This window comes from Arthrobacter sp. MOO21, assembly GCF_057369995.2.
The window spans coordinates 4311930-4427272 of record NZ_CM170671.2 but is presented as its reverse complement, the minus strand read 5'-3'; the positions used below and the strand labels follow the sequence as shown (position 1 = coordinate 4427272).

At 66.6% G+C, this 115343-nt stretch carries 99 protein-coding genes, 1 tRNA gene and 2 pseudogenes (2 of these 102 cut by a window edge); 61 read left to right on the top strand and 41 right to left on the bottom strand.

Features of this window, described 5'->3' with window-relative positions; translation table 11 throughout:
• From AC2JAJ_RS20580 to AC2JAJ_RS20550, 7 genes are all read left to right on the top strand, one after another.
• Positions 1-235 carry the 3' portion of an NAD kinase gene (locus AC2JAJ_RS20580; protein ID WP_221387449.1) on the top strand. It extends 791 nt beyond the left edge of the window, so the window shows 235 of its 1026 coding nt (coding positions 792-1026); its start codon lies off the left edge, out of view; it ends in the stop codon at positions 233-235.
• A 4-nt stretch (positions 236-239) separates the two neighbouring features.
• On the top strand, positions 240-1979 hold the full coding sequence (gene recN, locus AC2JAJ_RS20575) for a DNA repair protein RecN (protein ID WP_501053280.1): 1740 nt from the start codon (positions 240-242) through the stop codon (positions 1977-1979).
• A gap of 114 nt (positions 1980-2093) precedes the next feature.
• A complete protein-coding gene (pyrG, locus tag AC2JAJ_RS20570; protein WP_486414716.1) occupies positions 2094-3881 on the top strand; it encodes a CTP synthase in 1788 nt (595 codons plus the stop codon).
• 25 nt (positions 3882-3906) lie between these two features.
• Positions 3907-4566, top strand: coding sequence for an NUDIX domain-containing protein (locus AC2JAJ_RS20565; protein ID WP_473692809.1), 660 nt, complete (start codon positions 3907-3909; stop codon positions 4564-4566).
• The gene (gene xerD / locus AC2JAJ_RS20560; RefSeq protein WP_221387453.1) at positions 4566-5603 is read left to right on the top strand and encodes a site-specific tyrosine recombinase XerD; all 1038 of its coding nucleotides are present in this window, start codon (positions 4566-4568) and stop codon (positions 5601-5603) included. The genes AC2JAJ_RS20565 and xerD overlap by 1 nt, the downstream gene beginning before the upstream one ends.
• Before the next feature lie 22 nt (positions 5604-5625).
• Positions 5626-6108 carry an 8-oxo-dGTP diphosphatase gene (locus AC2JAJ_RS20555; RefSeq protein WP_473692805.1) on the top strand — a complete coding sequence of 161 codons (483 nt, stop codon included), beginning with the start codon at positions 5626-5628 and terminating at the stop codon, positions 6106-6108.
• A gap of 549 nt (positions 6109-6657) precedes the next feature.
• Positions 6658-7863, top strand: coding sequence for an IS30 family transposase (locus tag AC2JAJ_RS20550; protein WP_473697619.1), 1206 nt, complete (start codon positions 6658-6660; stop codon positions 7861-7863).
• Between the two features lie 86 nt (positions 7864-7949).
• Here the strand turns inward: AC2JAJ_RS20550 and AC2JAJ_RS20545 are convergent, their stop codons facing one another.
• From AC2JAJ_RS20545 to AC2JAJ_RS20530, 4 genes are all read right to left on the bottom strand, one after another.
• The gene (locus AC2JAJ_RS20545; protein WP_221387455.1) at positions 7950-9089 is read right to left on the bottom strand and encodes a bifunctional 2-methylcitrate synthase/citrate synthase; all 1140 of its coding nucleotides are present in this window, start codon (positions 9087-9089) and stop codon (positions 7950-7952) included.
• A 62-nt stretch (positions 9090-9151) separates the two neighbouring features.
• A complete protein-coding gene (gene prpB, locus AC2JAJ_RS20540; RefSeq protein WP_221387456.1) occupies positions 9152-10054 on the bottom strand; it encodes a methylisocitrate lyase in 903 nt (300 codons plus the stop codon).
• Positions 10054-11574 (bottom strand): MmgE/PrpD family protein, encoded by a 1521-nt coding sequence (locus AC2JAJ_RS20535; protein ID WP_486414717.1) that lies wholly within the window; start codon positions 11572-11574, stop codon positions 10054-10056. Before AC2JAJ_RS20535 ends, prpB begins: the two co-directional genes overlap by 1 nt.
• Positions 11567-12226 (bottom strand): GntR family transcriptional regulator, encoded by a 660-nt coding sequence (locus AC2JAJ_RS20530; RefSeq protein ID WP_221387458.1) that lies wholly within the window; start codon positions 12224-12226, stop codon positions 11567-11569. The genes AC2JAJ_RS20535 and AC2JAJ_RS20530 overlap by 8 nt, the downstream gene beginning before the upstream one ends.
• Before the next feature lie 172 nt (positions 12227-12398).
• Here AC2JAJ_RS20530 and AC2JAJ_RS20525 point away from each other — a divergent pair, with 172 nt between their 5' ends.
• The gene (locus tag AC2JAJ_RS20525; protein WP_486414718.1) at positions 12399-14303 is read left to right on the top strand and encodes a propionyl-CoA synthetase; all 1905 of its coding nucleotides are present in this window, start codon (positions 12399-12401) and stop codon (positions 14301-14303) included.
• Positions 14304-14336: 33 nt separating this feature from the next.
• Here the strand turns inward: AC2JAJ_RS20525 and AC2JAJ_RS20520 are convergent, their stop codons facing one another.
• Together AC2JAJ_RS20520 and AC2JAJ_RS20515 are read right to left on the bottom strand one after the other, a co-directional pair.
• On the bottom strand, positions 14337-15050 hold the full coding sequence (locus AC2JAJ_RS20520; RefSeq protein WP_486414719.1) for a response regulator: 714 nt from the start codon (positions 15048-15050) through the stop codon (positions 14337-14339).
• A complete protein-coding gene (locus AC2JAJ_RS20515; protein WP_221387461.1) occupies positions 15047-16681 on the bottom strand; it encodes a sensor histidine kinase in 1635 nt (544 codons plus the stop codon). Before AC2JAJ_RS20515 ends, AC2JAJ_RS20520 begins: the two co-directional genes overlap by 4 nt.
• A 162-nt stretch (positions 16682-16843) precedes the next feature.
• On the opposite strand from AC2JAJ_RS20515, the gene AC2JAJ_RS20510 reads away from it, so the two are divergent.
• From AC2JAJ_RS20510 to AC2JAJ_RS20465, 10 genes are all read left to right on the top strand, one after another.
• The gene (locus tag AC2JAJ_RS20510) at positions 16844-18190 is read left to right on the top strand and encodes a cation:dicarboxylate symporter family transporter (protein ID WP_221387462.1); all 1347 of its coding nucleotides are present in this window, start codon (positions 16844-16846) and stop codon (positions 18188-18190) included.
• Between the two features lie 232 nt (positions 18191-18422).
• On the top strand, positions 18423-19322 hold the full coding sequence (locus AC2JAJ_RS20505) for a ParA family protein (RefSeq protein ID WP_221387463.1): 900 nt from the start codon (positions 18423-18425) through the stop codon (positions 19320-19322).
• A gap of 7 nt (positions 19323-19329) precedes the next feature.
• Entirely contained in the window at positions 19330-20145 is an 816-nt protein-coding gene (locus AC2JAJ_RS20500) for a segregation and condensation protein A (RefSeq protein WP_473692791.1), read from the top strand.
• A 14-nt stretch (positions 20146-20159) separates the two neighbouring features.
• Positions 20160-20801: an SMC-Scp complex subunit ScpB gene (gene scpB / locus AC2JAJ_RS20495; RefSeq protein ID WP_473697576.1), complete on the top strand. Its 642-nt coding sequence runs from the start codon at positions 20160-20162 to the stop codon at positions 20799-20801.
• Positions 20802-20910: 109 nt separating this feature from the next.
• A complete protein-coding gene (locus tag AC2JAJ_RS20490) occupies positions 20911-22113 on the top strand; it encodes a pseudouridine synthase (protein WP_473692789.1) in 1203 nt (400 codons plus the stop codon).
• Positions 22114-22116: 3 nt separating this feature from the next.
• Positions 22117-23226 (top strand): prephenate dehydrogenase, encoded by a 1110-nt coding sequence (locus AC2JAJ_RS20485; RefSeq protein ID WP_221387466.1) that lies wholly within the window; start codon positions 22117-22119, stop codon positions 23224-23226.
• Entirely contained in the window at positions 23226-23939 is a 714-nt protein-coding gene (gene cmk / locus AC2JAJ_RS20480) for a (d)CMP kinase (protein WP_486414720.1), read from the top strand. Before AC2JAJ_RS20485 ends, cmk begins: the two co-directional genes overlap by 1 nt.
• Positions 23932-24648, top strand: a complete 717-nt coding sequence (locus tag AC2JAJ_RS20475; protein ID WP_486414721.1) for a lysophospholipid acyltransferase family protein — start codon at positions 23932-23934, stop codon at positions 24646-24648. The genes cmk and AC2JAJ_RS20475 overlap by 8 nt, the downstream gene beginning before the upstream one ends.
• Positions 24649-24658: 10 nt before the next feature.
• Positions 24659-26209 carry a ribosome biogenesis GTPase Der gene (gene der / locus AC2JAJ_RS20470; RefSeq protein ID WP_221387469.1) on the top strand — a complete coding sequence of 517 codons (1551 nt, stop codon included), beginning with the start codon at positions 24659-24661 and terminating at the stop codon, positions 26207-26209.
• Between the two features lie 159 nt (positions 26210-26368).
• Positions 26369-26445, top strand: a tRNA-Pro gene (locus AC2JAJ_RS20465).
• A gap of 121 nt (positions 26446-26566) precedes the next feature.
• On the opposite strand, the gene AC2JAJ_RS20460 is transcribed toward AC2JAJ_RS20465, so the two are convergent.
• Positions 26567-28423: a polysaccharide deacetylase family protein gene (locus AC2JAJ_RS20460; protein WP_486414722.1), complete on the bottom strand. Its 1857-nt coding sequence runs from the start codon at positions 28421-28423 to the stop codon at positions 26567-26569.
• Between the two features lie 282 nt (positions 28424-28705).
• Positions 28706-29575, bottom strand: coding sequence for an Fpg/Nei family DNA glycosylase (locus tag AC2JAJ_RS20455; protein ID WP_486414723.1), 870 nt, complete (start codon positions 29573-29575; stop codon positions 28706-28708).
• A gap of 166 nt (positions 29576-29741) precedes the next feature.
• Between AC2JAJ_RS20455 and gcvH the strand changes: the two genes are divergently transcribed.
• The 5 genes from gcvH to AC2JAJ_RS20430 all read left to right on the top strand — a co-directional run bounded on the left by gcvH (position 29742) and on the right by AC2JAJ_RS20430 (position 32825).
• Entirely contained in the window at positions 29742-30128 is a 387-nt protein-coding gene (gcvH, locus tag AC2JAJ_RS20450; protein ID WP_221387471.1) for a glycine cleavage system protein GcvH, read from the top strand.
• Positions 30129-30282: 154 nt separating this feature from the next.
• On the top strand, positions 30283-30759 hold the full coding sequence (locus AC2JAJ_RS20445; protein WP_221387472.1) for an FHA domain-containing protein: 477 nt from the start codon (positions 30283-30285) through the stop codon (positions 30757-30759).
• Between the two features lie 23 nt (positions 30760-30782).
• Positions 30783-31499, top strand: coding sequence for a transcriptional regulator FtsR (gene ftsR / locus AC2JAJ_RS20440; protein WP_221387473.1), 717 nt, complete (start codon positions 30783-30785; stop codon positions 31497-31499).
• Positions 31499-32002 (top strand): bifunctional nuclease family protein, encoded by a 504-nt coding sequence (locus AC2JAJ_RS20435; protein ID WP_221387474.1) that lies wholly within the window; start codon positions 31499-31501, stop codon positions 32000-32002. The genes ftsR and AC2JAJ_RS20435 overlap by 1 nt, the downstream gene beginning before the upstream one ends.
• 229 nt (positions 32003-32231) lie before the next feature.
• Complete coding sequence (locus AC2JAJ_RS20430; RefSeq protein ID WP_018763528.1) at positions 32232-32825, top strand: MerR family transcriptional regulator; 594 nt, start codon at positions 32232-32234, stop codon at positions 32823-32825.
• A gap of 71 nt (positions 32826-32896) precedes the next feature.
• Here AC2JAJ_RS20430 and AC2JAJ_RS20425 read toward each other — a convergent pair whose 3' ends face one another.
• A complete protein-coding gene (locus tag AC2JAJ_RS20425) occupies positions 32897-33715 on the bottom strand; it encodes a ParA family protein (RefSeq protein WP_486414724.1) in 819 nt (272 codons plus the stop codon).
• Between the two features lie 302 nt (positions 33716-34017).
• Between AC2JAJ_RS20425 and AC2JAJ_RS20420 the strand changes: the two genes are divergently transcribed.
• Positions 34018-37416 (top strand): pyruvate carboxylase, encoded by a 3399-nt coding sequence (locus tag AC2JAJ_RS20420; RefSeq protein WP_473697544.1) that lies wholly within the window; start codon positions 34018-34020, stop codon positions 37414-37416.
• A 76-nt stretch (positions 37417-37492) separates the two neighbouring features.
• Here AC2JAJ_RS20420 and AC2JAJ_RS20415 read toward each other — a convergent pair whose 3' ends face one another.
• On the bottom strand, positions 37493-39301 hold the full coding sequence (locus AC2JAJ_RS20415) for an AMP-dependent synthetase/ligase (protein ID WP_486414725.1): 1809 nt from the start codon (positions 39299-39301) through the stop codon (positions 37493-37495).
• Positions 39302-39472: 171 nt separating this feature from the next.
• On the opposite strand from AC2JAJ_RS20415, the gene AC2JAJ_RS20410 reads away from it, so the two are divergent.
• Positions 39473-40570, top strand: a complete 1098-nt coding sequence (locus tag AC2JAJ_RS20410; protein WP_473697542.1) for an ROK family glucokinase — start codon at positions 39473-39475, stop codon at positions 40568-40570.
• On the opposite strand, the gene AC2JAJ_RS20405 is transcribed toward AC2JAJ_RS20410, so the two are convergent.
• The 3 genes from AC2JAJ_RS20405 to AC2JAJ_RS20395 are packed head-to-tail and all read right to left on the bottom strand — an operon-like array spanning position 40567 to position 42708.
• The gene (locus AC2JAJ_RS20405) at positions 40567-41154 is read right to left on the bottom strand and encodes a hypothetical protein (protein ID WP_501053279.1); all 588 of its coding nucleotides are present in this window, start codon (positions 41152-41154) and stop codon (positions 40567-40569) included. The two genes, AC2JAJ_RS20410 and AC2JAJ_RS20405, sit on opposite strands and share 4 nt — an antisense overlap.
• On the bottom strand, positions 41141-41923 hold the full coding sequence (locus tag AC2JAJ_RS20400; RefSeq protein ID WP_486414727.1) for an alpha/beta hydrolase: 783 nt from the start codon (positions 41921-41923) through the stop codon (positions 41141-41143). Before AC2JAJ_RS20400 ends, AC2JAJ_RS20405 begins: the two co-directional genes overlap by 14 nt.
• Positions 41920-42708 (bottom strand): alpha/beta hydrolase, encoded by a 789-nt coding sequence (locus tag AC2JAJ_RS20395; protein ID WP_486414728.1) that lies wholly within the window; start codon positions 42706-42708, stop codon positions 41920-41922. The genes AC2JAJ_RS20400 and AC2JAJ_RS20395 overlap by 4 nt, the downstream gene beginning before the upstream one ends.
• A gap of 111 nt (positions 42709-42819) precedes the next feature.
• Here AC2JAJ_RS20395 and AC2JAJ_RS20390 point away from each other — a divergent pair, with 111 nt between their 5' ends.
• Together AC2JAJ_RS20390 and AC2JAJ_RS20385 are read left to right on the top strand one after the other, a co-directional pair.
• Positions 42820-43638, top strand: coding sequence for a lysophospholipid acyltransferase family protein (locus tag AC2JAJ_RS20390; protein WP_486414729.1), 819 nt, complete (start codon positions 42820-42822; stop codon positions 43636-43638).
• Between the two features lie 96 nt (positions 43639-43734).
• A complete protein-coding gene (locus tag AC2JAJ_RS20385) occupies positions 43735-45129 on the top strand; it encodes a class II 3-deoxy-7-phosphoheptulonate synthase (protein WP_221387482.1) in 1395 nt (464 codons plus the stop codon).
• A 54-nt stretch (positions 45130-45183) separates the two neighbouring features.
• Here the strand turns inward: AC2JAJ_RS20385 and pknB are convergent, their stop codons facing one another.
• Both pknB and AC2JAJ_RS20375 read right to left on the bottom strand, forming a co-directional pair.
• Complete coding sequence (pknB, locus tag AC2JAJ_RS20380; RefSeq protein WP_486414730.1) at positions 45184-47217, bottom strand: Stk1 family PASTA domain-containing Ser/Thr kinase; 2034 nt, start codon at positions 47215-47217, stop codon at positions 45184-45186.
• Positions 47218-47322: 105 nt separating this feature from the next.
• Entirely contained in the window at positions 47323-48714 is a 1392-nt protein-coding gene (locus AC2JAJ_RS20375) for a lytic transglycosylase (protein WP_486414731.1), read from the bottom strand.
• A gap of 249 nt (positions 48715-48963) precedes the next feature.
• Between AC2JAJ_RS20375 and AC2JAJ_RS20370 the strand changes: the two genes are divergently transcribed.
• Positions 48964-49317, top strand: coding sequence for an Rv2175c family DNA-binding protein (locus AC2JAJ_RS20370; protein ID WP_221387485.1), 354 nt, complete (start codon positions 48964-48966; stop codon positions 49315-49317).
• An 18-nt stretch (positions 49318-49335) separates the two neighbouring features.
• Here the strand turns inward: AC2JAJ_RS20370 and AC2JAJ_RS20365 are convergent, their stop codons facing one another.
• Both AC2JAJ_RS20365 and AC2JAJ_RS20360 read right to left on the bottom strand, forming a co-directional pair.
• Positions 49336-50430, bottom strand: coding sequence for a polyprenyl synthetase family protein (locus AC2JAJ_RS20365; RefSeq protein ID WP_486414732.1), 1095 nt, complete (start codon positions 50428-50430; stop codon positions 49336-49338).
• Positions 50427-50951, bottom strand: coding sequence for a hypothetical protein (locus tag AC2JAJ_RS20360; RefSeq protein ID WP_486414733.1), 525 nt, complete (start codon positions 50949-50951; stop codon positions 50427-50429). The genes AC2JAJ_RS20365 and AC2JAJ_RS20360 overlap by 4 nt, the downstream gene beginning before the upstream one ends.
• 156 nt (positions 50952-51107) lie before the next feature.
• Here AC2JAJ_RS20360 and dinB point away from each other — a divergent pair, with 156 nt between their 5' ends.
• Positions 51108-52286, top strand: coding sequence for a DNA polymerase IV (gene dinB / locus AC2JAJ_RS20355; protein ID WP_486414734.1), 1179 nt, complete (start codon positions 51108-51110; stop codon positions 52284-52286).
• A 264-nt stretch (positions 52287-52550) separates the two neighbouring features.
• Positions 52551-52922 (top strand): SCO2097 family morphological protein, encoded by a 372-nt coding sequence (locus tag AC2JAJ_RS20350; protein ID WP_221387489.1) that lies wholly within the window; start codon positions 52551-52553, stop codon positions 52920-52922.
• Between the two features lie 646 nt (positions 52923-53568).
• Here AC2JAJ_RS20350 and AC2JAJ_RS20345 read toward each other — a convergent pair.
• Entirely contained in the window at positions 53569-54369 is an 801-nt protein-coding gene (locus AC2JAJ_RS20345; RefSeq protein ID WP_486416701.1) for an IS3 family transposase, read from the bottom strand.
• 50 nt (positions 54370-54419) lie between these two features.
• Positions 54420-54890 carry a helix-turn-helix domain-containing protein gene (locus tag AC2JAJ_RS20340; RefSeq protein WP_364275310.1) on the bottom strand — a complete coding sequence of 157 codons (471 nt, stop codon included), beginning with the start codon at positions 54888-54890 and terminating at the stop codon, positions 54420-54422.
• A gap of 315 nt (positions 54891-55205) precedes the next feature.
• Between AC2JAJ_RS20340 and mraZ the strand changes: the two genes are divergently transcribed.
• The 21 genes from mraZ (at position 55206) to dnaE (ending at position 79847) form a co-directional block, all read left to right on the top strand.
• A complete protein-coding gene (gene mraZ, locus AC2JAJ_RS20335; protein ID WP_009358613.1) occupies positions 55206-55634 on the top strand; it encodes a division/cell wall cluster transcriptional repressor MraZ in 429 nt (142 codons plus the stop codon).
• Positions 55635-55801: 167 nt separating this feature from the next.
• On the top strand, positions 55802-56794 hold the full coding sequence (gene rsmH, locus AC2JAJ_RS20330) for a 16S rRNA (cytosine(1402)-N(4))-methyltransferase RsmH (protein WP_221387490.1): 993 nt from the start codon (positions 55802-55804) through the stop codon (positions 56792-56794).
• Entirely contained in the window at positions 56791-57453 is a 663-nt protein-coding gene (gene ftsL, locus AC2JAJ_RS20325) for a cell division protein FtsL (RefSeq protein WP_486414735.1), read from the top strand. Before rsmH ends, ftsL begins: the two co-directional genes overlap by 4 nt.
• Before the next feature lie 48 nt (positions 57454-57501).
• Positions 57502-59304 (top strand): peptidoglycan D,D-transpeptidase FtsI family protein, encoded by a 1803-nt coding sequence (locus tag AC2JAJ_RS20320; RefSeq protein WP_221387492.1) that lies wholly within the window; start codon positions 57502-57504, stop codon positions 59302-59304.
• 96 nt (positions 59305-59400) lie between these two features.
• Positions 59401-61026, top strand: coding sequence for a UDP-N-acetylmuramoyl-L-alanyl-D-glutamate--2,6-diaminopimelate ligase (locus AC2JAJ_RS20315; RefSeq protein ID WP_486414736.1), 1626 nt, complete (start codon positions 59401-59403; stop codon positions 61024-61026).
• 6 nt (positions 61027-61032) lie between these two features.
• Entirely contained in the window at positions 61033-62496 is a 1464-nt protein-coding gene (locus tag AC2JAJ_RS20310; protein WP_486414737.1) for a UDP-N-acetylmuramoyl-tripeptide--D-alanyl-D-alanine ligase, read from the top strand.
• Complete coding sequence (gene mraY, locus AC2JAJ_RS20305; protein ID WP_486414738.1) at positions 62493-63602, top strand: phospho-N-acetylmuramoyl-pentapeptide-transferase; 1110 nt, start codon at positions 62493-62495, stop codon at positions 63600-63602. The genes AC2JAJ_RS20310 and mraY overlap by 4 nt, the downstream gene beginning before the upstream one ends.
• Complete coding sequence (murD, locus tag AC2JAJ_RS20300) at positions 63584-65161, top strand: UDP-N-acetylmuramoyl-L-alanine--D-glutamate ligase (RefSeq protein WP_486414739.1); 1578 nt, start codon at positions 63584-63586, stop codon at positions 65159-65161. The genes mraY and murD overlap by 19 nt, the downstream gene beginning before the upstream one ends.
• A 2-nt stretch (positions 65162-65163) precedes the next feature.
• Entirely contained in the window at positions 65164-66492 is a 1329-nt protein-coding gene (ftsW, locus tag AC2JAJ_RS20295) for a putative lipid II flippase FtsW (RefSeq protein WP_486414740.1), read from the top strand.
• A gap of 6 nt (positions 66493-66498) precedes the next feature.
• A complete protein-coding gene (murG, locus tag AC2JAJ_RS20290) occupies positions 66499-67599 on the top strand; it encodes an undecaprenyldiphospho-muramoylpentapeptide beta-N-acetylglucosaminyltransferase (RefSeq protein ID WP_486414741.1) in 1101 nt (366 codons plus the stop codon).
• A complete protein-coding gene (gene murC / locus AC2JAJ_RS20285) occupies positions 67596-68969 on the top strand; it encodes a UDP-N-acetylmuramate--L-alanine ligase (RefSeq protein WP_486414742.1) in 1374 nt (457 codons plus the stop codon). The genes murG and murC overlap by 4 nt, the downstream gene beginning before the upstream one ends.
• The gene (locus AC2JAJ_RS20280) at positions 68962-69879 is read left to right on the top strand and encodes a cell division protein FtsQ/DivIB (protein WP_486414743.1); all 918 of its coding nucleotides are present in this window, start codon (positions 68962-68964) and stop codon (positions 69877-69879) included. Before murC ends, AC2JAJ_RS20280 begins: the two co-directional genes overlap by 8 nt.
• A 185-nt stretch (positions 69880-70064) precedes the next feature.
• Entirely contained in the window at positions 70065-71303 is a 1239-nt protein-coding gene (gene ftsZ / locus AC2JAJ_RS20275) for a cell division protein FtsZ (protein ID WP_221387501.1), read from the top strand.
• 8 nt (positions 71304-71311) lie between these two features.
• On the top strand, positions 71312-72001 hold the full coding sequence (locus tag AC2JAJ_RS20270; protein ID WP_486414744.1) for a purine nucleoside phosphorylase YfiH/LACC1 family protein: 690 nt from the start codon (positions 71312-71314) through the stop codon (positions 71999-72001).
• Positions 71994-72752 (top strand): YggS family pyridoxal phosphate-dependent enzyme, encoded by a 759-nt coding sequence (locus AC2JAJ_RS20265; protein ID WP_486414745.1) that lies wholly within the window; start codon positions 71994-71996, stop codon positions 72750-72752. Before AC2JAJ_RS20270 ends, AC2JAJ_RS20265 begins: the two co-directional genes overlap by 8 nt.
• 90 nt (positions 72753-72842) lie before the next feature.
• Complete coding sequence (locus tag AC2JAJ_RS20260) at positions 72843-73373, top strand: cell division protein SepF (RefSeq protein WP_221387504.1); 531 nt, start codon at positions 72843-72845, stop codon at positions 73371-73373.
• 118 nt (positions 73374-73491) lie between these two features.
• Positions 73492-73779 (top strand): YggT family protein, encoded by a 288-nt coding sequence (locus AC2JAJ_RS20255; RefSeq protein WP_454485225.1) that lies wholly within the window; start codon positions 73492-73494, stop codon positions 73777-73779.
• A 179-nt stretch (positions 73780-73958) separates the two neighbouring features.
• Entirely contained in the window at positions 73959-74642 is a 684-nt protein-coding gene (locus AC2JAJ_RS20250) for a DivIVA domain-containing protein (protein ID WP_221387506.1), read from the top strand.
• A gap of 88 nt (positions 74643-74730) precedes the next feature.
• Positions 74731-75303 (top strand): signal peptidase II, encoded by a 573-nt coding sequence (gene lspA / locus AC2JAJ_RS20245; RefSeq protein ID WP_473697519.1) that lies wholly within the window; start codon positions 74731-74733, stop codon positions 75301-75303.
• The gene (locus tag AC2JAJ_RS20240) at positions 75296-76222 is read left to right on the top strand and encodes an RluA family pseudouridine synthase (protein WP_486414746.1); all 927 of its coding nucleotides are present in this window, start codon (positions 75296-75298) and stop codon (positions 76220-76222) included. Before lspA ends, AC2JAJ_RS20240 begins: the two co-directional genes overlap by 8 nt.
• A gap of 67 nt (positions 76223-76289) precedes the next feature.
• Positions 76290-79847 carry a DNA polymerase III subunit alpha gene (dnaE, locus tag AC2JAJ_RS20235; RefSeq protein WP_221387509.1) on the top strand — a complete coding sequence of 1186 codons (3558 nt, stop codon included), beginning with the start codon at positions 76290-76292 and terminating at the stop codon, positions 79845-79847.
• 64 nt (positions 79848-79911) lie between these two features.
• Here dnaE and AC2JAJ_RS20230 read toward each other — a convergent pair whose 3' ends face one another.
• Positions 79912-80412: a flavin reductase family protein gene (locus tag AC2JAJ_RS20230; RefSeq protein ID WP_308287940.1), complete on the bottom strand. Its 501-nt coding sequence runs from the start codon at positions 80410-80412 to the stop codon at positions 79912-79914.
• A gap of 138 nt (positions 80413-80550) precedes the next feature.
• Here AC2JAJ_RS20230 and AC2JAJ_RS20225 point away from each other — a divergent pair, with 138 nt between their 5' ends.
• The 3 genes from AC2JAJ_RS20225 to nrdR all read left to right on the top strand — a co-directional run bounded on the left by AC2JAJ_RS20225 (position 80551) and on the right by nrdR (position 83092).
• Positions 80551-81078, top strand: coding sequence for a hypothetical protein (locus AC2JAJ_RS20225; RefSeq protein ID WP_486414747.1), 528 nt, complete (start codon positions 80551-80553; stop codon positions 81076-81078).
• A gap of 4 nt (positions 81079-81082) precedes the next feature.
• The gene (hisD, locus tag AC2JAJ_RS20220) at positions 81083-82456 is read left to right on the top strand and encodes a histidinol dehydrogenase (RefSeq protein ID WP_486414748.1); all 1374 of its coding nucleotides are present in this window, start codon (positions 81083-81085) and stop codon (positions 82454-82456) included.
• Between the two features lie 135 nt (positions 82457-82591).
• Positions 82592-83092 carry a transcriptional regulator NrdR gene (gene nrdR, locus AC2JAJ_RS20215; RefSeq protein WP_221387512.1) on the top strand — a complete coding sequence of 167 codons (501 nt, stop codon included), beginning with the start codon at positions 82592-82594 and terminating at the stop codon, positions 83090-83092.
• 51 nt (positions 83093-83143) lie between these two features.
• Here the strand turns inward: nrdR and ppgK are convergent, their stop codons facing one another.
• Both ppgK and map read right to left on the bottom strand, forming a co-directional pair.
• Positions 83144-83947, bottom strand: a complete 804-nt coding sequence (gene ppgK / locus AC2JAJ_RS20210; protein ID WP_221387513.1) for a polyphosphate--glucose phosphotransferase — start codon at positions 83945-83947, stop codon at positions 83144-83146.
• Between the two features lie 126 nt (positions 83948-84073).
• Entirely contained in the window at positions 84074-84952 is an 879-nt protein-coding gene (gene map, locus AC2JAJ_RS20205; protein ID WP_221387514.1) for a type I methionyl aminopeptidase, read from the bottom strand.
• Between the two features lie 118 nt (positions 84953-85070).
• On the opposite strand from map, the gene AC2JAJ_RS20200 reads away from it, so the two are divergent.
• The gene (locus AC2JAJ_RS20200; RefSeq protein ID WP_221387515.1) at positions 85071-85235 is read left to right on the top strand and encodes an SPOR domain-containing protein; all 165 of its coding nucleotides are present in this window, start codon (positions 85071-85073) and stop codon (positions 85233-85235) included.
• Positions 85236-85394: 159 nt separating this feature from the next.
• Here AC2JAJ_RS20200 and panB read toward each other — a convergent pair whose 3' ends face one another.
• Complete coding sequence (panB, locus tag AC2JAJ_RS20195; protein ID WP_486414749.1) at positions 85395-86291, bottom strand: 3-methyl-2-oxobutanoate hydroxymethyltransferase; 897 nt, start codon at positions 86289-86291, stop codon at positions 85395-85397.
• 275 nt (positions 86292-86566) lie between these two features.
• On the opposite strand from panB, the gene AC2JAJ_RS20190 reads away from it, so the two are divergent.
• Genes AC2JAJ_RS20190 through AC2JAJ_RS20180 form a run of 3 tightly spaced genes read left to right on the top strand, consistent with a single transcriptional unit; the run spans position 86567 to position 91469 of the window.
• Positions 86567-87907 (top strand): glutamine synthetase family protein, encoded by a 1341-nt coding sequence (locus AC2JAJ_RS20190; RefSeq protein ID WP_221387517.1) that lies wholly within the window; start codon positions 86567-86569, stop codon positions 87905-87907.
• A gap of 9 nt (positions 87908-87916) precedes the next feature.
• A complete protein-coding gene (locus tag AC2JAJ_RS20185) occupies positions 87917-90928 on the top strand; it encodes a bifunctional [glutamine synthetase] adenylyltransferase/[glutamine synthetase]-adenylyl-L-tyrosine phosphorylase (protein WP_486414750.1) in 3012 nt (1003 codons plus the stop codon).
• The gene (locus AC2JAJ_RS20180; RefSeq protein WP_486414751.1) at positions 90918-91469 is read left to right on the top strand and encodes a GNAT family N-acetyltransferase; all 552 of its coding nucleotides are present in this window, start codon (positions 90918-90920) and stop codon (positions 91467-91469) included. The genes AC2JAJ_RS20185 and AC2JAJ_RS20180 overlap by 11 nt, the downstream gene beginning before the upstream one ends.
• 201 nt (positions 91470-91670) lie before the next feature.
• Here AC2JAJ_RS20180 and AC2JAJ_RS20175 read toward each other — a convergent pair whose 3' ends face one another.
• The 7 genes and pseudogenes from AC2JAJ_RS20175 to glnA all read right to left on the bottom strand — a co-directional run bounded on the left by AC2JAJ_RS20175 (position 91671) and on the right by glnA (position 98830).
• Positions 91671-92459, bottom strand: a complete 789-nt coding sequence (locus AC2JAJ_RS20175) for an ATP-binding protein (RefSeq protein ID WP_486414752.1) — start codon at positions 92457-92459, stop codon at positions 91671-91673.
• Between the two features lie 148 nt (positions 92460-92607).
• Positions 92608-93456, bottom strand: a pseudogene (locus tag AC2JAJ_RS20170) (Mu transposase domain-containing protein); the annotation flags it as partial.
• A gap of 60 nt (positions 93457-93516) precedes the next feature.
• Positions 93517-94749, bottom strand: coding sequence for an IS256 family transposase (locus AC2JAJ_RS20165; RefSeq protein WP_486416764.1), 1233 nt, complete (start codon positions 94747-94749; stop codon positions 93517-93519).
• Between the two features lie 114 nt (positions 94750-94863).
• Positions 94864-95409: pseudogene (locus tag AC2JAJ_RS20160) on the bottom strand (transposase); the annotation flags it as partial.
• Positions 95410-95808: 399 nt separating this feature from the next.
• Positions 95809-96234, bottom strand: a complete 426-nt coding sequence (locus AC2JAJ_RS20155; protein ID WP_486414754.1) for an LGFP repeat-containing protein — start codon at positions 96232-96234, stop codon at positions 95809-95811.
• On the bottom strand, positions 96227-96874 hold the full coding sequence (locus tag AC2JAJ_RS20150) for an LGFP repeat-containing protein (RefSeq protein WP_486414755.1): 648 nt from the start codon (positions 96872-96874) through the stop codon (positions 96227-96229). Before AC2JAJ_RS20150 ends, AC2JAJ_RS20155 begins: the two co-directional genes overlap by 8 nt.
• A gap of 531 nt (positions 96875-97405) precedes the next feature.
• On the bottom strand, positions 97406-98830 hold the full coding sequence (glnA, locus tag AC2JAJ_RS20145; RefSeq protein ID WP_221387522.1) for a type I glutamate--ammonia ligase: 1425 nt from the start codon (positions 98828-98830) through the stop codon (positions 97406-97408).
• A 286-nt stretch (positions 98831-99116) separates the two neighbouring features.
• On the opposite strand from glnA, the gene AC2JAJ_RS20140 reads away from it, so the two are divergent.
• On the top strand, positions 99117-99554 hold the full coding sequence (locus AC2JAJ_RS20140) for an RDD family protein (protein ID WP_486414756.1): 438 nt from the start codon (positions 99117-99119) through the stop codon (positions 99552-99554).
• A gap of 9 nt (positions 99555-99563) precedes the next feature.
• Here AC2JAJ_RS20140 and AC2JAJ_RS20135 read toward each other — a convergent pair whose 3' ends face one another.
• The 5 genes from AC2JAJ_RS20135 to lipB form a co-directional block, all read right to left on the bottom strand.
• The gene (locus AC2JAJ_RS20135) at positions 99564-100490 is read right to left on the bottom strand and encodes a DMT family transporter (protein ID WP_486414757.1); all 927 of its coding nucleotides are present in this window, start codon (positions 100488-100490) and stop codon (positions 99564-99566) included.
• 60 nt (positions 100491-100550) lie between these two features.
• Positions 100551-100922, bottom strand: a complete 372-nt coding sequence (locus AC2JAJ_RS20130) for a DUF3817 domain-containing protein (RefSeq protein ID WP_486414758.1) — start codon at positions 100920-100922, stop codon at positions 100551-100553.
• 89 nt (positions 100923-101011) lie between these two features.
• Positions 101012-101764, bottom strand: a complete 753-nt coding sequence (locus AC2JAJ_RS20125; RefSeq protein WP_486414759.1) for a DUF4191 domain-containing protein — start codon at positions 101762-101764, stop codon at positions 101012-101014.
• Between the two features lie 88 nt (positions 101765-101852).
• Positions 101853-102872 (bottom strand): lipoyl synthase, encoded by a 1020-nt coding sequence (gene lipA / locus AC2JAJ_RS20120; RefSeq protein WP_486414760.1) that lies wholly within the window; start codon positions 102870-102872, stop codon positions 101853-101855.
• The gene (gene lipB / locus AC2JAJ_RS20115; protein ID WP_486416765.1) at positions 102869-103546 is read right to left on the bottom strand and encodes a lipoyl(octanoyl) transferase LipB; all 678 of its coding nucleotides are present in this window, start codon (positions 103544-103546) and stop codon (positions 102869-102871) included. Before lipB ends, lipA begins: the two co-directional genes overlap by 4 nt.
• 127 nt (positions 103547-103673) lie before the next feature.
• On the opposite strand from lipB, the gene AC2JAJ_RS20110 reads away from it, so the two are divergent.
• A complete protein-coding gene (locus AC2JAJ_RS20110; protein WP_486414761.1) occupies positions 103674-105383 on the top strand; it encodes a serine/threonine-protein kinase in 1710 nt (569 codons plus the stop codon).
• A gap of 36 nt (positions 105384-105419) precedes the next feature.
• Here AC2JAJ_RS20110 and AC2JAJ_RS20105 read toward each other — a convergent pair whose 3' ends face one another.
• Positions 105420-106328: a TIGR01777 family oxidoreductase gene (locus AC2JAJ_RS20105; RefSeq protein WP_486414762.1), complete on the bottom strand. Its 909-nt coding sequence runs from the start codon at positions 106326-106328 to the stop codon at positions 105420-105422.
• A 73-nt stretch (positions 106329-106401) separates the two neighbouring features.
• Here AC2JAJ_RS20105 and AC2JAJ_RS20100 point away from each other — a divergent pair, with 73 nt between their 5' ends.
• Positions 106402-109935 (top strand): S41 family peptidase, encoded by a 3534-nt coding sequence (locus AC2JAJ_RS20100; RefSeq protein ID WP_501053278.1) that lies wholly within the window; start codon positions 106402-106404, stop codon positions 109933-109935.
• A 96-nt stretch (positions 109936-110031) separates the two neighbouring features.
• On the opposite strand, the gene AC2JAJ_RS20095 is transcribed toward AC2JAJ_RS20100, so the two are convergent.
• The 5 genes from AC2JAJ_RS20095 to AC2JAJ_RS20075 all read right to left on the bottom strand — a co-directional run.
• Positions 110032-110460, bottom strand: a complete 429-nt coding sequence (locus tag AC2JAJ_RS20095; RefSeq protein WP_221387530.1) for an OsmC family protein — start codon at positions 110458-110460, stop codon at positions 110032-110034.
• A 138-nt stretch (positions 110461-110598) separates the two neighbouring features.
• Entirely contained in the window at positions 110599-110952 is a 354-nt protein-coding gene (locus AC2JAJ_RS20090; RefSeq protein WP_221387531.1) for a hypothetical protein, read from the bottom strand.
• Between the two features lie 151 nt (positions 110953-111103).
• The gene (gene sucB / locus AC2JAJ_RS20085) at positions 111104-112873 is read right to left on the bottom strand and encodes a 2-oxoglutarate dehydrogenase, E2 component, dihydrolipoamide succinyltransferase (RefSeq protein WP_486414765.1); all 1770 of its coding nucleotides are present in this window, start codon (positions 112871-112873) and stop codon (positions 111104-111106) included.
• Positions 112874-112987: 114 nt separating this feature from the next.
• On the bottom strand, positions 112988-114370 hold the full coding sequence (gene lpdA / locus AC2JAJ_RS20080) for a dihydrolipoyl dehydrogenase (RefSeq protein ID WP_221387533.1): 1383 nt from the start codon (positions 114368-114370) through the stop codon (positions 112988-112990).
• Between the two features lie 256 nt (positions 114371-114626).
• On the bottom strand, positions 114627-115343 hold the final stretch of the coding sequence (locus AC2JAJ_RS20075; RefSeq protein ID WP_486414766.1) for a leucyl aminopeptidase. It continues 804 nt past the right edge of the window; 717 of the gene's 1521 nt are visible here — the last part of the coding sequence; the start codon falls outside the window, past its right edge; it ends in the stop codon at positions 114627-114629.

Genomic DNA, 115343 nt, shown 5'->3' with positions numbered 1-115343 from the left:
CACTAAATCGGCCAACCCCGTGCGCCTCGCGAGGACCCACCAGACCCCGTTCTCCGCCCGCCTGGTCCGCAAGTTCCAGCTCCCCATCCATGGCTGGCGCGGGCCGGTGCCCAAGTCCGATGCCATCCACACCGGTCCCATCCCCATCGTGCGGACACCCCGGCCCATGCCCCCGCTGCAGGTTCCGCAGCCGGGAAACCCCGATCCAGATCCCGATCCCTCGACTGCAAAGTGAAGTCATGCTTGAAGAACTGAGAATCCGCGATCTTGGCGTCATTACCGACGCGACGCTCCCGCTGGGGCCGGGCCTGAGCGTGGTGACCGGTGAAACCGGTGCCGGCAAGACCATGGTGGTTACCGCCGTCGGCCTTCTGCTCGGTGCCCGCTCTGACGCCGGCGCGGTGCGGAGCGGCGCGAAGAGTGCCACCGCGGAGGCCGTGCTCAAGCTCGACGCCGGACATCCCGCCGTCACCCGTGCCCTGGACGCCGGCGCCGAGGCAGAGGAGTTCGACGGCGGCGCGGAGCTGATCCTCGCCCGGCGCCTGGGCGCCGACGGCCGGAGCCGTGCCTTCCTGGGCGGGCGCGCCGCCCCCGTGGGCGTCCTCGCCGAGATCGGCGAATCCCTGGTGGTGGTCCACGGCCAGTCGGACCAGATCCGGCTCAAGGGGGCGGCCGCCCAGCGCGGGGCCCTGGACAAGTTCGCCGGCGAAACCCTGGCCGGCCCGCTGGCCGCCTACCAGGACCTCTTCAGCCACTGGAAGTCCAGCCAGGCGGAACTGGACACCCTGCGCAGCGCGGCACGGGACAGGCTCCGCGAAGCCGAATCCCTCGAAGCAGCCCTCGCCGAGATCGACGCCGTGGACCCGCAGCCGGGGGAGGACGAGCTGCTGAAGGCCGAAGCCGTGAAGCTCGCCAACGTCGAGGAACTGAGGATCGCCGCCAGTACCGCGCACCAGGCGCTGATCGCGGAGGACTTCGGCGAAGCGGGCGACGCCACCACCATGGTGGACACCGCGAAGCGCACCCTGGAGCATGTGGCCGAACACGATGCCGAGCTTGGTTCCGCCGCCGCGCGGCTGGCAGAAGTCGGCTTCCTGCTCAATGACATCGCCACCGAGCTGGCGAGCTACCAGGCGGGGCTGGACACCGAAGGCCCGGAACGCCTGGCCGAAATCGAGGACCGCCGGGCGGCCCTGGCCAAACTGGTACGCAAGTACGCTCCCACCATCGACGAAGTGCTGGTGTGGGCGGAAACCGCCCGGGTCCGCTACGACGAACTGCAGGACGATTCCTCGCGGATCGAGGCGCTGGACGCCGAGGTGGAGCGCGCCGCGGCCGAACTGACCAAGCAGGCGGCCGCCATCAGTAAGATCCGGGCCAAGGCAGCGAAGGACCTGTCCGCCCGCGTGAGTGCCGAACTGAAGGCCCTGGCGATGTCGGACGCCACGCTGGTCATCAACATCGAGCCGGCCGGCCAGCTGGGACCGCACGGTGCCGACGAGATCTCCTTCCTGCTGCAGCCGCACTCCGGCGCGCCGGCCCGGCCCCTGGGCAAGGGCGCGTCCGGCGGTGAACTCTCCCGCGTCATGCTCGCCATCGAGGTGGTGCTGGCAGCCGTGGATCCCGTCCCCACCTTCGTCTTCGATGAGGTGGACGCGGGCGTTGGCGGCCGCGCCGCCGTCGAGATCGGCCGCCGCCTGGCCATGCTGGCCCGCCACGTCCAGGTCCTGGTGGTCACGCACCTGCCGCAGGTGGCTGCCTTTGCGGACCAGCACATCACCGTCACCAAGACATCCGTCCGGGGAGCCGACGGCGGCACCGCCACCGGGTTTACGTCCAGTGATGTTCGCCTCCTGGACGGGGCGGAACGCGTCCGCGAACTGGCCCGCATGCTGGCCGGGCAGGAGGACTCGGAGTCGGCGCAGGCGCACGCCCAGGAACTGCTGGATGACGCGAAACTCCTGCCACAGCGGGCCTGAAGGGCGAAAGCCGGAAGGCCCAAGGCGGGGATACCCCTTGAATAAACAGGCCGTGGACCAGCAGACTGGAACGCTTGGGAACCCGTCCCTCCCGATCCGTGGAAGGCTCAATTGATGATAGGCTCGAATTCCGTGGTGCAGCGATCAAATTCCCGTGTAAATTCCCGGTTCCCGGGCTCCTCCAAGACGACCAAGCACATCTTCGTCACCGGCGGTGTGGCGTCCTCGCTCGGAAAGGGGCTGACGGCTTCCAGCCTCGGCCACCTGCTGCGGGCACGCGGCCTGTCCGTAACCATGCAGAAGCTCGATCCCTACCTGAACGTGGATCCGGGCACGATGAACCCCTTCCAGCACGGCGAGGTCTTCGTCACCGACGACGGCGCCGAGACGGACCTGGACATCGGGCACTACGAGCGCTTCCTCGACGAGAACCTCGAGGGCTCCGCGAACGTGACCACCGGCCAGGTGTACTCCACGGTCATCGCCAAGGAACGCCGCGGCGAGTACCTGGGCGACACCGTGCAGGTCATCCCGCACATCACCGACGAGATCAAGCGCCGCATGCGCCTCCCTGCCGAGGGCAAGAACGCCCCGGATGTCATCATCACCGAAATCGGCGGCACCGTGGGCGACATCGAGTCCCAGCCGTTCCTCGAATCCGCGCGCCAGGTCCGCCAGGACATCGGCCGGAACAACGTCTTCTTCCTGCACGTCTCGCTCGTTCCGTACATCGGCCCGTCCCAGGAACTGAAGACCAAGCCCACGCAGCACTCCGTGGCTGCGCTGCGCTCCATCGGCATCCAGCCCGAGGCGATCGTGATCCGCTCGGACCGCGAGGTGCCCGATGCCATGCGCGAGAAGATCGGCCGCATGTGCGACGTTGACATCGACGCCGTCGTTAACGCCGCGGACGCCCCGAGCATTTACGACATCCCCAAGACGCTGCACAGCCAGGGCCTGGACTCCTACATCGTCCGTGCACTCGACCTGCCCTTCAAGGATGTCGACTGGACCAGCTGGGACCGGCTTCTGGAAGCGGTCCACAACCCCAAGCACCACGTCGAGATTGCCCTGGTGGGCAAGTACATCGACCTGCCGGACGCCTACCTTTCGGTCACCGAAGCGCTGCGCGCCGGCGGCTTCGCCAACGAGGCAAAGGTCAAGATCCGCTGGGTCCCGTCCGATGAATGCGAGACCTGGGAAGGTGCCATCAAGGCGCTCGACGGCGTGGACGCCATCTGCGTGCCGGGCGGCTTCGGCATCCGCGGGCTTGAAGGCAAGCTGGGCGCCCTGAAATTCGCCCGCGAAACCAAGCTGCCCGTCCTGGGACTCTGCCTTGGCCTGCAGTGCATGGTGATCGAATACGCCCGCAACGTGGTGGGCCTGGAGGGCGCCTCCTCCAGCGAGTTCGAGCCCGACTCCAAGTACCCCGTGATCGCCACCATGGAGGAGCAGCTGGAGTTCGTTGAAGGCCGCGGGGACCTGGGCGGCACCATGCGCCTGGGCCTCTACGAAGCCAAGCTCGATGAGGGCTCCGTCATCGCCGGTACCTACGGCAAGACCACCGTCAGCGAACGCCACCGGCACCGCTACGAGGTCAACAACAAGTACCGCCAGCAGATCGCGGACAAGGGCCTGGTCTTCTCCGGCACCTCCCCGGACGGCAAGCTGGTGGAGTTCGTGGAGCTGCCTGCCGACGTCCACCCGTACTACGTTGCCACCCAGGCCCACCCCGAGCTGAGCTCCCGGCCCACGCGTCCGCACCCGCTGTTCGCGGGCCTGGTCAAGGCGGCGCTGGACCACCAGGAGGCCGCTCAGCGGGCCGCAGCCCAGGGCGTTGCCGACACGGCAGTGCCCGCGGCTGGCGAGCCTGCAGCATCGGGTAGCGTTGCCGCTAAGTAGTCAATAGAACAAAAAGGACGGCGCGATGCCTGGTACACACGAAGCCACCCCTGCCAAACAGGTTTCGGATGCACCAAGCCCGCGCCGTCTTTTGTCTACCGAGAAGGTGTACCAGGGCCGGATCTGGGACGTGGTGAGCGATACGTTCCAGCTCTCCGACTCGGGCGACGCCCTGACCCGGGACTACATCGACCATCCCGGGGCGGTGGCAGTGCTGCCCATGAACGACGAGGACCAGATCCTCCTCCTGAAGCAGTACCGGCATCCGGTGGGCATGGACCTTTGGGAGGTCCCGGCAGGCCTGCTCGACGTCGAAGGCGAAGATTTCGTGGTGGGGGCTGCCCGAGAGCTGGCTGAGGAAGCAGACCTTGCGGCAGGTACGTGGAACGTGCTGGCCGACGTCTTCAACTCCCCGGGCTCCTCCAGCGAAGCCATCCGGATCTACCTTGCCCGCGACCTTACCGAAGTACCGCACCACGAACGGCACGAACGTACGGACGAAGAAGCCGAAATCGAGTTCCACTGGATCAGCCTGGACGACGCCGTGGCCTCGGTCCTGGCCGGCCGCCTGCACAACCCGTCCGCCGTCGTCGGAATCCTCGCCGCCGCCGCCGCCCGCGCGGGCAACTATGAAGGCCTCCGCCCCGCGGACGCTCCCTGGCCCGCACACCCCAGCCAGCGCTGATGGTCAGTGCTTCGGTGAGCGCCGGTCCCTCGGCTGAAGCGGTACCTGCGGTCGAACCTGTTCCGAACGCGGTAGCTGCCGGAGCCGCCCCGCCGGACATTCCTGCCGCCATCGACCGCGGCATCACGGACTACCTGCAGCACATGGGTGTGGAACGCGGATTGGCAGCCAACACCCTGGCGGCCTACCGGCGGGACCTGGCACGCTATGCACGCTACCTGGCCCGGGCCGGGTGCCAGCGTCCGGAGGATGTCACCCGCCACCACGTCACCGGGTACGTACGGGCCCTTGCGGATGGATCCGACGGCGGCTCGGCGCTCGGGGTGCGGTCGGCAGCAAGGACGGTGGTGGCGGTCCGCGGGCTGCACAAGTTCTGGGCGCTGGAAGCGTACACGCCGGCCGATCCGGCAAGCGACGTGCATCCCCCGATGGCCGGCAAGCGGCTGCCGAAGGCCATCACCGTCGACGAGGTCACCCGGATCCTCGAGGCCGCGGGAACGGATACTGCCACGGGGCTGCGGGACCGCGCCCTGCTCGAATTCCTTTACTCCACCGGTGCCAGGATCAGCGAGGCCGTGGGGCTGGACGTTGACGACATCTCCCTGGCAGAGCCGGACGCCGGGCCCGCCATTGTCCGGCTGTTCGGCAAAGGATCCAAGGAACGGCTGGTGCCGCTGGGCTCCTACGGCGCACGTGCGCTGGACGCCTACCTCGTGCGCGGCCGGCCCCTGCTCGCCGCCAAGGGCAAGGGGACGCCGGCCCTGTTCCTCAACGCCCGGGGCGGCAGGATCAGCCGGCAGAGTGCCTGGACCATCCTGAAGGCGGCCGCGGAGAAGGCCAACATCACCCGGGATGTTTCACCCCACACGCTTCGGCATTCGTTCGCCACGCACCTGCTCGAAGGCGGGGCGGACGTCCGGGTGGTACAGGAACTGCTGGGCCATGCGTCCGTGACCACCACCCAGGTGTACACGCTGGTCACTGCAGACACCCTCCGCGAGATCTATGCCGCGGCGCATCCCCGGGCGCTGGGCTGACCGGCCGGTTGGGGGTTCTGGAATGAGCGCCGCTGCAGTGACCCTGTGCTTCCTTCTGCGGGAGGGGGAGAACGGGGCCGAAGTGCTGCTGGGACTGAAGCAGACCGGTTTCGGCAAAGGCAAGATCGTGGGCATCGGCGGCCATGTGGAACCGGGGGAGAGCGACGCCGAGGCCGTCATCCGGGAAGTGCTGGAAGAGACCGCGGTGGTGCTCCGCCAGGAGGACCTGGCCGACGCCGGCACCGTTCGCTTCGTTTTTCCCGCCAGGCCGGAATGGAACATGGCCACCCGGCTCTTCACGGCCCGGACGTGGGATGGCGAACCAACGGCAAGCGATGAGATCCTGCCCGAATGGTTCAGCGTCAGTTCACTGCCGGTGGACCGGATGTGGCAGGACGCCGACCATTGGCTTCCCGTGGTGCTTGAAGGGGGCAGGGTCAACGTCGTGGTCACGATGCACACGGACAACGAATCCGTGGCATCCTCGGAAAGCCTCCTGGACTGAGCAAAGCCTCCTGGACTAACCCATGCCTCCTGGGGGCTGGGCAAGCCTCCCGGGCTGACGGTTAAAAGGCCGACGGCGGCCGGGCACCAACTTGAGTTCTAGCGGTCGTTGCAACACCCATAGATTTTGGGAGTTGCAACGACCGTGCCGCATTTAAGCGAAATTTCAGCGGAGTCCCGGAAGTACGCGAGATCGACTGTTCAGCAGAGGGAAGAGTTCTTCCGGGTTTTTGACCGACTCGGAAGTGCGACATTGGCCGCGGCAGAACTGGGTTTGAACCGGAACAGCTGCTATCAGTGGCTCCGCAAGGCTGGCCTCACTTCCGGGAACACCGCATCAACCCGGGCGGCAGCCAGAGCCAAGTACACGCCCGAACAGAAACGGGAGTTCTTGTCCGTTCTCGAGCGGGAAGGGAGCGTGACTGTTGCCGCAGCTGAAATCAGCCTGAATGTAAACACCGCGTTCCGCTGGGCACGCGAGGCGGGCATTTCCAGCCGACCGGTGAGTCATCGCAGGCGGGTGGAGTACCTGCGCTTACGGGACCAAGGACTGAGCCGGCGCGATGCGGTCAAGGTGCTGGGCGTTCCCCGCAGCAGTGCACGGGAGTGGGAGCTTGGGGTGAGGAAATCGGGCGGTCGACGCATTTATCCAGCTGGACAGAGAGTGCACTACAACCATGTCGTGGATTCTTCGACACTTCCTGCCGTCCCCGACAATAGGCAGCAGACCCGGCCTGTATCGATCTCGGTGCTTGAACGGCCCCTTGACCCGAGGTTTCTGTCGCTGCAAGAACGCGAAACCATCCGGGACCTGAACGCCGCTGGGGCTTCGGTACGTTCAATCGCGGCAGTGTTGCAGCGATCGCCGTCGACCGTTAGCCGGGAAATCACCCGTAACGGCCACCCGGGCGTTGGCTACCAGCCGTATGCGGCGCAACGTCAAGCTGCCTCACGCCGCGCCCGGCCCAAGATCGCGAAACTCGCTGGTGAATCGGACCTGAGCAACTACGTGAAAGAGAAACTGCTCATACGCTGGTCTCCGGAGCAGATCAGCCACACCCTGGTCGACGAGTTCCCCGACAAACCGGAGATGCGCGTGAGCCCAGAGACGATCTATCAAGCCCTCTACATCCAGGCCCGGGGCGGCCTCAAACGCGAGGTCGCAACTGCCCTGCGGACGGGCCGGGCCCGCCGCAAACCCCACAAGGATCCACAACAACGCCAGTCACGGTTCGTGGATCCGATGGTCATGATTTCCGAACGCCCGCCCCAGATCGAAGACAGGGCCGTTCCCGGGCACTGGGAAGGCGATCTCATCACCGGGGCGAACAACCAGTCCGCGATCGCCACGCTCGTGGAACGCACCACCCGCTACGTGATGCTCGTCCACCTTCCCGGGGACCACACCGCGGAAACCGTCCGCGACGGACTTATCAACACCATGTCCACCCTTCCGGGGCACCTGCGCGGCTCCCTGACCTGGGACCAAGGCGCGGAAATGGCAGCCCACAAATCCTTCAGCCTCGCCACCGACATGGACGTCTACTTCTGCGACCCGGCCAGCCCCTGGCAGCGCGGCTCGAACGAAAACACCAACGGGCTACTGCGCCAATACTTCCCCAAAGGAACCGACCTGTCCGTCTACGGCCCCGAAGACCTCGAACACGTCGCCCAGGAACTCAACGGCCGCCCACGCAAAACGCTCGACTGGAAAACTCCAGCCGAGCGTCTGCGTGATTTACTACTAACCACCTAACCAGCAGGTGTTGCAACGACCCCTAGAATCCGCCCAAAGTGCCGGACCGCCGTCGTACGTCCCCGGGTTGATTCGCGGCAGGGACGTTAAGCCAGGTGGCGCTCCTCGTGCCCGTTGTATTCGCTCAGGGGCCTGATCAGCGAGTTGGAGTCCAGCTGCTCCATGATGTGCGCGGTCCAGCCGGTGATGCGGCTGGCCACGAACAGGGGAGTGAAGGTCTGCGTGTCGAAGCCCATCAGGTGGTACGTCGGCCCGGCGGGATAGTCGAGGTTCGGCTTGATCGCCTTCGCCTCATCCATGGCCGTCTCCAGCCCTTGGTAGAGGCCCAGGATTTCCGGCCGGCCGTAGTGCGCGATCATCTTGTCCAGGGCGGCCTTCATGGTGGGCACGCGGGAGTCGCCGTGCTTGTAGACGCGGTGGCCGAAGCCCATGACCTTCTTCTTCTGCGCCAGGGCGTTTTCCATCCAGGCCTTCGCCCGGGCCGCGGCCTCTTCGAGGGACTCCTCCTGCCGGATGCCGATCTCGTCGAAGGTGTGCATGACGGCCTCGTTGGCGCCGCCGTGCAGCGGGCCTTTAAGTGCTCCGATCGCTCCGGTGACTGCGGAGTGCAGGTCCGAGAGAGTGGACGTGATGACCCGGGCCGTGAAGGTGGAGGCGTTGAAGGAGTGCTCGGCGTACAGGATCATGGAGACGTTGAAGGCCTCCACCACCTCCGGCACCTGCTCCTCGCCGAAGGTCATCCACAGGAAGTTTGCCGAGTAGCCCAGGTCATCCCGGGGTTCCACGACGTCCTGCCCGTGGCGGCGGCGCTGGTCATAGGAAACGACGGCAGGCATCGCCGCGAACAGGTCCACGGCCTTCGCCATGTTCGCTTCCCGCGAGGAGTCCTCGGCCAACGGGTGCCGCGCCCCCATCACGGAAGCCGCGGTCCGGCACACGTCCATCGGGTGCGACGTTGTGGGCAGGGCGTCGATGACCTGTTTGACCACCGGGTCCAGGGCACGCCCGGCACGTTCCCGCGCGGTGAATTCGGCCAGCTGCTCCTGGGTGGGCAGTTCGCCGTTCCAGAGCAGGTACGCCACTTCCTCGAAACTGCACCGGGCGGCCAATTCCTGGACAGGGTAGCCACGGTAGAGCAGCGAGTTCGTGTCCGGGTTGACCTTGGAAACCGCGGTGTAGTCCACCACGACGCCGGCAAGGCCCTTTTTGATCTCATTTTCAGCCACGCTGAAACTCCTTTGTTCCTCAAGCCAGTTGTCCGGCAGCTGCCGGCATTCCGGTGGTTGGTTTAGGTGCCGGGGATCTGGAAATTGAAGACCCCGGTGTCAAAGCGGTTGTAGGCCTCATAGTCAACGAGGTCGTAGAGCCGGGCACGGGTCAGCATGCTTGGAACCTGTGCCTCCTGGGTGCCGTCGGATTTGATCGATTCCAGAGTACGCTCAGCGGCGCCCATGGCACTACGGAGCAGGGTGACCGGGTAGATGACCATGTTGACGCCGACGCCCGCCAGCTCGTCCACGGTGAACAGCGCGCTCTTGCCGAACTCGGTCATATTGGCCAGGACCGGCACGTCGACGGCGTCGCGGATCGCCTTGAACTCGCTGAGGTCCTTCATGGCTTCAGGGAAGATCGCGTCCGCGCCGGCTTCGACGAGGGCCTTTGCACGCTGCTGGGCCGCCTCGAGCCCGTCGGTGGCACGGATGTCGGTCCGGGCCATGATCAGGAAGTTGGGGTCCCTCCGGGCGTCGGCGGCGGCGCGGATCCGCTTGGTGGCGGTGTCCAGGTCCACCACGTTCTTCCCGTCCAGGTGGCCGCAGCGCTTGGGGTTGAACTGGTCCTCGATGTGGCAGCCGGCCAGGCCGGCGTTTTCAAGCTCCTGGACGGTGCGGGCCACGTTCATCGGCTCGCCGAAGCCGGTGTCGGCGTCGACGATGGCGGGCAGGTCCGTCATGCGCGCGATCTGCCCGGCGCGGGTGGCGACCTCGGTGAGCGTGGTCAGGCCGATGTCCGGCAGGCCGAGGTCGTTGGCGAGGACGGCGCCGGAAATGTACACCCCGGCGAAGCCCTTTTCCTCGATCAGCCGGGCAGAGAGCGGGTTGAACGCGCCCGGGAACTGCTGGATGGTCCCGGAGGACAACAGTTCCCGGAACCGGATCCGCTTCTGCTCCGGCGTGGTCTTCGAGTACAGCATCAGAAGAGTCCCTTCGGTGCCGCCGCCAGGTCGATGACACCCGGGGCCGCGGTGATGTTCAGCTGGTCCAGCTCCCCGGCGGCGAGCTGTGGGAGGCGTTCGACGGCGGCGAGGAACCGTTCGATTTCCGCCTCCTCAACGAGGCCCGCGGCGAGGGTGCGGAACTTGTTCACATACTGCTCGCGGGCGAAGGGACGGGCGCCGAGCGGGTGGGCGTCGGCGACGGCGATCTGGTCGGTGATGACGGTGCCGTCCTTGAGCGTGATCTCGACGGAGCCGCCGAAGGCCTTCTCGGCGATATCGAGCGAGTGGTAGCGCCGCGTCCACTCGGGGTCTTCCACCGTGCTCACCTTGTGCCACAGCTCCACGGTGTCCGGGCGGGCAGCGCGTTGCGGGGCGTAGGAGTCCACGTGGTGCCAGGCACCGTCCTGCAGGGCGACGGTGAAGATGTAGGGGATGGAGTGGTCCAGCGTTTCCCGGGACGCGGTGGGGCTGTACTTCTGGGGATCGTTGGCGCCGGAGCCGATCACGTAGTGCGTGTGGTGGCTGGTCCTGATCAGCACGGATTCGACGTTGGCCAGGTCCGTGACCTCCGGGTGCTCGCGGTGCAGCTTGCGGGCCAGGTCGATCCAGGCCTGCGCCTGGTACTCGGCGGAGTGCTCCTTGGTGTAGGTGTCCAGGATGGCCCGTTTGGCTTCCCCGGGCGTCGGCAGCGGGACCATGTAGGACGCGTCCGGGCCGTCCAGCATCCAGGCGATGACGCCGTCCTCGCCCTCATAGATCGGCACCGGCGAGGTCTGGCCGCGCATGGCCCGGTCGGCGGATTCGACGGCCATCTTGCCGGCGAAGGCCGGGGCATGAGCCTTCCAGGTGGAGATCTCGCCCTTGCGGGACTGCCGGGTGGCCGTGGTGGTGTGCAGTGCCTGCCCCACGGACTGGAAGATGGTTTCGACGTCCAGGCCCAGCAGGGTGCCGATGCCGGCGGCCGCGGAGGGGCCCAGGTGTGCCACGTGGTCGATCTTGTGCTTGTGCAGGCAGATTGCCTTGACCAGGTTCACCTGGATCTCGTAGCCGGTGGCGATACCGCGGACCAGGTCCCTGCCGCTGGAGCCCACGTGCTGGGCGACCGCGAGGATCGGCGGGATGTTGTCCCCAGGGTGGGAGTAGTCGGCCGCGAGGAAGGTGTCGTGGTAATCGAGTTCCCGGACCGCCACGCCGTTGGCCCAGGCCGCCCATTCCGGTGCCACGCGCTCCTCGATGCCGAACACCTTGGAGCCCTTACCGCCGGTGCTGGGGCCGTGGGTAAGCGCCTGTGCCCGGGCCGCGACGATCGGTGCGCGGTTCAGGGACGCGATGGCCACCGAAGCATTGTCGATCACGCGGTTGATCACCATGTCGGTGACCTCATTGGACACCTCCACGGGGTCGGCGGCGACCTGGGCGATCTTGTAGGCAAGCTGGTCCTCGCGGGCCAGGTTTTCCTCGCTCTTGTAGACGCGGACGTGGTGTTCCTTAACCATGGTGCTCCTTCTGGTGCGGTACGTGGGTTGCTTTGACGTGGGAAAGGCTGCGGTGCAGGTGGATGGTGGTCGCGGCCTCGGCGAGCTTCGGGTTGCCGGCCGCGATCGCCTCGGCGATGGCAGCGTGCTCGGCGGCCGCGGCGGTCAGGCGGCCGGCGTCGTCGGCTGCCAGCCGGCGGACCCTGACCAGGTGCACGCGCAGGCTGCGCATGGCCTGGGCCAGGTAGGAGTTGGAGATGGCGGCGTCGATGGCCGTATCCAGCCGGCCCACCAGTTCGTAATAGTCATGCAGGGCCGGGTTCGGCCCCCGGACCAGCTCCGGAGCCTCGAGCAGCTCGCGCTGCAGCTGCTCGAACGTCGCGCGGTCACCCCGTTCGGCAGCAAGCGCTGCGGCCTTGCCTTCCAGGGTTCCGCGCAGTTCGAACAGTTCGTCGATGTCCTCAAGGGAAATATCGGTGACGACGACGCCGCGGCCTCCCGCCGCCGCCGTCAGGCCTTCCGCCGTGAGCCGGCTCAGCGCCTCCCGGAGCGGAGTGCGCGAGACACCCAGGCGTGCGGACTGTTCCACCTCGGCCAGGACGGTCCCCGGCGCCAGGCGCCACTCGATGATGTCGTCCCGCAGGGCAACGTAGGCTCTGTCGCTGGCCCGCATCACTGGCTCCTTCCTCATTGACTCCATCAGTGTATACACACAGGAGCGAAAAGCCAGAGTTTTCGCGCCTTCTTCCATCACCAAGCGCATCTATGTATACAAAAGCCTTGTGCGGCGTGGATCCCTGGCGCTACCATGAGCTGCATCACAACGCCGTGGATGGGATAACTTGATGGTCACCAGCAGCTACCGGGACACCTACCAGCGCAGTGTGGAGCAGCCGGAGGAGTTCTGGCTCGAGGCCGCCGGACAGATCGACTGGAGCACACCGCCGGTGAAGGCGCTGGACGCCAGCCGGGCCCCGCTGTTCCGCTGGTTTCCCGGCGGCGTGCTGAATACCTGCCACAACGCCCTCGACCGGCACGTGGCGGAAGGCCGTGGCCAGCAGGACGCCTTGATCTACGACTCTGCCATGCTGGGCGTCCAGCAACGCTTCAGCTACGCCGAGCTCACCGACCTCGCCGCCCGCTTCGCCGGGGTGCTGCGCAGCAACGGTGTGGGTAAGGGCGACCGTGTGGTGATCTACATGCCCATGATTCCCGAGGCCGCCATCGCCATGCTGGCGACCGCCCGGCTGGGAGCGGTCCATTCGGTCGTGTTCGGAGGTTTCGCGCCAAAGGAGCTCGCTGCCCGGATCCGGGACGCGGGTCCGGCGGTGGTAGTCACCGCGTCCGGCGGCATCGAACCCAGCCGCCGGATCGAGTACCTGCCATCCGTCGCTGAAGCCCTCGAACTGGCCGGTGTGCCGGAGACCCCGGTTCTGGTCAAGGCACGCGAGGGTTTTGCGGCCACGACAGCCGACTACCCGGGCTGGCTGGACTGGGATATCCAGATGGGCCGGGCGGAGCCTGTGGCTCCGGTCGACGTCGAGGCCACCGACCCGCTCTACATCCTTTACACCTCCGGAACCACCGGTTCACCCAAGGGCGTGGTGCGGGACAATGGGGGACACGCCGTCGCCCTCCGTTGGACGCTGGAGAATATTTACGACGTCGGCCCCGGCGACGTGATGTGGACGGCCTCCGACGTCGGCTGGGTGGTGGGGCACTCGTACATCGTCTACGGTCCACTGCTTGCGGGCGCCACCACCGTGCTGTACGAGGGCAAGCCGGTGGGGACACCGGACGCCGGTGCGTTCTGGCGCGTCATCCAGGACCACCGGGTCAACGTGCTGTTCACGGCCCCGACGGCGCTGCGGGCCATCCGCAAGGCGGATCCGGAAGCGGAACTGCTGGAAGGGTACGACGTCAGCAGCCTTCGTACGCTTTTCGCCGCAGGCGAGCGGCTGGACAGCGATACCTTCCAGTGGGCCTCCCGGATCCTGGGCGTGCCCGTCGTGGACCATTGGTGGCAGACCGAAACCGGCTGGGCGATCTGTGCCAATCCGCGCGGCCTGGAGCAGCTGCCGATCAAGGCGGGGTCGCCGAGTGTTCCGATGCCCGGCTTCAAGCTCCAGATCCTTGACGGCGCGGGGGAGGAAGTCGAACCCGGGACGGAGGGCAACATCGTCCTGGGGCTCCCGTTGCCGCCGGGAACACTGGCCACCCTGTGGCGGAACGACGAGCGCTATGTTTCGTCCTACCTGCAGGCTTTCGATGGCTGCTACGCCACGGGAGATTCCGGTTACCGCGACGGGGACGGCTACGTGTTCGTCATGGGCCGCACCGATGACATCATCAACGTCGCCGGCCACCGGCTCTCCACCGGCGCCATGGAACAGGTCATCGGCCAGCACCCTGCGGTGGCGGAATGCGCCGTCATCGGCCTCGCGGACCCGCTCAAGGGCCAGCGCCCCAGTGGCTACGTGGTGCTTAAGTCAGGGGTGGACGTTCCGGAGGATGTCCTGGCCAAGGACCTGGTGGCCCTGGTTCGGCGCGACATCGGTGCCGTGGCGGACTTCAAGCACGTGACGGTGGTGGATGCCCTGCCCAAGACCCGCTCCGGGAAGATCCTGCGAAAGACCATGCGCCAGATAGCTGACGGCGAGGAGTACACGGTGCCCTCCACCATCGAAGACCCGGGGGTCATCGACCAGCTGATCGGCACCCTTCGGGTGGGCAGGGAACAAACCGGCTGAGGGCGCCGCCGGCGCGTTGGGACACCCAGTTCCTCAGCGGCCGCTCCAACGGTATTCGTTCTCGGGCCGGCCGGGGGTGCCGTAACGCGCCGTCCTGGATACCGTCCCGGCGTCGGCGAGGTACTCAAGGTAGCGCCGTGCCGTGACGCGGGACATCCCCAGGGCGTCCATGACTTCGGTGGCCGATACGGCTTCCGGCTGACGGCGGAGGAAATCCCGGACGGAACCCAGGGTGGACGTTGACAGCCCCTTGGGCAGGGGCAGCTCGGACGGCGCCCGAAGGCTTGCGAACGCCTGGTCCACCTCGCTCTGCGAGGCGCCGCCCTTGCCGGCGCCTCCCCCCGAACCGGCCAGCTGCCGGCGGAACTGCCGGTAGCTCTCCAGCTTGTCCGAGAAGGTAGCGAAGGTGAACGGCTTGATCAGGTACTGGACCACGCCGATCGCCACCGCGCTGCGGACAATGGCCAGTTCGCGGACGGCCGTGATGGCGATGATGTCGGCCAGGATCCCCGCGGAACGCATCCGCCGGGCGATGTCCAGGCCGTGGAGGTCGGGAAGGTTCATGTCCAGCAGGACCAGGTCCACCGGTTGGCCGGCGGCCACGAATTCGTTCAGCAACCGCAGCGCTGACTGCCCGTCCGGTGCCGTTCCGGCGAGCTCGAACCCTTCCAGCCGCTCCACATAGGCTGCATGGGCTGCCGAGGCGATGGCCTCGTCCTCGACGACGAGGACCCTGATGTTGCTCACTGTCTCTGCTCCTTTGCCGGGGGCGCCGCTGCCGGCAGGAAGACTTCGAACTTGGCGCCGCGCTGCCCGTTGATGGCCAGCGTACCGCCCAGCCGGCTGACAGCCTGCCGGACCAGGGCGAGGCCGATGCCCCGGCCGCCCATACCTGCGGGCTTCGTGCTGTAGCCGTGCCGGAACATTTGGTCCACAGCCGCGGCGTCGATTGCCGGGCCGGAGTCGTTGACAGCGATGTCCAGCCCCTCTTCGTCGGATTCGACGGTCAGGTCCACCCGCCGCGGCGGTGCCCCATCGGCGGCAGCGTCGATGGCGTTGTCCAGCAGGTTGCCCAGGATGGTCACCAGGTCCTGCACGGCAACACCGGGAGCCGCGCCCGAACCCAGGGTGGACACCTCCAGCTGTACGCCGCGCTCGTGCGCCTCGGCCACCTTGCCCATGACCAGCGCACCCAGCACGGGTTCGTCGATGGAGCTCACCATGTCATCGGTCAGCCGCTGGCTCAGGGCCAGGTCCTGGGTGGCGAAGTCCAGGGCTTCCGCCGTCCGGCCGAGTTCCAGGAGCGAAACCATGGTGTGCAGCCGGTTGGCGTGTTCATGGGTCTGTGCCCGCAGCGCGTCGGAAAGGGTCCGCATGGTCTGCAGCTCGTTGCCGAGTGCCTCAATTTCCGTCCTGTCACGCAGCGTTGCCACGGTTCCGTAGACAGGGATTTTCCCGCGTGCGCCAGGGGACTTCGGACCCCTGGCTGGCCCTTGGTTCACCACCAGGACCCGGGAGCCGGTCAGGACTATCTCATCCTTGGTGCTTCGTCCCGAATCGAACAGGCTGCGCAGTTCGCTGTCCAGGGGAAGGTCTGCCAGCGATGGAGGCCGCGTGGGATCGTTGCTGCCGGTTTCGGGCAAGCCCAGCAGCTCGGCGGCCTGGTCGTTGTACATCACCACGCGCTTCCTGGCATCGATCAGGATCAGGCCCTCGCGGACCGAGTGCAGGACGGATTCGTAGTAGGCGAACAGCTGCGCCAACTGTTCCGGCCCCCAGCCCCGGGTGACTCCGCTCAGGTACCGGCCCAGCAGCCAGGACGCCAGGGATCCGCCAACCAGCAGCGCGACGCCGAGGGCAAGCAGGGCGGGCAGTCGTCCGGCGAGGGCGACGTCGACATTTCGGACGGTAACACCCGCAGCCACCAGCGCCTTCACCGTTCCCGCGGAATCCTTGACGGGGACGATGGTCCGCACTGAAGGGCCGAGCGTGCCGGCCGTGACTTCCGTGAAGGACCGTCCCTGCAGGGCGGCGTCGATGGAGCCGATGTACGGCCGGCCAAGCTCCTCGTCCTTGGGATGCGTCCAGCGGGTCCGGTCCGGAGCCATGATGGTGATGAAGTCAACATGCGCGGCAGCTGTCACGTCCCTGGCATAGGGCTGCAGGAGGGCGGACGGATCCTGTGTCGCTGCCGCCTGGAGCACCAGGGGATTGGCGGCGATGGACGCTGCCACCCCTTCCATGCGGCGGCCTTCCTCATCGTAGGTGCGGTCCTTCGCATCCACGTAGGCGGCGGTACCCACGATGGCGATGAAGGAAATGACGATCAGCAGGTTTGCCAGGAAGAGCCGGCGCGCGATACTCCAGCGGTGGATCATGCGTACCTCCAGCCTCTTCCCGGCCTGTGCGCCGCGACCAATATGAACGCAACGGTGAGCTGGATCACGGGGTGCCCAATGATGGATATCACATCGCAAGGACGTGTTGAGCCCAGAGACTGCGCCGCAGCGTCTATCAGAATATCCACAAGGAGACACATCATGGCTTCTCAACGAGGAGAGTCGCCCGAGACCGCGACGCCGCGGCGCAAGGGACTGGACAAGTCGCATTACCTCTACATTGCCGTTATCGCCGCCGTCATCCTCGGCGCAGTGGTGGGCCTGCTCTTCCCCGAGGTGGGCAAGTCCCTGAAGCCCCTCGGAGACGGCTTCATCAAGCTCATCAAGATGATGATCGCGCCGGTCATCTTCTGCACCATCGTCCTGGGCATCGGCTCCATCGCCAAGGCCGCCACCGTCGGCAAGGTGGGTGGACTGGCGCTGGGCTACTTCATCATCATGTCCACCTTCGCGCTGGCCATCGGCCTGGTGGTGGGCAACCTGATCCACCCCGGTGAAGGACTGAAGCTGACACCCTACGACCCCAACAAGAAGGCAGCCACGGACAGCACCGTCGACTTCCTGCTGGGCATCATCCCGGGTGACGTCCCCGTACTGCCCACCCTGCTTGCCGCCATCCTGGTCGGCTTCGCGCTCCAGAAGATGGGCGCCCAGGGCGCGCCGATCCTGAAGGCCATCGGCCACGGCCAGGCGCTGGTGTTCCGCATCCTCATCATGATCATGTGGCTCGCTCCGGTGGGCGCCTTTGGCGCCATCGCCGCTGTCGTCGGGGCAACCGGCGTCCAGGCGATCGTGAGCATGTTCACCCTGATGATTGCCTTCTACATCACCTGCGCCCTGTTCATCGTGGTCATCCTCGGCGGCCTCCTGCAGGTGGTGGCAGGCGTGAACATCTTCAAGCTGATGAAGTACCTGGCCCGCGAGTACCTCCTGATCTTCTCCACCTCGTCCTCCGAGGCCGCCCTGCCGCGCCTCATCGCCAAGATGGAACACCTTGGTGTCTCCAAGCCCGTCGTCGGCGTCACCGTTCCCACCGGCTACTCGTTCAACCTGGACGGCACGGCCATCTACCTGACCATGGCCTCCCTCTTCGTGGCCAACGCCATGGGAACCCCGCTGGACCTTGGTGCCCAGATCTCCCTGCTGGTCTTCATGATCATCGCCTCCAAGGGCGCCGCCGGTGTCACCGGCGCCGGCCTGGCCACCCTCGCGGCAGGCCTGCAGGCCCACAAGCCGGAGCTGCTGGGCGGCGTGGGCATGATCGTCGGCATCGACCGCTTCATGTCCGAGGCCCGCGCCCTGACCAACTTCACCGGCAACGCCGTTGCCACGGTCCTGATCGGCACCTGGGTCAAGGAAATCGACGGCGGCCAGGTGGGGCGCGTACTGTCCGGCCAGGAGCCGTTCGACGAAGCCACCATGCTGGCCCACCACCACGGCGAGATGGCACCGAAGGAAGAAGGCGCCCGCGAGGCAGCCAAGGCCTAGCCTTCGGCAGTACCATCGCGCAAAAACCGCCCCCGCAGCCGGCCTGCGGGGGCGGTTTTCTGCATGGCAAGGGACAACCTTCGACCTCAACTAGAGGGTCAAGGCTCAACATCCGCGGAAAGTCAAGTTCCCTCGAATACCGTGTCGGGCGCTGTAACCTTGGGAGCAAGAACGAACGGCGCTGGCGAGCCAGCGGCAGGAAATCACCGTCATCGAAAGTGTGGACAGATACGTGAGCAGCGAACAGGGTTCGGCAACTCTGGAAGGCACGGAATTCGACCTGGATAACGCGGTGATGGGCCCCACGGGACGGCCACTGCGCGAGTTCCCCGAACCCGCGCCGCTGTCCTCCCATGGCCCGGCCCGCGTCATCGCCATGGTCAACCAGAAGGGCGGGGTCGGCAAGACCACGTCCACCATCAACCTTGCCGCGGCGCTCGCCGAGTATGGCCGCCGCGTCCTCCTGGTGGATTTCGATCCCCAGGGTGCGCTGTCGGCAGGCCTGGGCGTGAACCCGCACGAACTGGACCTCACCGTGTACAACGTCCTGATGGACCGCAAAGTGGACATCCGGGAAGCGATCCACCAGACCGGCGTGGAGAACGTCCACCTGCTGCCGGCCAACATCGACCTCTCCGCCGCGGAAGTGCAGCTGGTCAACGAGGTGGCCCGGGAGCAGGTCCTGGACCGTGCCCTCAAGAAAGTCGAGGACGACTACGACGTCGTCCTGATCGACTGCCAGCCCTCCCTGGGCCTGCTGACGGTCAACGCCCTCACGGCCGCCCATGGCGTCATCATCCCGTTGATCTGCGAGTTCTTCGCCCTCCGCGCCGTGGCACTGCTGGTGGAGACCATCGACAAAGTCCAGGACCGGCTCAACCCGCGGCTGCAGGTCGACGGCGTGCTGGCCACCATGTATGACGCGCGGACGCTGCACAGCCGGGAGGTCATCACCCGCCTGGTTGAGGCCTTCGGCGAGAAGGTATTCGAGACAGTCATCAAGCGCTCCATCAAGTTCGCCGATGCCACCGTCGCCGCGGAGCCCATCACCAGCTATGCCGGCAACCACGTGGGCGCGGACGCCTACCGCCGCCTGGCCAAGGAGCTGATTTCCCGCGGCGGCGCACCCTAGCCACGCCGTGGCCGATCCCAAACCCGGCTTCGAGGTGCGGCTGGCCAACTTCACGGGCCCGTTCGACCTTCTCCTCGGACTGATCGCCAAGCACCAGCTGGACATCACGGAAGTGGCCATTGCCACCGTGACGGATGAATTCATCAAATACATCCGCAAGCTGCAGGATCTCGGCGAGGAATGGGCACTGGACGAGGCAAGCGAGTTCCTCGTGATCGCAGCCACGCTGCTCGACCTCAAGGCGGCCCGGCTCCTTCCGGCCGGTGAAGTGGAGGACGATGAGGACATCGCCCTGCTGGAGGCCCGGGACCTCCTCTTCGCCCGCCTGCTCCAATACAAGGCCTTCAAGCAGGTGGCCGCCCTCCTCGGCGAAACCCTGCAGCAGGAAGGCCGGCGTTTCCCGCGGCAGGTGGGGCTGGAGGAGCATTTCGCCGCGATGCTGCCCGAGCTGGTCTGGAAACACACGCCGGACCAGTTCGCCGCCCTCGCCGAAGCCGCACTTCGGCCCAAGGCGCCGGCAGAACCTCCACAGGTTGCCCTCGGCCACCTGCACGGCAGCAACGTCAGCGTCAAGGAGCAGGCAGAGATACTGGGGCTGCGGCTTCGACGGGAGTCGCCGCTTTCCTTCCGGTCGCTGATCGCCGACGCCAGTTCCACCCTGGTAGTGGTGGCGAGGTTCCTGGCCCTGCTGGAGCTGTTCCGCGACCGGGTGGTGTCCTTTGACCAGCTCTCGCCGCTGGCAGAGCTGGCCATCCATTGGACCGCCGGGGACCGGGACTGGTCCGCAGAAAACGTGAGCGAAGAGTACGAGGAGCAACCGTGAATCCGGAACCGGAAATGGAAGCAGAGAATGATCCGGACTTCCTGCGGCGTCCCGGCGGCGCCAAGGCCGCGATCGAAGCAGTCCTGATGGTCCTGGACGAACCTGCCACGGAGGAGGAACTGGCCGCGGGGGTGGGGCTGACCGTGGGGGAGGTGCGGTCGCTGCTGGCAGAACTCCAGCGTGAGTACAGCGGCTATACTGTTAATGCCCCGGATATGGAAGACGACAGCCCAGCTGGCTTCGGTTCCAGCCCCCGGGGTTTTGAATTGCGGAACATCGCCGGTGGCTGGCGGATCTACTCACGCGCAGAGTTTGCCGACGTCGTTGGCAAGTACGTGCTCGAGGGGCAGACCGCCAGGCTCACCCAGGCGGCATTGGAAACGCTGGCAGTTATTGCATACCGCCAGCCCGTTTCCCGGGCCAGGGTGTCTGCAATTCGCGGAGTCAATGTCGATTCTGTCGTACGGACACTGGCCCAGCGCGGGCTGATCGAGGACGCGGGACCGGATCCCGAGTCTGGCGCGCTCCTGTACCGGACCACCTCGTACTTCCTCGAGCGGATGGGGATTGGTTCGGTGGAGGACCTGCCTCAATTGTCGCCGCATTTGCCGGGGCTCGAGGGGATCCCGGAGTTCTACGACGCCGACACCATGTAGGCAGGAAGTTCCTGCCTGCGCGAATATTTTTATCAGGGCAGACTAAATCTGCGCGGCTGGCTAGGGTTGTCTTTGGACATCGTGCCGGCCAATACATTAAGGACGGGTCATGACACAGGCGGGACGCCAGGGTTCACCACGTAACGGTTCGGGACGCAGCGGCAAGGAACGCGGTTCCCAGCAGCGCAGCCCACAGGGCGGAAACTTCAGCGGGGGATCCCGCAGCGGCGCGGGCAAGCGCGCCTCCGGATTCGGCGGCGACCGGCCGCACCGCGCGCCCAAGCCGCGCGAGGAACGCTTCGTCGACCCCGATCTCGGTGGCCAGCCCGCCCACGGAACGGAGGCCTCCAAGCCGGCCAAGCCGTCGTCGCGCAAGCCCGCAGCCCGCAAGCCCGGAGCCAAGAAGGCGCCCGGAACCCCCGGCGCGCCCAAGCCCAAGCCGCGCACCGGTGCCCCCGGCGCGGCAGCCTCCCGTGCCTTCGGCAGTGAACGCTTCGGCCAGAACCTGGGCCCGGTCCGCAAGCCCGGACGGAAGAAGGGCCCGCGCGGCAACGTTCCCCAGTCCGAACTCCATGATGCCGACGGCGTTCGCCTCCAGAAGGTGATGGCCTCGGCGGGAGTCGCGTCCCGGCGCGTCTGCGAGGAAATGATTGCCGAAGGCCGCGTGGAGGTGGACGGCCAGGTGGTCACCGAACTCGGCGTCCGCGTGGACCCCAAGACCGCGGTGATCCACGTCGACGGGCTGCGGATCCAGCTGGACGAAAACCTGGTCTACATGGTGTTCAACAAGCCCAAGGGCGTTGTTTCCACCATGGAGGACCCCGAGGGCCGCCCCTGCATCAGCGACTTCCTCAAGAGCAACAAGAACACCGGCGAACGGCTTTTCCACGTGGGCCGCCTGGACGTCGCCACCGAAGGCCTGCTGCTGCTGACCAACGACGGCGAACTGGCCAACCGGCTCACCCACCCGTCCTACGAGGTTCCCAAGACCTACCTGGTCCAGGTCCGTGGGCCGTTCCCGCAGGGCATCGGTGCGCAGTTGAAGGCAGGCGTTGAACTCGAGGATGGCATGGCTGCCGTCGACTCCTTCCGGCTGGTGGACTCCACGCCCGGACATGTCCTGATCGAGGTCGTGCTCCACTCTGGCAAGAACCGCATCGTCCGCCGCCTCTTCGACGCCGTCGGCTTCCCGGTCCAGCGGCTGGTCAGGGTCAAGGTCGGTCCCATCGGCCTGGGAGACCAGCGCCAGGGCAGCATCCGCAACCTGGGCAAGCAGGAAGTCGGGCATCTGCTGGCATCCGTAGGACTCTGACCAATGTCGGCATTCCACAGCCACGGCCGCGGACACCTGAGCGGACCGGTGGTGGTCATCGGCACGGGACTGCTTGGCACCAGCATCGGGCTGGGCCTGCGCGGCCGCGGCGTCCCGGTGTTCCTCTCCGACCCCTCACCGACCAACCAGGCAGTGGCCGTTGATATCGGGGCGGGGCGCCCCCTGGCCGAACTGGGCGATGCCACGCCTGAGCTGGTGGTCGTCGCGGCGCCGCCGGACGTCACCGCCCACGTGGTGCACCAGGCCCTGGAGACATACCCCGAAGCGGTAGTGGTGGACATCGCCAGCGTCAAGGCCGGCATCCAGTCCAGGCTCCGCAACGTGGGGGCCGACCTGTCCCGCTACGTCGGAACCCACCCCATGGCGGGGCGGGAAAAGTCCGGCCCGGTGGCAGCGCGCGGCGAACTGTTCACCTCCATGCCCTGGGTAGTCTGCCCCTCGGAGGAGACATCGGCGCATGCCCTGCAGGTGGCACGGTCGCTGGCCTCCGACCTGGGCGCCGTTGTTTCCCAGTTCACGGCCGACGAACATGACGAAGCCGTCGCCCTGGTCTCGCACCTGCCGCAGGTGATGGCATCGCTGCTGGCAAGCCGGTTGCAGGGTACGCCGCTGCACGCGCTGTCCCTCGCCGGCAACGGTCTGCGGGACACCACCAGGATCGCCGCCAGCGATCCCACCCTGTGGGTGCAGATCCTGGGCGGGAACGCTGCCAAGGTGGTCGAAATCCTCTACGGCGTCCGCGAGGACCTGAACCGGCTGATCGGAACACTGGAACACCCCACCGCGCCCGGAGCGCGGCTGGACCTTGCCCAGCTGATCAGCGAGGGCAACGCCGGCCAGGCGCGGATTCCGGGCAAGCACGGCGGACCGCCGCAGGCGTACTCATGGCTTACCGTGCTCGTGGACGACAGGCCCGGGCAGATCGCTCAGCTGCTCACCGAAATAGGTGAAATCGGCGTGAATGTTGAAGACCTCCGCCTGGACCATTCGTCCGGGCAGAACGTGGGCATGGTGGAATTGTCAGTGTTGCCCAACAAGCACGACCACCTGATCGAAGCACTTAACGACCGCGGATGGCGGGTACTCCAGTAATGACACAGGAACTTCTCGACACACTGCCCGCGCTCCGCGTCGGACGGCCACTGGTGGTTGCCATCGACGGGCCATCCGGCTCCGGCAAGTCCAGCGTCAGCAAGGAAGTGGCCCGCAGGCTGCGGCTCGCCTACCTGGACACGGGTGCAATGTACCGCGCCCTCACGTGGCACTGCGTCACCAACGGCATCGACCTCGAGGATGGCGCGGCGGTGGAGCAGGCTTCCCGGGACCTGGTCCTGGAACTGAGCACCAGCCCCAATGAGGAATTCGTTCGGGTGGACGGGGTGGACGTCACCGACGCCATCCGCGAACCCGCCATCTCCTCGGCCGTCAGCTCCGTCGCCACCACCCTCGGCGCCCGGACCGAACTCATCCGGCGCCAGCGCGAGCTGATCGAAAAGCACCACCGCCGCATGGTGGTGGAAGGCAGGGACATCACTACCGTCGTCGCGCCCGGCGCCGAGGTGCGGATGCTCCTGACCGCCAGCGAGGAAGCGCGCCTGCGGCGCCGGGGCATCCAGCTGGGCGGAACGCAGAATGCCGAGCAACTCGCGGCGCAGGTCACCCGCCGGGATGCCAGGGATTCCACCGTGGTCAACTTCACGCAGGCCGCGTCCGGCGTGGTGACGCTGGACTCCTCCGACCTCAACTTCGAACAGACCGTGGACGCCGCCCTCGTGATAGTGACCAAGGTCCTCAACCGTGACTGACGGGAGGGCTGGCGTGCCGTCCGGCCTGACCCTGGCATGGAGCAGGCCCGTGGGCTGGATCCTGGACCATCTGGTCTACCGGGCCTCGGTGACGGGCAAGAGCCACGTCCCTACCGGGGGGCCGGTGATCTTCGCGGCCAACCACATCAGTTTCCTCGATGGCCCCGTGATGTTCGGGGCGGCGCCGCGGCCCATGCACATCCTGGTCAAACAGGAAATGTTCAAGGGCTTCCTGGGGCGCGTGCTGACAGCGTCCGGCCAACTTCCGGTGGACCGCAGCGGGGACCGTGCCGCGCTGCAGCGCTGCAGGGAAGTGCTCGACGCCGGCCGGTGCGTGGGGATTCTCCCTGAAGGAACGCGGGGGAGCGGCGCGGCCGCGGACATCAACGGCGGCGTGGCTTGGCTCGCGCTGAACTCAGGGGCGCCGGTGGTGCCGGTCGCCATCCTGGGCACCCGGACCGGCCATGAGCACCTCGACTCAGTGCCGCGGCCGGGGCGGCGGTTCTACGTCAGCTTCGGTGGGGCCCTCACCCTGTCCCGCCGGGCCGGCGAAAGCGGCCGTGCTTCAATGGACAGGGCGGCGCAGGAGATCCGGGCAGCGCTCGCGGGGCACGTCCAGGACACCGTACAACTCAGCGGGCAGCCCCTGCCCTTCGCTGAACATCAAGACTTGACAGCAGTAGCCGGGACGCCGGCAGATGACCACTAAGGACAGTGCAATGAGCGACACCACCCAGACTTCGGGATATCCCGGCGCGGACGACGACGAATACACTCCCAGCGGCGCCGACCAGGTTGCAGAACGGCTGGCAGCCATCGACGACGACGAAGCGGAGCTGCGCGCGGCCTCCCTCCGGGCCGGGCTGGAGGACTACGACCTCGATGAGGACGACGCCGCCCTGCTGAGCGGAGAGTACGGCGACGAGGAGTTCGAAGGCCCCGTCAAACTGGACCCCGTGCTGGCCATCATCGGCCGGCCGAACGTGGGGAAGTCGACCCTGGTGAACCGCATCCTGGGCCGCCGCGAAGCCGTGGTGGAGGACACCCCCGGGGTCACCCGTGACCGCGTCATGTACTCGGCCAACTGGAACGGCCGCAACTTCACGCTGGTGGACACCGGCGGCTGGGAACACGACGCCCGCGGCATCCACGCCCGCGTGGCCGAGCAGGCTGAGATGGCCGTGGAGCTCGCTGACGCCGTGCTCTTTGTGGTGGACTCGGCCGTCGGGGCAACCGCCACGGACGAAGCCGTGATGAAGATGCTGCGCCGCAGCAAGAAGCCGGTCATCCTGGTCGCCAACAAGGTGGACGACTTCGCGCAGGAAGCGGACTCGGCCGTCCTCTGGGGCCTCGGCTTCGGCGAGCCGTACCCTGTTTCGGCGCTGCACGGCCGCGGCGTGGCCGACCTGCTGGACAAGGTCATGGACGTGCTGCCGGAATTTTCCACCATCGAGGGCACTGACCGTTCCGGCGGTCCGCGACGCATCGCCCTGATCGGCCGCCCGAACGTGGGCAAGTCCTCGCTGCTGAACAAGCTGGCCGGCTCCGAGCGCGTGGTGGTGGACAACACCGCCGGCACCACCCGTGACCCGGTGGACGAGTTCATCGAACTCGGCGGCCGTACCTGGCGCTTCGTTGACACGGCAGGCATCCGCCGCCGCCAACACATGGCGCAGGGCGCCGACTACTACGCCTCGCTGCGGACCCAGGCCGCCCTCGAAAAGGCGGAGGTCGCCGTCGTGCTCCTCGCTGTGGACGAGGTCCTGAGCGAGCAGGACGTCCGTATCCTGCAGCTTGCCATCGAGTCCGGCAGGGCGCTCGTCCTGGCCTTCAACAAATGGGACCTGCTCGACGACGAACGGCGCCGCTACCTCGAACGTGAGATCGAGCAGGACCTGGCCCACGTGGACTGGGCTCCGCGCGTGAACATTTCGGCAAAGACGGGCTGGCACAAGGACAGGCTGGTTCCCGCCCTGGACCTGGCCCTGGAGAACTGGGACAAGCGCATCGCCACCGGACGCCTCAACGCCTTCCTGGGCGAGCTCGTGGCCGCGCACCCACACCCGGTCCGCGGCGGCAAGCAGCCGCGCATCCTCTTCGGCACGCAGGCCTCCAGCCGCCCGCCGAAGTTCGTGCTGTTCACCACCGGGTTCCTGGACCCGGGGTACCGCCGGTTCATCACCCGCCGGCTGCGTGAGACCTTCGGCTTCGAAGGCACGCCCATCGAGGTCAGCATGCGCGTGCGGGAAAAGCGCGGCCGGAAGCGCTGATCCCGGTGTTGTCTTCGACACGTTGGGACTGAAATCCGGAAAGTGTCATTCGCACCGCTCCGGATCGTGTAAGCTCTTCTAGGTGGTTCAGCCGGACTGCTGATGGAAATCCTCGGAGAAATCCGTGGGTGGAAGTTCAGCGGAGAACGGCGGAACCAGCGGGCTGTAGCGCAGCTTGGTAGCGCACTTGACTGGGGGTCAAGGGGTCGCAGGTTCAAATCCTGTCAGCCCGACCATAAAGCCGCGGAAACTTCAGGGTTTCCGCGGCTTTTTCTTTGCGCTGATGTTTATTGAACCAGCCGGCGAATAACCATTCTTTCCCAGGGGCACCACACGGTGCCCACCTTGGGGGACCTGCTAGCCGAGGGCGGCGTCGAGGGTGACGAAACCGTAGCCTGCCGCCCGGAGCTGGGAGATCACCTGTGGGAGGGCCGCGGCGTCGAGCGTAGAGCCGTCGTCGGGGTTCGAGCCGAGGTGCATCAGGACGATCTCCCCGGGCTGCGCCGACGCCATGACGCGCTGGACGATGAAGCCCGGTCCGCGCGTTCCGTTCATGGTGCCTTGCCAGCCCAGGGTGTCGACGGTCCACCGGATCGCCGCGTAGCCGGCGGCGTTGACGTCCGCGATCGTGCGGGAATCGCGGGCGCCGAACGGGAAGCGGAAGAACGGGAGCGGCTCGCCTCCAGCGGCCTCGATGGTCCTCTGTGCACTGCTGATCTCGGCCGCGATCCGGGTATCGGTCAGCGTGGTGAAGTCCGGATGGGTCATGGAGTGATTGCCGATCCGATGCCCCGAGTTATAAATCAGCGCCGGGTCCGAGGGGAACTGGTTCACCCAGTCTCCGGTGAGGAAGAAGGTGCCTGGGACGCCGTTGGCTGCCAGGGTGCTCAGGATCGACCGGAGGCCGGCGTCGTTGGCGCCGGCGTCGAACGTGAGCGCGACAACCTTCTGCGTGGTCGGAATGCGCTCGAGGTCCACGCCCAGGAGCCCCGCCGGGACGCTGGTGTAGATGACCTCGGTCCTGCCACTGGCCGCGTGCCACAGGATCGAACCGTGCTGGAAATCGTTCCGGCGCCCACCCGTGATGCCGTACTCGCCGCTGGTCGGGTAGCCGAGCCGGCTGCGCTCCCAACCGAGGGCCGCCCACTGGGCCCGGATGGCTCCATACACCTCGTGGGCTCCCGTGGCAGGCGACCAGTAGATCGACGAGCCGGTGTTCATGCCGCTGAAGTGGTTGTAGCGGCCGACCCCGTCGGGGGTGCCGGTCTCGTCCGTCACGGGGAACCCGAGCACGCCGGACGGGCCGCCGAGCTCCAGATAGCGTCCGCGGATGGCCCCGTGCACCTCGTGTGCCCAGGTGCCGGCGCTCCAGTAGATCGATCCGCCGGCGAAGTCGTTGTACCGGCCGGCGGCGCCCGGCGTGGCGGTCTCGTCCGTCACGGGGAACCCGAGCACGCCGGACGGGCCGCCGAGCTCCAGATAGCGTCCGCGGATGGCCCCGTGCACCTCGTGTGCCCCCGTGCCGGTGCTCCAGTAGATCGATCCGCCGGCGAAGTCGTTGTACCGGCCGGCGGCGCCCGGCGTGGCGGTCTCGTCCGTTACGGGGAAGCCCAGGAAGCCGCCCGGTCCGCCCAGTGCGAGGTAGCGTCCGCGGATGGCCCCATGCACTTCGTGGACCCAGGTGCCGGTGCTCCAGTAGAGCGATCCTCCGGCGAAGTCGTTGTACCGGCCGGCGGCGCCCGGCGTGGCGGTCTCGTCGGTGAGCGGGAAGCCCAGGAAGCCGCCCGGTCCGCCGAGTGCGAGGTAGCGTCCGCGGATGGCCCCATGCACTTCGTGGACCCAGGTGCCGGTGCTCCAGTAGAGCGATCCTCCGGCGAAGTCGTTGTACCGGCCGGCGGCGCCCGGCGTGGCGGTCTCGTCGGTGAGCGGGAAGCCCAGGAAGCCGCCCGGTCCGCCGAGTGCGAGGTAGCGTCCGCGGATGGCCCCATGCACCTCGTGCGCCCCGGTGCCCGCGCTCCAATAGATCGTGCCGCCGGTATAGTCCTGGGCGCGGCCGCCGGCGATGTCGTACGCGCTGCCTACTGGCGTGCCGAGGAACGATGCGCTGCCGCCGAGCTGCTCATAGTGCTCGTCGATCGCGTCGTCGCCGGCCTGCCCGACCGCCATCGACGCCGGGACAATCCGCTGTGCGGCCACCGCTGATGCGGCGGCCATGGGCGGTCCTAAGGCCGTTCCCCCGAGACCACCGGTGAGGGCGAGGACGAGGGTCAAGGTCATTCCAAGGATGGCCGGTCGGGACGGGCGCATTGTGACCCCTTAGTGCTGATTGGGAACTACGAGCCGTGGTCACGACGCTACGCCCCCCGGGAGTGCCAGGGCAGGACCGGAAGTCCCGAATCGCAATCCGATCACCCGCGACGGAATCCCGACAGGCCCGGACATCCCCATCTTGCTGCTTCCCCGGCAGTCGGGGGGAGCTTCTGACGCGGGATCCTCTTACTTTAAGAACTTCGAAGTCCTGCGGTCAGCCAGGATCTTGCCCTTGGTCTGGCAGGTGGGACAGTACTGCAGGGCCGTGTCCGCGAAGGAGACTTCCCGTACCGTGTCGCCGCAGACGGGGCAGGGCTGGCCTGTACGGGCGTGCACCCGCATATGGCTGCGTTTCACATCCTTGAGGTCCTTGGGCGGCTTGCCCGCCGCCTCTGCCAGGGCTTCGCCCAGCACGCTGTGGATCGCGTCGTACAGCACCTGGACCGTCTCCCGGTCAAGGGACTTTGCAGTGGCGAAGGGGGAGATCCGGGCCGCGTGCAGGATTTCGTCACTGTAGGCATTCCCAATGCCGGCGATGACACTCTGGCTGCGCAGGAGGCCCTTGATCTGTTGTGAACTGCCGGCCAGGATCTCAGCGAGCATGTCGGCGTCGAACGCCTCGGTAAAAGGATCGGGGCCCAGCGTGGCGATGCCCGGCACCTCCTGCGGATCCCGCACCACGTAGACCGCCAGGCTCTTTTTGGTGCCTGCTTCCGTCAGGTCAAGGCCCCGCGGCCCCTCCGGGCCGGAGAACGCACAGCGGACCGCGATGAGGCCCTTGCCCATCCGGAGCTGGCTGTCCGCAGGGGACTCGGTGAACCGCACCCAGCCCGCCCGCGCCAGGTGGAACACCAGGGAAACGCCGTCGGTGTCGATGCTGATGAACTTTCCGAACCTCCGGACACCGGACACCGTCCGGCCCTCAACCGCGGTGAAGGGCGGGTCGGCCGTCTTGAGCACGGCGAAGGAGGTGATCTGCAGTTTCGTCACCGTGCAGCCCCGCAGCTGTGCGTCAAGGAACGCGGCCAGGCCGGCGACTTCAGGCAGTTCCGGCATGGCCTACCTGCCCTGTCCCAAAGATGCTGCACCTGCGCTTGCACTCATGGGTCCCATCTTGTCAGAAACCCGGGTGGTGGCCGGGGCACTTGTGCCTATACTTTCAGCGGCGGCCCGATCACCGGGGGCCGCCGTGACGTTGGTGTACCCCGATGAAAGGCCCCCCATGAGCAACATTCCCGAAGACCTGTCCTACACCGCCGAACATGAGTGGGTGTCGGCCCCCAATGCCGACGGCGTGGTCCGGGTGGGAATCACCGACTTCGCCCAGGATGCGCTTGGAGATGTTGTCTACGCCCAGATGCCCGAGGCCGGCACGAAGATTACGGCAAACGAAGTCGTGGGTGAGGTGGAGTCGACCAAGAGCGTCAGCGACATCTACGCACCCGTCAGTGGCGAAGTAGTGGCCCGCAACGACTCCCTGGACACCGATTCGGCCCTGATCAACACCGATCCATACGGTGACGGCTGGCTCATCGAGGTCAAACTGGCCGAACCTGACGCCGTTGAGTCGTTGCTCAGTGCATCGGAGTACGAACAACAGGTAGGCTAAAGCTAACCGGTATTTCCGGTCCGGCCCCGCGTCGCAGGCAGGACGTCTTCGCACGTCAGCGGCCGGATGGGGGAGCCGGGGCCGGACCTGCCAGGGCCGGAGCGTAAACGTTGGCTGCAGGCCTGGAACCTGCAGCGTCGAAGAGGAGGAATCCATGGCTGGCCACACACACAACCCTGCCGATGGGGATTACGGCGCGGGTGCGGCTAAGGCGTCGGAGACCACCTCGATCCATCTCACCCCGGTCACCGATGAACCCACCATTGCGCCGAAGCTGTCCTTCGATGAGCGCAACTCGGTTGAGGCCCTGCCGGCCGGCTCTGCGCTGCTCGTGGCGCACAGCGGCCCGAACGCCGGCGCCCGCTTCCTGCTCGACTCGGACGTGACCACGGCAGGCCGGCACCCTGACGCGGACATCTTCCTGGATGACGTGACGGTTTCCCGCCGCCACGTCGAGTTCCACCGCACCGCCCGCAGCTTCGAGGTCGTTGACAAAAACAGCCTCAACGGCACCTACGTCAACCACGACCGTGTGGACCGGGTGGAGTTGAAGTCCGGCAGCGAAGTCCAGATCGGCAAGTTCCGCCTCACCTTCTACCTGAGCCCTGCCACAGCTGCAGGCCGCGGCTGATCCGGGGACCGCTGCCTGTGGCAATGGCACAACCGGAACGCCGGGGCCCCCAGGTCCTGAACATCGGCGAAGTCCTCGCCCAGCTCAGCGCGGACTTCCCCGGCATGACAGCGTCGAAAATCCGGTTCCTGGAAGAGAAGGGCCTGATCAATCCGCGGCGCACCCCGGCGGGTTACCGGCAGTATTCCGACGGCGACGTCGAGCGGCTGCGCTTCGTGCTGGCCCTGCAGCGCGACCAATACCTGCCCCTGAAGGTCATCAAGGACTACCTTGATGCCATCGACAGGGGAGAGCGGCCGGATAACCTGCCGCCCGGCGTCGTGGTTTCCCCGCGCATCGTTTCGGACGAGCTCGCCGCTGAGCTGCAGAACCGTGGGCGAAAGCTGACCGAGGAACAGTTGCGGACGGAATCCGGTGCCAGCGTGCCCCTGCTCCAGTCGCTCCTGAGCTTCGGACTCATCAGCCACAGCAACGGCCAGTTCGATGAACACGCCCTGCAGGTGGCGCGCGCGTGCGTCCAATTGGAAAGCCACGGCCTGGAGCCGCGGCACCTTCGCCCTTTCCAGGCGGCGGCCGAACGGGAATTCGGCCTGGTGGAACGAGCCGTGGCACCGCTTGCCTCGCGCAAGGACGCGGCATCGCAGGCACGGGCAGCCGAGGCTGCCCGTGAAATCAGCGACCTCTGCCTCACCCTGCACAGGGCCCTGGTGCAGGACCACATCTCACGCATGGACATCTGATGATTGAAGTCGAGATCGTAGGCGTTCGCATCGAACTGCCCTCCAACCAGCCCCTGGTCCTGCTCAAGGAGATGCATGGGGAACGCCACGTCCCCATTTGGATCGGCACCCCCGAGGCCAGCGCCATCGCCCTCGCCCAGCAGGGCGTGGTCCCGCCCCGGCCGATGACCCACGACCTCCTCGTCGACGTCGTGGAGTCCCTTGGCCACTCCGTTGTCAGCGTGAACATCGTTGCCGTGGAGGACAACATCTTTTACGGGCAGCTGCAGTTCGAAAACGGAACCACAGTGAGCTCCCGCGCTTCCGATGCCCTAGCCATCGCGCTTCGCGCCAAATGCCGGATCTGGTGTGCCGACGCCGTGATGGATGAGGCCGGGGTCCGCATCACCGAACACGATGAGGGAGAAGACGCCGAGCCCGGCCCCACGGTGGACGAGGAGCGCGAACTGCGCCGCTTCCGGGAGTTCCTCGACGACGTCGAGCCCGAGGATTTCGACGGCTAGGTCACGTTAAGGTTAAAGTCGAGGCTCAAAGTTTCGACACGCCCCTTCGAAGGGCCCAACATCTTTGACCTCGGGGGCCGCCGGGCCTAACGTCGAAGTATCAAGTTCCCTTGCCTACGGCAGCCGCGCAAGTCACACTGGAAAGTGCGCCCCGCGAGAATCACACGCATGGTCTTCATGCCAAGTCTGCTGCACTGGTTATCGGGAGCGTACGACAAGGAGGATCCACGTGAGTCCCAAAGGCGAAGCAGGCGGGCTGAAGCAGCCCACGGCTGGTGTTGCTGTGCCCGTGAGCGGTGCCCAGGGCCTCCTGTTTACCGAGGACCTCCCGGTGCTGGATGAGGACGCCGGCTACCGAGGGCCCACGGCCTGCAAGGCCGCGGGCATTACTTATCGCCAGCTCGACTACTGGGCGCGGACCGGGCTGGTGGAGCCGGCTGTCCGTGGCGCGGCAGGATCGGGGTCGCAGCGACTGTACGGCTTCCGCGACATCCTTGTCCTGAAAGTGGTCAAGCGGCTCCTGGACACCGGAGTTTCCCTGCAGCAGATCCGCACCGCCGTAGAGCACCTGCGTGAACGCGGGGTGGAGGACCTGGCCCAGATTACCCTGATGAGCGACGGCGCCAGCGTCTACGAATGCACGTCTGCCGACGAGGTTATCGACCTCGTGCAGGGCGGACAGGGCGTCTTCGGCATTGCCGTGGGCCGCGTGTGGCGGGAAGTGGAAGGCAGCCTCGCCTCCCTGCCCAGCGAGCACGCCGCCGAGCAGTCCTTCCCCGACGACGAACTCAGCAAGCGCCGCGCCGCACGCAAGATCAGCTAAGACCTTAGGAACAGCAGAAGGGGCCGCTCTCCATGGAGGGCGGCCCCTTCTGCGCTGGTAGGGTGGCCGTCTTACCGGGTTCGGCTCCGCAGACCGCTGCCTGCCGACATCAGGTTGGCCAGCAGGTCGTCGAACAGTCCGGCAGCGGATTTGGCGGAGTCGCCGGGCCAGTGGTGGACCGGGTGTGCTGCGCCCTGGATCTGCTGCCAGTTGGCCTGTTCCGGGATCCGCGGGCTGAGCAGGAGTTCGCCGAACATGGATTCCATCTCGGCCAGGCGGTACGTGTGCTCCGACGAGCCGGACCGGACCCGGTTGGCCACGATCCCGGCGGGGGAGAGATTTGGTGCGAACTCCTGCTTGAACAGCTGGATGGCCCGCATGGTCCGCTCCGTGCCGGCCACGGAGAACAGCCCGGGCTCGGCCACCAGGGCCACCTTGTCACTGGCCGCCCACGCCATGCGTGTCAGGCCGTTCAGCGACGGCGGGCAGTCCACCAGGACCAGCTGGTAGGCGTCGGCGCCGGCCAGGACCGCGGAAAGCCTGCGGAGGTCGCGGCGGCCCAGGTCCGGCCGGTCGTAGATGCCCGTGTAGGCGGAGCCGACGGCGACATCCAGCACCGCGGGCCCCGAGCCGTTGGTGCGGGCCCGGTCCGTCCAGGAGCTGCGCACGACGTTCTCGGCAAGTTTCGCGCGGCGGGGGTTCTTCAGCATCCGCCCGACATCCAGCTGGTCGCCCGGCTGGACGCCGAGGGCGGTGGTGGCGTCGGCGTGCGGATCAAGGTCCACCACCAGCGTGCGGATTCCCGCGGCCAGCGCCGCAGACGCCAATCCCGTGGTGACGGAAGTCTTGCCGACTCCACCCTTAAGGCTGCTGATGCTGACTACTTGCACTTGAGAGACCAAAACCTAACGCCGGAAGCAGTGTTGGGAGTAATGTTTGCTGCGGCAGAGCCGAAGCCGGACGGTCCTGCCGCCCTACTCATCATATGTTGATGCGTCGGCGAATCCTGCTTAATCGGACGTCGGCACGGCACCGACTGTGCTGCCGGGGCGGATTCCGCCAGCCAGGCTGTAAGCGTTCGTGACATGACGGGGAAATCTGTGATGGTTGACACAAAGATTTGTGTTTGTCCTTGTAGGTCCTAGACACTGTGACCACTCACCGATCCACCCAGCAATGATGCAGGAGAAGTATGTTTTCCAAAGTTCTGGTGGCCAACCGCGGCGAAATCGCGATCAGGGCCTTCCGCGCCAGCTACGAGCTGGGCGCCAAGACTGTTGCCGTCTTCCCCAATGAGGACAGGAACTCCATCCACCGCCAGAAAGCGGATGAAGCGTACCTGATCGGCGAGGAAGGGCATCCTGTCCGGGCCTACCTGGATGTGGATGAAGTGATCCGGGTGGCCAAGGAGTCCGGCGCCGACGCCATCTACCCGGGCTACGGCTTCCTTTCAGAGAACCCCGGGCTGGCACGTGCCGCGAAGGAAGCCGGCATCACTTTCGTCGGCCCGCCCGCCGAAGTCCTGGAGCTTGCCGGCAACAAGGTGGCTGCGCTGAAGGCAGCCCGCGAAGCAGGCGTGCCGGTGCTGAAGTCCAGCGAACCGTCCAAGGACCTGGACGAACTGCTGGCTGCCGCGGATGAGATCGGCTTCCCCATCTTCGCCAAGGCCGTCGCCGGCGGCGGCGGGCGCGGCATGCGCCGGGTGGACACCCGGGAAGCCCTGCCCGAGGCCTTGAAGTCGGCCATGCGTGAAGCCGACGCCGCATTCGGTGACCCCACCATGTTCCTGGAGCAGGCTGTCCTGCGTCCCCGGCACATCGAAGTACAGATCCTGGCCGACGCCGAGGGCAATGTCATGCACCTCTTCGAGCGTGACTGCTCCATCCAGCGCCGCCACCAAAAGGTCATCGAGATTGCCCCGGCGCCCAACCTGGACGAGGGCATCCGACAGGCCCTCTACCGGGACGCCGTCAAGTTCGCCCAGGCCCTGAACTACGTCAACGCCGGCACCGTGGAGTTCCTCGTGGACACCGAAGGCGAGCGGGCCGGCCAGCACGTCTTCATCGAAATGAACCCCCGCATCCAGGTGGAACACACGGTGACCGAGGAAGTCACGGACGTGGACCTTGTCCAGGCCCAGATGCGGATCGCCTCCGGTGAGACCCTCGCCGACCTTGGCCTCTCCCAGGACGCGGTCAAGCTGCGCGGTGCCGCCCTGCAGAGCCGCATCACCACCGAGGACCCGGCCAACGGCTTCCGCCCGGACGTCGGAAAGATCACCGGCTACCGCTCCGCCGGTGGCGCCGGCGTAAGGCTCGACGGCGGCACCGTCTACTCGGGTGCCGAAATCAGCCCGCACTTCGACTCCATGCTGGTCAAACTGACCTGCCGTGGCAGGGACTACCCGTCCGCCGTCGCGCGTGCCCGCCGTGCCTTGGCCGAATTCCGCATCCGTGGTGTCTCCACGAACATCCCCTTCCTGCAGGCCGTGCTGGATGACCCCGACTTCATCGCCGGCGACGTCGCGACCAACTTCATCGACCAGCGCCCGCAGCTGCTCAAGGCCCGTGTCTCCGCCGACCGCGGCACCAAGCTGCTCACCTGGCTGGCCGACGTCACCGTCAACAAGCCGAACGGCGAGCTGACGGTCCACTCGAACCCCGCGGACAAGCTTCCCTCGTTCAAGGGCCTGCAGGCGGCGCCCGGATCGCGCCAGAAGCTCCTCGAGCTGGGCCCGGAAGGGTTTGCCAAGGCGCTCCGGGAGCAGAATGCAGTCGCCGTTACGGACACCACCTTCCGCGACGCGCACCAGTCGCTGCTGGCAACCCGCGTCCGCACCCGCGACCTCGTGGCCGCCGGCCCCGCTGTCACGCACCTGCTGCCTGAACTGCTGTCGGTTGAAGCGTGGGGCGGTGCCACCTACGACGTCGCGCTGCGCTTCCTGGGCGAAGACCCCTGGGACCGGCTCGCCGCGCTGCGCCAGGCCATGCCGAACGTCTGCATCCAGATGCTGCTGCGCGGCCGCAACACCGTGGGTTACACGCCGTACCCCGAGGAAGTCACCGAAGCCTTCGTCAACGAGGCAGCGGCAACCGGTATCGATATCTTCCGCATCTTCGATGCCCTGAATGACGTCAGCCAAATGGCGCCGGCCATCCGCGCCGTCCGCGCAACCGGCACCGCCGTCGCCGAAGTCGCCCTCTGCTACACCGGCGACCTGCTGGATCCGGCCGAAAAGCTGTACACCCTGGACTACTACCTGGACCTGGCGCAGAAGATCGTTGACGCCGGCGCCCACATCCTGGCGATCAAGGACATGGCCGGCCTGCTTCGGCCTGCCGCGGCGGCCAGGCTTGTCACCGCGCTGCGGGAACGCTTCGACCTGCCCGTGCACCTGCACACCCACGACACCGCCGGTGGCCAGCTGGCCACCCTGCTGGCCGCCGTCGACGCCGGCGTGGACGCCGTGGACGTCGCCTCCGCGTCGCTTGCCGGCACCACCAGCCAGGTGTCGGCGTCGGCCCTGGTGGCAGCGCTGGCCCACACACCCCGTGACACGGGCCTGAGCCTGGACGCCGTCAGTTCGCTCGAACCGTACTGGGAAGCGGTGCGCCGCGTGTACGCGCCGTTCGAGTCGGGCCTGCCTGGACCCACCGGCCGTGTGTACAAGCACGAAATCCCCGGCGGCCAGCTCTCAAACCTCCGCCAGCAGGCCATGGCGCTGGGACTGGGGGAGCGGTTCGAGGCCATCGAGGACATGTACACGGCTGCCGACCGGATCCTGGGCCACCTGGTGAAGGTGACGCCGTCCTCCAAGGTGGTGGGTGACCTCGCCCTGCACCTGGTGGGCCTCAACGCCGACCCGGCCGACTTCGAAGCGAACCCGCAGAACTACGACATCCCCGACTCCGTGATCGGCTTCCTGTCCGGCGAGCTGGGTGACCCTCCGGGAGGCTGGCCCGAGCCCTTCCGGACCAAGGCCCTGCAGGGCAGGAGCGTGAAGGTCCGCGACGTCGAGCTCAGCGCGGAGGACAGCGCTGCGCTGAAGTCCGACTCGAAGACCCGCCAGCACACGCTGAACCGGCTCCTCTTCGACGGGCCCACCAAGGATTACCTGAAGAGCGTGGAGACCTACGGCAACATCTCCGTTCTCGACACCCGCGACTACCTGTACGGCCTGCAGCGCGGCACCGAGCACGAAATCCAGCTGGAGCGCGGCGTCCGGCTGATTGCGTCCCTGGAAGCCGTCTCGGAGCCGGATGAGAAGGGCATGCGCACGGTCATGTGCACCCTCAACGGGCAGTCCCGTCCGGTGGTGGTCCGCGACCGTTCCGTGGTCAGCAACGTCAAGACCGCCGAGAAGGCCGATCCGTCCCAGCCGGGCCACGTGGCAGCACCCTTCGCGGGCGCCGTCACCGTGACGGTCAAGCCGGGGGAGACGGTCAAGGCCGGCGACACCGTGGCCACCATCGAGGCAATGAAGATGGAGGCATCCATTACGACGCCGGTGGGCGGCAAGGTCAGCCGCCTCGCCATTTCATCGGTGGAGCAGGTGCAGGGCGGAGACCTGCTGCTGGTCATCGAACAGTAGGCAGGGACGAACCACGGCAGCAGCAAGGGGCCGCTCCGTTCGGAGCGGCCCCTTGGCGTTGCTGGAGCGGGGAGCGTCAGGCGCGGGGCGCCGAGTACATGTCCTCGATGACGTTTTCGAAGTCCTTCATCACCTGGGCGCGCTTGACCTTCATGGAGGGGGTCAGGTGCCCCGAGGCTTCGGTGAAGTCGGCTGCCACGATCCGGAAGGACTTGATGGCCTCGGCCTGGGACACGGAGCTGTTGGCGGCGGTGATCAGGTCCTGCACAGCGGCCTTCACCACCGGGTTGTCTGCCGCGGCTTCCAGGGACGTGTCCGCCGGGAGTCCGTGCCGTTGGAGCCAGCCGGGCAAGGCCTCCTGGTCCAGGGTGACCAACGCTCCGATGAAGGGCCGGTTGTCGCCCACCACCAGCACCTGCGAAACCAGGGCATCGGCCCGGATCTGGTCCTCGAGCAGGGCGGGGATGACGTTCTTGCCGCCCGCGGTGACGATGATCTCCTTCTTCCGGCCGGTAATCCAGACGAAGCCGTCTTCGTCCAGCCTGCCGATGTCGCCCGTGCGGAACCATCCGTCCGCAAAAGCTTCCGCCGTCAGGTCCTCGCGCTGGTAGTACCCCCGCATGACGCAGGCTCCCTTGGCAAGGATCTCGCCGTCGTCGGCAATCTTCACGGCGTTGCCGGGCAACGGTTTGCCCACGGATCCGATCTTGATCCGTGACGGGGTGTTGACCGTGATGGGAGCGGTGGTTTCCGTGAGGCCGTAGCCCTCGAGCACCTGCAGGCCGATGCCCTGGAAGAAGTGGCCGAGCCGTTCGCCGAGCGGGCCTCCGCCGGACACCGCATGGGCCACGTGTCCGCCCATGGCAGCACGCAGCTTCCCGTAGACCAGCTTGTCGAACAGGGCATGCCGCAGTTTCAGGCCAAGGCCCACCCGGCCTTCCTGGCGGGCCTTCGAGAAGGCGATGGCCGTTTCCGCGGCCCGGTGGAAGATGGCACCCTTGCCGCCGTCCTCGGCCTTGGTCAGTGCGGAGTTGTAGACCTTTTCGAAGACCCGGGGCACGGCCAGGATGAACGTGGGCTCGTAGCTTTGCAGGTCCGCCAGGAGGTTCTTAATGTCCGGGGTGTGCGCCACCGTGGTTCCGGCCGCCATCGCCAGGACGGAAATGAAGCGTGCAAATACGTGGGCCAGGGGAAGGAACATGATGGTCTTGGCGTTCTCGTGGACGATCTCGCCGATGATGGCCAGGGCGTTGTCCGAGAGTTCGACGAAGTTGCCGTGGGTCAGTTCGCACCCTTTGGGCCGTCCCGTGGTACCGGACGTGTAGATGATGGTGGCGACGTCCCGAAGGCCCGCCGCACTGCGCCGCGCCTCGAGTTCATCGTCGCTGACGCCGCGGCCCGCCTCACGGAGCGCATCCAGGCCCTGCCCCTCAAGCTGCCAGACGTGCTGCAGGGCGGTGAGGCCCTCGGCATTCACTGCCTGCCGGATGACGTTTTCGTGGTGGGCGGACTCGCCGAAGGCGGCCACGGCACCGGAATCCCCGAGGTTCCAGGCGACCTGGGAGGGGGATGAGGTTTCATATATGGGAACCGAAACGGCGCCCGCGAACCAAATGGCGAAATCCACCAGGGCCCACTCGTAGCGGGTACGCGACATGATGCCCACCCGGTCACCGGCCCCCACGCCGCTGGCGATGAGCCCCTTAGCCAGTGCCCGGACGTCAGCCAGGAAATCGGTGGCGCGGACGTCCTCCCATGACCCTGCGGAGGTCCGGCGCGAAAAGAGCGCGGGGTTGCTGGGCTTGGCTGCCTGCCGCAGCACCAGGTCCGTGATGTTGGTTTCCAGTGGGACAACAACAAGAGGCGGAACACTGAATTCGCGCACTATAGCTCCTTTGATATCCGAGGTCCCACGCCGGGGCATGCCTAAAGACTAATACCCACGGCCGGACTGTGCAGTACCTAAACCTACTGGCGAGTAACTTAGCCGTCAATGCAGGGACACATCGGCTGCGCATGTCAAGACAATCCTGCTCCCCGCCTAGAATGAAACACTATGTACGGACCGCTGCCCGGCGACCAGGCCGGCCCCCTCAAAAGACCGGCACCCCGCCGCTACGCCGCCTACCGCCCCGGCCGACTGCCCGTCGGTGCCGCCCGCGGACACCTGCGCCTCAACCGCAAAGGCCTGGCCATCGGGATCGATATCGGGGGAACCAAGGTGGCGGCGGGCGTGGTTGACGCCGAAGGACGGATCCTCAGCGAGGCGCGCAGGTCCACGCCGGGAACTGATCCGCGGGCAGTGGAGCGGGTCATCGTGGAACTGGTGGAGGAGCTCAGCCGCGGGCACCGGATCAGGTCCGTGGGAATCGGTGCGGCCGGCTGGATGGACCTCGCCGGTGGAACGGTCCTCTTCAGCCCGCACCTGGCATGGCGCAATGAACCGTTGCGCGAGAACCTGGAGCGGCTCCTTCGCCGTCCCGTGCTCCTGACCAACGACGCCGACGCCGCGGCCTGGGCGGAGTGGCGCTTCGGCGCGGGCCGGGGGGAAGACCGGCTGGTCTGCATCACGCTGGGCACCGGCATCGGCGGAGCCATGGTGATGGACGGCAGGCTGGAACGCGGCCGTTTCGGCGTGGCCGGCGAGTTCGGACACCAGGTCATCATGCCCGGCGGACACCGGTGCGAGTGCGGCAACCGGGGGTGCTGGGAGCAGTACGCCTCCGGCAACGCCCTGGGCCGGGAAGCGAGGCTGCTGGCCCGTGCCAACTCTCCCGTTGCCCAGGACCTGCTGGCTGCGGCCGGGGGACATCCGGAAGACATCACCGGAGCCATCGTCACGGAACTTGCCCTGGCCGGCGACCGTGCGTCGCGGGAACTGATCGAGGAGGTGGGCGAATGGCTTGGGCTTGGCCTGGCCAACCTCGCCGCCGCGCTGGACCCGGGGCTCTTCGTCATCGGCGGCGGATTGTGTTCAGCAGGGGACCTGCTGGTGGAACCGGCCCGGAAAGCCTTCTCCCGGAACCTGACCGGGCGCGGCTTCCGCCCGGCGGCAGGCATCGAGCTGGCCGCCCTGGGCCCGAACGCCGGACTGATCGGCGCCGCCGACCTTTCCCGCGTCAGCAGCCGCGTGCGCAGCCAAGGAGCGCGCTAGACCCTCGCGCCGTCGTCGTCCTCGTTCTTTTCCTGCGGCAGTTTCATGATCAGGTACACCGTGCCGAGCACGAACACGGCAACAATGCCGACAATGGCAAGCAGCGGAGCGGCGCGCCAGAACATCGCCGACAGCAGCAGGGCCACCGGTCCACCCACGGCGGCAAGCCACGCAAGCATGGTCAGCGGATCCGTGCCGGCCAGGCTGGGAGGCTCCTCCGGCACGAACTCCCCGCCGTCGTCGTCCACGTCATAGTCGCGCGGGCCGGCCGGGTCATGCGGCGACGTCCGCCCGCCGCCGGACGTGCCGGCAGCGTCAGCGGCGGCTCCGCGCTCCGTGGCGGCTTCGCGCTCCGCGGCGGACAACCCGGCCGGCGGAGTTCCGGCCAGTCCCAACGGGTCGAAGTCGCGAAACGACGGCGGCGGGTTTCCGGGGCTGCCGGCCTTGTCCGGCTGCCGCCCGGGTCCGGGCGGGTCAGGGCGCGTGGCGACAGTGTCCGACTCCAGGCGTGCCACCAGGTCAAGCCAGACGGCGTCGTCCTGGTTGGCGCCCGGGTCCGGCGCGCCGGGGTCAGGCCTTGCCATGGCGGACCTCCTGACCGGGTTGCAGGACCCGCCGGATGAAAGCCACGGAGCCTTCGAAGATACGGTCGGCGTCGTTGTCCAGCGTGGCAACGTGGTAACTGTTCTCGAGCTGCACCACCTCGAGCGGCGCATGCGTCAGCCCGCGCCGCAGCAGGGCCATGCTGGAGTCGGACACCACATGGTCCACGGTGGAGCGGTACACCTGGACGGGCGCGGTGACCCGCGGCAGGAGCCGGACGGTGTCCTTGAACATCTTGTTGAGCTCATGGGCCGCGGCCACGGGCGTGCGGGTGTAGGCCCCCTCGTCCATGCCGGCTTTGAGGATGTCATTGCCGATGGCGGGGGTGCTCTTGAGCACCAGCTTCAGGATCCCGGCCAGCGGGGCACGCGGATCATCGACCGTCAGGCCCGGATTGACCAGGAGAACCCCGGCAACCGGACGGGTTGCGGCGATCCTCAGCGCCAGGGCCCCGCCCATGCTCAGGCCTGCCGCGAACACCTGGTCGCACTGGGCGTCGAGTTCCAGGTAGGCCTCATCGAGGGCGCCGTGCCACTGCTGCCACCGCGTCCGGTTCAGGTCCTGCCAGCTTGTCCCATGGCCCGGCAGCAGCGGCATGCGGACGGCGAAACCGGCAGCAGCGAGGGCCTGGGCCCAGGCCCTGAGCCCATGTGGACTTCCGGTGAAGCCGTGGGACAGGACCACTCCGGTGCGGGAGCCTTCGCCGCTGAAGGCGCTGCTGAAGGGGCTGTGGTCAGGGCCGGCGGTCATGGGGCCTCCAAAGTGCTGGTGCGGCGGGCGTGGGCTCCGACAAAGGCTGCCGACTCCGTAAAGATCAAGGGCGCGTCAACGTCAAGGGTAGCCACGTGGCCGCTGCTGGCAAGGTCAACCACCGCTGCCAAATGCGCACCCAGGCCCTTTTTCAGCAGGCCCAGAGAGGTGGGCGGGACCACGGCGTCGGTGCGCGACTTGAAGACCTGGACCGGCGCGTCCACCCGGGGCAGGCTGCGCACCGCGGCAGCGAACAGCTTCTTCAATTCGTGTACTGCAGCCAGCGGAGTCAAGGAATAGTCGCCGTCGTTGGTCGCCGGCGCCCCGGTCTGGTCCTCCTGGATCGGGACTGTGGTCCGCTGGAAATATTTCAGCAGCCCGATCACCCGCACCCTGCGGTCATAGAAACTCAGGCCGGGATTGACCACGCTGACCCCGGCAACCGAATGGCGGGAAGCGGTGAGCAGGGCAATCGCCCCGCCCATGGACAGCCCTGCCGTGAAGCAGGCGTCGGTCCGTGCCGACAGGTCCAGGAAGGCCGCCTCATAGCAGCGGTACCAGTCGCGCCAGCCGGAACGGGCCAGTTGGCGCCAGTCTGTTCCATGCCCGGGCAGCAGCGGAACGGTGACGGCGTAGCCCTGCTCCGCCAAGTACTCCGCCCACGGCATGACGCTCAGGGGACTGCCGGTGAACCCGTGGCAGATGGCGATCCCGGTGCGCGCGTTGGCTCCGTGGCCGGGGTAGCTGAAAGCAGCCGGACGGGACGGGGTGCTGCTTTCAGTCATGAGTCCATCGTGTCACTGTTCCAGCCAAATCTCACTAGAGTAGGGTTGCATTGAATCGCTGGCCAGGCCCGATGCGGGGACTGGGAGCCGCCTTCCGGAGAGGTTCACTACGTGTTCTATTGGGTCATGAAAAGGATCTTCCTCGGTCCGGTGATCAAGCTGCTTTTCCGGCCCTGGGTCAAAGGCCTGGACAACATCCCGGCGAAGGGGGCCGCCATCATCGCCTCCAACCATCTGTCGTTTTCAGATTCCATCTTCATGCCGCTCATGGTCCACCGTCCGGTGGTGTTCCTGGCCAAATCCGAATACTTCACCGGCACCGGCGTCAAAGGCAGGCTCACGGCGGCGTTCTTCCGGCTTACCAACCAACTGCCCATGGACAGGTCCGGGGGCGCCGCTTCCGCTGCGTCCCTCAATGCGGGTATGGATGTGCTCAACCACGGCGGCCTGCTGGGCATCTATCCCGAAGGGACGCGGAGCCCGGACGCCCGGTTGTACCGCGGCAAGGTGGGGGTGGCCAGGCTCGCCCTGCAGGCCGGTGTTCCCGTCATTCCCGTGGCAATGATCGGTACCGACAAAGTCCAGCCCATCGGCAAGCGGCTGCCCAACATCCGGCGGATCGGCATGGTTTTCGGTGAACCGCTGGACTTCAGCCAGTACCGGGACCAGGCCGAGGACAGGACAGTCCAGCGCAAGGTCACGGACGAGATCATGTCCCGGTTGATGCGCCTCTCGGGGCAGGAGTACGTGGACGAATATGCGGCCGTGGTCAAGCTCCGGCTCGCGGGGAAGGCCGCGGAACCGGAGGCGGCGGCCGAGCCGCTGGCAGTACCGGAACCGGTGGAGGGCGGCTTTGCCCAGGAGACCGGTCCCGCTGCCGGCGGCCAGGGTCCCAAGGGCGACGACGACGGCACGTCCGCCGCGGGCTAACGGGGCCTCACGCCGGGCTTCGGCGCAGTTGTGACGCAGCGGGTGCACAGCGTGACGGGGCGGTGTCCACCGGCCGCGGCCTGCCGTTAGTCTTAGATGGTGACTGAGCTATCTGCAAAACCCGCCTTTACGCTGTCCAGCACCGCCCAGAGCGGAGCCGCCAACTATCCCGGACTCGACAACTGGCGGGACCTTCCCATCTCGCAGCAGCCCAGCTGGCAGGACCGGGAGGTCTTTGAGGCCTCGGTCAAGGAGCTCTCCGTACTTCCGCCGCTGGTCTTTGCCGGTGAGGTGGACATCCTGCGTGAGCGGCTCGCTGCTGCCGCCCAGGGCAAGGCCTTCCTGCTGCAGGGCGGCGACTGTGCCGAAACGTTCGAAGCCGCCACCGCGGACAAGATCAGCGCCCGCGTCAAGACCATCCTGCAGATGGCAGTGGTACTCACCTACGGTGCGGCCATGCCCGTCATCAAGATGGGCCGGATGGCTGGCCAGTTCGCCAAGCCCCGTTCCTCCAACGACGAAACCCGCAACGGCGTGACGCTTCCCGCCTACCGCGGCGACATCGTCAACGGCTACGATTTCACGCCCGAGTCCCGTGGCCACGACGCCTCGCGGATGTTGCGGGCCTACCACACCTCCGCTTCCACCCTGAACCTCATCCGGGCCTTCACCCAGGGCGGGTTCGCCGACCTCCGCTCGGTGCACCAGTGGAACAAGGGATTCACCGAAAACCCTGCCCACGCCCGCTACGAGTCCCTGGCCCGGGACATCGACCGGGCCATCAAGTTCATGGACTCCTGCGGCGCGGACTTCGAGGCCCTCAAGCGGGTCGAGTTCTTCGCCAGCCACGAGGCCCTGCTGCTGGACTACGAGCGCGCCCTGACCCGGATCGACTCCCGCACCGGCTTCCCGTACGACACCTCGGCCCACTTCCTGTGGATCGGCGAACGTACCCGTGAACTCGACCACGCACACGTGGACTTCCTCTCGCGGGTCCGCAACCCCATCGGCGTCAAGCTCGGCCCGTCCACCACCGGTGACGACGCCCTGCGCCTGATCGACAAGCTCGACCCGGAACGCGAACCCGGCCGCCTGACCTTCATTACCCGCATGGGTGCCGGCAACATCCGCGCGAAGCTGCCCGCCGTCGTCGAAAAGGTCACCGCGTCCGGCGCGCAGGTGCTGTGGGTCACCGACCCCATGCACGGCAACACCGTGACCTCGCCCAACGGCTACAAGACCCGCAATTTCGACGACGTGATCGACGAAGTGCGCGGGTTCTTCGAAGTGCACCACGGGCTGGGGACGGTTCCCGGCGGCCTGCACGTGGAAATGACAGGCGACGACGTCGCCGAATGCCTCGGCGGCGCGGACCCGATCGACCAGGACGCTTTCCTGGACCGCTACGAGTCGGTGTGCGATCCCCGTCTGAACCACATGCAGTCCCTGGAAATGGCGTTCCTGGTGGCCGGGGCGCTGGCGAAGCACTAGCTCCTTTGGCCCCTGCGGCGGGCCGGCCCGGCCCGCCGCAGGGGCCGCGCTTGGCTAGACCACCGTGATGGTGACGACCGAGCCCTCCGGGACCTTCCGGTTCACCGGGTCCTGGTCGCGGACGGTGCCGAAGAATCCGCCGAGGATGTTGTTCACCCGGACCTGGAAGCCGAGGGCCTCCAACGACTTCCTTGCCTCGGAAGCCTGCTTGCCGATGAAGCTTGGCACGTCCACCATGCGCGGGCCTTTGGAAATGGTCAATGTCACGGTGCCCCCGCGGGTCAGCGTCCCGTTCGCCGGCGCCTGGCTGACCACGGCGCCCTCCGGGATGCTGCGGTCAAACACTTCGTCGCGGGCGACATCGGCTTTCAGCCCGGCGGCTTCAATGGCGTTCACGGCCTCGCCCTTCGCTTTTCCCACCACGGAGGGAACGGGGATGGGCTGCGGCCCCTTGGAAACCGCCATGGCCACGGGGGTGCCGTGGCGGGACGGCGTGCCGGCGGCGGGATCCTGGGACAGTACCGTTCCTGCAGCGGCCTTTTCATCGAACTGCTCAGTAACCGTGCCCAGCGCCATTCCGGCCGCATTCAGGGCGTCCTTGGCCTGGTCGAGGGTGCCGCCGCTCAGTTTCGGCAGGGGAAAAAGCTGTGGACCTTTCGAGACGAGAAGGGAAACAGGCTGGAATTTCCTGATCTCCGTCCCGGCGCCGGGCTCGCTGCCCACTACCAGCCCGGTCGGCACCTGGTCGTCGAAGACCTCGCTGGTAGTGGAGCGGAAGCCCGCCGCATCCAGCAGCTGCTGCGCCTGCGCCACGGTTTTGTTGGCAACGGCCGGTACGGCGGCGGGAGCGCCCGGCCCCATCCCGAAGAACCATCCGGCGCCCGTGGCCAGCAGTGCAGCCAGAATCAGGACGATCACCCACAGAAGTCCCCGGCGCCGCGGGTTACCCTCCCGAAGCGTCCTGGCCGGGGTGGCCGCTGCCCGCGCGCGGTCCCTGGCGTCTTCTTTTTCGGCCCGGCGTTCGGCCCGCTTGCCGGTCCGTGGCAGAGGGGGAGGCCACGCAGCCCCGGCATCCTCCTCGTCAGGGAGCGCAAGGCCCGGGCGCTGTCCGGGTGGGTGCGCCGGGGCCGCCGGCCGGCCCGCAGGCATCAAGGTGGTTGGATTGCTGGAGCGGGCCAGGACTTCGGTTTGATGCTGCTCGGGTACAGCAGCAACCGCTGCCGGCGGAAGCAGGTCCAGTTCCGCGTCCGTGAGGTTGGTACGGATGTGCCGGAGCTCCTGGAGGAGTGCATTGCCGTCAACGGGGCGGTTCTCCGGGTCATTGGCCGTGCACCACTGGACCAGTTCATCCACTTCCGCTGCCAGTCCCGGCACAAGGTCCGACGGCGGTCCTACCACGCCGTTCACGTGCTGGTAGGCGACCTGGATGGGGACTTCGCCGTCAAACGGCTGCCGCCCGGTGAGCATTTCGTAGAGCATGATGCCCACCGCGTAGACGTCGCTGCGCGCATCTGCTGGTTTCCCCAGCACGAGTTCCGGAGAGATATAGGCGACCGTGCCGATCAGGGCGCCGCTGCTGGTTGAGCTTGTGACGGCCCGGGCCAGTCCAAAATCACCAATCTTGATCCTGCCGTCGTCGGCAATCAGGACGTTTTCCGGCTTCACGTCGCGGTGGATAAACCCGGCGGCGTGTGCGGCCCCCAGCCCTTCGACGACGGGATCGATCAGTGCCAGCGCCAGCCGGGGCGGCAGTGCGCCCCTGTCGCGGATGACGTCCCGGAGCGTGTGTCCCTTGATGTACTCCATGACCAGGTACGCCGCATGCCCGTCGCTGCCCTGGTCGAGGACACCCACCACGTGCGGATGGGAGAGCCGGGCGGCAGCCTTGGCTTCACGGCCAAGCCTGCCCAGGAAGTTCTCATCGGCAGCCAGGTGCGGGTGCAGCACTTTGAGCGCCACCTCGCGGTCCAGCCTCTGGTCAATGGCCAGGTAGACGGTGGACATGCCGCCCCGGGCCAGTTTCGACGTGATGGCATAGCGGTTGTCCACCACCGTACCCACCAGGGGGTCTGACACGTGTTCCTGCACCTTACGATCCTAATCCCGCAGCCAAACGTGCCTGAAACGGAACGGGTCCGAACCGGTAACGGTTCGGACCCGCTGCTGCGTCCGGGCAGGTGTTGCCCAGGCGCCTCAGCCGAAGTTCTTCTGGTGTGCCTTGATCGCTGCCAGGTACGCCTTGGTGTCGTCGTACATGCCGTACTTGCGGACCGAATACTGGCCCTGGTAGTACCCCGCGATGGCAGTGTCCTGATCCTTGCTGGTTGCGAGGAGCTGGCGGATGATGGCCACGCCGGCGGTGGCGTTGTCGTACGGGTCCAGCAGGTTCAGTTTCCGCCCCACCAGGTCCGACGCCCACTGGCCCGAGCTGGGAATGACCTGCATGGTGCCGATCGCGTTCGCCGGGGACACCGCCCGCTGGTTGAATCCTGATTCCTGGAACGCGAAGGCGAGGGCAAGGGAGGGGTCCACGCCCATCCGCCGCGCGGTGTCTGCCACGATGTTCTTCATCTCTTCCCGGGACGGAACAGGCGAAGCATTCAGGAGGGCCTTGTTCTCGTTGGCCGAGCTCACCACGGCGGCGGGGTAGCTGAAGCCGAGGAAGGAGCTGGGTACCAGGGGGGCGGCCGCAGGCTGGGGCGCGGCTGCCGGCTGCGGATCAGCCTGGCCTGCAGCGCCGGGAATCACGAGCTTGCTGCCGGGGTAGATGACCGTGGTCATGCCGAGCTTGTTCGCCGAGAGAAGGTCGGACAGCTTCACCCCGTGCCGGGATGCGATGGCAGAGAGCGTATCGCCGGCCTTGATGGTGTAGGAACCCGACGCCGGGGCAGGAGCCGCGGGCGCCGACGTGTTCGCCAGGACAGGGGCGGCTGCAGGTGCAGCGGGAGCCGGAGCCGGGGCGGAGTCGCCGGCGGCGACCTTGATCTTCTGGCCCGGGTAAATGATGGAACGCATGGACAGGTTGTTCCAGGCAAAGACATCCGACAGGCCGACGTTGTGCCGGGCGGCAATGGCACCCAGGGTGTCGCCGGGCTTGACCGTATACGTTGCCCCGCTGGCGGCTGCGGGAGCTGCGGGGGCGGGTGCAGGGGCGGCCGCCGCGGGCGCGGCCGAACCTGACAGCTTGAGTTTCTGTCCCGGGTAGATGAGGGTGTTCGGCTGGAGGTTGTTCAGCTTCAGGATTTCCGCGGTCTGCAGCCCGAACCGTCCGGCGATGGCACTGACAGTGTCGCCGCGGGCAATCGTGTACTCGGCCGGAGCTGCCGGCTGTGCGGGCTGGAAAGCAGCAGGAATCGTGGTGGACACCGAAGCTGCCGGAATCACCGTGCCGGCCGCCTTGGCGGCAGCCTGGGCCTTCATTGCCGCGGCCAGGCTGTTGGGGATGGACCGGGTGGGCTGCTGTGCCGCGGCCGGCTGGGCCAGGGCCAGGGATGACAATACGACCGCTGGCAGCGCCGCTGTGGTGGCGGCAATCATCGGCAGACTCGGTTTGGGGGGCTGCTTGGGCGAGCGGGACGTCGTCATGGAAGGAATCCTCTTCTCAACTGCGGGCGCGGACGCGGACGGGGGATCCGCGGATAATCTTGATACTACTGTGACTTATGTTATTTCTGTTACTGCTGTGATGAAAGTGAATCTCTCATGAAAATCGCAATAGCACAAGAATTTGCCATTTCCGGGTAAAGCGTTCTTTTCGGGAGTGTCCGCAGGCCGGGGCGGGAAGAGGAATTCGCCGACTAGGCGCCGCGGCGGCCCGCGTGGCAACCTTGATCCGTGAGTAATGTAGAAAACCTGGTGGGCGAGTGGTTGCCGCTGCCCGACGTCGCCCGTTTATTGGATGTTTCCGTCACCAAGGTGCACAGCCTGCTGGATGAGCATGCACTGGCGGCATTGCGGGTGGGGGAACGGAAAATCCGGTCGGTTCCTGCCGAATTCATCCAGGACGGCCAGGTGGTGGACAGCTTAAAGGGCACCATTGTGGTGCTGGCCGACGCCGGATATTCCGACGAGGACCTTATCGTGTGGCTGTTCACGCCCGATGAATCACTGCGTGGCCGGCCGATCGACGCCCTGCGTGAAGGACGCAAAACGGAAATCCGGCGGCGGGCCCAGACGCTGGCCTGGTAACCCTTACCCGGGAAATCCCTAGGAGGCTCGGCTGACAGTCGCCTCAGCCAGCCTCCGCAGGGCTGTTTTTGGCAGTTCGTCCAGCTCAAGTTCCTCAAGGGCGGCAAACGCCGCCGCGCCGAATTCGCTGATGAGAACTTCGGTGGCCTGCAGTGCCCCTGAATCTTCGATAATCCGGCGGATCTCAAGAATGTCCGCTTCCGAAAGCTCGGGGCTGCCGAGGCTGGCGTCGATAAAGGCCGACTCCTTGGGAGAGGCCTGGTCCAGCGCCAGTGCCACCAGGACGGTGCGCTTGCCCTCGCGGAGATCGTCACCGGCCGGTTTGCCCGTGGTGAGCGGGTCGCCGAACACGCCCAGCACGTCGTCGCGAAGCTGGAACGCTTCGCCGAGCGGAAGGGCAAAAGCGGAGTAGCCGCGGAGCAGGTCATTGGAGGCGCCGGCGAGGGCGCCGCCGAGTGCCAGCGGGTGTTCCGTGGAGTACTTCGCGCTCTTGAACCGGATGATCGACTGTGCCCTGCCCACGGCGCCGGCACGGTCCCGGACCGGCCCGGCGACCTCTTCCAGGATGTCCAGGTACTGCCCGGCCATCACTTCCGCCCGCATCAGGTTGAAGATGAGCCGGGCCCGGCTTCCTGACGCTGCGCGTTCACCGATGTCCGTGAACGCCTCCTCGCTGAAGGACAGGCAGAGGTCGCCTGCAAGAATGGCGGCGGCCTGTCCGAACCGCTCGCTGTCCAGAGCCCATCCCTGCGAGGTGTGGAGCTGGCTGAAGCGCCGGTGGACGCTTGGGCCGCCACGCCGCGTGTCCGAGCGGTCGATGATGTCGTCGTGGATCAGTGCCGCCGCCTGGAACAGTTCCAGCGCCGCTCCGGCCGTGACGATCTGGCTGGCTCCGGCCTCGCCGCCGGCACCGCGCCATCCCCAGTAACACATCAGGGCGCGGAGCCGTTTGCCGCCGGTGACCAGGTTGGAGATGGACCCCATGATCGGTTCGATGTCCGGGGAGATGCCGGACATTACCGACTGGCGCGAGGTGAGGAAGCCGGTCAGTTCCCCGGCCACGCCGGCCACGAAATCCGCCTGCTCATTCCGCAGCTGCTCTGCGGCCGTCACTTGGCTGACTCAGCTGCGACGTTTGCGCCGATAGTGAAGGTGGAAACCCCTGCGGCTTCGACCACGGAAAGATTAACGGTCTCGTTTTCGCCACGGACAAAGTCCTTGGAGGCCACGCCGCCGACGGCGTCGCCGGGTACTGCCTTAAAACCCTGTGTCTCCAGCGCCTTCGTGTAAAAGTCCACAACAGCAGCCGTTGGTGCCGGGACTTTCGCGACCAGGGCGGCGGTTGCGGGGGTGGACGCCTTGTCGAAGCTGCTGGACACCACCGTTGCCCCGTTCATCAAGGGGAGGAGCTGCTTCGGGAACCCCTCCACGACGGCGCCAACGGTGGCCGAAGTGTTGGGCGCGGCGGAAGGGCTTGGCGGCGCAGTGAGCGTGGCCTGCGTGCTGGCGCTTGCAGCGGAAGAAGAAGTCTCTGCTTGTCCCGACGGGCTCTGGCTGCATGCTGCAAGGGCTAGTGCCACAGCGGCGGCGAGGGCCGCCACGCCAGCTGGCTTGAAGTTTCCAATGGCCGTCACAGAGACTTTCCTCCTGGTGTTGTTGCCGGGACCAGCCTCCAGTTTAGCCAGCCTCCAGATCAGCCAGTACCAACGGATAGGATTGCAGCCGTGGGGCCCGCAGCCAGTAACCAGCCAGCAGCAGCGCGCCATCCCGGGCGCCGCAGGACGTGCATCATGCACGTGGACATGGATGCCTTCTTCGTCTCAGTCGAGCTGCGCACACGTCCCGAACTCCGTGGGAAGCCCGTGATAGTAGGGTTCCCCGGTGAACGTTCGGTGGTCCTCTCCGGGTCCTACGAAGCCAGGGCTTTCGGGGTCAAATCCGCCATGCCCATGGCCGTGGCGATGCGCATGTGCCCCCAGGCCGTGATCATTGAACCCCGGCACAAGCTTTACTACGAGGTGTCAGCGGAACTGATGGCGATCTTCGAGTCCATCACCGCGCTCGTCGAGCCGCTCAGCGTCGACGAGGCATTCCTGGACGTTACCGGCGCCCTCCGCAGGCTCGGTCCGCCCCGCGGAATAGGGGAGCTCATCCGCCGCCGGGTGGCATCAGAGCTGGGTATTACAGCTTCGGTGGGGATCGCCGAGACCAAGTTCGTGGCCAAGATCGCCTCCACCCGGTGCAAGCCCGACGGACTCTTGCTGATCGGGCCGGATGAAACCGTCCCGTATCTCCACAGCCTCCCGGTGGGCGCCCTGTGGGGAGTGGGGGCGAAAACCGGCGAGGTCCTGGCGAAGATGGGTATCAGGACGGTGGCTGATGTGGCGGCAACGCCGGTGTCAGCCCTGAAGAAGGTACTCGGCGCCACTGGGGAGCACGTCCACCGGCTTTCCTGGGGCATCGATCCCCGTCCCGTCACGCCCGTGCGGCTTGAGAAGAGTATCGGCGCGGAGGAGACCTTCGCGGTGGACACGGCCGACGATGCCCTCCTGCACCGGGAGCTGCTCCGCCTGTCCCATCGAACGGCCGCCCGGTTGCGCATGTCCGGGATGGTGGCCCGGACAGTGGCACTCAAGCTGCGGTTTGCCGATTTTTCGACCGTCACCCGCAGCAGGACCATGCAGACCCCGGTGGACAGCGCACAACTGATTTACTCGGTGGCGCAGCAGTTGCTGGCCTCGCTCGGGTCCAGGGCGATGGCTGTGCGGCTCGTGGGCGTCAGGGCCGAACAGCTCGAGGAGGCATCCCGGACCTCGCGCCAACTGAGCTTCGACCGCAGGGATGAGAACTGGCGCGCGGCGGAACAGGCCCTGGATGAGGTCACGCGCAGGTTCGGCAGCAAGTCCATCCTCCCGGCCCGGCTGATGGACCCGGAGGCGCGGCTGGAACCGGGGCCGGAGGGCCCCTAGGGCGCCTTCGGAGGGGCTCCGGCAAAGTCATTGCCGTCTTTCAGATCGGCCCTCAACAATCTATCCTTAGAGGTACATAGTTTCGAGTGAATGGACTTACTGCCGGACCCTCTTGGACATGCTCCCGCTCCAGCGACTGCATGCAAGGTTAGCGCTGCCGCCACAGCCGGCGCAGCGGGAACTTACCAGCAACAGCAGACGTTCTACGGAGTAGAAGTAGTGGCTGGGATCAGCCCGGACGTTGGCCTACAAAAGGAGGTCGTGATGCCGCTGTCGGAGCACGAACAGAAGCTGCTGGAGCAGCTTGAAAAGCAGCTTCACGAGGACGACCCGAAGTTCGCGAACTCAATGGGTTCGGACCCGGGGCGTTCATGGTCAACCAGGCATGTGGTTATTGGGGTGCTTTGTGCGCTTGCCGGAGTCTTCCTGCTGCTTGTAGGCGTCACCCTCCAGAACATCTTTGTCGGGGTCCTGGGTTTTGTGGTGATGGGCGGCGGCGTCTACTTCGCCACCATGCGCAGTTCGGGCGGAGCGCGGGGATCCAAGGGCCGCACACCGAAATCCGGAAAGCAGAGGAGTTCTTTCATGAGCGGCCTTGAAGAGCGCTGGGATGAAAGGCGCAGGGGAGAGCCCTAAACCTCCCGGGGCGTCGCCTCTTCGATCCTCCATTTCGCTCCCCAGGCACCGGGGAAATGCGAAAAGACCCGCTTCATGAACTGGTCCCCGAAAGTTGGACTCGCAAATGCGATGTATCCACTTTAGCGGCCAGCTATCGGCTGTTCGCAGAAGTCCCCGTCCCAAGTGGGACGGGGACTTCTGCGTGTTTGAACCACCTGCCAAGCCAGGGGGGCGAGAGCTGCACCTGGGTTTAGCCCGTTCATTGACCTTCATGCCGTATTCGTGGATCGTTTGGTCCATGAGCCGGGGGACGCGAATCGCTTTGTCTTTGATGGTTTCCGTGTTGGTGCTGGCGGGCATTTTTGCTGGCGTCCGGCTATGGAACGTCCATCAACAGACATCGGACTGGGTCCTGTCGCCCAAGGAAGTTCCGTCCAGAGTGCAGTTTGCCGACCGCGAATATAACTGTGGTCCCAACCCACAGCCCGCCGAACACGATGTATCCGCCCTAACCTCTCAAGGTAGGACAGCCGGAGGGGGCGAGATATTTGCTCAGGAGCCTTCTGCCGAAGCCAGAGTTTTTATCGTCGTGCAGACAGGCAAGGGCGCGTTTGGCTGCGGTCTAATGGGGGGACCCTAGTCCAGCTGTGCTTCTAATTGGGACCTAAGCCGCAAGCATCTGAGCACGGTACTGTACCGGGCTCAAGCCCTTGAGCTTGGTGGAAATTCTTTCGGTGTTGTACCAGCTGATGTATGCGTGCAGCGCTGATGCGAGTGCGTCGGTGTTGAGGAACCGGACGCGGTGGAAGAGCTCTTCCTTCAGGTGTCCGAAGAAGTTCTCCATGACGGCGTTGTCGTAGCAGTTGGCTTTGCGTGACATCGATTGGACGGCGCCGGCGTTCGCCAAGAGTGTGCGCCAAGAGTTGTGCTGATACTGGAACCCTTGGTCTGAGTGGACGAGGGGTTTCTGCCCGTTCTCCAGCGTGGCCAAGGCGCCGCGCAATGAGGAGTTGGTCAGTTCCAGGTTGGGCGAGGTCCCAATGGCGTAGGAGATGATCTGCCGGTCGAACAGGTCCATGATCGGTGAGAGGTAGAGCTTCCTGTCGCCGACGCTGAACTCGGTCACATCGGTCACCCACTTCTGGTTTGGGGCGTCCGCGTCGAACTGGCGTTTCAGCAGGTTCGGGGCCACGATGCCTTGCTCGCCCTGGTAGGAGTTGTATCGCTTCCTGCTTCGGACCTTGCAGACCAGCCGGAGGGAACGCATCAGCTTCAGAACCGTCTTCTTAGCGACCGTCCATCCTTGCTTCAACAGTTCAATATGGATCCGGCGATGCCCGTACCGGCCGTGGTTCTTCGTAAAAATGTCAGTGACAGCGGCCTTCAGGGACGCCCGTGGATCGGGGCCATTGAGTTTGGCTTGGTGGTAGAAGAACGTGGACCGGGCTAACCCGGCCACGTCCAGCAGAACCTCTAATCGGTGCTCAGCCTTGAGAGCGATGACAGCGCGAACCTTTAGCGCTGCTCCCTGCCCCTCAAGGCGTTTACTTTTCCCAGGAAAGCAACCTCTGCACGCAGGCGTTCGTTCTCACGTCGCAGCCGCTGCAGCTCCGGTTCCTGCTGCGGCGGGGTATCTGGGTTCTTCCTTGGGCGGCCTTTAGGTTTCGGACGGAGGCCTTCCTCGCCCTGAGCCCGGTACTGCATTGCCCACACGGCTATCAGGTGTGGCGAGGATAGTTCGAGCTCTTTGGCCAGTGCGACCCTGGTCTCGCCGGAGATATATCGCTGCACGGCGTTGAGCTTGAGCTCGAATGAATACACGCGGTTGCCTGGTTTGGTCACAAGAGCAGTATCCCCACGAACGCGCCATCTGTCGTGTAACCGGAGGATCGGCTTCCGACGCACCCCGAGCCTGGTTGCTACAGCTCTGGAGCCCCACCCGATCTCAAACAGCGCCACCGCGGCCTCGCGCTGTTCCTCGGACAACGAACTTCTTCCATGCATAAAACTGCTCCCCGAAAGTCAGAACTGATTTTTCAGTCCAACTTTCGGGGAGCAGTTCATCAGGCGGGTCTTTTCGCATTTAAGGCAGTTTCCGCCGCCCCGTCGAGGCCCAAATTCCTCCACTTCCCACCCCGGCCGGAAATCCGCGTCTTTTCGCGGACCAATTCCCACGAAATCGCCGCGCCAACAGCGGATTTGCGTTGACTGTGGTGGAAAGTGGAGTAATGTGGAGGACATAAGAGGGTGGTTGCAACACAGGGGATGTGCAGTTCCTGACAGCGGACAGGCGGTGGGCCAGTGTTTCTGGGCACTCACTCGCCACGTCTGGATGAAAAGGGACGGATCATCCTCCCCGCGAAGTTCCGCGAGGAGCTTGCCAGCGGGCTGGTGCTCACGAGGGGCCAGGAACGTTGCATCTACGTCTTCAGCGAGAAGGAATTTGCACGGGTCCACGAGCAGATGCGGGAGGCGCCAATCTCCTCAAAGCAGGCCCGTGACTACATCCGTGTATTTCTCTCTGGAGCCTCTGATGAGGTACCTGACAAGCAGGGGCGCGTGACCATTCCACCGGCGCTCCGGGAGTATGCAGGACTCGGGAGGGAACTGGCCGTCATCGGCGCCGGTTCCCGTGCCGAGATCTGGGACGCCCAGGCTTGGAACGAATACCTTGCGGAGAAGGAAACGGCCTTCTCCGAAACTGACGATCCCATTCCGGGCATTCTCTGAATTCCGGAACGGGGCAGCGGGTGGCTTCTTGGATGAGATCTCCAGCCGGCCCATCGGCTGCCAACCTGGCTCACCTTCCCCGGAGCCAGGCGGGCGGGACGATAGGCGCGGATGGGGATCTGGTTTCAGAAGCAGCAGGTGACAACGATGGCGGGAAAGGACCAGGCATGAACGATCAACCCAAGCCCACGTCCGAACGCCATGTGCCGGTCCTGCGGGACCGGTGCATCAATTTGTTGGCGCCGGGATTTGAAGCGGCCAGGCTCCGCGGCGAAACGCCGGTTGCTGTGGACGCGACGCTGGGCATGGGCGGCCACTCCGAGGCCATGCTGCAGCGCTTCCCGGACCTCCACCTGATCGGCATCGACCGTGACGAGGAAGCCTTGGCCCTGGCAGGCGAAAGGCTGGCCCCCTTCGCCGCACGGACAGATCTCGTCCACGCCGTGTACGACGAGATCCAGGACGTCCTGGAAGACCTCGGCGTTGCTGAAGTCCACGGCATCCTGATGGACCTCGGCGTCTCTTCGCTCCAGCTGGACGAGCGTGACCGCGGGTTCGCCTACTCCTTTGATGCGCCCCTGGACATGCGCATGGACACGAGCCGGGGCCAGACTGCTGCCGACGTCGTGAACACCTACAGCGAGGAAGACCTGGTCAGGATCATCCGGAAGTGGGGCGAAGAGAAGTTCGCCGGCCGGATCGCCAACCGGATCGTCACGGCGCGTGCCGCCAAGCCGTTCACCACCACCGGCGAGCTGGTCGAACAAATCCGGTCCGTCGTCCCGGCCGCGGCCGCAAAGTCCGGCGGACACCCTGCAAAGCGCACCTTCCAGGCCCTGCGGATCGAGGTCAACGAAGAGCTTGACGTCCTGGAACGGGCCGTACCAGCTGCCGTTGACTCACTCGCCCTGGGCGGCCGCATCGTGGTCATGTCCTACCACTCGCTGGAAGACAAGATCGTCAAGAGCGTCTTCCAGGCCCGCTCGAAGTCTTCGGCCCCCCTTGGCTTCCCCGTGGAGCTGGAGGAACACAAGCCCGAGCTGAAGACCCTGACCAAAGGCACCGAGGTGCCCACCGCCGTCGAAATCGCCGAAAACCCGCGCGCTGCCTCCGCAAGGCTCCGCGCGGCCGAACGAATCAGAGCCAGGAGAGCTGCATGAGCACCGCCGCCGTCAAGAACTTTCCCGTTGTCTCCGGCAGTTCGGCGGCTGACGCCAGGCCGGCAGGTGCGCCCGGCGCAGGACGGAAGGGCCGCACTCCGCTCTCCGTGGTGCGCACCGCCCCCCGCAAGCGCCGGGCCCCCTTCGTGGTGCTCTGCTTCGCCATGTTGGCGGTGGCGCTGCTTGCGGTGCTGGTCCTGAACATCTCGGTATCCACCGCCCAGTACCAGCTGGTGGAGCTGCGCGCCAAGCAGAGCACCCTGACCAAGCAGAACCAGGACCTTACCCAGCAGGTGCAGGGCTACGAGGCACCCCAGAACCTGGCTGCCAAGGCCACGGAACTGGGAATGGTGGCATCCACGGTCAAGGGCCAGATCGACCTGTCCACGCTGTCCGTTACAGGAAAAGCGACGCCGGCAGCCAAGGGCGCCGCCGCGGGAGCCGTCATTCCTGCCCCGGCGGTCGCTGGCCAGCAGATTGTTCCGTCGGCGGCCAAGGCTGCGGCGGATAAGGCTGCCGCCGACAAGGCTGCAGCCTCCGCGGCAGCAAACCCGGCTCCTGCAACCACGCCGGCGGCTTCGGTGGCACCGGCCACCCCGGCTCCCGAGCTTCACGGCGGCTCGGTTCCGGCTCCGCAGCAGAAGGTCCCCGGACAGTAGGTCAACAGGCAGGTCAGGCAGCAGGGTCAAGCAGCAAGGGATTACACGGTGGCGCAAAAGTCCGGCAAGGCAGGAACAAGCAAGGTGCCCAACGCCACCAAGCGCTTGCGCCTGGGGCTCGGCATTATGCTCACGCTCCTGCTGGTAGTGGGCGGAAAGCTCTTCCTGGTCCAGGGCCTCGACGTGGGCGGCATGGCCGAGGCTGCACTGAACAGCCGCATGACGTCCGCAGTGCTGCCGGCAGAGCGCGGCAGCATCCTGGACTCCCGCGGCACCGTACTGGCGAACAGCGTCATCCGGTACAACATCGTGGTTGACCAGCGGGTCAACACCAAGACCGACTCCTACAAGCGGCTGGAGCAGACGGACGGCCACGAGAAACTGGTGGACGTCAGCCGCGACCAGGCAATTTCCGAACTTGCCGCGGCCCTCGGCATGGAGACCAGTGCCGTCCGTGATGCCGTGACCGGGCAACAGCCGTATTACATTGTGGCCAAGGACGTGAAGCCCGACGTCGAGGACCGAATTTCCAAACTGCAGGTGCCAGGGATCGTTGCCGAAGGCGTCAGCAAGCGCGTGTACCCCAACGGTGCGGTGGCAGGGGGAGTGGTGGGCTTCCTGCAGGACGGCACCACGGGACAGGCCGGCATCGAACAGACCCAGGACGACCTGCTCAAGGGCAAGGACGGCAAGCGCCTGTTCGAAATCGGCGCCGACGGCCTCCGCATCCCCGTCGGAGTCGACGAGCTCACGCCGCCGCAGAACGGCAAGGACGTCAAGCTCACCCTGAACTCTGACCTCCAGTACTTCGCGCAGCAGGCCATCCAGAGCCAGGCGGACAAGCTCAGCGCAGAATGGGGCGTCATCATCGTGATGGACGCCAAGACGGGCAACCTCCTTGCCCTGGCGGACACGAACTCGCCCGACCCGAACAACCCCGGCCTGGTGGCCGCGAAGGACCGCGGGGTGCGGTCCGTCACGGCGGCCTACGAACCCGGATCGGTGGAGAAGATGATGACGGCTGCGGCCGTCATCGATGAGGGCCTCGCCAGCCCGCTGGACAGGTTCACCATTCCCCCCACCTATACGGTGGACGGGCAGACCTTCAGCGACGCGTTCACCCACGGCACGGAGGAACGCACACTCGCGGGCATCATCGGCTACTCCATGAACACCGGCACCGTGATGGCCGGACAGCGGCTGAGCAAGGAACAGCGCTACGACTGGCTGAAGAAGTTCGGCATCGGCGAGGCCCCGGACATCGGCCTCCCGGCGACAGCCTCCGGCATCCTCACACCCGCGGACCAGTGGGACGGCCGCCAGCAGTACACGGTCCTCTTCGGGCAAGGCGTCTCGCAGTCCACGCTGCAGACCGTCCGTGCCTACCAGAGCATCGCCAACAACGGCGTCATGCTGCAGCCGCGGCTGATCGATTCGTACATTGCCCCGGATGGCACCGAAGAAAAAGTACCGGCACAGCCTTCCCGCGAGATAGTCTCCAACGAAACGGCCCAGCAGGTCCAGGACATCCTGGAAAGTGCCGTGACCGAGGGCGAGATCAAGGACGCAGGGATCGACGGCTACCGGGTGGGAGCCAAGACGGGCACGTCGGAATCACCCTGCGACGACGGCAAGTCCGGCTACTGCGGCTACACCGCTTCCATCGTGGGAATGGCGCCGATGGATGATCCGCGGTTTATTGTGGAGGTGGTGCTCCAGCGGCCGAAGGGCAGCATCTATGGCATCACCAACGGGCCGGTGTTCCGGTCCGTCATGAGCCAGACGCTGCGCACCTACAACGTCCAGCCTTCGACCGGCGAGCCGGCCCGGATGCCCCAGTACGCCAAGTAACCGTCCTCCACGCCGGAAGTACCAGCAGCATCCAGCGCATCACAGTGCCCGGACGATCGACTCCGGGCGCGATCACTAGCACCATCGGAGATCCCCTTGTCAGAGTTCACCACGCCCGGCGGCGAAGCCGCCGGGGACGCCAGCCAGGGCCGTTTCCGGCCCGCAGTCGTAGAGGCAGTCCGCCTGGCCGCGCTTGGGGAGGCCCTCGGCGTGGTCGTGCCGGCACCAGCCGCCGACGTGGAGATCTCCGGGATATCCCTCAACTCGCGATCCGTGGAGCCCGGGGACCTGTACGTGGCGTTGCCCGGCGCCAGCAGGCATGGCGCAGATTTCGCCTCCGACGCCATCAAGGCAGGTGCGGCGGCGGTGCTGACTGACGACGCCGGCGCACGCCTTCTCGCGCTGTCCACCGACACTGCAGTCCCGGTGCTCGTCGTGGACAACCCGCGCAACGACGTCGGGCCGCTGTCCGCCATGATCTACCGGAGCCAGGCGGGCAACCCGCTGCCGCTGTTCGGGGTGACAGGCACCAATGGGAAGACCACCACCACGTACTTCATTACGTCGCTTCTTCGTGCCTTGGGGAAGCGCAGCGGCCTGATCGGCACGATCGAAATCCTGGCCGGCGGAGAGCCGATCCCCAGCCTCCTCACCACGCCGGAGTCCACCGAGGTCCATGGCCTGCTGGCACTCATGCGCGAGCAGGGCCTCGACGCCGCGGCCATGGAAGTCTCGTCACACGCCATCTCATACCAGCGCGTCGATGGACTGGTGTTCGATGTGGCCGGCTTCACCAACCTCACCCAGGACCACCTGGACCTGCACCACAGCATGGAGGGCTACTTCGCCACCAAGGCGGAACTGTTCACTCCCCGGCGGGCCCGCAAAGCAGTGGTGATGGTCGACGACGAGTGGGGCCGCCGCCTCGCCGGCGCAGCAGAGGTACCGGTCACCACCGTCAGCACCACCCCGGGAACGCCCGCCGACTGGACCGTCACCCGGGCAGCGGCCCGCGGGCTGGGTACTGACTTCACGCTCTCCGGACCCGATGGTGCCACCCTGGACATCCACACTGGGCTGCCGGGCGGCTTTAACGTTGCCAACGCCGCCCTGGCGGTGGTCATGGTGCTCACGGCGGGGGTGGAAGTGTCCTCCCTGCAGGACGCGCTGGACAGGCACGATCCCCTCACCGTGGCAGTCCCCGGACGCATGCAGCTGATTGCCGAACAGCCGGCTGCCGTAGTTGATTTCGCCCACAACACCGACGCCCTGGCGAGGGCGCTGGAAGCGGTCCGCCCACCCGAACCCGGTTCCCGGCTGATCGTGGTGTTCGGCGCCACCGGCCAGCGCGACCAGGGTAAGCGCCCGGCCATGGGCGCCATCGCCGCCCGTCTCGCCGACACCGTAATCGTCACCGACGACGACCCCCACGACGAAGACGCCGCAGCCATTCGTGCAGACGTCCTGGCCGGGGCGCAGGAGGCGCGGGAACGTGAGTCCCTGTCCAGCGAACTGCTGGAGGTCTTCCCGCGCGATGAGGCCATCCGGCGTGCCGTCGAACTGGCGCGCCCACAGGACACCATCCTCGTTGCCGGCCGCGGCCACGAGGTGTGGCAGGAAGTGAAAGGCGTCAATCTTGCCCTGGACGACAGGGTGGAGCTTCGCAGTGCCTTGACAGCCAGGGGATTCAACGTTCTCCATGACGACCGGATAGAGTCCTAGACCGAGATGATTGAATTTACAGCGGCGGAAATTGCCGAAATCACCAGCGGGCGCCTGGACGCCGATCCCGGAATCACGCCCCTGTCGGTGGTGACGGATTCGCGCGAAGCGACCCAGGGCTCGCTCTACGTCGCAAAGCCGGGTGAGCACGCCGACGGCCACGACTTCATCGCGGCGGCCTTCGAAGCCGGGGCCACCCTGGCCCTCGTCGAGCGACCCGCTGTGGCCCCGGACGGAACCGCCTACCCGTCCGTCGTGGTACCGGACGCCGTCCTCGCCATGGGCGCCCTTGCCGCCGAAGCTGTCCGCCGCATCCGCGCGGCCCGCGCCGAAGCCGGCGACCAGCTCACCGTCGTCGGCATCACCGGCTCTGCCGGGAAGACCACCACCAAGGACCTGTTGGCAGGAATCCTTGCCACGCAGGGCAACACGGTGGCGCCGCAGGGCTCCTACAACGGTGAAGTCGGCGTGCCGCTGACGGTCTTCCGGGCCGGAACCGATACCCGCTACCTGGTCATCGAAATGGGCGCCACCGGCATCGGCCACATCCGCTACCTCACGGAGATGGTCAAGCCGGACATCGGCGTTGTCCTCGCCGTGGGAACGGCACACGCCGGCGAGTTCGGGGGAGTGGAGAACATTGCGGTGGCCAAGGGCGAGATGGTCGAAGGCCTTAGCGCCGCCGGCACCGCCATCATCAACCTCGACGACGAACGTGTTGCTGCCATGCGCAGCCGCACCGAAGCCACAGTCATTGGTTTTTCCGCTGAAGGGCGCCCCGACGCACAGGTGCAGGCGCTGAACGCCGACACCAACGCGGGGGGAAGCCCTGAATTCGACCTTCAACTGCCTGACGGCGCGGACCCGCGCCACGTCAGCAGCCGACTCATCGGCGCCCACCACACCGGAAACCTCCTCGCCGCCGCCGCCGCAGCCTGGGCCGCAGGGGTGCCGGGTGAGCACATCGCCCGATCCCTCAGCAACCAGGCTGCCGCCAGCCGCTGGCGTATGGAACGCACCGAACGCGAAGACGGCGTCACCGTCATCAACGACGCCTACAACGCCAACCCCGAGTCGATGCGCGCCGCGCTGCGCACCCTGGCCGACCTCGGCCGGGGCCGCCGCACCTGGGCGGTCCTGGGGGCCATGCTGGAACTCGGCGATGACTCCATCCGCGAACACACTGCCGTCGGCACCCAGGTGGTCCGCCTGAACATCTCCAGGCTCCTGGTGGTGGGGCGCGAAGCCCGTGCCCTCTACGTCTCGGCGGTCCAGGAAGGCTCCTGGGGTGACGAATGCCTCTTCGCCGAAACCGTCGACGAGGCTTACGAGGTTCTGGAGGCCGAACTCCGACCGGGCGACCTGGTGCTGTTCAAGTCCTCCAACAGCGTGGGACTTCGCCATTTGGGCGATCGGATAGCATTGCCACCAACCCCGCGACCTGCCGACGAAAGGAGCACTCTGCTGTGATTGCACTTTTGATCGGTGCGGGCCTGGCGCTGCTGTGCGCCCTGGTGGGCACCCCGCTTTTCATCCGGCTCCTGGTGCGACGGGGCTATGGCCAGTTCATCCGCGACGACGGACCGACGTCGCACCACACCAAACGCGGCACGCCGACCATGGGCGGAACAGTGGTGGTGGCCGCGGTGCTCCTCAGCTACGGGCTTACCCACCTCATCATGCTGATGATGAACCCCGATTCCCCCGGACCGTCCGCATCCGCCCTTATCCTGCTCTTCCTCATGGTGGGCATGGGCCTGGTGGGCTTCCTGGACGACTTCATCAAGATCTCCCGGCAGCGCAGCCTCGGGCTGAACGCCAAGGCCAAGCTCATCCTGCAGGGACTGGTGGGCATCATCTTTGCGGTGCTGGCGCTGAACTTTCCCAACGACGCAGGCCTGACCCCGGCGTCGACCAAGATTTCCCTCGTCCGGGACCTGCCATGGCTTGACCTCGCCTTCGGAGGCACCGTCCTGGGCGCCATCCTGTTCGTGATCTGGTCCAACATCATCGTCACCGCAGCCACCAACGGCGTGAACCTGACGGACGGCCTGGACGGGCTGGCCGCCGGGGCATCCGTCATGGTGTTCGGCGCATATACGCTCATGGGCATCTGGCAGAGCAACCAGGCCTGCGGTTCTCCCCGGGAAGCGGGCAGTGGCTGCTACCTGGTCCGGGACCCGCTGGACCTGGGGCTCCTGGCCGCGATCCTCAGTGCGGCGCTGGTGGGATTCCTCTGGTGGAACACCTCGCCCGCCAAGATCTTCATGGGTGACACCGGTTCACTGGCCATCGGGGGAGCCGTCGCCGGATTCGCCATCCTCTCCAGAACCGAGCTCCTCCTCGGGATCGTGGGCGGCCTCTTCGTCCTGATCACCCTCTCCGTCATCATCCAGGTGGGGTACTTCAAAGCCACCGGGGGTAAGCGCGTGTTCAAGATGGCGCCGCTCCAGCACCACTTCGAACTGAAGGGCTGGGCCGAGGTCACTGTTGTCGTCCGGTTCTGGATCCTGGGCGGACTGTTCGTCGCCGTCGGACTGGGCATCTTCTACGCTGAATGGGTTGTACTGCTGTGACCGTTTCCCCCCGCCTGCAAAACCTCGTCTCCTGGGACTCGGACTGGGCCGGCCTGCGGGTGGCCGTCACCGGGATCGGAGTTTCCGGCTTCGCCGCCGCGGATACGCTCATTGAACTCGGGGCCCGAGTGGTGGTGGTGGACGCCGCTACCAGCGAGACCGCCCGCGCGCACGCGGACACCCTGAAGATCGTCGGCGCCGCAGATGTGCTGCTGGGCCCGGATGCTGTCACCCGGATCCCCAGGATTGACGGCGAACTCCCCGAACTGATTGTCACCTCGCCCGGCTGGCGGCCGGACCAGGCCCTGCTCGCCGCGGCGGCGCGCGCGCACATCCCGGTGTGGGGCGACGTGGAACTCGCCTGGCGCGTGCGGGTCCGCGAGGGCAGGAAGACGGCCGACTGGCTGACCATTACGGGTACCAACGGAAAGACCACCACCGTCGGCCTGACCGAGTCCATGCTGAGGGCCGGCGGGCTGAAGGCCATTGCGGTGGGCAACGTGGGAACACCCATCCTGGATGCCATCCGGGATCCCGTGGAATACGACGTCTTCGCGGTCGAACTTTCCAGCTTCCAGCTCCACTGGGCCGAGTCCGTTTCGCCGGTGGCCAGCGTTTGCCTGAACGTCGCCGAGGACCACGTCGACTGGCATGGCTCCTACGATTCCTACCTGGCGGACAAGGCCAAGGTGTACGAACGCACCCAGAAGGCCTGCATCTACAACGCCGAGCAGGTGGAAACCGAACGCATGGTGGAGAACGCCGACGTGGTGGAAGGCTGCCGCGCCGTCGCCTTCACCACCCTCACTCCCGCGGTGAGCATGCTGGGCGTCGTGGAGGGACTGCTCGTGGACCGCGCCTTCATCGAGGAGCGCAAGGACAGCGCAGCCGAACTGGCGGCCATGACAGACCTCGGCGCGCTGGCGCCCCGGCACATGGTGGCCAACGCCCTTGCTGCCGCAGCCCTGGTCCGGGCCTACGGGGTCGAGCCGAAGGCCGTCCGCCAGGGCATCCAGGACTACATCCCGGGCGACCACCGCATCCAGCCCGTGGCCCGCATGAACGGCGTCCTCTGGATCAACGACTCCAAGGCCACCAACCCGCACGCCGCTTCTGCTTCCCTGTCGGCGTTCAGTAACGTTGTCTGGATCGCCGGCGGGCTCTCCAAGGGCGTGACCTATGACGACCTGGTCCGCGAACACGCCCACCGGCTGAAGGCCGTGGTCCTGATCGGAACAGACACCTCCGCGCTCCGCGAGGCCCTCCAGCGACACGCGCCCGATGTCCCGGTGATCGAGCCGGGCCCGGGTGACACTGAAGGGGTGCAGACTGCCGGGGCACCTGGCGGCACCCAGGGCGGATCCTCCGCCAACGGGGAGCTGGTGATGGCCAGGGCCGTTGCGTCAGCAGCGCGGCTGGCCGGGTCCGGCGACACCGTGCTGATGGCTCCGGCAGCTGCGTCCATGGATCAGTTCTCTTCCTATGCTCACCGTGGTGGTGCTTTCATCGACGCTGTCCGCGAGCTTGTGGAAGGGCAGGCCCAGACCGGCGAGGAGTAACAATGGTCAGCACGCCCACCCGGCCGCAGGCTGGCAAGCCGCGCCCCGGGTCCACCGCCACGGCAGCACGGGGCAAGGCCGCACCCGTCGAGAGGCTGCGGACCATCTACCGCAGGTTCTGGTCCGCCCTGGAGGGAACGGGCACGTCACGGAACGGCTCCACCTACTACCTCATCCTCGGGGCCACCCTGGCCCTGACGGCCATCGGGATCATGATGGTCCTGTCGGCCTCAAGCGTCGAATCCATCGCCGCGGGCAAGTCGCCGTACGGGGACGCCCTGAAGCAGGGCATCTTCGCGGCGCTGGGCATCTTCACCATGTTCGTGCTCTCGCGCGTCAACGTCGTCTGGCTCAAGCGGCTCGCCTGGCCGGGCATCGGCGCGGCCGTGGTGCTCCTGGGCCTGGTGCAGGTCATCGGCGACGAGATCAACGGCAACCGGAACTGGATCGACCTCGGCGGGGTGACCTTCCAGCCGTCCGAGGCAGCCAAACTCGCCCTCGCCCTCTGGATGGCCACCGTCCTCGCCCGGAAGGGGAAGCTGATCAGCCGCTGGCAGCACGTGCTGGTCCCGGCGGTGCCCGTGGCCGCGCTCATCGTCGGCCTGGTCCTGGTGGGCAACGACCTTGGCACCGCGATGATCATCATGATGATCGTCGCGGCCGCCCTCTTCTTCGCCGGCGTCCCCCTCTACCTCTTCGGCATCGCCGGCATCGTGGCCGCCGCAGGCACCGCCGTCATGGCCGTCACCAGCTCGAACCGCATGTGCCGCATCACCTCATGGTGGACGGGCCAGTCGTGCGCCGACGGGATCGACGCGAACTACCAGGCCACGAACGGCCTCTATGGCCTCGCCTCGGGCGGGTGGCTCGGGGTGGGCCTGGGGCAGAGCCGGCAGAAGTACAGCTGGATCCCCGAAGCGCACAACGACTTCATCTTTGCCATCATCGGCGAGGAACTCGGGCTGGTGGGGACCGTCGTCGTCCTGATCCTCTTTGCCATCCTCGGCGCCGCCATCTACCGCGTCGTGGTGGCCCAGGCAGACATGTTCCACCGGGTCCTGGCGGGCACCATCATGGTCTGGCTGCTTGGCCAGGCCACCGTGAACATGTCGGTGGTGACGGGGCTGATGCCGGTGATCGGTGTTCCCCTGCCCTTTATCTCCTACGGCGGCTCGGCGCTGCTGATGTCGCTGTGTGCCATCGGAGTGGTCCTGTCCCTGGCCCGGGAGCAGATGGCCCCCGCCATGCGCCCCAAGCGGATGCTCACATTCAAGGCCCGGAAGGGGCGGGGCGCCAAGCCCCAACAAAAAACTGCAAGGAAGCGTGCCTAACCAGAGATGACTCCGACCCAACCCTCCATCGTCCTGGCCGGCGGCGGAACGGCAGGCCACATCAGCCCGCTGCTCGCCATCGCCGCCGCCCTGCGGAGCGCCTCGCCTGAGGCCGCCATCCTCGCCGTGGGAACACCATCCGGGATGGAGACCCGGCTGGTTCCCGCCGCAGGCGTCAAACTGGCCACTATCGACCGCGTGCCCTTCCCGCGGAGGCCATCGGCCGACCTGTTGCGCCTGCCTGCCCGGCTGGCCGGCGCCGTCCGCCAGGCCGGAGCCATCCTGGACAACGCGGCGGCAGACGTCCTGGTGGGCGTGGGCGGCTACGTCTGCACCCCCATGTACCTCGCGGCGCGGAAGCGGCGGATCCCCATCGTGATCCATGAAGCGAATGCCCGGCCCGGGCTCGCGAACCGCGTGGGCGCCCTCCTGAACGCCCGCGTTGCCGTGGCTTTCGAGGGGACACCCCTGCGCAATGCCGTGCACGTCGGTATGCCCATGCGCACCGAAATCTCCGGACTTGACCGCAAAACCGCCCGCGCCGCGGCCCGCGAAGCACTCGGGCTCGACCCCCACCAGCCCACCCTGATCGTCACCGGCGGGTCCTCGGGCGCCCAAAGCATCAACCGCACCATCGCCTCGGCCGTGGGGCAGCTGTCCGCCGCGGACATCCAGACCCTGCACATCACGGGCCGCGGCAAGACCGTCCTGGACGAGGGGGGACAGCCGCTGGCCGCCCCCGGCTACCGCCAGGTGGAGTACGTCGACGGCATGGAGCTTGCCTACGCGGCAGCGGACCTGCTGCTGGCGCGGTCGGGCGCCGCCACGGTATGCGAGGTGGCAGCCGTCGGCGTTCCCGCCATCCTGGTGCCCCTGCCGATCGGCAACGGGGAGCAGGCGCTCAACGCCGCCGGCCTTGTCGCCGCGGGTGGAGCCCTGCTGGTCGCTGACCGGGATTTCACTGCCGACTGGGTCTCCAGGGAACTGGTCCCGCTGATCACCGACAAAGCACGGCTCGCCGGCATGGAAGCCAATTCCTACCGGCTGGGCATCCGAAACGCCGACCAGCGCATGGCTGGCCTCATCCTGGAAGCGGTATTCGCATGAACCCCAACAGCGCAGGCCTGGACACCCTTGGCCGGGTGCACTTCATCGGCATCGGGGGAGTAGGCATGTCTGCCGTGGCCCGGATCATGGTGGCCCGCCGGGTTCCCGTCAGCGGCTCCGACGCCAAGGACCTGCCCGTCATGGCCGACCTTGCCGCAGCCGGCGCCCGGATCGCCGTCGGCTACGACGCTGCACACCTGGGTGACGCGCAGACAGTGGTTGCCGGCTCGGCCATCCGGGACGACAACCCCGAGCTTGCGGCCGCACGGCAGGCCGGGCTGCCGGTGCTGCACCGTTCCCAGGCCCTGGCCGCCACCATGGGCAATGACACCGTGGTGACCGTCGCGGGAACGCACGGCAAGTCCACCACGACGTCGATGATCACCGTCCTGCTGCAGGGCGCGGGACTCGATCCCTCCTTCGCCATCGGGGCCAACGTTCCTGCCCTCGGCGTCAACGCCGCATCCGGGCAGTCCGGTATCTTCGTGGCCGAGGCAGACGAATCCGACGGTTCCTTCCTCAACTACCGGCCGCGCATCGCCGTCGTCACCAACGTGGAGCCCGACCACCTGGACTTCTATGGCACGGCTGAAGCGGTGTATGAGTCCTTCGACCGCTTCACCGCACTGCTGCCCGCCGACGGCGTGCTGGTTGCCTGCGCTGACGACGCCGGCGCCCTGGCGCTGGCCGGCAGGACCAAGGCCCGCGGCAACACCCGGGTCATCCTGTACGGCACCGGCGGCGACGCGGATGTAAAGCTGCTCGACGGCGGTCCCGGCCACGTGTCCGTATCCACGGCCCAGGGGCAGTTCGACCTTGCCCTGCAGGTACCCGGCCGGCACAACGCGCTCAACGCGGCAGCCGCCTTTGCCGTGGCCCTGGAACTGGGAGTCGAACCTGCCGCGGCAGCAGCCGGGCTGGCCAGGTTCTCGGGGGCATCCCGCCGCTTTGAACTGAAGGGCTCGGAACGGGGGGTGCGCGTCTTCGACGACTATGCGCACCACCCCACGGAAGTTCGGGCTGCGCTTGCGGCGGCGCGTTCCGTCGCGGGAAACCACAAGGTCCACGTGCTGTTCCAGCCGCACCTGTTTTCCCGAACCCGTGAGTTCGCGCAGGAGTTTGCCGACGCGTTGAACCTTGCCGACACCGCACTGGTCCTGGACATCTACCCCGCGCGGGAGGATCCCATTCCCGGGGTCACGAGCCAGCTCATCGCGGACCACCTGCAGGCAGGAGGCCGGGTTGTGGCTGCCGGGGACGCCGTTGCGGCGGTCGCGGCCGAGGCGGCCGACGGGGACATCGTCCTGACCGTGGGTGCAGGGGATGTCACCGCGTACGGCCCCAGGATTGTCGAGGCGCTGCGTGGCTAGCACCCGCCGCCCCACCTACTCGCCGGCCAACCGGAACAGGCGGCCCGAAACAGGGCCCGGAAACGGTGCGAAGAAAGAGACTTCCGGTGGCGCCGCGGGTGACGTGATTACGGCGTCCCGCAGTATCCCGGACGACGCTGCAACCGCCGCTGCACGGGAGCCGGCGAAGGATCAGAAACCCGCGGGTGCCACGGTCCTGGCGTTTCCGGAGCCCAAGGGCAAACGGCGCCGGAAGAGGCTGCTGCTGGTGGCGGGAACGGTGCTGGCACTCGTTGCCGGGTTGCTGGCGGCCGCCGTCTACTCGCCGCTGCTGGCACTGCAGAGCATCTCCGTCTCCGGGACGCGGCTCACCACGCCCGGGCAGGTGGAGGCCGCGCTGGAACCTCTGCGGGGCAGGCCCCTGCCGCAGATCACCGACGACGAGGTGCGCGGCCTCCTCGGGTCGTTGGTCCAGGTCAAGTCGGTGACGGTGGAGGCGCGGCCGCCATCCACCCTCGCTGTCGCGGTGCATGAACGCATGCCAGTGGCGCTGGTCAAGCAGGGGGAGCAGTACCAGCTCGTGGACGTCGACGGCGTCCAGCTGGCCACCACGGATGATCCGGCGTCGGCTTCCCTGCCGGTGATCGACGGCGGTGCCGGCGCCATCGGCCAGGACCTGTTCCGGGCCACCGCCGCGGTCCTGGCCGCCTTGCCCGCAGATGTCCTGGCGAAGCTTTCCAACGCCTCCGCCCAGTCGGTGGACGCCGTCGAACTCAAGCTTGTGGACGGCCAGACCATCGTCTGGGGCAACGCCTCGGAGAAGGAGCTCAAGGCCCGCGTCCTGGCGGCGCTCCTCAAGGCTCCGGTTGACCCCAAGAACCCGGTCCGGGTCTACGATGTCAGCGTGCCGCGCCAGCCCGTGACGCGGTGAGCACTTTCTTTTCCGGTATTAATCCGACACGCGGACCCGGTCATTGAATGTCCGAACCAGAGGAAATACCGTCACAGACAAGAGTTACTTGACATAACTATAACCTTCAAGTCGAAGGTTAAGGTTGCGTCCTTCAAGCTCTCCATCAGTTTTTCGCAATAAGACACGAACAAGGGACACGTAACGTGGCAGCTCCGCAGAATTACTTGGCCGTCATCAAAGTCGTCGGCATCGGCGGCGGTGGCGTGAACGCAGTCAACCGCATGATCGAGGTCGGGCTTCGGGGTGTTGAGTTCATCGCGATCAATACCGACGCCCAGGCACTGCTGATGAGCGACGCCGACGTGAAGCTCGACGTCGGACGCGAGCTGACCCGTGGCCTCGGAGCAGGTGCCAACCCGGAGGTCGGCAAGCAGGCCGCCGAGGACCACGCGGACGAAATCGAGGAAGTCCTGCGCGGCGCCGACATGGTGTTCGTGACGGCCGGCGAAGGCGGCGGAACCGGCACCGGCGGCGCGCCCGTCGTCGCCCGGATTGCCCGGTCCCTCGGCGCCCTGACCATCGGCGTCGTCACCCGTCCGTTCACCTTCGAGGGCCGCCGCCGCGCCGGCTCCGCAGAGGCCGGCATCGACGCCCTGCGCGACGAAGTCGACACCCTGATCGTGATCCCCAACGACCGCCTGCTGTCCATCAGCGACCGCAACGTCTCGGTCCTGGACGCCTTCCGCTCCGCGGACCAGGTGCTGCTCTCGGGTGTCCAGGGCATTACCGACCTCATCACCACCCCTGGCCTGATCAACCTCGACTTCGCCGACGTGAAGTCGGTCATGCAGGGTGCCGGCTCCGCGCTGATGGGCATCGGTTCGGCCCGGGGCGAGGACCGCGCCGTCAAGGCGGCCGAACTGGCCATCGCCTCGCCGCTGCTGGAAGCTTCGATCGATGGCGCCCACGGCGTGCTGCTTTCCATCCAGGGTGGCTCGGACCTCGGCCTGTTCGAGATCAACGAGGCCGCCCGGCTGGTCCAGGAGGTAGCACACCCCGAGGCCAACATCATCTTCGGTGCCGTCATTGACGACGCCCTGGGTGACGAAGCCCGCGTCACAGTGATCGCCGCCGGGTTCGACGACGTCAAGGCGACGTCGCCGTCCATGGACCAGTCCCAGCCCCAGGCCGCTCCGCAGCGCCCGGCCGCCCCGGCAGCCGCGCCCGCGTCGGCCCAGCCTCAGTCGGGCGGCACGCACCAGGCCAGTGTGCAGCCGATCCACGCCGGTGTTGGCGCGGCGGGACTGAGCAACTGGGGCCAGCAGCGTCCGTCGGCCGTCCCTGCTGATTCCGGCTTCGACGTCGACCTGCCGTCCGTCGTGGAGCCGGACCTGACCGGCACCCACCCGGACGACCTGGATGTCCCCGACTTCCTGAAGTAGGCACCGGCTTGTTCCATTGGCGCGCCGGCATCCTCCCGGGGGTGTCGGCCGCATTCACTGACGCCGGAGCCGGCAACCTGGCCCTGCACGTGGGCGACGACCCTGCAGCTGTCCAGGAGCGCCGGCGCCGCGTGGAGCAGTCCATCGGCGTGGCTCCCCAGTCGCTCCGCTTCATGAACCAGGTCCACGGCGCAAACGTTGCTGTCATGGATGCCGGTTCGCCGTCGCCGGAAGCAGACGGCATGGTGTCCCGGGGCCTGCCGCTGGCAGTCATGGTGGCCGACTGCATTCCCGTTTTGCTTGCCGGTACTGCGGCCACCGGTCCAGTCCTCGCCGCCGTCCATGCCGGACGCCCGGGCGTTGCCAGCGGCGTGCTTCCTGCCGCAGTGGACAGGATGGCCTCCCTCGGTGCCTCCGGCATCCGGGCGTGGCTTGGTCCATCGATCTGTGGCGCCTGCTACGAGGTTCCCGCTGCCCTTCGCGACGAGGTGGCTGAACTGGTACCCGCGAGCTGGAGCGCCACCTCGTGGGGAACGCCCGCGCTGGACCTTCCGGCCGGAGCCCGCAGCCAGCTCGAGGCGGCAGGGGTGCAGGTGGAATACTCGGGCACCTGCACGCTGGAGGCGGAGAGCCTGTATTCGTACCGGCGGGACCGGAACACCGGCCGCTTCGCCGGAGTGGTGTGGTGCCATGACTGACACCCCTGCCCACGACGAACCAGGGACCGATCCCCGGACCGCTGAACTGGCGGAACGCCTCGCAGCGGTCCGCCGGCGCATCTCCGCCGCCGCCGAAGCCGCCGGGCGCGCCGACCGGCCGCCCTCACTCATCGTGGTCACAAAATTCCACCCGGCCGCGGACATCAGGCGGCTCGCCGCCCTGGGCGTCACGGACGTGGGCGAGAACCGGGACCAGGAGGCAGCCGCGAAAGCGGCCGAACTCGCCGACTGCCCTCTTACCTGGCACTTCGTTGGCCAGCTCCAGACGAAGAAGGCCAAGTCCGTGGTCCGCTACGCCTCGGCAGTGCACTCGGTGGACCGCGAGCAGCTGGTAGAGGCCCTGGCAAAGGCGGCCCGGAATGAAATGGACGCCAGCGGACGGCCGCCCCTGGACTGCTACATCCAGGTCAACCTTGAAGACCATGCAGGCGACGCCGGCACGCACCGGGGAGGGGCTGTCCCGGCCGACGTCCCGGTGCTGGCGGAGAGGATCGCCGCGGAGCCCGGCCTGAACCTTGCCGGGGTCATGGCGGTTGCCCCCCTGGGCCTGCCGCCGGGGCCCGCCTTCGAGAAGCTGGCCGCGATTTCCGCGCGCCTGGTGGCGGAGCATCGCGGCGCCACAGCCATCTCGGCGGGCATGAGCCAGGACCTGGAAGACGCCATCAAGTTCGGGGCGACACACCTGCGAATCGGTTCCGATATTCTCGGTTCCCGTCCCGCAGTGGGGTAGCGTCGGTCCTGTTGGAAGTGATGGGCGGGGGACTCCAGTGCTGTCGAATCATTGGGCGGCCCGCTTACGGGACACGATTAGGAGTCGACCATGGCCGGCGCTCTGCGCAAGACAATGATCTATCTTGGGCTCGCCGACGGCGACGAGCATTACGAGCCCGAGCAACAGACCACACGTAAGGATGAGGACGAAACAATGGAAGTTGACCGCGAGGAACGCCGTGCGCCTGCACCGGTCCGCGAAGTCAGCCGTGAGGCGTCCTACACCCCTGAAGAGGAATACCGCGCCCCTGTGACTCCGATAAAGCGTGCGGCATCGAGCCGTGAAGAGAACACCGGCCTCCGCCAGATCACCACGATCCACCCGCGCTCCTACAACGACGCCAAACTCATCGGTGAGAGCTTCCGGGACGGCATTCCGGTGATCATGAACGTCACCGACATGGGCGAGGCCGACGCCAAGCGTCTGGTGGACTTTTCTGCCGGGCTGGTATTCGGCCTTCGCGGCAGCATCGAACGGGTGACCAACAAGGTATTCCTGCTCTCGCCGTCGTACGTGGAAGTCATCGGCGATGACAAGAAGGCCAGCGACACGCAGGCCAGTTTCTTCAACCAAAGCTGAACATCAGGATGCGGCCGGATGCCAGGCAGGGACACCTGTCTGGCATCTGTGCTGAAATAGAGAAGACGCTCGGCAACACCGCGGCACCACCGCTGGATACGGAGATATGAATTAAGCCATGGCAATTGTTTTCGCACTGGTCTATCTCGCGCTGCTGCTCTTCTTTATCGCCCTCATCATCCGCCTGGTCTTCGACTGGGTGCAGATGTTCGCGAGGGAGTGGCGCCCCAGGGGTGCCGCCCTGGTGGTGGCGCACACCGTGTACTCCATCACCGATCCTCCCCTCAAGGGCCTGCGGCGGATGATCCCGCCCCTGCGGCTGGGGGGCATCTCGCTGGACCTGGGCTTCCTGATCCTTTTCATCGGGGTCAGCATTGCGATGAACATCACCAGGGGCCTTGCCTGATTTACCGACACGGCCCAGCTGCGCAGCGGTGCTCTCCGGCGGGGAACAGTTACTGTGAAAGCGAAGAAAGCTCGAGTTTGACACCGCAGTGTTGAATTAGAGTAAGCAGACCAAATTTAGGTACCGTAGTTTTGACGGCCGGAAGGCCTACTGACTAACCAGACCAGTGAGGTGACCAGATGGCTTTGACGCCAGAAGACGTTGTCAACAAGCGCTTTCAGCCCACCAAGTTCCGTGAGGGCTACGACCAGGACGAGGTTGACGACTTCCTGGACGAGATCGTCGTCGAGCTTCGCCGCCTGAACCAGGAAAACGACGAACTTCGCAAGAAGCTCGCCGAAGCCGGTTCCAGCGTTCCGGCAAGCTCAGCCACCGCACCCGTGGTGGAAAAGGTCCCCGCGCCCGTCAAGGCCGACAAGGACGAGGCCCGCGAGAAGGCAGAGGCTGAAGCCAAGGCTGCCGAAGCCGCCAAGAAGAAGGACGTCCAGCCGGCTCCGGTTGCTGCCGCCCCCGCTGCCGGTTCTCCTGCCGCCACCGCATCCGCCGAGTCCGCTGCCGGCCTGCTGGCCATGGCCCAGCAGATGCACGACCGCCACGTCGCCGACGGACAGGCCCAGAAGGACAAGATCATCGCCGAAGCGCAGATCGAAGCCAGCAGCCTCGTCAACGACGCCCAGGAGAAGTCCCGGAAGATCCTCGGTGCACTGGAACAGCAGCGTTCGGTCCTCGAGCGCAAGGTGGAGCAGCTGCGCGGCTTCGAACGCGACTACCGCTCACGCCTGAAGGCCTACATCGAGGGCCAGCTCCGCGACCTCGAAGCCCGTGGCTCGGTTGCGACGCCGGAAGTCAGCGAAGCCAATTAACCTGGCAGCACGTATTCTGAAAGCCGGTGGCTGAGGATTCCTCGGCCACCGGCTTTTGGCATCACCCGGTATTACGAATGAAAGCACCATGACTGACGAACTTGCCGCCGACGCCGCACGCCCTGTCCCGCCCTCCCAGCGCCCGCGCCGGGCTGTGCTGCTGTCCCTCTTCGCCGGATTCGCGGTGTTTGCCTATGTCCTGGACCAGCTGACCAAACTCTGGGTCACCTCCACCATGGTCGAGGGCGAGCGGATCCCAGTGCTGCCGCCCCTCCTGCACTGGTACTTCATCCGGAACTCCGGGGCCGCGTTTTCCATCGGCGAGAACATCACTTGGGTGTTTTCCCTCATCATGGCCGGAGTCGCCATCGCGATCCTCTTCCAGGTCCGCAGGCTGGGATCCGCCTGGTGGGCCCTGGCGCTTGGCCTCCTGCTGGGCGGTGCCCTCGGAAACCTCACCGACCGGCTCTTCCGTGAACCGTCCTTCGGGATGGGGCATGTGGTGGACTTCATCCAACTGCCCAACTTCGCGATCTTCAACATCGCCGACTCCGCCGTGGTGTCCGCCGTCGGCATCATCTGCATCCTGACCATCCGGGGCATAGCCCTCGACGGCACCCGCGTGGGCGGCGGACGCAAGGACGGGCCCGGCCATGACTGAGCGCATCGTTATCGAAGAAGCATTCGGCGGAACACGCGCGGACGCCGGGCTGGCAGGAATCCTGGGAATCTCGCGGTCCGTTGCCGCCTCGCTGCTGGCGGAGGGCCATGTGCTGCACGGTGGCAAGACGCTGGGCAAGTCGGCAAAACTCGTGGCCGGGGATGTCCTGGACATCACGGTGCCGGAACGGCGCAACCCGCTGGAAGTCGTGGAGGAACCTGTGGAAGGCCTGAACATCCTGCTCGACGACGACGATTTCGTCGTCGTGGACAAGCCCGTGGGCGTAGCGGCGCACCCGTCACCCGGTTGGGTGGGGCCCACCGTCGTGGGCGGCCTGGCCGCCGCCGGCTACCGCATCTCCACGTCCGGCGCCCCCGAGCGGGCCGGCATCGTCCACCGGCTCGACGTCGGCACCTCCGGTGTGATGGTCGTCGCAAAGTCGGAGCGGGCCTACACCGCGCTCAAGCGGGCGTTCAAGGAACGCACAGTCGACAAGGTCTACCACGCTGTGGTGCAGGGACTCCCGGACCCCTTGACCGGAACCATTGACGCGCCAATCGGCCGACACCCCGGACACGACTGGCGCTTCGCCGTGATCGAGGACGGCCGCCCCTCCGTCACCCACTACGAGGTACTTGAGGCCTTCGGCAAGGCCAGCCTGGTGGAAGTGCACCTCGAAACCGGCCGGACGCACCAGATCCGCGTCCACTTCTCCGCGCTCCGGCACCCCTGCGCCGGTGACCTCACCTACGGCGCAGACCCGCGGCTGGCTGCAAACCTCGGACTGACGCGGCAGTGGCTGCACGCAAGGGAGCTGTCGTTTGACCACCCGGTGACGGGGGAGCGCGTCACGGTCACCAGCGACTATCCGCAGGACCTGGCCTACGCCCTGGACATCCTGGGATCGGGGCAGGCCTGACAGGCCGGTGCGCCAGACACGCGGGCCGCAGCCCGGACGCCCGGGAGGCAGCGCTTAGAATAGTGCGGTGAGTTCCAGCAATGATTCGTTTGTCCACCTGCACACCCACACCGAATATTCCATGCTGGATGGAGCTGCCCGCCTGGGGGAGCTGTTCGACGAGACCGAGCGCCTTGGCATGCCTGCCCTTGCCACGACGGACCACGGCTACCTGTTCGGTGCTTTCGATTTCTGGCAGAAGGCCCAGGCCAAGGGCATCAAGCCGATCATCGGCGTCGAAGCCTATGTGACTCCGGGCACCGCGCGGACGGACAAGGAACGCGTGCGGTGGGGCGACGAATCCCAGCGCAAGGACGACGTCTCCGGTGGTGGCTCCTACACGCACATGACGCTGCTGAGCTACAACAACGTGGGCATGCGGAACCTGTTCCGCGCCTCCTCCATCGCGTCGCTGGACTCCGTCTTCGGCAAGTGGCCCCGGCTGGACCGCGAACTGCTGAACACCTATTCCGAGGGCCTCATCGCCACCACGGGATGCCCCTCCGGCGAAGTCCAGACCCGGCTGCGCCTCGGCCAGTACCGCGAAGCCCTGGAAGCGGCGGCCGAATTCCGGGACATCTTCGGCGCGGAGAACTACTTCTGTGAACTGATGGACCACGGGCTTGATATCGAACGCCGTGTCACGGGGGACCTGCTGCGGCTCGCCAAGGACCTGAACCTGCCCCTGGTGGCCACGAACGACCTCCACTACACGCACGAGCACGACGCCAAGGCGCACGAGGCCCTGCTGGCCATCCAGTCCGGTTCCACCCTACTGGAGCCGACGTACGACAACGGCGGCTCGCGCTTCGCCTTCTCCGGCAGCGGTTACTACCTCAAATCACCACAGGAGATGCGGGAGCTCTTCCGCGACCACCCGGATGCCTGCGATAACACCCTGCTCATCGCGGAGCGGTGTGAGGTGTCCTTCAACACCGACGCCAACTACATGCCCCGGTTCCCCTGCCCGCCGGGCGAGGACGAGACCTCGTGGCTGGTCAAGGAAGTGGACAAGGGACTGAAGTACCGGTACCCCGGCGGCGTCCCGGACGATGTCCGGAAACAGGCCGACTACGAGCTCGGCGTCATCACGTCCATGGGCTTCCCGGGCTACTTCCTGGTGGTTGCCGACTTCATCAACTGGGCCAAGAACAACGGCATCCGGGTGGGCCCCGGCCGTGGCTCGGGTGCAGGCTCCATGGTGGCCTACGCGATGCGCATCACCGACCTTGACCCGCTGCGGCACGGGCTGATCTTCGAACGGTTCCTGAACCCGGACCGCGTCTCCATGCCCGACTTCGACGTCGACTTCGATGACCGGCGCCGCTCCGAGGTCATCGACTACGTGACCCGCAAATACGGCGACGAGCGCGTGGCCATGATCGTCACCTACGGCACGATCAAGACCAAGCAGGCCCTCAAGGACTCATCCCGCGTCCTCGGCTACCCGTTCAGCATGGGCGAGACGCTGACCAAGGCGCTGCCGCCGGCCGTCATGGCCAAGGACATTCCGCTCGCGGACATCCAGAACCCCGAGGCCAAGCGGTATTCCGAGGCCGGCGACTTCCGGCAGCTGATCGCCACCGATCCCGAGGCCGCCAAGGTCTTCGAGACGGCACTGGGCATCGAGGGCCTGAAGCGCCAGTGGGGCGTGCACGCCGCCGGCGTCATCATGTCCTCGGACCCCATCATCGACGTCATCCCGATCATGCGCCGCTTCCAGGACGGCCAGGTCATCACCCAGTTCGACTACCCGACGTCCGAGGGCCTGGGCCTGATCAAGATGGACTTCCTGGGCCTGCGGAACCTCACGATCATTTCCGACGCCCTTGAGAACATCAAGATGAACCGGGGCATCGACCTGGACCTGGAAAACCTCGAACTGGACGACGCCGCCTCCTACGAACTCCTGGCACGCGGTGACACCCTGGGCGTCTTCCAGCTCGACGGCGGTCCCATGCGGTCGCTGCTCAAGCTCATGAAGCCTGACAACTTCGAAGACATCTCCGCCGTCCTCGCGCTCTACCGGCCGGGCCCCATGGGCGCCAACGCCCACACGGACTATGCACTGCGCAAGAACGGGATCCAAGAGGTCATCCCCATCCACCCGGAACTTGAGGAACCCCTCCGCGAGATCCTGGGCGGCACCTTCGGCCTGATCGTGTACCAGGAGCAGGTCATGGCCGTCGCGCAGAAGCTGGCAGGCTACTCGCTGGGCCAGGCAGACATTTTGCGCCGCGCGATGGGCAAGAAGAAGAAGTCCGAGCTGGATAAGCAGTTCGCCGGCTTCTCCCAGGGCATGCAGGACAACGGCTACTCCATGGAAGCCGTCAAGACTTTGTGGGACATCCTGCTGCCGTTCTCCGACTACGCCTTCAACAAGGCCCACTCGGCGGCGTACGGCGTCATCTCCTACTGGACCGCGTACCTCAAGGCGCACTACGCGCCCGAGTACATGGCCGCGCTGCTGACCTCGGTGGGTGACGACAAGGACAAGTCCGCCATCTACCTGAATGAGTGCCGCCGCATGGGCATCACGGTGCTGCCGCCGGATGTCAACGAGTCCGCCCTGAACTTCACCCCTGTGGGCAACGACATCCGCTTCGGCATGGGCGCCATCCGCAACGTGGGCGTCAACGCCGTCGAGGCCATGGTGGCTGCCCGTGAAAGCGAGGGCGCCTTCACGTCCTTCAAGGACTACCTGATGAAAGTCCCGGCCGTGGTCTGCAACAAGCGGACCATCGAATCGCTGATCAAGTCCGGCGCGTTCGATTCACTGGGCCACCATCGCCGCGCCCTGGCGATGGTCCATGAAGAGGCCATCGATTCCGTCATCACCCTCAAGCGCAACGAGGCGATCGGCCAGTTCGACCTCTTCGCCGGGTTCGACGAAGCCGAATCGGAAGCGTCCCTCAGCATCGAGATTCCGGACCTGCCCGAGTGGGAAAAGAAGGACAAGCTCTCCTTCGAGCGGGACATGCTGGGCCTGTACGTCTCGGACCACCCGCTGCAGGGCCTGGAAGGCCTCCTGGCCCAGCACGCGGAGATGAGCATCACGTCCATCCTGGGCGAGGACGGGCCGCAGGACGGTGCCATCATCACCATCGCCGGCATGATCACCTCCCTGAGCCGGCGGATCGCCAAGGCCAGCGGCAACGCGTATGCCCGCGCCGAAGTGGAGGACCTGGGCGGTTCGATTGAAGTGATGTTCTTCGGCCAGGTCTACGGGCCCATCGCCTCCGTGCTCGCCGAGGACCTGATCGTGGTGGTCAAGGGCAGGCTGCAAAAGCGCGACGACGGCGCCATCACGCTGAACTGCATGGAACTGTCCGTTCCGGACCTCAGCGAGGGGCTGCACGGGCCGCTGGTGATCACCATGCCCACGCACAAGGCCACCGAAGCCGTGGTCACCGAACTCGGCGACGTCCTGCGCACGCACCGGGGCAACTCGGAGGTCCGGCTGCACCTGCAGGGGGACACCCGCACGGAGATCATGGGCCTGCCAGTCCACCTGCGGGTGAACCCCAGCCCTTCGCTCTTCGGTGACCTGAAAGTCCTGCTGGGCCCCGCCTGCCTGGACGCCTGACAGAGGCGCGGACGACGGCGGGAAGCACCTCCCGCCGTCGTCCGCGCCTTTTTGCCGGGCTGGCCTAGATCTCGTAGTCGAGGGGAACGGGCTGCCCGTAGGCGCCGCCGTGGTACAGCAGCGGCGAGCCGTCGCCGCCCACCTGGCCGTCCACCACCTGGACCACCACCACGGCGTTGTTCTCGAAGGACAGCCGCATCTGCACCTCGCCGATCAGCCACCCGGCGACGTCCTTCAGGATGGGCACCCCCCGGGGCCCGATCTCCCAGTGGTTGCCTTCGAACCTGTTACCTGGCCGCGCAAACCGGGCGGCCAGCTCCTGGTTCTCCAGGCCCAGCATGTGGACGCCCAGGTACTGCGTGTTGGCGACGGCGGGCCAGGACCTGGAACTGCGTGCCATGTTGAAGGTGAAGCGCGGGGGCTTCGCGGACAGCGAGGCCACGGAGGTGGCGGTGAAACCGTAGGGCTCGTCCTGGTAGTTCACCGTGATGATGGCGACGCCTGCGGCATGGCGCCGGAACATCTCCCTGAACGTCTGCTCGAACGGCGCGGTGTTGTCGGTCACCGGAACTCCTGGCGATAAGTGGCGTGTCTCTTACTCCAAGCCTATTGGGCTTTCGGGCCGCCGTGGAAAACCCGCAGCAGCACACCCCACGCCACCCGGCGCCGGGGGATATGGGGAACCTTTGTTAAGGTGTGTTGCATGACGAATTTTGTCCGGCCCGCCCGGCTGCCCTGGAGCATGTTGCTGGTCCCGGCGGCGGCGGGAATTCCAGCCGGCATTCTCTGGTGGGTCCTGGCACCGGGCGGCCTGAACCTCCTTACCAGGGACCCCGCCCTGGCAACGGGCGGCAACCCGGTGGTGTGGCTTCCGCGTGACCTGACCCTCGCAGGCATCATGGTGCTGGCCGGCTGCCTGCTGGCGGTGTTCCTGTCCGACGGGAAGCGCAGGGACCCGCAGGCGGCGCTGCTGATGGGGCTGGCGGGGGCGTTGGCCGGCAGCATTGTGGCGTGGCAGACGGGCCTCCTCGCTGCCCGGCTCTGGGGTCCGGCGGCGGACGCTTCGGCCAACGCCAGCGTCGCCTTCTCCCTGCGTGCCTGGCCCGTCCTGCTGCTGTGGCCCGGCGCCACGGCCGTCTCGGTCTTCGTCCTGGAACTGGTGACCCTGCTCGGCCGGAAGCCCGCGGATGGCGGGCCGGGAACTCCGGGCAGTTTCAGCGCCGTAAAATAGGCGGGTGACCATTTCCCCGGAGTTCCCTGTCCCAGCGACTGCCGCCGTAGATTTCCGCACCATTGACCTTCGCGGGCGCAGCATGAGCCTCGCCGCGCTGCGCGCCGCCGTCCCGCGGGCCCAGGGCCAGACCATGGCGGACGCCGAGGAAAAGGTCCTGGACATCATCTCCGCTGTACGCGGGCGCGGTTTTGCTGCCCTGGCCGAGCTGGCCCGGAAGTTCGACGGCGTGGAGCAGGACCACCCGCTGGTCCCGGCACAGGCAATCGCCGACGCCCTGGCCGGGCTGGATCCCGCCGTGCGGACCGCGCTGGAGGAGTCCATCAGCCGGGCCCGGAAGTTCGCGGACGGACAGCGGCCCCGCAACGTCGACGTCGAACTCGGCGACGGCGCGGTGGTGAGCCAGAACTGGGTTCCCGTGGCGCGCGTGGGCCTGTACGTTCCCGGCGGCCTTGCCGTCTACCCGTCGTCCGTGATCATGAACGTTGTTCCCGCACTCGCCGCCGGCGTCGAGTCCATTGCCCTGGCCTCGCCCCCGCAGAAGGAGTTCGGCGGACTGCCGCACCCCACCATCCTGGCTGCGGCGGCCCTGCTGGGAATCACCGAGGTGTACGCCATCGGTGGTGCGCAGGCCATCGCCGCCTTCGCCTACGGGGCGGAAGGCAACGCCCACGGCCCGACGCTGGAGCCCGTGGACGTGGTGACCGGCCCGGGGAATATCTTCGTCGCCACCGCCAAGCGGCTGGTGAAGGGCGTCGTGGGGATCGATTCGGAGGCGGGAACCACCGAGATCGCCGTCCTGGCCGATGACTCCGCCCGGCCCGCGCTGGTCGCGGCGGACCTGGTGAGCCAGGCCGAGCATGACCCCAAGGCGGCTTCGGTACTGATCACCGATTCCGAGGAACTTGTGACGGCAGTCCGCGCCGAACTGGAGCGGCAGGCAGGCATCACCAAGCACTCCGCGCGCGTCCGGGAGGCCCTCTCCGGCCCGCAGTCCGGCGCTGTGCTGGTGGACGGACTGGAGCAGGGCATCGCGGCCTGTGACGCCTACGCCGCAGAGCACCTGGAGATCATGACGCGGGACGCTGCGAAGGTGGCGGCATGCATCCGCAACGCCGGCGCCATCTTCGTGGGCGATTACAGCCCGGTCAGCCTGGGCGACTACTGCGCCGGCTCGAACCACGTGCTGCCCACCAGCGGCACCGCTGCCTTCTCCTCGGGACTGAACGTCACCACTTTCCTGCGGGCCATCCAGGTCATCAACTACAGTGAGTCCGCCCTGGCCGAGGTCAGCAGCCACATCGTCAACCTGTCCCGGGCGGAGGACCTGCCGGCCCACGGAGACGCCGTGACGGCCCGGTTCCCGGAGACGCCGTAGCTACTACATGTAGTAATTACAGGATTGTTATTCCCCCAGATATGGCCGTAAACTGAAAGACGCCACAGCATTGCCGCCCGGCGGCGCTGATGGCCCTGACCACGTTGCACACCACGAGCGAGAAGGGGGAACGCCATGTATTGCCCGTTCTGCCGCAACCCCGATTCCCGCGTAGTGGACAGCCGGATGGCTGACGACGGGTCAGCAATCCGCCGGCGCCGCCAGTGCCCCGAATGCGGCCGCCGCTTCACCACGGTCGAAACCACCAGCCTGTCCGTCATCAAGCGCTCGGGCGTGGGGGAGCCGTTCAGCCGGAGCAAGGTCATCAACGGCGTGCGGAAAGCCTGCCAGGGGCGGCCCGTGAGCGAGGACGACCTCGCCCTGCTCGCCCAGGAGGTGGAGGAGCAGATCAGGGCTTCCGGAGCTGCCGAGATCGACGCCCACGAGGTTGGCCTCGCCATCCTTGGCCCCCTGCAGAAGCTCGACAAGGTGGCCTACCTCCGCTTCGCCAGCGTCTACCAGGCTTTCGAGTCCCTTGAGGATTTTGAAACAGCCATTGCCCTGCTCCGCCATGAGGCCGAGGATGACGCCAAGGGCGCATCGGGCGCGAAGAGCTCCGAGAAGAGCCCGCTCTAGACTCCGGTGGCGGCAGCGGAGGGGAAGCCGCAGCCGCCACCGGCACCAGCGCTACTTGGCCAGTTTGTGCTGGAGCGCGATTTCCAGGGCGGCGCCCACAATTCCTGCCTCGTTGCGCAGCACGGCAGGCACGATCGGCGTGCGGAGCTTGAGGTTGGGAAGGTATTCATCCGCGCGCTTCGAAATACCGCCGCCCACGATGAACAGTTCCGGCGAGAACAGGAACTCGACATGCGAGAAGTAGCGCTGCAGCAGCACGCTGTACTCGTCCCACGACAGGCCGTCCCGTTCCCGTGCCACGGCGGACGCCTTCGACTCGGCGTCGAAACCGTCGATTTCCAGGTGTCCCAGCTCAGCGTTCGGCACCAGCTTGCCGTCGAAGATGAAGGCTGATCCGATGCCGGTGCCCAGCGTGATGACCAGGACGGTGCCGGACACGCCCGCGCCGGCGCCGTAGCGGGCTTCGGCCAGGCCTGCGGCATCGGCGTCGTTGATGACCTCAACCGGCCGGCCCAGCCGCGCGGTGAGGAGCGCGTCGATGTCCGTCTCCAGCCAGCTCTTGTCCACGTTGGCGGCCGAATGGACCACACCGTGCTGGATGATGCCGGGGAACGTCACGCCGACGGGCGAACCGGCGGCAGGCGCCTCGGGCCGGGCCGAGAGTTCCGCCACCACCAGGGCCACGGCTTCGGCCACCGCCTCCGGGGTGGCGGGCTGCGGGGTGGGCACGCGGAACCGGTCACCCAGGAGCTTGCCCTTCTTCAGGTCGACAATGCCGCCCTTGATACCCGTTCCACCGATATCGATGCCGATCAGCGGTTCGTTCTTGTGCGGCTTCTCGTCGTTCTTGGCCAATGCGGTTTTCCGTTCGTGACAGGGGCGGGCAGGTAAGGGGCGCATCGGGGCGCCCCTGGTGTGGATTCTCCGGCGTGGACCGGTTCTGCGTGCTTGGTTCTACGTGCTTTTGCCGGTGGGGCCCGGTCAGGGGAGGGTCAGGATTTCTGCGCCGGTCTCGGTGACCAGCAGCGTGTGTTCGAACTGCGCCGTGCGCTTGCGGTCCCTGGTGACCACCGTCCAGTCGTCGCTCCACATGTCCCATTCCACCGTGCCCAGCGTGAGCATCGGCTCGATGGTGAACACCATGCCGGCCTCGATGACGGTGTTGTAGGCAGGGGCGGCGTCGTAGTGGGGAATGATCAGGCCGGTGTGGAAGGCCTCGCCGACGCCGTGGCCGGTGAAGTCGCGCACCACGCCGTAGCCGAAGCGCTTGGCATAGGACTCGATGGCACGGCCGATGATGTTGATCTCCCGGCCCGGGGCCACCGCCTTGATGGCCCGGTTCAGCGACTCCCGGGTCCGTTCCACCAGCAGCCGGGACTCCTCGTCGACGTCGCCCACCAGGAAGGTGTAATTCGTGTCGCCGTGGACACCGTCGATGTACGCCGTGATGTCGATGTTCAGGATGTCGCCGTCCTGGACCACCGTGCTGTCCGGAATGCCGTGGCAAATAACCTCGTTCAGGGACGAACACAGCGACTTGGGGAAGCCGCGGTAGCCCAGGGTAGAGGGGTAGGCGTGGTGGTCGAGCAGGAATTCGTGGCCCACCTTGTCCAGCTGGTCCGTGGTGACGCCTGGCTGGATGTGCTTTCCGACCTCCACGATGGCCTGGGCTGCGATCTTTCCGGCGACCCGGATCTTCTCGATCGTCCCGGCGGACTTGACCTCGGATCCGGTGAACTTGGCCGGGGCAGGCTTGCCGACATACTCCGGGCGGGGGATGGACGCCGGAACGGGACGCTGCGGGCTGACGGCTCCAGGGGTGAGGGTGCCGATGGGTGCAGTCGAGGCAAGGGAAGGCATAGATTGATCATATAAGGCACCGCTGAACGCCCAATAACCGACAGGCGGCGAAGACCCGCCGCGGGGTTTAAGTTACGTGGGTCACCCTGCGGTGCCCCCGACGGAACGAGGAGCAACGATGACCGAGTATTGGTTCAACATCAACACCCACGAGGTGGAAGAGGACCGGCTGTCGGACTGGAGCCAGCTCATTGGCCCGTACAAGACCAGGGCCGAAGCCGAGCATGCTTTGGAGAAGGTGAAGGCGCGCAACGAGGCCTGGGAAAAGGGCGACGACGACTGAACAGGTGGCGGGCGCAGGGGCGCCTGGGCGGCGCTCCTCCGCGGACTGCCTCGGCCGCGGGCGGCCTCACCTTGACGTCCGCTTCCGGAGCACCACCAGACGCCGACACGTCACCCGCCCGTTGCGGTCAGGTCGCCTGTTTCAGGGCCGTTCAAAAAGTTAGAAGGAATGTTCCGGGCCGGGGAACGCGCCTGACCGGACGTCCTCGCCGTAGGCCGTCGCGGCGTCCAGGAGGGTGCTGCGCAGGTCCGCGTACTGCTTGACGAACTTCGCCATCCGGCCGCCGCGCAGCCCTGCCATGTCCTGCCACACCAGCACCTGGCCGGTGGTTGCCTTGCCCGCGCCGATGCCTACGGTGGGGACGTCGACTGCAGCGTCGACCGCCGCGGCGGTTTCGGCCGGTACCATCTCCATCAGCACGCAGAACGCGCCTGCCCCGGCCAGGGCCTGGGCGTCGTCAATCAGCCGCTGCGCGTCGTCGCCGCGGCCCTGGACCCGGTAGCCGCCCAGGGCGTGTTCGCTCTGCGGGGTGAATCCGATGTGCGCCATGACCGGAATGCCCGCCTGAACCATCGCCCGGACCGTTGGCGCGTAATACTTTCCGCCCTCGATCTTCACGGCGTGGGCCAGGCCTTCCTTCAGGAACCGGACGCCGGCGGCGACCGCCTGTTCGGCCGAGACTTCGTAACTGCCGAAGGGAAGGTCCGCCACCACCAGGGCGCGCTTGGCCGACCGCGCAACAGCCCGGCACAGCGGCAGCAACTCATCCACGGTGACGGGCAGGCTGGTCTCATTGCCGAACACGTTGTTGGACGCCGAGTCCCCGACCAGAAGGACTTCGATGCCGGCGGCGTCGAAAATCTCGGCGGTGTACTGTTCGTAGGCGGTCAGCATGGCGAACCGCGTTCCGTTCTTCTTGGCCTGCTGCAGGTGGTGGATGCGGACCTTCGCCGGCTTCCGTTCCGCAGCGGCAGCGGGCTGTTGCCCGGGCCCGCTGCCGTAGGGGGCGGGTACGTCGGCGGACACGCTTGAGTCGGAACTGTTGCTGGAAGCCATGGGATGAGCGTAATGCGGTACCCGCCGTCCTAGCTACCGCGGCAGCAGGCGGCGAAGGGTGATTAGCGCCATATCGCGGGCACCCGGGCGCCCTGTATCGGCGGCCAAACGGGGGTGCCCCGCCTGCACGCCCGGCCGCGGAGGTTAATGCTGTGTTACGCGCCGCGCAGGCTCAAGCATCGGCGCCGAATGCTTAGTACAGTGTTGATGAACTGCTGCCGGCTTCCCCTGTGCGGGGCCCCGGAGCATGGACGTTGACCGGAGAAGAGGCCATCATGGACCGCCAGCAAGAGTTTGTCCTGCGCACAATCGAAGAGCGCGACGTACGTTTCGTGCGCCTGTGGTTCACCGACGTCGTGGGATCGCTGAAGTCCGTGGCCCTGGCCCCCGCGGAAGTGGAGGGCGCCTTCGAGGAAGGCCTCGGCTTTGACGGCTCCTCCATTGAGGGCCTGGCGCGCGTCTTCGAGTCCGACATGCTGCTGCAGCCCGACCCCGCCACCTTCCAGATCCTGCCGTGGCGCGGGGAGACCGAGCAGACGTCGCGCATGTTCTGCGACATCCTGACCCCCGACGGCGAGCCCTCCACCGCGGATCCGCGCAACGTCCTCAAGCGGACCCTTGCCAAGGCCGCGGACATGGGGTTCACCTGCTACACCCATCCCGAGATTGAGTTCTACCTTCTCAAGTCCCAGGAACTGGGCCCGGACGGCGCTCCGGTGCCGGTTGACGAGGGCGGCTACTTTGACCACGTGCCAGGCGGCGTGGCCCAGGACTTCCGCCGTACCGCCGTCACCATGCTGGAATCGGTGGGAATCTCGGTGGAATTCAGCCACCACGAGGGCGGCCCCGGCCAGAACGAGATCGACCTCCGCTACGCCGACGCCCTGCAGACGGCGGACAACATCATGACGTTCCGCACCGTCATCAAGGAGGTGGCCCTGCAGCAGGGGACCTACGCCACGTTCATGCCCAAGCCGTTCACGGCCCACCCCGGCTCGGGTATGCACACCCACTTCTCGCTGTTCGAAGGCGACAGCAACGCGTTCTTTGAAGCCGGCGCGGAATACCAGCTGTCCAAGACCGCCCGCCAGTTCATCGCCGGCATCCTCAAGCACGCGCCGGAGTTCACCGCGGTGACCAACCAGTTCGTCAACTCCTACAAGCGGCTCTGGGGCGGCGGCGAGGCACCCAGCTACCTCAGCTGGGGACACAACAACCGTTCGGCGCTGGTCCGCGTGCCCCTGTACAAGCCCAGCAAGGGGCAGTCGGCCCGGATCGAGTACCGCGGCATCGACTCGGCGGCCAACCCGTACCTCGCCTACGCCGTCCTGCTCGGCGCCGGTTTGAAGGGCATCGAGGAGGGCTACGACCTGCCGGCCGCGGCGGAGGACGACGTCTGGTCGCTCAGCTCGGCCGAGCGCCGGGCGATGGGGCACGATCCGCTGCCGGCCAGCCTGCACGACGCCATCCGCTCCATGGAGGACTCGGAGCTGTTGCCGCAGATCCTCGGCGAGCAGGTCTACGAGCACTTCCTGCGGAACAAGCGCGCCGAATGGCAGGACTACCGGCTGCAGGTGACGCCCTACGAGCTGCAGCGCAACCTCGGCATCCTCTAGGCGGCCGGCGTGAGCCTGGCACGCCGCCTCATCGCGGCCGGATTCAGCGACCTGGAAAAGGGCGAACGCTTCCTGGCTGCGCGCGAGCTGGAAGGGCTGGACCAGGACAGGCTCTTCGCGGGCCTGCACCTGGCTGCAAGCCCGGACACCGCCCTCCAGTCCCTGGTCCGGCTGATCGAAAAGCACCCGCAGCTGCGGGACCTGGCCGCTGCGGACCCGGAAAAGAGTGAGCCGCTGTACCGGCTGCTCGGCGCCTCCGAAGCGCTGGGGGAGTTCCTCATCCGGCACCCGGAGCACCTCGACGCGTTCGACGTCCGCGTCAGCCCGGAACCCCTGCCTGCCGACCCCGGGCGCCTGCGCGCAACCCTCCTGCAAGCCGTGGGCGCAGACCCCCGGGCTGCCCGCCCTGTCGCCGCAGCCACCGGTTCCGACGCCTACGTTGCCCTGCGCACGGCCTACCGCCGCGGGGTGGTGGACCTGGCCATCAAGGACCTGTGCGCGGCGGACCCGCTGGACTTCATGCCCTCTGTCGGCGGGGAGCTGGCGGACCTTGCCGGTGCCGCCATCGAGGCCGCCCTCGCAGTCTCCCGCGCGGAGGCCGGGGAGCAGTACAGCGCCGCGGACGTGGCGGACGTCGGCCTCGCCGTGATCGGCATGGGCAAATGCGGAGCCCGCGAACTGAACTATATTTCCGACGTCGACGTCATCTATGTGGTGGACGCCGGCGGCCTTGAGGACGCCCAGGCCAACACGATCGGCACGGCCCTGGCGAGCGGCATCTCGCGGGCCATCTCCTCCGTTGCCAGGGAACCCGGTTTGTGGGAAGTGGATGCCAACCTCCGGCCCGAGGGTAAGTCGGGCCCGCTGGTCCGCACCCTCGCCTCGCACGAGACGTATTACGCGCGGTGGGCCGAGAGCTGGGAGTTCCAGGCCCTGCTCAAAGCCCGCACCATCGCCGGCGACGCGGACCTGGGCCGCAAGTACGAGGAGGCCGTGGCCCCGCTGATCTGGAATTCGGCGGGCCGTGAAGGCTTTGTCGAGTCCGTGCAGGCCATGCGCCGCAGGGTCACCGAGCACATCCCAGCGGCGGAAGAGCAACGGCAGATCAAGCTTGGCCGTGGCGGCCTGCGGGACGTTGAGTTCACTGTCCAGTTGCTCCAGCTGGTGCATGGCAAGTCGGATGAGACATTACGACGGCGGGACACCACGTCCGCGATCGCGGCGCTTTCGGCCGGGGGCTATATCGGGCGGTCCGACGCCGCCGCCCTGGACAACGCCTACCGCTACCTGCGCCTGCTGGAACACCGCATCCAGCTGTTCCAGCTCCGCCGCACGCATCTCATGCCGGTTGCCGAGCCCGCGTTGCGGTCACTGGCCAAGGCAGTGCTGGGTCCGTTCTCCAACGAACGGCCGCACCCCGATGCGCTCCTGTCCGCCTGGCAGAAGACCAAGCGCTCCGTCCGTGAACTGCATGAGCGCATCTTCTACCGTCCCCTGCTGAATACGGCGGCGAAACTCAGCAGCGAGGACGCGAGGCTCACGCCCGAAGCGGCAGAGGGCCGGCTCGCCGCCCTCGGGTACCGGGACCCCAAGGGTGCCATGCGGCACATCGAGGCCCTGACCGCCGGTGTCAGCCGCCGCGCGGCCCTGCAGCGGCAGCTCCTGCCCATCCTGCTTGACTGGCTGGCCGAGGGCGTGGATCCCGACGCCGGCCTGCTGGCCTTCCGCCGGATCAGCGAGGCGCTGGGCACCACCCACTGGTACCTCGGCATGCTCCGCGACTCCAACGCCGCCGCCGAGCGGCTCTGCCACATGCTGTCCAATTCCCGGCTGATCGCCGACCTGCTGGAGGTGTCGCCGGAATCGGTGGCCTGGCTGGGGCACGACAAGGACCTGGCCCCGGTTGATTTCCAGGCGCAGTGGCACGAGATCACCTCCAAGATGTCCCGGCACAAGGACCCGGAGAGCGCCATGCGGCTGATCCGTCTGATCCGCCGCCGCGAGATCCTGCGCATTGCGATCGCCGATTCCGCAGGCTTGCTGGACCAGGACCAGGTGGGCAGGGCGCTGGCGGACACGGACCGGGCCGCTGTCCTGGGTGCGCTGCGGGTGGCGGAGGGCATAGTGTCCGCCAACGGGCCCCTGAAGACCGCAGTGCTTGTAGTGGCGATGGGCCGGCAGGGCGGGCAGGAGATCGGCTATGGCTCCGACGCCGACGTCATGTACGTCCACCGGGCCCTGCCCGGCTTTTCCGAGGCCGAAGCGCAGGAGCAGGCCGCCCGCATCGTCGCCAAGGTCTCCAGCCTCCTGACCCAGCCGCTGAAGCCCGCCATCATGGCCGAACGCGTCCTCCAGATGGATCCCGATCTCCGGCCGGAGGGAAAGAACGGCGCCATGGTCCGTTCCCTTGAGTCGTTTGCCGAGTACTACCGCCGCTGGTCCCTGATCTGGGAGGCCCAGGCGCTGCTGCGGGCGCGCCCCATGGCAGGCGACGACGGCCTCGCTGCAGACTTCATCCAGCTCGTCGATCCCATCCGCTACCCCGAATCCGTGTCGGAGCAGGATGTACGGGAGATCAGGCGGATCAAGGCCCGCGTCGAATCCGAACGGCTGCCACGTGGCGCCGACCCCGCCCGGCACCTCAAACTGGGCCGCGGGGGACTCAGTGACGTTGAGTGGCTCGTCCAGCTGCTCCAGCTCCAGCACGCGGGCAAGCATCCGGAGCTGCGGACCACCTCCACCGTGGAAGCCCTGGAAGCCGCGGCGGAGCTGGAACTGCTGGCCGGGCGGGACGCAGCCCTGCTGGTCCGGGCCTGGCGGCTGGCAAGCCGGATCCGGTCCGCCAACGTCATCTGGAACGGCAAGGCCTCCGACCTCCTGCCCTCCTCACGCCGGGACCTTGAGGCCGTGGCGCGCTGGTGTGGCTATGAGCCCGGCAATGCCACCGCGCTGGAGGAGGACTACCTGCGGGTGAGCCGCCGTGCACGGGCAGTCTTCGAGCGTGTCTTCTATGGGCAGTGACAGCTGCACGGGCGGGCCGGTATGGCTCATTCCGCTGCGGGACCTGGACGCCGACGCCCGTGCAATCCAGTTGGGCGCTGTTGCGGAGCTTGAACTGGCTCCCGGGCAGGAACGCTTCGTCGGTGATCCGCTGAGGATGGCCCTTGCCGGACTGGCGGAAGCGGCGCGGCGGCCGTACGTGATCGAATGGGCCGGCGCCGTCGTCGGCCTGCTGACCCTGCAGGCGGGGGCGGCGCGCCTTGCCGGCTGGCCCGACGACCACTCCGCCTGGCTGCTGCGCGGCTTCCTGATCGACCGGCGGCACCAGGGCTCGGGCCTCGGGACGCGCGCTGCTGCCGCCGCTGCGGAGGCCGCGCAGAAGCTCACCATGAGGCACCAAAGCGGCCAGTCCGGCGTCGTACTCTCCGTCAATGAGGCGAACCCGGCCGGCCTGTCCGCTTACCGCCGCGCCGGCTATGTTGATTGCGGCCAATACACGGGCGGATCGGCCGGGCCGCAGCGGACCATGTTCCGCGCCTTTGCCGGCGCTCCGGCGGCGTAACGGACGGTGCCGGCGTTGCGCTCAGCAACCGTTTGCCCGATTATGTGGATTGACTGTCAACGGCAACTTAGAAATGACCGGTGGCGGCAGGTTGGTTTGCCCGCTGGCGGCAGGTGTTTGACCGGTCGCGGCAAGTATTTTTGGACAGGGTCAGGCGCCCCGGGCGTGCCGGGTTTTGGGGCGCCTGACCGGGGTTTTGGGTTAGCTCATCGGGCGGGTTCCTTTCCCGTTTTGGGCTTGCATGAGCCTGACGGACTCGCCGCTGGTTTGGCAGAGGTGGGCGTGGTGGAGAAGCCGGTCCACGGTCGCGGTGGCGATGGTTTTGGGCATGAGCTCATCGAACCCGGAGGGGTGGATGTTCGAGCTGATCGCCAGGGACCGCTTTTCGTAGGAGGCTTCCACGACCCGGTAGAAGCCCTCGACTGCGTCGGCGGAGACCGGCAGCAGGCCTATGTCGTCGATGCAGATCAAATCCACGTTCGTGGCGCGGGTGATGGCTTTGTTGACGCTGTCATCGATGCGGTGCCGTCGCACGAGAGCGCCGAGGTCTTCCATGCTGAGCCAGGACACGGACATGCCCTGATCGATGGCCAGTTGGCCGAGGGCTTCCAGAAGCAGGGTCTTGCCGGTGCCGGAGGGCCCGCAGGCAATCAGGTTCTCCCGCCGCCGCACCCATTCCAGGGTCCGCAGGAACGACGTTGTTGCAGCCGGCAGGGTGGAGAGGGCTTCGTCCCAGACATCGAAGGTCTTCCCGGTGGGGAATCCGGCACGTTTGCGCCGGGTGGCCAGCATCGAGGCGTTCCGGCCGGTGGCTTCGGCTTCGAGCAGGACGCGGACGACTTCGGTGGGGTCCCAGCGTTGGGCTTTCGCGGTGGCAAGGACCTCGGCGACCACAGCGCGGGCGTGCGGCATCCGGGTCGTGCGCATCAGCGCGATCACGTTCTCCACCGCCGCGTCAGCCAGGGGCGGGGTCATGGTGTTAGCGCTCATCGATGGCTCCTTCAAAGTCTTCATCGCTGGTGGTGTTAGGGGCGGTGCCGAAGTTGGCCCAGGCGCTGGTGCCCTGACTCAGCCACCGGCCCTGGTCGGTGACGGTGTGGGTGGCCCCGGTCGTGTGGCTTTTCCCGTTGCCGGTGTTGACGATGGAGATCAGGTCCTCGTGGGTGAAGCGCTGGTGCACCGCTGCCGCTCCCAGGCCCTTGTCGACCTCGTCGGCGCCAAGGACCTTGGCGAGGGTGACGGCGCGTTCCATTTTGTGCCGGATCTTCTGGGTGCCCGCGGCGGCGGCTTCCTTGAGCCAGAGCGCGGCGCCGGCGCCGAGGGCCAGGAACTCCTCCTCTGCCTTGTTCGTCGGGCGGATCACCCGTTCCAGGGCCCCTGCAGGGGCGGGCGGGAAGTGGGTCTCGATGATCGCGGGGATGCCGGGGCGGGTGAGCTTATGCCGGGCGACCTCGACCGGGCCGGAGTCCCCGACGTGGACGATGATCACCTCGGTTTCGGTGCCCCGTACCCACACCATCTGACCCATCAGGGTGTGCGGGACGGAGTACCGGGATTGCTGGAAGGTGATCATGGGCATGTTCGGCGGGACCTGCCGGGTATGGCCGAAACTCGCCGTCACCGGGGTCGCCGGGACCGGGTGCAACCGGGGCTGTTCGAGAACCCGGAGCATGTCCTTCGGGATCTCAAGAGTGGCCCGGTGCACCCGCGAATTCACCTCCTCCATAAACACCTCACAGGCCGCCTCCAGCTCGGCGAAAGACCGGTACTCGGGCAGCAGATTGGTCTCTTTCGGGACGAGGTCGGCTTTGGCGATCTTCACCGCGTTCTCCACCCCGCCCTTCGAGGCCGGGTCCGCCGGCAGACACGTCTGCAGCGAGGTTGAATAGTGCCTCGCGAAGGCCACGATCTGATGGTTGCGGACCGGGACCCCGGCGACGTGCTCGACCGTGACGGTCTTCTCGTTATCCGTCAAAATGTAGGTCGGAACCGGGGGTGTCAAGTTTTCTGTGTAAGGGACCGGTCGGTTATCCGTTCTGCCGGGTGGTCAGATGGGGAGTCGGTTGGGGAATTGCACGGCGAAGGCGTTCAGTGCCTGGTGCCAGCCCAGTGTGCCGGTTCCGAGCTCACCGCCGCGGGTGGTTTCGATGTTCCGGATTCCCAGATAGACGAGCTTGATCGCGGCCTCGTCGGAGGGAAATGATCCTCTGGTTTTGGTGATCTTCCGCAGCTGGTAGTTGATCGATTCGATCTGGTTCGTGGTGTAGATGACCTTGCGGATCTCCGGGGTGAAGGCCAGGAACGGGGTGAAGTCCTCCCACGCGTTCCGCCACGCCAGCACCGCCCCGGGAGCCGTGCTCTGCCAGGTCTCTGCGAAGGCTTCCATCGCCAGCTCGGCCGCCTGTACGGTCGGTGCCGTGTAGATCGGGCGCATGTCCCGGGCCATGGCCTTGCGTGCGTTGTAGGAGGCGTATTTCATGGCCGAGCGCAGCAGGTGCACGACGCAGGTCTGCACGACGGTCTGGGGGTAGATGCTGTTCACGGCTGCCGGCAGCCCGGTGAGCCCGTCGCAGCACAAGATCAGAATGTCGGACGCTCCGCGGTTACGGATTTCGGTGAGCACGTTGGCCCAGAACTTCGCCCCTTCGCTGGTGCCCAGCCACAGACCCAGGACCTGCTTGCGGCCCTCCACATCCACCCCGACGGCCACGTGGCAGGCCTTATTCACCACAACCCCGCCGTCCCTGATTTTCAGCCAAATAGCGTCAATATAGACAATCGGATACACCGACTCCAGCGGCCTGTTCTGCCATTGGGCGACTTCGTCGGCGATCACGTCCGTGACCCTGGAAATCGTCGCCGCGGAGACCTTGGTCCCGTAGATCTCATCAAGGTGGGAGCCGATATCTCTGGTGCTCATGCCGCGGGCGTAGAGGGAGAGGATCATATCCTCGACCTTGCCCAGCCGGCGGGCCCGCTTGGGCACGATCACCGGCTCGAAGGAACTGTTCCGGTCCCGGGGCACGGTGACCTGCACCGGCCCCTGAAGGGTCTGCACGCTCTTGGTGGTTTTGCCGTTGCGGGAGTTACCCGTGCCCTGCCCGGCAGGGTCCCCGGACTCGTAGCCGAGGTGGTCGCTCATCTCGGTTTCCAGGGCCCGTTCCAGGACCGCGCGGGTCATCCGGGAGAGGAGCTCCTCAACACCATTGCGGCCCTCTCCAAGGTCCTCCGCCGCGGTGACAAGAGCGTCGATCTGGTCGGCGCTCAAAACGCCTTCCAAGGGGTTGGTTGTCGTACTAATTTCGGCCAAGAGGGCCCGTCCTTTCAAGGGTAAAACCGCAGGTCAAACCCTAGTTAGAGACCGGACCCTTACACACTCAATGAAACACCCTCTCGGAACCCCGCCGATCAGCCGGAACGCCCTGTCCAGGGCGGCGAACACGCTCGGCATGGTCTTATCCCGCAAAGCAATCACAATCCGGAACCGGGAGAAGGCCAGCCAGGCCACGAACAGCACGGTCTTCACCCCGTCAACGACGGGTCCGTCGCCGTAGTCATACTGAAGCCACAGACCCGGCTCAGGAGTCCAAGGACGGTGCACACGCACGTTCCGGGCCCGGTATTTCGCCTTCAGTTCAGCCAGCGTGGTCCTGGTCGTCCGCTCACACCCGGTGAACCCCAAAGCGACAAGTTTCTCATGCACCACATCGCCGCGGATCTTCCCGCGGGACTGCTCGACCCAGGAGATCAACTGTGGCAGGAACGGGTCAGTCATCCGGCCGCGCTGCCGGGCCACCGGCGCCTGCGCACCGTCCTGGCGGGCTTTCACATAAGAGCGGACCGTGTTGTGTGAGACGCCGCAGATCTTCGCGGCATCCCGGTACGACCGGGTTAAATCGTAAGCAGCTAAAATTTCCATGAACTCTCCTGGAGACTTCACAACGAGCCCCTTCCTTCCCACAACGGGTGAAACACAGACGATTGGCATCGCCATTTCACCGCGGAAGGAAGGGGCTCTCCCCGTAACGACACGAGGGATGGACAAGAGGAATCCCAGCACGCCTAGCCACACACCGTGGCCTACTGCTGTCCAAAAATGCTTGCCGCCGCTGGTCAAAACCACTGCCGCGAACGGTCAACCAGTTTTGCCGTCTCCGGTCAGTTTAAAGTTGCCGCTTACAATTGACGGTGTTCTCCAACCTTGTTGGGGGGAAGGCTGGACAGAGTCTTCGTCTCGGGGGGCATTCGTCAAGGGGGTCCGGCTCCCGGTCTCAGCACGTCTGGAGCCGGGCCTCCACCTTAGCCGGGATCCTGCCGGCTTCGAAGGTGCCGGGACCCGCTAGTGAGCGTCCGGGGTGTACTCGATCCTGACACCGCCCGGATACCACGTGATGCGGCCACCTTGGAAGTCCTGGGCTCTGCCGCTGATGATTCCGTATTCGTTCGTCGTGGGGTAACCGAGGCGGCCGGCTTCCGAACCTTGACCAACCCATGCGGAACGGATCCCGCCGGTGATGATCCTGGTGCCGGCGCTGGGCGACCACACGATTTCGCCGTACTGGAAGTACTGCTTCGCACCACCGCCGGTCAGGCCGGCGATTTCGTTGCTGGTCGGGTAACCAAGGCCGCTGTTGGGCCCACCCATGCTGAGCCAGGCCGCAGCTATGCCGCCCAGGATGAAGTGGGCGCCCGTAGACGGGGAGTAGACAATCTGGCCATACTGGAAGGCTTGGGTGACGCCGCCGTTTGCGGTGGCGTTATTCATCCGTTGTGGGATAGCCAAGGCCACTGAGCGGGCCGCCGAGGGATTCCCACGTCGCCCCGATACTGCCCTTGATAATGTGTGAGCCGGTTGCGGCGCCCCAGTAGACCTTGCCGTATTCGAAGCCCTGCATGACACCGCTGGCCACCAGGGTGTACTCATTCGTCGTGGGGTAGCCGAGTTCGCCCGCAGCGCCGCCAGCGTTATCCCACGTGGCACCAATGCCGCCTTTGGTAATCCTCGCGCCATTGAAATAGGACCACGAGATTTTGCCAAATTGGAAATTCTGGGTCACGCCGCCGGCTGTGAGTGCGCGCTCATTTGCATGCTCATCGGAGGTCGGATAGCCGAGCTCGCTGTCCTGCGCACCAATGGACCGCCAAACAGCATTGATGCCCCGGATGGCCATGAAGGCGCCATACTGCTGAAGATATGCGATGGTGCCATTCTGGAAGAGCTGGTAGGCGCCACCGAAACGCTGGTTTGTGAACTCCTGGGAGGTAGCTTCTCCGAGGATGGCCGACGCGGTTTCGTATTTAGCGCCGATGGCCCCCTCCACTGGGTAGCTTTCGCTGGCGACATTCGGTGTAGGGCTGGCGGTGCTTGTTGGTGCAGCCTCCGGTGACACAGTTGGAGCTGCCACTGCCCGTTCCGAGGCTTGGTTGCTGCTTGGCACCGGCGCGGGCGCCGGCATGGTTGTAGCAGCAGGTGCCGCCTCGGTGGGCGCAGGCGTCGGCTGAATTCCTGTCGACGCTGGGGCTGGTTCGGTCGGGAAGTAGCTTGGCTTCGTAAGCTGATCAGTCGTTACCGCGGTGGTTGGTGCTGCGGTGGCCGGTGCAACGGATCCGATGCTGGAAGTTGCAATGGCGAGTGAAGCAGCGGCCGCCAGTAGCCGCCTCTGAGATGCCCCCATGGATTTTCTTTTCTCATAGTGCTGCCGCTGGTGCAGCGGTTGATGATAGGAGGAGCATAAGTTACCGGCGTGACAAATAGGGAGAAACATCCAACAATGCTTGCCTTGTGACGAAACGGCCGCCGCGGGGACCTACCCGCCAAGGTTTCAGGAGCATTGAACGCGAAAAGGCCGGCCTCAGGGGTAAACCTGAGGCCGGCCTTTCCAAATCCGGTTCCTGCGGAGTGTGCGGACGATGCCGGCTCTACCCGCGGGATCTACCTAGACGCCGTAGTAGAGCTCGAACTCGTAGGGGTTCGGGCGCAGGGACAGCGGGCGGATCTCGTTCTCGTACTTGTACTCGATCCAGGTGTCGATCAGGTCCTGGGTGAAGACGCCGCCGGCCTGCAGGAACTCGTTGTCCTCGCGCAGGGCCTCCAGCGCTTCCTCCAGGGTGCCCGGAGCCTTGGGGATGTCCTTGGCTTCCTCGGCGGGAAGCTCGTAGAGGTCCTTGTCGATCGGAGCCGGCGGTTCAATCCGGTTACGGATGCCGTCGATGCCGGCCATCAGCTGGGCAGCGAACGCCAGGTACGGGTTGGAGGAGGGGTCCGGAGCGCGGAACTCGATGCGCTTGGCCTTCGGGTTGGAACCGGTGATCGGGATACGGATACCGGCGGAGCGGTTGCCCTGCGAGTAGACCATGTTGACCGGGGCTTCGAAACCCTTGACCAGGCGGCGGTAGGAGTTCACCGTCGGGTTGGTGAAGGCCAGGACGGCGGAGGCGTGCTTCAGCAGGCCGCCGATGTACCAGCGGGCGGTGTCGGACAGGCCGGCGTAGCCCTTCTCGTCGTAGAACAGCGGCTCGCCACCGTTCCACAGCGACTGGTGGCAGTGCATGCCGGAGCCGTTGTCACCGAAGACCGGCTTGGGCATGAAGGTCACGGACTTGCCCCAGGCGTCAGCCGTGTTCTTGATGACGTACTTGAACTTCTGCAGGTCATCGGCAGCGTGGGTCAGGGTGGTGAACTTGTAGTTGATCTCTGCCTGGCCGGCGGACCCAACTTCGTGGTGGCTGCGCTCGACCTCAAGGCCGGCCTCGTCCAGGGCAACACACATGGCGTCGCGCAGGTCGGCCTGCTTGTCGGTGGGGGAGACCGGGAAGTAGCCGCCCTTGACGGGGGTCTTGTAGCCCAGGTTGCCGCCCTCTTCCTCGCGGCCGGTGTTCCAGTGGGCTTCCTCGGAGTCGATCTTGTAGAAGCTGCCCTCGGGGGAGGACTTGTACTGGACGTTGTCGAAGACGAAAAACTCGGCCTCGGGTGCGAAGAAGGCGGTGTCCGCGATGCCGGTGGAGGCCAGGTAGGCTTCAGCCTTCTCGGCAACGCCGCGGGGGTCGCGGTGGTAGGGGTCGCCGGTGCGGGGGTTCACGATGGAGAAGTTCAGCGCGAGCGTCTTCTCCATGCGGAACGTGTCCAGGAACGCGGTGGTGACGTCCGGGATCAGCTGCATGTCAGATTCGGCAATGCCCTGGAAGCCGCGGATGGAGGATCCGTCGAAGAGCTGGCCGTTGACGAAGAAGTCGGCGTCAACACTCTTGGCGGGGACGTTGAAGTGCTGCTGGACGCCCGGAAGATCGGTGAAGCGGATATCGACGAACTTTACATCTTCGTCCTTGATGAACTTGAGGACTTCGTCCGCAGTCTTGAACATCTATGCTCCTAACGCATATGTAAATATCTGGCATGCAAGCCATGTGATCCAGCGCAATCCAAAGGCAGGGAGAACGCACTGTTTTCCCTGCTGCGTGCACCTGCCGTGGGATTACTTGAAACTGCTAACAGACTATGGATGCGGCATTTCCCGTCCGTGTCCGCATTGTTTCGGGCAGGTTACAGAATGCCCTGCTATGACCACGCTATCGTCAGTCCACACTGTGGTCGAGTCCTATCCACAGTGTGGGCGCGTCCGCTGCCGGCAGGGCCGGTAGGCTTGGACGGTGGTAGATCGCAAAGACATTGGGTCCTGGCTCAGCGGACCGGACACCTCCGGCATCTCCAAGTATCCCGGGGAACGCCTGGGCCTGCCGGAGTCCGGGCCCGGCTCCATTGCCAGGGCAGGCCGCAGGATCGCGGCGATCATGATCGACTGGGGCATCGCCCTGCTGATCAGCAACTTTGCCTTTGCCGGGGACTCCTGGGCCACCCTTGCGGTCTTTGCGATCGAGCAGATCCTCCTGGTGGGGACCCTCGGCTACAGCATCGGCCACCGCGCCATGGGCATCGCCGTGGTGAAGCCAGGCGGCGGGACGCCGGGTCCGCTCGCGGCATTGGTGCGGACGCTGCTGCTGTGCCTGGTGGTACCGGCAGTGATTTTCGATCCCGACCAGCGCGGTCTGCATGACAAAGCCATGAACACACTCCTGATCCGCCGGTAGCGGTCCCGCTTACGCCTCCGGCAGTGCCCCGGTCCGTCTCTGCCGACGGAAGGCCGGAGCGTTGGTCACCACCACGCCCGCAATGACGACGGCGCCGCCCACCAGTTGGGCGGTCGTGTGGAGTTGCCCGGCAAGGACGGTCAGAATCGCGGTGAAGACGGTGATGAGGTTGAGGAACACTCCCGCGCCGGCCGCAGGCAGGACCGTCAGGGCCCGGTTCCACAGCAGGTACGACAGCACCGACGGGAAGATGGCGATAAACAGCAGTGATGCCAGCGCGGCACCTGTTGGAGGAAGTGCCAGGCCGCCCGTGGCGAAGCGGACCGGGCCCAGAATGGCCACGACCACCGCCGCCTGCACTGCTGTTGCGGTAATAGGCGGGATCTTCGGTGCCAGCCGGCCTGTGATGGTGTACGCAGTCCAGACTACGATGGCGCCCACCATGAGTACCTCGCCGGTGCCGAAACCGGCGGCCACCAACCGCCCTATATTCCCCCCGCTGATGACAATCAGGACGCCCGCCAGGGCCAACAGGACACCTGCCACCGCCAGCGGTGTGAGCCGTTCGCGCAGGAAGACTGCGGCAGCCAGGGTGATGAGCGCCGGGTTAAAAGCGTTGATCAGCGAGGCATTGAAGGCATCAGTGTGCTCCAATGCGAAATAGAGGAGCAGGTTGTACCCGAGCAGGCCCAGCATGCCCAGCGACAGCAGCCACGGCCACGCGGCGAGGACCGACCGCCAGCAGGGCCGTTCCACGAGCTGCGCTATGACGACCAGCGGTACCAGCGCCAGCAACCACCGCAGGAAGACAAGGCTCAGCGGGTCGATGCTCTGGACGGCGCCGGCACCCACCACATAGTTCCCTGCCCAGAACAGGGTTGCGCCCAGCAGGGAGAGAACGGCTACGGCCCGCCGGCGGCCCGGGCTTCCCTTCACTGGGTCCGTGACCCTTGTTCCCGCATTGGTGGACTCCAACCTCTCCGCCCCTGTCCGCGCCTACGCCCGGCTGGGTTCAAGGTCATCGGCAGCGTTGTCCGTGTGTGCGCCACTGAGGTGCCCGCGCCTTCCCGCCCACCTTTCGAACCAGATGGTGGCAAAGGGGAAGACAGCGGAGATACCGGCCAGCACGGCAACCAGGAACGGCCAGCGCTGGACGCGCCACAGGATGAGAGCGGCAAGCCCGTAGCCCACGAACAGGGCCCCGTGGATCGGCCCGGCCACCTGGACGCCCACCTCCGTGGTGCCGGCAATCCATTTGAAGTACATGCCGGTGAGCAACGCCGCCCAGCTGAATGCTTCTGCAACGGCAAGGATCCGGAAGGCGCGGAGGGCGGTTGTCCGCAGGGGCATGGTGAGACGTCCTGTCATGAGCTGAGGTTTGGCGTAGAAGGCCGCCGGTCCGGGGGCAAGAAAAACGCCCCGGTGGCCGGGCGGTGCCGGCGCCGGGGCGCTTGTTCCTAGCGTCCGCGGTTGGGACGGGCTTTGTACGGGTCGATGCCCTTGGGGATGGGAAGCCGGGTGCCCATGGATGCGATGCGCTTGGACACGGTGCTGACCTCCAGCTTGGTCAGTTCGTTCTTCATCTTGCCCATCTGCTTCGCCACCTGGCTCAGCGGAACCTGGCCTTCGCCGTGCCCGGTCTGGATGGTGTGCACCGGAACGTTGGGCAGGATCCGGGCCAGCCGCTTGCGCTCGGCATCAAGCAGCGGCTTCACCCTGTGGGTGGGCCCTTCGCTGACCAGCACGACGCCGGGACGGCCAACGGCGCGGAATACTGCATCCTGGGTGCGGGGATTGACAGCCACCGGCTGTTCTTCAGTGATCCAGCCGCGGCGGAGCGTGCCCAAGGCGGCGCCGGAGGCGCCGGGCTGGTTTTCAATCTGGGCGAACGCCGCACGTTCGGCGCGGCGCGACAGGATGAAGGTAGCGGCCAGCAGGCCCAGCGGAATACCGATGATCAGGCCCGTGATCCAGTTGTCCAGCCAGAAGCCCACCAGGAAGCTGACGGCCACAACACCCAGGAAGACCAGCAGCATGAGCCACGGGACCATGGGGTCGTGGCGGCGGGTCATAGTGAAGACCTCGCCGATCTGCTTGAACCTGCTGGGCTTTTTGGCCTTTGCTTCCTTCGGCTTGCGCGTGAACAGGCCGCGCTTCACCGCGCTGGAGCCCGCCGGGGTGGGGTTGCTGGAGTCAGGGGATTTCGCCATAGTGCCTCAATTCTACGTGACTTAAAGCCAAGGGCCGGACGCCGGAATCTTCCGGTGTCCGGCCCTTGGCCACTGCTTTCCCCCGGCCTCAGGAATGGGCGGCGAGGAGGCTGCTGGCTTCCTGGCGGGTGGTGCCGGAGTCCTGGATGCCTTCGGCGATGTGGGCGAGTTCGGCGGGGATGTCGCGGCCTTTCTTGCGCATCGCGGTGGCCCAGAGCCGGCCGGCGCGGTAGGAGGAGCGGACCAGCGGGCCACTCATGACGCCGAGGAAGCCGATCTCGTTGGCTTCTTCCTGCAGGTCCACGAATTCCTGCGGCTTGACCCAGCGGTCCACCGGCAGGTGCCGCTCTGACGGGCGCAGGTACTGGGTGATGGTGATCAGGTCACAGCCGGCCTCGTGCAGGTCCTTCAGGGCTTCACTGATTTCTTCCCGGGTTTCGCCCATGCCCAGGATCAGGTTGGACTTGGTGACCATCCCGTGCCGGCGGCCCTGTGTGATGACGTCCAGGGAGCGGTCGTAGCGGAACGCGGGGCGGATGCGCTTGAAGATCCGGGGGACGGTTTCGACGTTGTGGGCGAAGACTTCGGGCCTGGAGTCGCAGATCGCCTTGATGTGGTCGGGGTTGCCGGAGAAGTCGGGAATGAGCAGTTCGACGCCGGTGCCGGGGTTCAGCTCGTGGATCTTGCGGACGGTTTCGGCGTAGAGCCAGACGCCTTCGTCGTCGAGGTCGTCGCGGGCGACGCCGGTGACGGTGGCGTAGCGCAGCTGCATGGATTGGACGGAGCGGGCCACCTTGGTGGGTTCGAACCGGTCCAGGGGTGAGGGTTTGCCGGTGTCGATCTGGCAGAAGTCGCACCGGCGGGTGCATTCGGAGCCGCCGATCAGGAAGGTCGCTTCCTTGTCTTCCCAGCATTCGAAGATGTTGGGGCAGCCGGCCTCTTCGCAGACGGTGTGCAGGCCTTCCTTCTTGACCAGGTTCTTCAGCCCGACGAACTCGGGCCCCATCTGGACCTTGGCCTTGATCCACTCCGGCTTGCGTTCGACCGGAACCGCAGCATTACGCTGCTCGATCCGCAGCATCTTCCGGCCTTCAGGTGCCAATGTCACAGTAGAGCTCCTTCAGGGCTCGAAACCAATGCTTCTTCGTGCTTGCGGAATTCCTCCACAAACCGGTCCACGATCTGGGCCGGCTGGATGTCCTGTCCTGTCTCCAGGGACATCGTGGTCACCCCCGCGTCGGTGATGCCGCAGGCGATGATCTGGCCATACGGTGCCAGGTCGTTGCTGCAGTTAATGGCAACGCCGTGCATGGTGACGCCGTTCAGGACGCGGATGCCAATGGCGGCGATCTTGCGGTCCGGGCCATTGGCGTCGGCCTTGATCCACACGCCGGCGCGGCCCTTGATGCGCTCGGCATTGATGCCGTAGTCCGCCAGGACGGTGATCATGATCTCTTCGAGGCGTTCAACGTAATCCCGGATGCCGGAGCGGTTCTTCAGCTTCAGGATGGGGTAGGCAATCAACTGTCCGGGCCCGTGCCACGTCAGTTTCCCGCCACGGTCCACCGGAACGACCGGTGTGCCGTCGAACGGCCGTTCGTGGTCCTCGGTGAGCTTGCCAGCAGTGTAGACGGCGGCGTGCTCCAAAAGCAGGACAGTGCTGGGGGCAGCGCCGGCGACAACCTTGTCGTGGAGTTCGCGCTGGGCATCCCAGCCGTCCATGTAATCGACGAAGTCAGGGGCAAGACCCAGCTGTGAAAACTCAAGAGTCATGGCATCCAGCTTAGTCCCCGAAGCCGCGCGCTCCCGGTTTAGTGTCCAAGCTCACCGCCCGCCCTGGAACGTCGTGAGCTCGCCATGCCTGTGGATAACTCCTGCAGCGCGGCCGTGATTCGGCTAGACATGGACTATGGACGATGCAGAGGCCCCGGACATTGCCGGTTACGACGTCGGGCGGCTGCTGGGCCGGGGTGGCAGTGCGGACGTGTGGCTGGCCACCGAGCAGAGGACCGGCAGGCAGTTTGCGGTGAAGTGTTTCCGCCCCGGCCCAGGGAGCCTGGGCAATCCGGGCGTCAGCCAAGAGGAGATGAGGAGGGAGATCCGCATCCTGTCGGTCCTGGACCACCCGCACCTCATCAGGTCGCACCACGCGGTGCCTTTGGCGGGATCCGGCAACGCTGCAGCCTTGACTATGGATTACGCCGCCGGTGGTTCGCTGGCGCAGCTGGTGGGCGCCCGGGGCAGGATCAGCGTGGGGGAGACCGTCACGGTCCTGACCCCCATTGCCCAGGCGCTTGGCTACCTGCACGGGAAGGGCTTCACGCACTCGGATGTAGCGCCCGGGAATGTACTGTTCACCGGGCAGGGCAAGCCGATGCTCTCCGATGTGGGCGTTGCCCGGATGGTCGGGGATCCGGGCAGCACGGAGCTTCCCGGCACCTCTGGCTTCCTGGACCCGGCGCCTGTGGATGCCGTGCGTGCCGGGCTCCAGCCCGAACGGGACGTCTATGCGGCAGCAGCCCTGGGCTGGTTCTGCCTCACAGGTGAGGCGCCGCGCCGCACCGCCGACCGGGCGCCGCTTTCCCTGCTGGTTCCCGGCGTCCCCAGGGAACTGGCCCTGGCACTGGAAGCCGGGCTCAATGAGGACCGGCGGCAGCGGCCCACGGCCATGGCTCTGGCGACAGCCGTCTACCGCAGCGCCGCACCGTTGCCGGTGGACCTCGCTGATGCCGTCCACCCCTCTGTGATTCCCGAACTGCTCACCCGCCGGCACGACCCGGGGCAGGACTCCGGCGCCGGGCTCACGGGCAAACTCCGTGGAATGTTCCGTGGCGTGTTCCGGCGGGCGGCGACGTGCCGCCTGACCCGGCGGACGCCGTCGCCCCCGAGGATGCCCTTTCCGCAGGCGGCACATACCGCCCCCCTTCGTGGAAAGCACGCGGACTCCCGCGCCCGTGGCCCGGCGGGGTCCGCCGCACGGGTCCTGCGCGGCGCCGCAGTGCCGGTCCTGGCGGCAGCCGGAGCGGGAATTTGGTGGCTCTCGGCGTTCACCGGCACCGCATCCGGCGGGCAGGCGAGCGGTCCCTGGCCCGCGCCGGCTGCGTCGCTGGTTGCCGGCCCTGGCGCCGAAGATGGAACGGGCGCCAAAGACGGAACGGGCAGCAAGGGGAGCGGGACAGATGCGGCGCGGGTTGATACTGCCGGGATCGATACCGCCCGCCAGCAGGCGCGCTCGGAGGACCCCCTGCTGGCCGTGACGGGGATGTCCGCCCTGCGGGACCATGCCCTCAGCAGTGGCAGCCTGGAACTGCTGGAGGCGGTCAACGCGCCTGGGTCACCCGCAGCTGCGGCGGACCGGCGTCTTGCGGACCAGCTGGACGGTGCGGGGCTTCGGCTGGAAGGATTCACCAGCACTGTGTCGGACCTGTCGGTCGACGACGGGGCTGCCGGCGGGCGGACGGTTGTCCGGCTGACCTCCGCCACCTCCGCTTACCGGACGGTGGATGCCGGCGGCGCGGAGGTGGCAGCAGGTACTCCCAGCCCGGCCCAACGGCTCAGGCTGGTCCTGGTGCGGATGGACGGCCAGTGGAGGATCAGTGAGATCCTGCCCGGGGGCTGAAGCCCGGGCTTGACGTCGATCAACCCTCCCGCACGGCTAGCCCCGGCCCCCGGTGTGGCCCCCGGCCACCCATCGGGCCCCTGATTCCAGTCGCCTGTGCTGCCACTGGAAACCGGCGGAAGAGAGGACCGCGGGCTCCATGCGCTGGCTGTACAGCAGGAGCTCCTCGCCCAGGCCCGGCATTGCGGTGCGCAGAACAGGGGCAGGAACGCGGAACACGGCCGGGCGGTGAAGTGCGCGCGCCAACGCTGCCACGGTGGTGTTGACGTCCGATTGCTCGGGAGCGGACAGGTTGACCGGGCCAGTGACCGCGGAGTCGAGCAGGAAGAGGAAAGCGGCTGAAACATCGGGAAGCGTTATCCATGGCCAGAACTGCCGGCCGCTGCCGAACGGACCGCCGAGGCCTAGCCGCAGCAGGGGGAGCAGCCGTCCCAGGGCCCCGCCCGAATGGCTGAACACTACCCCGGTACGCGGCGTCACGACGCGCACCCCGGAGGGCGCCGCCAAGGCAGCCTGCTCCCACTCAACACAAATCCGGGCAAGGATGCCGGAACCCGCCGGTGCGTCCTCCCGCAGAAGGGTATTGCCGGCGTCGCCGTAGTAGCCGGAGCCGGACTGGCTGATGAACGTCTTCGGCGGCGAATCCAGCTGCGCCATGGCCCGTACGAGGGTCCGGGTTGGCCCCAGGCGGGAATTGAACAGCTCCGCTACCCGCCTCCGGGTCCAGGGCCTGTCCCCGATCCCGGCGCCGGAAAGATTCACGACGGCGTCGGCGCCAGCAAGGGCGTGCGGGTCAAGGGATCCCGATGCAGGGTCCCAGCGGATCTCCGCCGCATGGGCGGGCGGCCGCCGCACCAGCGTCACGACCGAGTGGCCGGCGTCGTGGAAGGCCTTGGACAGGGACGTGCCGATGAGCCCGGAGGCGCCGGACATGACGATGCGCATGCTCCATCTCACCACGGCAACGGCCCCCCGGCACCTCCCGCGACGCGGGGAAGGGGTTGACTATGATCAAACGATGACCTCTTCGAGCTACCTCCGTTTTCCGCACCTGCACGGCGATCTGGTCACCTTCGTGGCCGAGGACGACGTGTGGATTGCGCCCCTGGCCGGCGGCAGGGCCTGGCGTGTTTCCTCACTCCAGCTCCCTGCCCGCAACCCCCGTTTCACCCCGGATGGCCAACGCCTGGTGTGGAGCGTTGTCCAGGGGACGGCTCCGGAGGTCGTTTCGGCGCAGGTGGACGGCGGCGGCTATCGCCAGCTGACCTACTTCGGCCACAGCACCACCAGGGTGAAGGGTTTCACTGCAGGCGGGGAGGTGGTGGTCACCAGCGCTTTCCGCCAGGCGGAGAGCCGGCACACCTACGCGTACAGCGTGCCGCTCGACGGCGGCTGGGCCCAGGAACTGCCGTACGGGCCGGTTGAATCGGTAGCCTTCGGGCCGGAAGTGGGCGATGAGCGTCCGGTTGTGCTGGGAAGCGTGCTCTCCCGTGAGCCAGCGTGGTGGAAACGGTACCGCGGCGGCACCGCCGGCAAGTTGTGGATCGACGCCGACGGCAATGGCGAATTCGAGCGGCTGCTGCCGGACCTTGACGGCAACCTCACCGACCCCCTGTGGGTGGACGGCAGGATCGCCTTCCTGTCCGACCACGAGGGCTACGGCAACCTGTATTCGGTCCTGCCCAGCGGCAAGGACCTGCGCCGGCACACTGACCACCAGGACTTCTACGTGCGGCACGCCGCCACGGACGGCAAGCGGGTCATCTTCGAGTCCGCCGGTGAACTCTGGGTCCTCCACGATGCCGGCTCGGACGCGGTCAAGCTCGACATCACCCTCGGCTCGGCCTCGCAGAGCCGGCGGCCCGCGCTCCTCGATGCCGCGAAACATCTCGGGGCGGTGGTTCCGGACGGCACCGGCGCCGCCAGCGCCGTCGAGTCACACGGGACGGTCCACTGGCTGCGGCACAAGGACGGCCCGTCCCGCATCATCGAGGCCACGCCGGGCGTTCGGGGGCGGCTGCCGCGGCCCCTCGGGGACGGCCGCATCGCCTACGTCGCAGACCACGACGGCGTTGAGGCGCTGCACATCAAAGACATCGCCGCTCCTGTCCCGCAAGGCACGGCAGGCGCGCCGAAGAACGCTGTTGCCGCGCACGCCGGCCTTGCGGGTTCGACGGCGAAACCAGCCCACGCTCCGGGATCCGGGGAGGGGCAGGATTCGGTGCAGCTGCCACAGCCGGTGCCCGCGTCCGGGGCCGCGGTCCTCGCGGGGCACAGCAGCAGCCACGCTCCGGCCGACGACGAACAGCAGGCCGATGTTGCTCCGGATGCATCGGCGTCCGTGGCGGAGGCCCAGTCCGCCGCGGCGGGAGGGGGCATCAGTGTGCCCACGCCCGCGCGCGCCAGTTCGCTGGAAGCCAGCCCGGATGGTCGGTGGCTCGCCATCGGCACCTCGTTCGGCGACGTGCACGTGGTGGATACGCGCAACGGGGACCTCGCGCAGGTTGCCAGCATCGGCGAAGGAAGCATTTCCGAACTGGCATGGTCCGCGGACTCGCGATGGCTCGCGTGGTCGGAGCCGGTGACGTCTTTCGGATCCCGGAGCAGGCTGCGGCTTGCCACGGTGGACAACCTGGATGCCGAGCCGGTGGAGGTCACCGACGGCCGCTTCCGTGACGCCTCCCCGGCTTTCACCCCGGACGGCAAATTCCTGGCCTTCCTGTCCAACCGCAGCTTCGATCCCGTCTACGACGGGCACTCGTTCGACCTTTCCTTCCCCAGCCCCATCAAGCCCTACCTGGTGGCTCTCGCGGCCGATACGCCGTCGCCCTTTGGTCCCTCGGTTGACCCCGCAGGCCCGGAACCGGAAGCCGAAACTGAGGCCGGCGGCAGCCCTGCAGCCAACAGCGGGGAAGACGCCGTGCCCGCCGTGCGCGTCGATGCGGAGGGCCTCGCCCACCGCGTGATCGGCGTTCCGGTGCCCCAGGGCAACTACAGCTCGCTGAAGGCCGCTGATGGTGCGCTGCTGTGGCTCGACTCCGTCCTGGCCGGCGTCACCGGTGACGGCAAAGCCAGCCAGGAGGACAAGGACGCCCGGCCCAGCCTGGTGCGGTACGACATCGTGCAGCGCAGGAAGTCGACCCTGGTGGATTCGCTGGACAGCTACCGGCTCTCCGGGGACCGCAGCAAAGTGGTGCTGGTCTGCGACAAGCAGGTCACCGTCGTCCCGGCAGACGCCAAGGCGGATGAGGAATCAGGGAAAGTCGTCAAGGTGGACCTGGGCCGGATCCGCGTCATGCTGGACCCGGTCAGCGTCTGGGCCCAGGCGTTCGATGAAGCCTGGCGCCTGCAGCGCGACTTCTTCTGGACCGAGGACATGGCCGGGCAGGACTGGGAATCCATCCACTCCCGCTACCGCCCACTGGTTGACCGGCTGGGGTCCCACGACGACCTCGTGGACCTGCTGTGGGAACTGCACGGCGAGCTGGGAACCTCGCACGCCTACGTCCGGCCCGCCGCCGTCACCGAACGCGGGAGCCGCGGCCAGGGGCGGCTGGGCGCAGACCTCGCCCACACCGCCGCCGGATGGGAAATCACCCGAATCCTGGCCGGCGAGTCCTCCGACCCCCTGGCAACCTCGCCCCTGACGAGGCCGGGAGTCGGGGCAAAGGCAGGGGACGTCCTGCTGGCCATCGACGGCGTCCCGCTGTCCGGGAGCGTCACGCCCGCCATGCAGCTGGTCGGCGCCGCCGGCCGCGCCGTGGAGCTGACCCTCCTCAACGGCCCGGCACACGGCCCTGCCGCCGGCACCCAGCGCAGGGTCGCCGTCGTGCCCGTCAAGGATGAGGAACGCCTGCGTTACCAGGAATGGGTTGCCGGCAACCGGCGGACCGTCCGGGAAGCCTCCAACGGCACCTTCGGTTACCTGCACATCCCGGACATGATGGCCAACGGCTGGGCGCAGCTGCACCGCGACCTGGACACCGAAACCGCATTGGACGGCCTGATTGTCGATGTCCGCCGGAACCGCGGGGGCCATACGTCGCAGCTTGTTGCCGAACTGATCGGCAGGAAGGTCACGGGCTGGAGCATGCCGCGCGGCGAGAAACCCCGGACGTATCCGCACCATGCACCGCGCGGACCGGTCATCATCCTTGCCGATGAATTTGCCGGTTCCGACGGGGACATCATCACCCAGGTCTCAAAGCTGCGCGGGATCGGACCGGTCATCGGCACCCGTACCTGGGGCGGCGTGGTGGGCATCGACAACCGCTTCGCGCTGGCCGACGGCACCGGAGTCACCCAGCCCCGGTACGCCACTTGGTTTGGCGGCGGTGTCGGCTGGAGCGTGGAGAACTACGGGGTGGATCCGGACATCGAAGTGGCGTTCCCGCCGCACGCCTACGCGGCGGGCCGCGATCCCCAGCTGGAATACGGCATCAGCGCCCTGAAGGAAATGATCCAGGAACTGCCCACGGACCGTCCGCCGGCCCGTGAGGGGTACCGCCGGCTGCGCCCGGCGCCCTTGCCCGCCCGCAGCCAGGGAAGCTAGCAGGCGCGTCCAGCCTGCCGCCGGGGACCGAAAAGGCCCTGCCCACCGGAAATGTTCCGGCGGGCAGGGCCTTTTCGCAGAAGCGACAGTATCCAGTCAGGACTCCAGGGTGGCATCCATCGTGATGTCGATGCTGGCGAGTGCACCGGAGACCGGGCAGCCCACCTTGGCTTCGCCGGCGATCTTCTGGAATTCGTCTTCCGAAATACCCGGGACCCGCGCCGAAACGGTCAGGTGGCTGCCCGTGATGCCCGTGCCGGGAACGAACGTGACATCAGCCTTGGCGCGGACTTCCTCCGGCGTGTGGCCTGCCTTTGCCAGTTCATTGCTGAAGGCCATGGAGAAGCAGGCCGCGTGGGCAGCGGCGATGAGTTCCTCCGGGCTGGTCTTGCCGTTGGCCGCTTCGGTGCGCGCCTTCCAGGTGACATCGAACGTGCCCAGGCCCGAGGTGGCCAGGGAGGTGGTTCCTGCGCCCTCCGTCAGGTTGCCGTTCCATACAGCGTTTGCTGAGCGGGTTGCTGCCATGTTCACTCCTCACATCGTTTTGTCTTAGGCCTGGCCGTTAGTCTTCCTGCCAGGCCCACCGTTTTCCATCCTATGGATCATGACCGGGCGGCGCACGGGTTGTCCGCTGTCAGTGGATTATGACCGCCGGCCGGATGGTTACTGCCAGAGGGTGGCGATGGCGATATTGATCAGCGCCAGGCCGCCGACACCATGGGCCAGGCCCGTTGAGACCGGCTGCCCGGTCTTTGCCTTGCGGGTTCCAACGATGGCCAGGACGGCCACCACAACGGCAATGACAAGCTTGATGCCCAGCTTGGCGTAGTTGGGGTTGGCGTCGGGCAGGAACGGGAGGAGGCCCATCATGGCGACGCCGGTGAGGAGCTGCAGGAAGGCTCCGTCCCGCTGGCGCGGGTGCACGGTGGGTTCGCGCATGGTGGCGATCCAGTAGCCCACGATCATGGCGGCGCCGACGACGTGCAGGAACACCAGGAAATTGAACAGAATAGTCATGGCTCCAGCTTAGCCAGTCAGTTCTACAGCCCGTAGCACAACCACGCGGGCAACGGCGTGCCGGGGTGGCCGCTTAAACCGCGACGGCGGCACTCGCCGTTGGTGGGTTTCCCACCGCGGGCGCGTGCCGCCGTCGTTGCTGGTGCTTCGCTTACAGACCGAGGTCCGCTTCGAAGGCGCCTTCTTCAAGGCGGGCCTTCAGGGTCTGGAGGAACCGGCCGGCGTCCGCGCCGTCCACCAGGCGGTGGTCGTACGTCAGGGACAGGTACATCATCGAGCGGATGGCGATCGAGTCGTCACCGTTCTCATCGGCCACCACCACGGCGCGCTTGACGATCGCGCCCGTGCCCAGGATGCCCACCTGAGGCTGGTTGATGATCGGGGTGTCGAACAGGGCGCCCACCGAACCGATGTTGGTGATGCTGAAGGTGCCGCCGGACAGCTCGTCCGGGCCGATCTTGCCGTCGCGGGTGCGGGAAGCGACGTCGGCGATCTTGCCGGCCAGGCCGGCCAGGTTCAGGTTCCCGGCGTCGGCAATGACCGGAACCAGCAGGCCCTTGTCAGTGTCGACGGCGATCGCCAGGTGTTCGGCGTTGTGGTAGGTGATCTCCTGCTTGTCCTCGTCGTACGCAGCGTTGAGCTTGGGGTGCTGCTTGAGGGCCTCGGCCACGGCCTTGGCGATGAACGGCAGGAAGGTCAGCTTTGTGCCGTTCTGCGCCTGGAACGAGTTCTTGGCACGGGCGCGGAGCTTGGCGACCTTGGTCATGTCCACTTCGTGGACCTGGGTCAGCTGCGTGGAGATCTCGAGGGATTCGCGCATGCGGCGGGCGATGACCTGGCGGATGCGGGGAGCCTTCTGCGTGGTGCCGCGCAGCGAGGAGGCTGCGGCGCCGGACGCTGCCGGTGCCGGGGCTGCCGGTGCTGCTGCCGGAGTGGCTGCGGGAGCTGCCTTGGCCTCGGCCGCGGCGATGACGTCCTGCTTGCGGATGCGGCCGCCGACGCCGGTGCCGGAGAGGGAGGAGATGTCCACACCGTGCTGGTTGGCCAGCTTGCGGACCAGGGGCGTCACGTAGCCGGATTCGCCGCCGCCGGCCGGTGCTGCTTCCTGGGCTGCGGGAGCAGCGGGCGCCGCAGCGGGTGCGGGGGCCGGTGCCGCTGCCGGGGCCGGGGTAGCGGCAGCTGCCGGAGCGGGCGCTTCCTGCTTCGGGGCTTCCTGCTTGGGGGCTTCGGGTGCGGCTGCCGGAGCCGGGGCGGCCTGCGGTGCTGCGGCCGGCGCAGCGGTAGCACCGGAGCCGATGACGGCCAGGACGGAGCCCACCTCGGCGGTTTCGTCCTCGTTGACCCGGATCTCCTGCAGGGTGCCGGCAACGGGGGACGGGATTTCGGTGTCCACCTTGTCGGTGGAAACTTCCAACAGCGGCTCGTCAACCTCGACGGAGTCGCCGACTGCCTTCAGCCAGCGGGTAACCGTTCCTTCGGTGACGCTCTCGCCCAGTGCGGGGAGGGTAACCTCGTGGCTTTCGCCGCCACCGGCAGAGGGGGCTTCCTGGGCCGGTGCTTCCTGGGCAGGGGCTGCCGCAGGTGCCTCTTCGGCGGGAGCTTCTTCGGCCGGTGCAGCGGGCGCTTCCTGTGCGGGCGCCTCTTCCGCAGGAGCTTCCGCGGCAGGGGCGGAACCGCCGCCGGAGCCGTCGCCGATGCGCACCAGGGGTGCGCCGACCTCGGCGGTCTCGTCTTCAGCGACCAGGATTTCCTCAATCACGCCAGCTACAGGAGAGGGGATTTCAGTGTCTACTTTGTCGGTGGAGACTTCGAGCAGCGGCTCGTCCACCTCTACCCGGTCACCTACCTGCTTGAGCCAGCGGGTGACGGTTCCTTCGGTGACACTCTCACCGAGGGCGGGCAAGTTAACGGATTCAGACATGTCGTCCCCGTTCTCCTTATTGATCTTTAGTGCGAATGGTTGCTGCCTTGTTGGAAGCCTAGTGCACCCGGTCTGCGCGACCGGGTGCACCGGGCCTGGTAATGCTGGCGAAAATCAGCCGTGAAGCGGCTTGCCGGCCAGCGCCAGGTGGGCTTCGCCGAGGGCTTCGTTCTGGGTGGGGTGGGCGTGCACCAGCTGGGCCACATCCTCCGGGTAGGCTTCCCAGTTCACGATCAGCTGGGCCTCGCCGACCTGCTCGCCCATGCGGGCGCCGATCATGTGGACGCCCACCACGGGGCCGTCCTTCTGGCGGACCAGCTTGACCAGGCCGGAGGTGCCCAGGATGGAGCTCTTGCCGTTGCCGGCCAGGTTGTATTCCTGGGTCTGGACCTGGTCCTCGCCGAACTTTTCCTTGGCAGCCTTTTCGGTGTAGCCGACGGTGGCGATTTCAGGTTCGGAGTAGGTGACCTTGGGGATGTTGATGTCCTCGACAACCACGGGCTTCAGGCCGGCGATTTCCTCGGCCACGAAGATGCCCTGCTGGTAGCCGCGGTGGGCCAGCTGGACGCCGGGGACGATGTCGCCCACGGCGTAGATGTTGCCGACGCCGGTGTGCAGGCGTTCGTTCGTGATGACGAAGCCGCGGTCGATGGTGAGGCCGGCTTCCTCGTAGCCGAGGTTGGCCGTGACGGGGCCGCGGCCGACGGCGACCAGCAGCAGGTCGGCCTCGAACGTCTTGCCGTCCACCAGGGTGACCTTGACGCCGTCGTCATTCTGCTCGACGCCCTGGAAGAAGACGCCGGTGGAGAACTTGATGCCGCGCTTCTTGAAGGCCCGCTCGAAGTTCTTGACGATGGTGGCGTCCTCGTTGGGAACGAGTGAGGGGAGGCCTTCGACGATGGTGACGTCCACGCCGAACGACTTCCAGACCGAGGCGAACTCGACGCCGATGACGCCGCCGCCCAGGATGATGGCGCTCTTGGGGATGAAGTCCATGGTCAGGGCCTGGTCGGAGGTGATGACCTTGCCGCCGATTTCGAGGCCCGGGAGGGTGCGGGAGTAGGAGCCAGTGGCCAGGACGATGTTCTTGCCCTTGTAGGCGGTGCCGTTCACCACGACGGTGTCGGTGCCCTGCAGCTTGCCTTCACCCTCGATGACGGTGATGCCCTTGGACTTGATGAGTCCCTGCAGGCCCTTGAACTTGCCGGCGATGATGCCGTCCTTGTACGCGTTGACGGCGTTGATGTCGATGCCGTCCAGGGTGACGTTCACGCCGTACTTGGCGGAGTCACGGGCGTGGTCGGCCAGCTCTGCGGAGTGCAGCAAAGCCTTGGTGGGGATGCAGCCGTTGTGGAGGCAGGTGCCGCCCAGCTTGCCCTTCTCCACGAGGCCGACGGTAAAGCCGAGCTGTACCGCACGCAGCGCCGCAGCGTATCCGCCGCTGCCGCCACCGAGTACCAGGATGTCGAATTCTTGCGCAGTTGCCTGATCGGCCACTAAAACGCTCCCTCGCGTGAACGATGACGCGATCAGCGCGCATCATCTGGTCTTGGAACTTGCACTGCCGTGATTATGTCAGCAGGGCAACTCTCTTGCATTTGTGACTACCGTGGTTCACCTTAGCGAACCACCTATCCATGCTCCACCTTGGCACTGCGTTTGTGGAGCGCTTGTGTCCAGTGTCACGCGGCTTTGTGGCGCAGGGATCTCCTGCGCCGCAAAGCCGCGCGGCACCGCGGCTGCAGCCGGTCCCTCAGGCCGCGGCCAGGATGTCTTCCACGTAGGCAACCAGGGTCCGGACGGTGCAGCCCGTGCCCTGCTTGTGCGTGTAGCCATACGGGCTGCCGTTGTTGAACGACGGTCCCGCGATGTCGATGTGCGCCCAGGGGATCTGTTCGCCCGCCTTGTCCTTACCCACGAACTCGCGCAGGAACACGGCGGCGGTCATCATGCCGCCGTGGCGTTCGCCGATGTTGGCGATGTCCGCCACCTGCGAGTCCAGGCTCGGGCGGAGTTCCTCGGGCAGGGGCATGGGCCACACCAGTTCCCCGGCGCGGTCCGCGGCGGCCTTCAGGGCCCCCGTGACGCTCTCCGTTCCCATGACGCCTGCCGTGCGGTTGCCCAGGGCGATCAGCTGGGCCCCTGTCAGGGTGGCGACGTCGATGATGGCGTCCGGGTATTCGCGGCTGGCGGCAACGATGCCGTCCGCCATCACCAGCCGGCCTTCGGCGTCCGTGTTGAGCACTTCCACGGTCTTGCCGCCAAGCATGGTGAGGACATCCGCCGGGCGTGACGCGGCGCCGGAAGGCATGTTCTCGGCGATGCAGAGCCAGGCGGTTGCCTTGACGGGCAGGCCCAGGCCGGCAAGGGCCAGGACAGTGTTAAGGACGACGGCGGCGCCGGCCATGTCACTCTTCATGTCCCCCATGTGCAGGGCCGGCTTGATGGAAATGCCGCCGGTGTCGAAGGT

Excerpts from the sequence above, each read along its gene's own strand:
- nrdR (WP_221387512.1), top strand. The coding sequence starts at position 82,592 with ATGTATTGCCCGTTCTGCCGCAACCCCGATTCCCGCGTAGTGGACAGC.
- AC2JAJ_RS20490 (WP_473692789.1), top strand. The coding sequence starts at position 20,911 with ATGACACAGGCGGGACGCCAGGGTTCACCACGTAACGGTTCGGGACGC.
- lspA (WP_473697519.1), top strand. The coding sequence starts at position 74,731 with ATGACTGACGAACTTGCCGCCGACGCCGCACGCCCTGTCCCGCCCTCC.
- AC2JAJ_RS20310 (WP_486414737.1), top strand. The coding sequence starts at position 61,033 with ATGATTGAATTTACAGCGGCGGAAATTGCCGAAATCACCAGCGGGCGC.
- sucB (WP_486414765.1), bottom strand. The coding sequence starts at position 112,873 with ATGTCTGAATCCGTTAACTTGCCCGCCCTCGGTGAGAGTGTCACCGAA.
- panB (WP_486414749.1), bottom strand. The coding sequence starts at position 86,291 with ATGGCTTCCAGCAACAGTTCCGACTCAAGCGTGTCCGCCGACGTACCC.
- xerD (WP_221387453.1), top strand. The coding sequence starts at position 4,566 with ATGGTCAGTGCTTCGGTGAGCGCCGGTCCCTCGGCTGAAGCGGTACCT.
- AC2JAJ_RS20565 (WP_473692809.1), top strand. The coding sequence starts at position 3,907 with ATGCCTGGTACACACGAAGCCACCCCTGCCAAACAGGTTTCGGATGCA.
- AC2JAJ_RS20385 (WP_221387482.1), top strand. The coding sequence starts at position 43,735 with ATGGTGACTGAGCTATCTGCAAAACCCGCCTTTACGCTGTCCAGCACC.
- ftsL (WP_486414735.1), top strand. The coding sequence starts at position 56,791 with ATGAGCACCGCCGCCGTCAAGAACTTTCCCGTTGTCTCCGGCAGTTCG.
- AC2JAJ_RS20250 (WP_221387506.1), top strand. The coding sequence starts at position 73,959 with ATGGCTTTGACGCCAGAAGACGTTGTCAACAAGCGCTTTCAGCCCACC.
- AC2JAJ_RS20510 (WP_221387462.1), top strand. The coding sequence starts at position 16,844 with ATGGCTTCTCAACGAGGAGAGTCGCCCGAGACCGCGACGCCGCGGCGC.
- AC2JAJ_RS20200 (WP_221387515.1), top strand. The coding sequence starts at position 85,071 with ATGACCGAGTATTGGTTCAACATCAACACCCACGAGGTGGAAGAGGAC.
- gcvH (WP_221387471.1), top strand. The coding sequence starts at position 29,742 with ATGAGCAACATTCCCGAAGACCTGTCCTACACCGCCGAACATGAGTGG.
- AC2JAJ_RS20255 (WP_454485225.1), top strand. The coding sequence starts at position 73,492 with ATGGCAATTGTTTTCGCACTGGTCTATCTCGCGCTGCTGCTCTTCTTT.
- map (WP_221387514.1), bottom strand. The coding sequence starts at position 84,952 with ATGCCTTCCCTTGCCTCGACTGCACCCATCGGCACCCTCACCCCTGGA.
- AC2JAJ_RS20445 (WP_221387472.1), top strand. The coding sequence starts at position 30,283 with ATGGCTGGCCACACACACAACCCTGCCGATGGGGATTACGGCGCGGGT.
- AC2JAJ_RS20175 (WP_486414752.1), bottom strand. The coding sequence starts at position 92,459 with ATGAGCGCTAACACCATGACCCCGCCCCTGGCTGACGCGGCGGTGGAG.
- AC2JAJ_RS20515 (WP_221387461.1), bottom strand. The coding sequence starts at position 16,681 with ATGATCCACCGCTGGAGTATCGCGCGCCGGCTCTTCCTGGCAAACCTG.
- AC2JAJ_RS20240 (WP_486414746.1), top strand. The coding sequence starts at position 75,296 with ATGACTGAGCGCATCGTTATCGAAGAAGCATTCGGCGGAACACGCGCG.
- murD (WP_486414739.1), top strand. The coding sequence starts at position 63,584 with ATGGGTTGTACTGCTGTGACCGTTTCCCCCCGCCTGCAAAACCTCGTC.
- AC2JAJ_RS20155 (WP_486414754.1), bottom strand. The coding sequence starts at position 96,234 with ATGAATAACGCCACCGCAAACGGCGGCGTCACCCAAGCCTTCCAGTAT.
- AC2JAJ_RS20130 (WP_486414758.1), bottom strand. The coding sequence starts at position 100,922 with ATGACAGGACGTCTCACCATGCCCCTGCGGACAACCGCCCTCCGCGCC.
- AC2JAJ_RS20095 (WP_221387530.1), bottom strand. The coding sequence starts at position 110,460 with ATGGCAGCAACCCGCTCAGCAAACGCTGTATGGAACGGCAACCTGACG.
- scpB (WP_473697576.1), top strand. The coding sequence starts at position 20,160 with ATGGAAGCAGAGAATGATCCGGACTTCCTGCGGCGTCCCGGCGGCGCC.
- AC2JAJ_RS20105 (WP_486414762.1), bottom strand. The coding sequence starts at position 106,328 with ATGCGCATCGTCATGTCCGGCGCCTCCGGGCTCATCGGCACGTCCCTG.
- AC2JAJ_RS20405 (WP_501053279.1), bottom strand. The coding sequence starts at position 41,154 with ATGGCAAGGCCTGACCCCGGCGCGCCGGACCCGGGCGCCAACCAGGAC.
- AC2JAJ_RS20535 (WP_486414717.1), bottom strand. The coding sequence starts at position 11,574 with ATGGTTAAGGAACACCACGTCCGCGTCTACAAGAGCGAGGAAAACCTG.
- AC2JAJ_RS20435 (WP_221387474.1), top strand. The coding sequence starts at position 31,499 with ATGATTGAAGTCGAGATCGTAGGCGTTCGCATCGAACTGCCCTCCAAC.
- AC2JAJ_RS20455 (WP_486414723.1), bottom strand. The coding sequence starts at position 29,575 with ATGCCGGAACTGCCTGAAGTCGCCGGCCTGGCCGCGTTCCTTGACGCA.
- AC2JAJ_RS20225 (WP_486414747.1), top strand. The coding sequence starts at position 80,551 with ATGACGAATTTTGTCCGGCCCGCCCGGCTGCCCTGGAGCATGTTGCTG.
- glnA (WP_221387522.1), bottom strand. The coding sequence starts at position 98,830 with ATGTTCAAGACTGCGGACGAAGTCCTCAAGTTCATCAAGGACGAAGAT.
- AC2JAJ_RS20190 (WP_221387517.1), top strand. The coding sequence starts at position 86,567 with ATGGACCGCCAGCAAGAGTTTGTCCTGCGCACAATCGAAGAGCGCGAC.
- murG (WP_486414741.1), top strand. The coding sequence starts at position 66,499 with ATGACTCCGACCCAACCCTCCATCGTCCTGGCCGGCGGCGGAACGGCA.
- prpB (WP_221387456.1), bottom strand. The coding sequence starts at position 10,054 with ATGCTGTACTCGAAGACCACGCCGGAGCAGAAGCGGATCCGGTTCCGG.
- AC2JAJ_RS20265 (WP_486414745.1), top strand. The coding sequence starts at position 71,994 with ATGACTGACACCCCTGCCCACGACGAACCAGGGACCGATCCCCGGACC.
- AC2JAJ_RS20525 (WP_486414718.1), top strand. The coding sequence starts at position 12,399 with ATGGTCACCAGCAGCTACCGGGACACCTACCAGCGCAGTGTGGAGCAG.
- AC2JAJ_RS20410 (WP_473697542.1), top strand. The coding sequence starts at position 39,473 with ATGTACGGACCGCTGCCCGGCGACCAGGCCGGCCCCCTCAAAAGACCG.
- AC2JAJ_RS20395 (WP_486414728.1), bottom strand. The coding sequence starts at position 42,708 with ATGACTGAAAGCAGCACCCCGTCCCGTCCGGCTGCTTTCAGCTACCCC.
- der (WP_221387469.1), top strand. The coding sequence starts at position 24,659 with ATGAGCGACACCACCCAGACTTCGGGATATCCCGGCGCGGACGACGAC.
- murC (WP_486414742.1), top strand. The coding sequence starts at position 67,596 with ATGAACCCCAACAGCGCAGGCCTGGACACCCTTGGCCGGGTGCACTTC.
- rsmH (WP_221387490.1), top strand. The coding sequence starts at position 55,802 with ATGAACGATCAACCCAAGCCCACGTCCGAACGCCATGTGCCGGTCCTG.
- AC2JAJ_RS20530 (WP_221387458.1), bottom strand. The coding sequence starts at position 12,226 with ATGCGGGCCAGCGACAGAGCCTACGTTGCCCTGCGGGACGACATCATC.
- cmk (WP_486414720.1), top strand. The coding sequence starts at position 23,226 with ATGACACAGGAACTTCTCGACACACTGCCCGCGCTCCGCGTCGGACGG.
- AC2JAJ_RS20180 (WP_486414751.1), top strand. The coding sequence starts at position 90,918 with ATGGGCAGTGACAGCTGCACGGGCGGGCCGGTATGGCTCATTCCGCTG.
- pyrG (WP_486414716.1), top strand. The coding sequence starts at position 2,094 with ATGATAGGCTCGAATTCCGTGGTGCAGCGATCAAATTCCCGTGTAAAT.
- AC2JAJ_RS20460 (WP_486414722.1), bottom strand. The coding sequence starts at position 28,423 with ATGGCCGCCGCATCAGCGGTGGCCGCACAGCGGATTGTCCCGGCGTCG.
- ftsW (WP_486414740.1), top strand. The coding sequence starts at position 65,164 with ATGGTCAGCACGCCCACCCGGCCGCAGGCTGGCAAGCCGCGCCCCGGG.
- AC2JAJ_RS20375 (WP_486414731.1), bottom strand. The coding sequence starts at position 48,714 with ATGACGACGTCCCGCTCGCCCAAGCAGCCCCCCAAACCGAGTCTGCCG.
- AC2JAJ_RS20110 (WP_486414761.1), top strand. The coding sequence starts at position 103,674 with ATGGACGATGCAGAGGCCCCGGACATTGCCGGTTACGACGTCGGGCGG.
- dinB (WP_486414734.1), top strand. The coding sequence starts at position 51,108 with ATGCACGTGGACATGGATGCCTTCTTCGTCTCAGTCGAGCTGCGCACA.
- ftsR (WP_221387473.1), top strand. The coding sequence starts at position 30,783 with ATGGCACAACCGGAACGCCGGGGCCCCCAGGTCCTGAACATCGGCGAA.
- AC2JAJ_RS20400 (WP_486414727.1), bottom strand. The coding sequence starts at position 41,923 with ATGACCGCCGGCCCTGACCACAGCCCCTTCAGCAGCGCCTTCAGCGGC.
- AC2JAJ_RS20100 (WP_501053278.1), top strand. The coding sequence starts at position 106,402 with ATGACCTCTTCGAGCTACCTCCGTTTTCCGCACCTGCACGGCGATCTG.
- AC2JAJ_RS20555 (WP_473692805.1), top strand. The coding sequence starts at position 5,626 with ATGAGCGCCGCTGCAGTGACCCTGTGCTTCCTTCTGCGGGAGGGGGAG.
- AC2JAJ_RS20090 (WP_221387531.1), bottom strand. The coding sequence starts at position 110,952 with ATGACTATTCTGTTCAATTTCCTGGTGTTCCTGCACGTCGTCGGCGCC.
- AC2JAJ_RS20350 (WP_221387489.1), top strand. The coding sequence starts at position 52,551 with ATGCCGCTGTCGGAGCACGAACAGAAGCTGCTGGAGCAGCTTGAAAAG.
- recN (WP_501053280.1), top strand. The coding sequence starts at position 240 with ATGCTTGAAGAACTGAGAATCCGCGATCTTGGCGTCATTACCGACGCG.
- AC2JAJ_RS20260 (WP_221387504.1), top strand. The coding sequence starts at position 72,843 with ATGGCCGGCGCTCTGCGCAAGACAATGATCTATCTTGGGCTCGCCGAC.
- AC2JAJ_RS20485 (WP_221387466.1), top strand. The coding sequence starts at position 22,117 with ATGTCGGCATTCCACAGCCACGGCCGCGGACACCTGAGCGGACCGGTG.
- AC2JAJ_RS20125 (WP_486414759.1), bottom strand. The coding sequence starts at position 101,764 with ATGGCGAAATCCCCTGACTCCAGCAACCCCACCCCGGCGGGCTCCAGC.
- AC2JAJ_RS20420 (WP_473697544.1), top strand. The coding sequence starts at position 34,018 with ATGTTTTCCAAAGTTCTGGTGGCCAACCGCGGCGAAATCGCGATCAGG.